The sequence below is a fragment of the Photobacterium sp. 270122K genome (genome assembly GCF_059941365.1).
In genome coordinates this window covers 57,672-173,014 of record NZ_JBPOEN010000010.1, presented here as the reverse complement: position 1 = coordinate 173,014, position 115,343 = coordinate 57,672, and the positions used below count along the sequence as shown (strand labels likewise).

112 protein-coding genes, 1 pseudogene and 2 riboswitches (1 of these 115 only partly in view) are annotated in these 115,343 nt (G+C 47.0%); of the genes and pseudogenes, 48 read left to right on the top strand and 65 right to left on the bottom strand.

Annotated features, from left to right (window positions below; genetic code table 11):
* Positions 1–865: the 5' portion of a Gfo/Idh/MocA family protein gene (locus ACSF8W_RS18185; RefSeq protein WP_500848574.1), read on the bottom strand. The gene continues 92 nt to the left of window position 1, outside the view; the window shows 865 of its 957 coding nt (coding positions 1–865); it begins with the start codon at positions 863–865; its stop codon lies off the left edge, out of view.
* Between the two features lie 173 nt (positions 866–1,038).
* Here ACSF8W_RS18185 and ACSF8W_RS18180 point away from each other — a divergent pair, with 173 nt between their 5' ends.
* Positions 1,039–1,779, top strand: a complete 741-nt coding sequence (locus tag ACSF8W_RS18180) for a phosphatase PAP2 family protein (protein ID WP_500848573.1) — start codon at positions 1,039–1,041, stop codon at positions 1,777–1,779.
* Positions 1,780–1,880: 101 nt separating this feature from the next.
* On the opposite strand, the gene ACSF8W_RS18175 is transcribed toward ACSF8W_RS18180, so the two are convergent.
* Positions 1,881–2,243 (bottom strand): helix-turn-helix domain-containing protein, encoded by a 363-nt coding sequence (locus tag ACSF8W_RS18175; RefSeq protein WP_500848572.1) that lies wholly within the window; start codon positions 2,241–2,243, stop codon positions 1,881–1,883.
* Between the two features lie 400 nt (positions 2,244–2,643).
* Here ACSF8W_RS18175 and ACSF8W_RS18170 point away from each other — a divergent pair, with 400 nt between their 5' ends.
* Together ACSF8W_RS18170 and ACSF8W_RS18165 are read left to right on the top strand one after the other, a co-directional pair.
* Positions 2,644–2,916 (top strand): hypothetical protein, encoded by a 273-nt coding sequence (locus ACSF8W_RS18170; RefSeq protein WP_500848571.1) that lies wholly within the window; start codon positions 2,644–2,646, stop codon positions 2,914–2,916.
* A gap of 85 nt (positions 2,917–3,001) precedes the next feature.
* Positions 3,002–3,466: a DUF411 domain-containing protein gene (locus ACSF8W_RS18165; protein WP_500848570.1), complete on the top strand. Its 465-nt coding sequence runs from the start codon at positions 3,002–3,004 to the stop codon at positions 3,464–3,466.
* 102 nt (positions 3,467–3,568) lie between these two features.
* On the opposite strand, the gene ACSF8W_RS18160 is transcribed toward ACSF8W_RS18165, so the two are convergent.
* Positions 3,569–4,369: a hypothetical protein gene (locus ACSF8W_RS18160; RefSeq protein WP_500848569.1), complete on the bottom strand. Its 801-nt coding sequence runs from the start codon at positions 4,367–4,369 to the stop codon at positions 3,569–3,571.
* A 295-nt stretch (positions 4,370–4,664) separates the two neighbouring features.
* Here ACSF8W_RS18160 and ACSF8W_RS18155 point away from each other — a divergent pair, with 295 nt between their 5' ends.
* On the top strand, positions 4,665–5,360 hold the full coding sequence (locus ACSF8W_RS18155) for a DUF2786 domain-containing protein (protein WP_500848568.1): 696 nt from the start codon (positions 4,665–4,667) through the stop codon (positions 5,358–5,360).
* Between the two features lie 228 nt (positions 5,361–5,588).
* The gene (locus ACSF8W_RS18150; RefSeq protein ID WP_500848567.1) at positions 5,589–6,893 is read left to right on the top strand and encodes an inosine/guanosine kinase; all 1,305 of its coding nucleotides are present in this window, start codon (positions 5,589–5,591) and stop codon (positions 6,891–6,893) included.
* A gap of 134 nt (positions 6,894–7,027) precedes the next feature.
* Here the strand turns inward: ACSF8W_RS18150 and ACSF8W_RS18145 are convergent, their stop codons facing one another.
* The 4 genes from ACSF8W_RS18145 to hrpA form a co-directional block, all read right to left on the bottom strand.
* A complete protein-coding gene (locus ACSF8W_RS18145) occupies positions 7,028–7,657 on the bottom strand; it encodes a DUF805 domain-containing protein (RefSeq protein ID WP_500848566.1) in 630 nt (209 codons plus the stop codon).
* Positions 7,629–8,252, bottom strand: coding sequence for a hypothetical protein (locus ACSF8W_RS18140; RefSeq protein WP_500848565.1), 624 nt, complete (start codon positions 8,250–8,252; stop codon positions 7,629–7,631). The genes ACSF8W_RS18145 and ACSF8W_RS18140 overlap by 29 nt, the downstream gene beginning before the upstream one ends.
* A 67-nt stretch (positions 8,253–8,319) precedes the next feature.
* A complete protein-coding gene (locus tag ACSF8W_RS18135) occupies positions 8,320–8,892 on the bottom strand; it encodes a DUF805 domain-containing protein (RefSeq protein ID WP_500848564.1) in 573 nt (190 codons plus the stop codon).
* A gap of 224 nt (positions 8,893–9,116) precedes the next feature.
* A complete protein-coding gene (hrpA, locus tag ACSF8W_RS18130) occupies positions 9,117–12,998 on the bottom strand; it encodes an ATP-dependent RNA helicase HrpA (RefSeq protein ID WP_428479744.1) in 3,882 nt (1,293 codons plus the stop codon).
* 215 nt (positions 12,999–13,213) lie between these two features.
* On the opposite strand from hrpA, the gene ACSF8W_RS18125 reads away from it, so the two are divergent.
* Positions 13,214–13,747 carry an LA_2272 family surface repeat-containing protein gene (locus tag ACSF8W_RS18125; RefSeq protein WP_428479742.1) on the top strand — a complete coding sequence of 178 codons (534 nt, stop codon included), beginning with the start codon at positions 13,214–13,216 and terminating at the stop codon, positions 13,745–13,747.
* A 230-nt stretch (positions 13,748–13,977) separates the two neighbouring features.
* Positions 13,978–14,442, top strand: coding sequence for a tellurite resistance TerB family protein (locus tag ACSF8W_RS18120; RefSeq protein WP_500848563.1), 465 nt, complete (start codon positions 13,978–13,980; stop codon positions 14,440–14,442).
* Positions 14,443–14,529: 87 nt separating this feature from the next.
* Here the strand turns inward: ACSF8W_RS18120 and ACSF8W_RS18115 are convergent, their stop codons facing one another.
* The 3 genes from ACSF8W_RS18115 to ACSF8W_RS18105 all read right to left on the bottom strand — a co-directional run bounded on the left by ACSF8W_RS18115 (position 14,530) and on the right by ACSF8W_RS18105 (position 18,484).
* Positions 14,530–15,261: a L,D-transpeptidase family protein gene (locus tag ACSF8W_RS18115; protein WP_500848562.1), complete on the bottom strand. Its 732-nt coding sequence runs from the start codon at positions 15,259–15,261 to the stop codon at positions 14,530–14,532.
* 24 nt (positions 15,262–15,285) lie between these two features.
* Positions 15,286–15,948 (bottom strand): DUF1287 domain-containing protein, encoded by a 663-nt coding sequence (locus ACSF8W_RS18110; protein ID WP_500848561.1) that lies wholly within the window; start codon positions 15,946–15,948, stop codon positions 15,286–15,288.
* Positions 15,949–16,090: 142 nt separating this feature from the next.
* Positions 16,091–18,484: a helicase-related protein gene (locus ACSF8W_RS18105; RefSeq protein WP_500848560.1), complete on the bottom strand. Its 2,394-nt coding sequence runs from the start codon at positions 18,482–18,484 to the stop codon at positions 16,091–16,093.
* Between the two features lie 254 nt (positions 18,485–18,738).
* On the opposite strand from ACSF8W_RS18105, the gene ACSF8W_RS18100 reads away from it, so the two are divergent.
* The 4 genes from ACSF8W_RS18100 to ACSF8W_RS18085 all read left to right on the top strand — a co-directional run bounded on the left by ACSF8W_RS18100 (position 18,739) and on the right by ACSF8W_RS18085 (position 25,491).
* Entirely contained in the window at positions 18,739–19,449 is a 711-nt protein-coding gene (locus ACSF8W_RS18100; protein ID WP_500848559.1) for a hypothetical protein, read from the top strand.
* Positions 19,450–19,719: 270 nt separating this feature from the next.
* A complete protein-coding gene (locus tag ACSF8W_RS18095; RefSeq protein ID WP_500848558.1) occupies positions 19,720–20,616 on the top strand; it encodes a 1,4-dihydroxy-2-naphthoyl-CoA synthase in 897 nt (298 codons plus the stop codon).
* Between the two features lie 653 nt (positions 20,617–21,269).
* Positions 21,270–22,958: an NAD-dependent malic enzyme gene (locus ACSF8W_RS18090; protein ID WP_500848557.1), complete on the top strand. Its 1,689-nt coding sequence runs from the start codon at positions 21,270–21,272 to the stop codon at positions 22,956–22,958.
* A 1,051-nt stretch (positions 22,959–24,009) separates the two neighbouring features.
* The gene (locus ACSF8W_RS18085; RefSeq protein WP_500848556.1) at positions 24,010–25,491 is read left to right on the top strand and encodes an alanine/glycine:cation symporter family protein; all 1,482 of its coding nucleotides are present in this window, start codon (positions 24,010–24,012) and stop codon (positions 25,489–25,491) included.
* 245 nt (positions 25,492–25,736) lie between these two features.
* Here the strand turns inward: ACSF8W_RS18085 and pepT are convergent, their stop codons facing one another.
* The 3 genes from pepT to ACSF8W_RS18070 form a co-directional block, all read right to left on the bottom strand.
* Positions 25,737–26,978 carry a peptidase T gene (gene pepT, locus ACSF8W_RS18080; RefSeq protein ID WP_500848555.1) on the bottom strand — a complete coding sequence of 414 codons (1,242 nt, stop codon included), beginning with the start codon at positions 26,976–26,978 and terminating at the stop codon, positions 25,737–25,739.
* Between the two features lie 305 nt (positions 26,979–27,283).
* Positions 27,284–28,645: a C4-dicarboxylate transporter DcuC gene (gene dcuC, locus ACSF8W_RS18075; protein ID WP_500848554.1), complete on the bottom strand. Its 1,362-nt coding sequence runs from the start codon at positions 28,643–28,645 to the stop codon at positions 27,284–27,286.
* A 179-nt stretch (positions 28,646–28,824) separates the two neighbouring features.
* On the bottom strand, positions 28,825–29,685 hold the full coding sequence (locus ACSF8W_RS18070) for a MurR/RpiR family transcriptional regulator (protein ID WP_500848553.1): 861 nt from the start codon (positions 29,683–29,685) through the stop codon (positions 28,825–28,827).
* Positions 29,686–30,418: 733 nt separating this feature from the next.
* Here ACSF8W_RS18070 and ACSF8W_RS18065 point away from each other — a divergent pair.
* The 3 genes from ACSF8W_RS18065 (at position 30,419) to ACSF8W_RS18055 (ending at position 33,646) form a co-directional block, all read left to right on the top strand.
* Positions 30,419–32,404, top strand: coding sequence for a bifunctional metallophosphatase/5'-nucleotidase (locus ACSF8W_RS18065; RefSeq protein WP_500848552.1), 1,986 nt, complete (start codon positions 30,419–30,421; stop codon positions 32,402–32,404).
* A gap of 200 nt (positions 32,405–32,604) precedes the next feature.
* Positions 32,605–32,970 carry a hypothetical protein gene (locus ACSF8W_RS18060; protein WP_500848551.1) on the top strand — a complete coding sequence of 122 codons (366 nt, stop codon included), beginning with the start codon at positions 32,605–32,607 and terminating at the stop codon, positions 32,968–32,970.
* Between the two features lie 235 nt (positions 32,971–33,205).
* Entirely contained in the window at positions 33,206–33,646 is a 441-nt protein-coding gene (locus ACSF8W_RS18055) for a hypothetical protein (RefSeq protein ID WP_500848550.1), read from the top strand.
* Positions 33,647–33,733: 87 nt separating this feature from the next.
* Here ACSF8W_RS18055 and ACSF8W_RS18050 read toward each other — a convergent pair whose 3' ends face one another.
* From ACSF8W_RS18050 to ACSF8W_RS18030, 5 genes are all read right to left on the bottom strand, one after another.
* Entirely contained in the window at positions 33,734–33,901 is a 168-nt protein-coding gene (locus ACSF8W_RS18050) for a hypothetical protein (RefSeq protein ID WP_500848549.1), read from the bottom strand.
* A gap of 21 nt (positions 33,902–33,922) precedes the next feature.
* Positions 33,923–34,240: a hypothetical protein gene (locus ACSF8W_RS18045; protein ID WP_500848548.1), complete on the bottom strand. Its 318-nt coding sequence runs from the start codon at positions 34,238–34,240 to the stop codon at positions 33,923–33,925.
* A 196-nt stretch (positions 34,241–34,436) separates the two neighbouring features.
* Positions 34,437–35,354 (bottom strand): S1/P1 nuclease, encoded by a 918-nt coding sequence (locus ACSF8W_RS18040; RefSeq protein WP_500848547.1) that lies wholly within the window; start codon positions 35,352–35,354, stop codon positions 34,437–34,439.
* Positions 35,355–35,367: 13 nt separating this feature from the next.
* A complete protein-coding gene (locus ACSF8W_RS18035) occupies positions 35,368–35,736 on the bottom strand; it encodes a hypothetical protein (protein ID WP_500848546.1) in 369 nt (122 codons plus the stop codon).
* 12 nt (positions 35,737–35,748) lie between these two features.
* Positions 35,749–36,135, bottom strand: a complete 387-nt coding sequence (locus tag ACSF8W_RS18030) for an immunity protein Tsi6 family protein (protein WP_500848545.1) — start codon at positions 36,133–36,135, stop codon at positions 35,749–35,751.
* A gap of 298 nt (positions 36,136–36,433) precedes the next feature.
* Here ACSF8W_RS18030 and ACSF8W_RS18025 point away from each other — a divergent pair, with 298 nt between their 5' ends.
* Entirely contained in the window at positions 36,434–37,771 is a 1,338-nt protein-coding gene (locus tag ACSF8W_RS18025; protein ID WP_500848544.1) for an NCS2 family permease, read from the top strand.
* A 205-nt stretch (positions 37,772–37,976) separates the two neighbouring features.
* On the opposite strand, the gene ACSF8W_RS18020 is transcribed toward ACSF8W_RS18025, so the two are convergent.
* The 4 genes from ACSF8W_RS18020 to ACSF8W_RS18005 all read right to left on the bottom strand — a co-directional run bounded on the left by ACSF8W_RS18020 (position 37,977) and on the right by ACSF8W_RS18005 (position 40,439).
* On the bottom strand, positions 37,977–38,378 hold the full coding sequence (locus tag ACSF8W_RS18020; RefSeq protein WP_500848543.1) for a hypothetical protein: 402 nt from the start codon (positions 38,376–38,378) through the stop codon (positions 37,977–37,979).
* 77 nt (positions 38,379–38,455) lie between these two features.
* Positions 38,456–39,256: a hypothetical protein gene (locus ACSF8W_RS18015; protein WP_500848542.1), complete on the bottom strand. Its 801-nt coding sequence runs from the start codon at positions 39,254–39,256 to the stop codon at positions 38,456–38,458.
* A gap of 221 nt (positions 39,257–39,477) precedes the next feature.
* Positions 39,478–39,822 carry a DUF3861 domain-containing protein gene (locus tag ACSF8W_RS18010; RefSeq protein ID WP_500848616.1) on the bottom strand — a complete coding sequence of 115 codons (345 nt, stop codon included), beginning with the start codon at positions 39,820–39,822 and terminating at the stop codon, positions 39,478–39,480.
* A gap of 104 nt (positions 39,823–39,926) precedes the next feature.
* A complete protein-coding gene (locus ACSF8W_RS18005) occupies positions 39,927–40,439 on the bottom strand; it encodes a DUF2798 domain-containing protein (protein WP_500848541.1) in 513 nt (170 codons plus the stop codon).
* 155 nt (positions 40,440–40,594) lie between these two features.
* Here ACSF8W_RS18005 and ACSF8W_RS18000 point away from each other — a divergent pair, with 155 nt between their 5' ends.
* Positions 40,595–41,017 (top strand): MarR family winged helix-turn-helix transcriptional regulator, encoded by a 423-nt coding sequence (locus ACSF8W_RS18000; protein ID WP_500848540.1) that lies wholly within the window; start codon positions 40,595–40,597, stop codon positions 41,015–41,017.
* A gap of 138 nt (positions 41,018–41,155) precedes the next feature.
* Here ACSF8W_RS18000 and ACSF8W_RS17995 read toward each other — a convergent pair whose 3' ends face one another.
* The 6 genes from ACSF8W_RS17995 to ACSF8W_RS17970 form a co-directional block, all read right to left on the bottom strand.
* Positions 41,156–41,602, bottom strand: coding sequence for a GNAT family N-acetyltransferase (locus ACSF8W_RS17995; RefSeq protein ID WP_500848539.1), 447 nt, complete (start codon positions 41,600–41,602; stop codon positions 41,156–41,158).
* A 453-nt stretch (positions 41,603–42,055) separates the two neighbouring features.
* Positions 42,056–44,023, bottom strand: a complete 1,968-nt coding sequence (locus ACSF8W_RS17990; protein WP_500848538.1) for a polymer-forming cytoskeletal protein — start codon at positions 44,021–44,023, stop codon at positions 42,056–42,058.
* A gap of 2 nt (positions 44,024–44,025) precedes the next feature.
* The gene (locus ACSF8W_RS17985; protein ID WP_500848537.1) at positions 44,026–44,556 is read right to left on the bottom strand and encodes a PilW family protein; all 531 of its coding nucleotides are present in this window, start codon (positions 44,554–44,556) and stop codon (positions 44,026–44,028) included.
* The gene (locus ACSF8W_RS17980; protein WP_500848536.1) at positions 44,546–44,986 is read right to left on the bottom strand and encodes a type IV pilus modification PilV family protein; all 441 of its coding nucleotides are present in this window, start codon (positions 44,984–44,986) and stop codon (positions 44,546–44,548) included. Before ACSF8W_RS17980 ends, ACSF8W_RS17985 begins: the two co-directional genes overlap by 11 nt.
* On the bottom strand, positions 44,983–45,453 hold the full coding sequence (locus tag ACSF8W_RS17975; protein ID WP_500848535.1) for a GspH/FimT family pseudopilin: 471 nt from the start codon (positions 45,451–45,453) through the stop codon (positions 44,983–44,985). Before ACSF8W_RS17975 ends, ACSF8W_RS17980 begins: the two co-directional genes overlap by 4 nt.
* Before the next feature lie 5 nt (positions 45,454–45,458).
* On the bottom strand, positions 45,459–45,863 hold the full coding sequence (locus tag ACSF8W_RS17970; RefSeq protein ID WP_428479822.1) for a type IV pilin protein: 405 nt from the start codon (positions 45,861–45,863) through the stop codon (positions 45,459–45,461).
* Between the two features lie 756 nt (positions 45,864–46,619).
* Between ACSF8W_RS17970 and ACSF8W_RS17965 the strand changes: the two genes are divergently transcribed.
* The 5 genes from ACSF8W_RS17965 (at position 46,620) to sigZ (ending at position 51,327) form a co-directional block, all read left to right on the top strand.
* Positions 46,620–47,483, top strand: coding sequence for an alpha/beta hydrolase (locus ACSF8W_RS17965; RefSeq protein WP_500848534.1), 864 nt, complete (start codon positions 46,620–46,622; stop codon positions 47,481–47,483).
* 220 nt (positions 47,484–47,703) lie between these two features.
* Positions 47,704–48,882 (top strand): MalY/PatB family protein, encoded by a 1,179-nt coding sequence (locus tag ACSF8W_RS17960; protein ID WP_500848533.1) that lies wholly within the window; start codon positions 47,704–47,706, stop codon positions 48,880–48,882.
* An 83-nt stretch (positions 48,883–48,965) separates the two neighbouring features.
* Positions 48,966–50,195, top strand: a complete 1,230-nt coding sequence (locus tag ACSF8W_RS17955; protein ID WP_500848532.1) for a dicarboxylate/amino acid:cation symporter — start codon at positions 48,966–48,968, stop codon at positions 50,193–50,195.
* Between the two features lie 94 nt (positions 50,196–50,289).
* On the top strand, positions 50,290–50,688 hold the full coding sequence (locus ACSF8W_RS17950) for a rhodanese-like domain-containing protein (protein WP_500848531.1): 399 nt from the start codon (positions 50,290–50,292) through the stop codon (positions 50,686–50,688).
* A gap of 93 nt (positions 50,689–50,781) precedes the next feature.
* Complete coding sequence (gene sigZ, locus ACSF8W_RS17945; RefSeq protein ID WP_500848530.1) at positions 50,782–51,327, top strand: RNA polymerase sigma factor SigZ; 546 nt, start codon at positions 50,782–50,784, stop codon at positions 51,325–51,327.
* Positions 51,328–51,369: 42 nt separating this feature from the next.
* On the opposite strand, the gene ACSF8W_RS17940 is transcribed toward sigZ, so the two are convergent.
* The 3 genes from ACSF8W_RS17940 to ACSF8W_RS17930 form a co-directional block, all read right to left on the bottom strand.
* Positions 51,370–51,765: an OsmC family protein gene (locus tag ACSF8W_RS17940; protein ID WP_500848529.1), complete on the bottom strand. Its 396-nt coding sequence runs from the start codon at positions 51,763–51,765 to the stop codon at positions 51,370–51,372.
* 77 nt (positions 51,766–51,842) lie between these two features.
* Positions 51,843–52,394, bottom strand: a complete 552-nt coding sequence (locus ACSF8W_RS17935; RefSeq protein ID WP_500848528.1) for a GNAT family N-acetyltransferase — start codon at positions 52,392–52,394, stop codon at positions 51,843–51,845.
* A gap of 473 nt (positions 52,395–52,867) precedes the next feature.
* Entirely contained in the window at positions 52,868–53,857 is a 990-nt protein-coding gene (locus ACSF8W_RS17930; protein ID WP_500848527.1) for a transposase, read from the bottom strand.
* Positions 53,858–53,982: 125 nt separating this feature from the next.
* Here ACSF8W_RS17930 and ACSF8W_RS17925 point away from each other — a divergent pair.
* The 3 genes and pseudogenes from ACSF8W_RS17925 to ACSF8W_RS17915 all read left to right on the top strand — a co-directional run.
* Positions 53,983–54,099 (top strand): annotated as a pseudogene (locus tag ACSF8W_RS17925) (IS110 family transposase); the annotation flags it as partial.
* A gap of 211 nt (positions 54,100–54,310) precedes the next feature.
* Entirely contained in the window at positions 54,311–54,436 is a 126-nt protein-coding gene (locus ACSF8W_RS17920) for a YHYH domain-containing protein (protein ID WP_500848526.1), read from the top strand.
* A 140-nt stretch (positions 54,437–54,576) separates the two neighbouring features.
* Entirely contained in the window at positions 54,577–54,996 is a 420-nt protein-coding gene (locus tag ACSF8W_RS17915) for a hypothetical protein (protein ID WP_500848525.1), read from the top strand.
* A 417-nt stretch (positions 54,997–55,413) separates the two neighbouring features.
* Here the strand turns inward: ACSF8W_RS17915 and ACSF8W_RS17910 are convergent, their stop codons facing one another.
* From ACSF8W_RS17910 to ACSF8W_RS17890, 5 genes are all read right to left on the bottom strand, one after another.
* Positions 55,414–55,887 (bottom strand): hypothetical protein, encoded by a 474-nt coding sequence (locus tag ACSF8W_RS17910; RefSeq protein WP_500848524.1) that lies wholly within the window; start codon positions 55,885–55,887, stop codon positions 55,414–55,416.
* Positions 55,888–56,195: 308 nt separating this feature from the next.
* Entirely contained in the window at positions 56,196–57,860 is a 1,665-nt protein-coding gene (locus tag ACSF8W_RS17905) for a BCCT family transporter (protein ID WP_428478066.1), read from the bottom strand.
* Between the two features lie 254 nt (positions 57,861–58,114).
* Positions 58,115–58,864 (bottom strand): 3'-5' exonuclease, encoded by a 750-nt coding sequence (locus tag ACSF8W_RS17900; RefSeq protein WP_428478067.1) that lies wholly within the window; start codon positions 58,862–58,864, stop codon positions 58,115–58,117.
* On the bottom strand, positions 58,861–60,741 hold the full coding sequence (locus ACSF8W_RS17895) for a DUF294 nucleotidyltransferase-like domain-containing protein (RefSeq protein WP_428478068.1): 1,881 nt from the start codon (positions 60,739–60,741) through the stop codon (positions 58,861–58,863). Before ACSF8W_RS17895 ends, ACSF8W_RS17900 begins: the two co-directional genes overlap by 4 nt.
* 414 nt (positions 60,742–61,155) lie before the next feature.
* Positions 61,156–61,641 (bottom strand): hypothetical protein, encoded by a 486-nt coding sequence (locus ACSF8W_RS17890; RefSeq protein ID WP_500848523.1) that lies wholly within the window; start codon positions 61,639–61,641, stop codon positions 61,156–61,158.
* A 59-nt stretch (positions 61,642–61,700) separates the two neighbouring features.
* On the opposite strand from ACSF8W_RS17890, the gene ACSF8W_RS17885 reads away from it, so the two are divergent.
* Genes ACSF8W_RS17885 through ACSF8W_RS17870 form a run of 4 tightly spaced genes read left to right on the top strand, consistent with a single transcriptional unit; the run spans position 61,701 to position 63,324 of the window.
* Positions 61,701–62,282 (top strand): DUF2753 family protein, encoded by a 582-nt coding sequence (locus ACSF8W_RS17885; protein ID WP_500848522.1) that lies wholly within the window; start codon positions 61,701–61,703, stop codon positions 62,280–62,282.
* 34 nt (positions 62,283–62,316) lie between these two features.
* On the top strand, positions 62,317–62,508 hold the full coding sequence (locus ACSF8W_RS17880; RefSeq protein ID WP_500848521.1) for a hypothetical protein: 192 nt from the start codon (positions 62,317–62,319) through the stop codon (positions 62,506–62,508).
* 1 nt (position 62,509) lies between these two features.
* Positions 62,510–63,019 carry a superoxide dismutase, Ni gene (gene sodN, locus ACSF8W_RS17875; RefSeq protein ID WP_500848520.1) on the top strand — a complete coding sequence of 170 codons (510 nt, stop codon included), beginning with the start codon at positions 62,510–62,512 and terminating at the stop codon, positions 63,017–63,019.
* Positions 62,962–63,324: a S24 family peptidase gene (locus tag ACSF8W_RS17870; RefSeq protein WP_500848519.1), complete on the top strand. Its 363-nt coding sequence runs from the start codon at positions 62,962–62,964 to the stop codon at positions 63,322–63,324. Before sodN ends, ACSF8W_RS17870 begins: the two co-directional genes overlap by 58 nt.
* 17 nt (positions 63,325–63,341) lie before the next feature.
* Here ACSF8W_RS17870 and ACSF8W_RS17865 read toward each other — a convergent pair whose 3' ends face one another.
* The 3 genes from ACSF8W_RS17865 to ACSF8W_RS17855 form a co-directional block, all read right to left on the bottom strand.
* Entirely contained in the window at positions 63,342–64,001 is a 660-nt protein-coding gene (locus ACSF8W_RS17865; protein ID WP_500848518.1) for a DsbA family oxidoreductase, read from the bottom strand.
* A 76-nt stretch (positions 64,002–64,077) separates the two neighbouring features.
* Positions 64,078–64,962 carry a glutathione S-transferase C-terminal domain-containing protein gene (locus ACSF8W_RS17860; protein ID WP_500848517.1) on the bottom strand — a complete coding sequence of 295 codons (885 nt, stop codon included), beginning with the start codon at positions 64,960–64,962 and terminating at the stop codon, positions 64,078–64,080.
* Positions 64,963–65,064: 102 nt separating this feature from the next.
* The gene (locus tag ACSF8W_RS17855; RefSeq protein WP_428478071.1) at positions 65,065–65,604 is read right to left on the bottom strand and encodes an NADPH-dependent FMN reductase; all 540 of its coding nucleotides are present in this window, start codon (positions 65,602–65,604) and stop codon (positions 65,065–65,067) included.
* Positions 65,605–65,818: 214 nt separating this feature from the next.
* Between ACSF8W_RS17855 and ACSF8W_RS17850 the strand changes: the two genes are divergently transcribed.
* The gene (locus tag ACSF8W_RS17850; protein ID WP_500848516.1) at positions 65,819–66,742 is read left to right on the top strand and encodes a LysR family transcriptional regulator; all 924 of its coding nucleotides are present in this window, start codon (positions 65,819–65,821) and stop codon (positions 66,740–66,742) included.
* A gap of 61 nt (positions 66,743–66,803) precedes the next feature.
* On the opposite strand, the gene ACSF8W_RS17845 is transcribed toward ACSF8W_RS17850, so the two are convergent.
* The 3 genes from ACSF8W_RS17845 to ACSF8W_RS17835 form a co-directional block, all read right to left on the bottom strand.
* On the bottom strand, positions 66,804–67,268 hold the full coding sequence (locus ACSF8W_RS17845; protein ID WP_500848615.1) for a GNAT family N-acetyltransferase: 465 nt from the start codon (positions 67,266–67,268) through the stop codon (positions 66,804–66,806).
* A gap of 67 nt (positions 67,269–67,335) precedes the next feature.
* Positions 67,336–68,160, bottom strand: coding sequence for a tetrahydrofolate dehydrogenase/cyclohydrolase catalytic domain-containing protein (locus tag ACSF8W_RS17840; protein ID WP_500848515.1), 825 nt, complete (start codon positions 68,158–68,160; stop codon positions 67,336–67,338).
* Positions 68,161–68,193: 33 nt separating this feature from the next.
* Entirely contained in the window at positions 68,194–68,349 is a 156-nt protein-coding gene (locus ACSF8W_RS17835; RefSeq protein WP_500848514.1) for a hypothetical protein, read from the bottom strand.
* 67 nt (positions 68,350–68,416) lie between these two features.
* On the opposite strand from ACSF8W_RS17835, the gene pepE reads away from it, so the two are divergent.
* Positions 68,417–69,148 (top strand): dipeptidase PepE, encoded by a 732-nt coding sequence (gene pepE, locus ACSF8W_RS17830; protein ID WP_500848614.1) that lies wholly within the window; start codon positions 68,417–68,419, stop codon positions 69,146–69,148.
* Positions 69,149–69,304: 156 nt separating this feature from the next.
* Here the strand turns inward: pepE and ACSF8W_RS17825 are convergent, their stop codons facing one another.
* The gene (locus ACSF8W_RS17825) at positions 69,305–69,901 is read right to left on the bottom strand and encodes a GNAT family N-acetyltransferase (RefSeq protein WP_500848513.1); all 597 of its coding nucleotides are present in this window, start codon (positions 69,899–69,901) and stop codon (positions 69,305–69,307) included.
* 212 nt (positions 69,902–70,113) lie between these two features.
* Entirely contained in the window at positions 70,114–71,040 is a 927-nt protein-coding gene (locus tag ACSF8W_RS17820; protein WP_500848512.1) for a LysR family transcriptional regulator, read from the bottom strand.
* Positions 71,041–71,196: 156 nt separating this feature from the next.
* On the opposite strand from ACSF8W_RS17820, the gene ACSF8W_RS17815 reads away from it, so the two are divergent.
* The 3 genes from ACSF8W_RS17815 to ACSF8W_RS17805 are packed head-to-tail and all read left to right on the top strand — an operon-like array spanning position 71,197 to position 74,547.
* Positions 71,197–72,621 carry an aspartate ammonia-lyase gene (locus ACSF8W_RS17815; protein ID WP_500848511.1) on the top strand — a complete coding sequence of 475 codons (1,425 nt, stop codon included), beginning with the start codon at positions 71,197–71,199 and terminating at the stop codon, positions 72,619–72,621.
* A gap of 32 nt (positions 72,622–72,653) precedes the next feature.
* Positions 72,654–74,024, top strand: coding sequence for an MmgE/PrpD family protein (locus ACSF8W_RS17810; protein WP_500848510.1), 1,371 nt, complete (start codon positions 72,654–72,656; stop codon positions 74,022–74,024).
* A 10-nt stretch (positions 74,025–74,034) separates the two neighbouring features.
* Positions 74,035–74,547, top strand: a complete 513-nt coding sequence (locus ACSF8W_RS17805) for an asparaginase domain-containing protein (protein WP_500848509.1) — start codon at positions 74,035–74,037, stop codon at positions 74,545–74,547.
* A gap of 148 nt (positions 74,548–74,695) precedes the next feature.
* On the opposite strand, the gene ACSF8W_RS17800 is transcribed toward ACSF8W_RS17805, so the two are convergent.
* The gene (locus ACSF8W_RS17800; protein ID WP_500848508.1) at positions 74,696–75,259 is read right to left on the bottom strand and encodes a cytochrome b/b6 domain-containing protein; all 564 of its coding nucleotides are present in this window, start codon (positions 75,257–75,259) and stop codon (positions 74,696–74,698) included.
* Positions 75,260–75,436: 177 nt separating this feature from the next.
* Positions 75,437–75,949 (bottom strand): hypothetical protein, encoded by a 513-nt coding sequence (locus tag ACSF8W_RS17795; protein ID WP_500848507.1) that lies wholly within the window; start codon positions 75,947–75,949, stop codon positions 75,437–75,439.
* A gap of 341 nt (positions 75,950–76,290) precedes the next feature.
* Between ACSF8W_RS17795 and ACSF8W_RS17790 the strand changes: the two genes are divergently transcribed.
* Complete coding sequence (locus ACSF8W_RS17790; RefSeq protein ID WP_500848506.1) at positions 76,291–77,214, top strand: WYL domain-containing protein; 924 nt, start codon at positions 76,291–76,293, stop codon at positions 77,212–77,214.
* A gap of 158 nt (positions 77,215–77,372) precedes the next feature.
* Here ACSF8W_RS17790 and ACSF8W_RS17785 read toward each other — a convergent pair whose 3' ends face one another.
* From ACSF8W_RS17785 to ACSF8W_RS17760, 6 genes are all read right to left on the bottom strand, one after another.
* Complete coding sequence (locus ACSF8W_RS17785; protein ID WP_500848505.1) at positions 77,373–77,699, bottom strand: hypothetical protein; 327 nt, start codon at positions 77,697–77,699, stop codon at positions 77,373–77,375.
* A 134-nt stretch (positions 77,700–77,833) separates the two neighbouring features.
* Positions 77,834–78,334 carry a hypothetical protein gene (locus ACSF8W_RS17780; RefSeq protein WP_500848504.1) on the bottom strand — a complete coding sequence of 167 codons (501 nt, stop codon included), beginning with the start codon at positions 78,332–78,334 and terminating at the stop codon, positions 77,834–77,836.
* 71 nt (positions 78,335–78,405) lie between these two features.
* A complete protein-coding gene (locus ACSF8W_RS17775; RefSeq protein WP_500848503.1) occupies positions 78,406–79,011 on the bottom strand; it encodes an HAD family hydrolase in 606 nt (201 codons plus the stop codon).
* A gap of 69 nt (positions 79,012–79,080) precedes the next feature.
* Complete coding sequence (locus ACSF8W_RS17770; RefSeq protein WP_500848502.1) at positions 79,081–79,491, bottom strand: VOC family protein; 411 nt, start codon at positions 79,489–79,491, stop codon at positions 79,081–79,083.
* Between the two features lie 84 nt (positions 79,492–79,575).
* The gene (locus ACSF8W_RS17765) at positions 79,576–80,409 is read right to left on the bottom strand and encodes a transporter substrate-binding domain-containing protein (protein WP_500848613.1); all 834 of its coding nucleotides are present in this window, start codon (positions 80,407–80,409) and stop codon (positions 79,576–79,578) included.
* Positions 80,410–80,481: 72 nt separating this feature from the next.
* Positions 80,482–81,084: a TetR/AcrR family transcriptional regulator gene (locus tag ACSF8W_RS17760; protein WP_500848501.1), complete on the bottom strand. Its 603-nt coding sequence runs from the start codon at positions 81,082–81,084 to the stop codon at positions 80,482–80,484.
* Between the two features lie 133 nt (positions 81,085–81,217).
* Here ACSF8W_RS17760 and ACSF8W_RS17755 point away from each other — a divergent pair, with 133 nt between their 5' ends.
* Together ACSF8W_RS17755 and ACSF8W_RS17750 are read left to right on the top strand one after the other, a co-directional pair.
* Positions 81,218–82,414 carry an efflux RND transporter periplasmic adaptor subunit gene (locus tag ACSF8W_RS17755; RefSeq protein WP_500848500.1) on the top strand — a complete coding sequence of 399 codons (1,197 nt, stop codon included), beginning with the start codon at positions 81,218–81,220 and terminating at the stop codon, positions 82,412–82,414.
* Between the two features lie 2 nt (positions 82,415–82,416).
* Positions 82,417–85,518 carry an efflux RND transporter permease subunit gene (locus ACSF8W_RS17750; RefSeq protein WP_500848612.1) on the top strand — a complete coding sequence of 1,034 codons (3,102 nt, stop codon included), beginning with the start codon at positions 82,417–82,419 and terminating at the stop codon, positions 85,516–85,518.
* Between the two features lie 51 nt (positions 85,519–85,569).
* Here ACSF8W_RS17750 and ACSF8W_RS17745 read toward each other — a convergent pair whose 3' ends face one another.
* Positions 85,570–86,769, bottom strand: coding sequence for a J domain-containing protein (locus ACSF8W_RS17745; protein ID WP_500848499.1), 1,200 nt, complete (start codon positions 86,767–86,769; stop codon positions 85,570–85,572).
* Positions 86,770–87,069: 300 nt separating this feature from the next.
* The gene (locus tag ACSF8W_RS17740; protein ID WP_428478091.1) at positions 87,070–87,777 is read right to left on the bottom strand and encodes a response regulator transcription factor; all 708 of its coding nucleotides are present in this window, start codon (positions 87,775–87,777) and stop codon (positions 87,070–87,072) included.
* 585 nt (positions 87,778–88,362) lie between these two features.
* Here ACSF8W_RS17740 and ACSF8W_RS17735 point away from each other — a divergent pair.
* Together ACSF8W_RS17735 and ACSF8W_RS17730 are read left to right on the top strand one after the other, a co-directional pair.
* A complete protein-coding gene (locus tag ACSF8W_RS17735) occupies positions 88,363–89,745 on the top strand; it encodes a glycoside hydrolase family 18 protein (RefSeq protein ID WP_500848498.1) in 1,383 nt (460 codons plus the stop codon).
* Between the two features lie 173 nt (positions 89,746–89,918).
* Positions 89,919–90,049: riboswitch (glycine riboswitch) on the top strand.
* A gap of 35 nt (positions 90,050–90,084) precedes the next feature.
* Positions 90,085–90,191, top strand: a riboswitch (glycine riboswitch).
* Positions 90,192–90,295: 104 nt separating this feature from the next.
* Entirely contained in the window at positions 90,296–91,675 is a 1,380-nt protein-coding gene (locus ACSF8W_RS17730) for an alanine/glycine:cation symporter family protein (RefSeq protein WP_500848497.1), read from the top strand.
* A gap of 176 nt (positions 91,676–91,851) precedes the next feature.
* On the opposite strand, the gene ACSF8W_RS17725 is transcribed toward ACSF8W_RS17730, so the two are convergent.
* The 3 genes from ACSF8W_RS17725 to ACSF8W_RS17715 all read right to left on the bottom strand — a co-directional run bounded on the left by ACSF8W_RS17725 (position 91,852) and on the right by ACSF8W_RS17715 (position 94,094).
* Positions 91,852–92,265: an ester cyclase gene (locus ACSF8W_RS17725; protein ID WP_500848496.1), complete on the bottom strand. Its 414-nt coding sequence runs from the start codon at positions 92,263–92,265 to the stop codon at positions 91,852–91,854.
* A 168-nt stretch (positions 92,266–92,433) separates the two neighbouring features.
* Complete coding sequence (locus ACSF8W_RS17720; RefSeq protein WP_500848495.1) at positions 92,434–93,690, bottom strand: Y-family DNA polymerase; 1,257 nt, start codon at positions 93,688–93,690, stop codon at positions 92,434–92,436.
* Positions 93,690–94,094 (bottom strand): LexA family protein, encoded by a 405-nt coding sequence (locus tag ACSF8W_RS17715; protein WP_500848494.1) that lies wholly within the window; start codon positions 94,092–94,094, stop codon positions 93,690–93,692. The genes ACSF8W_RS17720 and ACSF8W_RS17715 overlap by 1 nt, the downstream gene beginning before the upstream one ends.
* A gap of 209 nt (positions 94,095–94,303) precedes the next feature.
* Here ACSF8W_RS17715 and ACSF8W_RS17710 point away from each other — a divergent pair, with 209 nt between their 5' ends.
* From ACSF8W_RS17710 to ACSF8W_RS17695, 4 genes are all read left to right on the top strand, one after another.
* Complete coding sequence (locus ACSF8W_RS17710) at positions 94,304–95,707, top strand: ATP-binding protein (RefSeq protein WP_500848611.1); 1,404 nt, start codon at positions 94,304–94,306, stop codon at positions 95,705–95,707.
* Positions 95,685–96,335 (top strand): response regulator transcription factor, encoded by a 651-nt coding sequence (locus tag ACSF8W_RS17705; protein ID WP_500848493.1) that lies wholly within the window; start codon positions 95,685–95,687, stop codon positions 96,333–96,335. The genes ACSF8W_RS17710 and ACSF8W_RS17705 overlap by 23 nt, the downstream gene beginning before the upstream one ends.
* Positions 96,332–97,210, top strand: coding sequence for a DUF2861 family protein (locus ACSF8W_RS17700; RefSeq protein WP_500848492.1), 879 nt, complete (start codon positions 96,332–96,334; stop codon positions 97,208–97,210). Before ACSF8W_RS17705 ends, ACSF8W_RS17700 begins: the two co-directional genes overlap by 4 nt.
* Before the next feature lie 111 nt (positions 97,211–97,321).
* On the top strand, positions 97,322–99,589 hold the full coding sequence (locus ACSF8W_RS17695; RefSeq protein WP_500848491.1) for a glycoside hydrolase: 2,268 nt from the start codon (positions 97,322–97,324) through the stop codon (positions 99,587–99,589).
* A 100-nt stretch (positions 99,590–99,689) separates the two neighbouring features.
* Here ACSF8W_RS17695 and ACSF8W_RS17690 read toward each other — a convergent pair whose 3' ends face one another.
* The 3 genes from ACSF8W_RS17690 to ACSF8W_RS17680 form a co-directional block, all read right to left on the bottom strand.
* The gene (locus ACSF8W_RS17690) at positions 99,690–100,346 is read right to left on the bottom strand and encodes a hypothetical protein (RefSeq protein WP_500848490.1); all 657 of its coding nucleotides are present in this window, start codon (positions 100,344–100,346) and stop codon (positions 99,690–99,692) included.
* A 193-nt stretch (positions 100,347–100,539) separates the two neighbouring features.
* On the bottom strand, positions 100,540–102,198 hold the full coding sequence (locus tag ACSF8W_RS17685) for a hypothetical protein (protein WP_500848489.1): 1,659 nt from the start codon (positions 102,196–102,198) through the stop codon (positions 100,540–100,542).
* Positions 102,199–102,508: 310 nt separating this feature from the next.
* Positions 102,509–103,165, bottom strand: coding sequence for an HAD family hydrolase (locus tag ACSF8W_RS17680; protein WP_500848488.1), 657 nt, complete (start codon positions 103,163–103,165; stop codon positions 102,509–102,511).
* A 367-nt stretch (positions 103,166–103,532) separates the two neighbouring features.
* Here ACSF8W_RS17680 and ACSF8W_RS17675 point away from each other — a divergent pair, with 367 nt between their 5' ends.
* On the top strand, positions 103,533–103,841 hold the full coding sequence (locus ACSF8W_RS17675) for a high-potential iron-sulfur protein (protein ID WP_500848487.1): 309 nt from the start codon (positions 103,533–103,535) through the stop codon (positions 103,839–103,841).
* A gap of 130 nt (positions 103,842–103,971) precedes the next feature.
* Here ACSF8W_RS17675 and yegD read toward each other — a convergent pair whose 3' ends face one another.
* Positions 103,972–105,324, bottom strand: coding sequence for a molecular chaperone (gene yegD / locus ACSF8W_RS17670; RefSeq protein ID WP_500848486.1), 1,353 nt, complete (start codon positions 105,322–105,324; stop codon positions 103,972–103,974).
* A 176-nt stretch (positions 105,325–105,500) separates the two neighbouring features.
* Here yegD and ACSF8W_RS17665 point away from each other — a divergent pair, with 176 nt between their 5' ends.
* The 3 genes from ACSF8W_RS17665 (at position 105,501) to ACSF8W_RS17655 (ending at position 109,377) form a co-directional block, all read left to right on the top strand.
* Positions 105,501–106,127 (top strand): thiol:disulfide interchange protein DsbA/DsbL, encoded by a 627-nt coding sequence (locus tag ACSF8W_RS17665; protein WP_500848485.1) that lies wholly within the window; start codon positions 105,501–105,503, stop codon positions 106,125–106,127.
* A 385-nt stretch (positions 106,128–106,512) separates the two neighbouring features.
* A complete protein-coding gene (locus tag ACSF8W_RS17660; protein ID WP_500848484.1) occupies positions 106,513–108,663 on the top strand; it encodes an adenosylcobalamin-dependent ribonucleoside-diphosphate reductase in 2,151 nt (716 codons plus the stop codon).
* Positions 108,664–108,681: 18 nt separating this feature from the next.
* Entirely contained in the window at positions 108,682–109,377 is a 696-nt protein-coding gene (locus ACSF8W_RS17655; RefSeq protein WP_500848483.1) for a TSCPD domain-containing protein, read from the top strand.
* 89 nt (positions 109,378–109,466) lie between these two features.
* On the opposite strand, the gene ACSF8W_RS17650 is transcribed toward ACSF8W_RS17655, so the two are convergent.
* Positions 109,467–110,186, bottom strand: coding sequence for a trypsin-like peptidase domain-containing protein (locus ACSF8W_RS17650; RefSeq protein ID WP_500848482.1), 720 nt, complete (start codon positions 110,184–110,186; stop codon positions 109,467–109,469).
* Positions 110,187–111,067: 881 nt separating this feature from the next.
* Here ACSF8W_RS17650 and ACSF8W_RS17645 point away from each other — a divergent pair.
* Together ACSF8W_RS17645 and ACSF8W_RS17640 are read left to right on the top strand one after the other, a co-directional pair.
* A complete protein-coding gene (locus ACSF8W_RS17645; RefSeq protein WP_500848481.1) occupies positions 111,068–111,292 on the top strand; it encodes a hypothetical protein in 225 nt (74 codons plus the stop codon).
* Positions 111,293–111,438: 146 nt separating this feature from the next.
* The gene (locus ACSF8W_RS17640) at positions 111,439–111,759 is read left to right on the top strand and encodes a hypothetical protein (protein ID WP_500848480.1); all 321 of its coding nucleotides are present in this window, start codon (positions 111,439–111,441) and stop codon (positions 111,757–111,759) included.
* Between the two features lie 26 nt (positions 111,760–111,785).
* Here ACSF8W_RS17640 and ACSF8W_RS17635 read toward each other — a convergent pair whose 3' ends face one another.
* The 3 genes from ACSF8W_RS17635 to rlmC form a co-directional block, all read right to left on the bottom strand.
* Positions 111,786–113,138: an alkaline phosphatase gene (locus ACSF8W_RS17635; protein WP_500848479.1), complete on the bottom strand. Its 1,353-nt coding sequence runs from the start codon at positions 113,136–113,138 to the stop codon at positions 111,786–111,788.
* 183 nt (positions 113,139–113,321) lie between these two features.
* Positions 113,322–113,696: an RDD family protein gene (locus ACSF8W_RS17630; protein WP_500848478.1), complete on the bottom strand. Its 375-nt coding sequence runs from the start codon at positions 113,694–113,696 to the stop codon at positions 113,322–113,324.
* Between the two features lie 418 nt (positions 113,697–114,114).
* Positions 114,115–115,266 (bottom strand): 23S rRNA (uracil(747)-C(5))-methyltransferase RlmC, encoded by a 1,152-nt coding sequence (rlmC, locus tag ACSF8W_RS17625; protein ID WP_500848477.1) that lies wholly within the window; start codon positions 115,264–115,266, stop codon positions 114,115–114,117.
* Between the last annotated feature and the right edge of the window lie 77 nt (positions 115,267–115,343).

Here is a 115,343-nt window from a genome sequence, read left to right as displayed (position 1 = left end):
AGACAACATCAAGCCAATGTTCAGCCATACCATGGAATCCTTTTGATGCCAACATTGGTGTCCAGTCAGGTAATCTTAATCGCTGTTCTTGATTGGCCTGCCAACACACACCTTCCGTCATCGAATCAAAGCGATAACTCTTATTGTGATACAGCGCCGTAACGGTTTCACTCGTTATGCCATGTAAACGGTTCATGGAAGCCTGAAACAAGGCATCGTGTTCTTGCCACTGCACATCAAGGCGTGTCATACGTGGTAACTCACCCGCAGGTGACTGACCTTTCTCAAATTGTACATTAACCTGTACGTCGTCAGGCTTCACGTTCGCATAAACATTAATGCTATCTAACGGGTGAATAAAATCATCGAACACGAACGTACGCGCTTCACCCGGTAAGTCATAACGATGCTTTTCCCAACGCAAACCCTGCAATACCTGCTGTGCGTTACCGTCCTCCCCTGTCATGCCCGTAAGATGCGCTTGGTACAGCGGAATGTAACGGCGGTTAAAGCCCATAAAAATCGGCAATGCCTTGCGCGCTGCCAACTCATGTAAGCGTTCACAGTCGGCATAATTATCCGCTAACGGTTTATCCACAAAAACAGGCAAACCAAGGTTTAAAAAGAACGTCGCCATATCAACATGTACACTTGTTGCAGCATGAATCATCACCGCATCTAAACGTGCGGAAGCCAATTCACGGTAGTCAGTATACCAATCCGAAATCCGGTACTGCGCCGCTAACTCTGCCAGCTGTTGCGGTTGACGCGTACAAAACACCCACTCCACACCGCCGATTTGAGTGAGCACAGGCAGATGCGCTTTAACCGCAATATCACCCAATCCTATTAACGCAATTCTCATTCTATTTCCTTTCTCAGATTTATTACAAAGACATCAACACCCACTGAAATCGAACATAACTTAGACACAAAATACGCCAGTGGCATCAAATACTGCGTGAAATGACATTTATTTTACGTTGCTGCTTCTAGACTTTGCTACCATCAAATCCCTTTTTCCAATGTTGTAGCGCCATGTCTTTACGTTCTTTCTTCAGTACAAAAATCCCTGGGCTGATTGCCCTGCTGATTTTCGCCACACTGCTGTCGGGTGTGTTGATGTTTTACTCACAAGCCAACCTTGCTGCGCCAGTTTCCGATGCTATCGGGATGTTCTTTTCATCATTGACTTTCTCTGCCGGTAATCCTGGCTTTTTGATCACGATTAGTTTACTGATGACGATCCCACTGGCACTAAAGCTACCACGTAAAACCGTGTGTAAGCTGGGTATCCAGTTTGCCATTTTACTGGTGTTAAGCTTTGCTGCCAAAAGTGGATTAAAACACCTCACGGAAGTTCCCCGTCCTTATACTTATGAATTGGAAGCGCTTAGCATTGTCTCTTCACCAGAGGATTTCTATCGAATGGATGAAGCAGGGAAAGATCACGCGGTACACGCAGCCAGTCAGCACATTAGCGCATGGCGCATCAATCACTGGTTGGGGGAAACCAATTATTCACTGCCTTCTGGCCATACCATTTTTGCGGCGGTTTGTGTGGTGTTCTGGGGGGGATTTTTCTTGCGCAGAAAATATTACCTGCCAACGGCAGTCTTGATCTTATGGGCGATGGGCGTGGGCGTCAGCCGTATTTGGCTGGGCATGCATTGGCCGACGGATCTCTTAGCCTCGATTTGTTGCGCAGCCATGCTGTATCTTTGTGTGCCAGAATGGCAAAGCGATAACACAATCGCAGCAGACAGTCACCGTCAATAGCGGCCTTGTTAAACAGCAGACATAAAAAAGCCCTCGTTATGAGGGCTTTTTTATTGTTCGGTTATTATTAAGCGGTGCCATTGCATTGTCTATGACGCAACTTAGGCGGTCGTCATATCGACACTGTGTACGTATTCCACCACAATCTGGTTACCGCTATAGCGCACATTCTTGATATCACCATCAACAATATACGTGTTTGTTAACGTCACTTGGTTTGGCAATAGGCTGCCGACCTGATTACGCAATGAAGGGAGCGTTAACACAGGATCAACCCCAATATAACTACAGAACTGCGTAACGAAGCGGTGTTCCAATGGTACGCTTCCGCGCAAAATATCTGAAAAGACCAATTGGCTAACGCCTAACTTTTTCGCCATTTCAATCTGCGTGACACGCATCTTCGCTTTGTAACTCATCCATGTGTCGTGTAGTACCTGACGGTCCTGTTCTGTGTATTGCATCCCGAAAAATCCCAAAAAGCCATAAATTTCTAATTGTAGTTATTAAATCCTACACGACCGGATTTTTTGTCAGAAAAAAGTCAGTCTTTATGACGTTGAAAGCCACGTCACACAAGGCTCCATCGCTTTACAGCCCTGTTTCTGTCGAATCCCAGTGACGGTTCAAAGACTTGTCATTTTTTGACCTATCGCAATTTTCTTTCCATGTTGTGATTGTGATTTCGTGACATTGATAGATATAATCAGCGTTATGTTTAGGATGTGTGGTTCGTGTATGCGCTTACAGCAATTGATCACAAAATGTGTTATCGCCTTGATGCTGATTATTTCAGTCTCTTTTGGCGTCAGTGCATCTGTATCAATCAGCCATAGCATGTCAAGCGATATGCAGGCACATTGCATGATGAACATGCCTAGCGCCACCCAGTGCTGCGAGTCGATGTTGATGCATGATCTTGCCGCGATGTCTGCCGCCGATAACAACCACCCCACGCACCCTTCCAGCGATTCCTGTTGCAGTGATACAGAATGTCACTCACATAGCCTGAATCTGGCGATATTAGCTGACACCTTGGCTTACCATTCCTTTAAACCAACACAAGGGTTTGATGAGCGCGAAGGAGAACGTCTTTCCTACACTGAGTTCATTTTCCGTCCTCCCACTACCTGTTGATTGTTTGCCATCCCCTTTGATGCATTCAAGCGCTCTGTTGCGCGCGCATCTGTCGATATAAACAATGAATAAATAGGTAATCATCATGACATTGACTCAACACGCTTCTTTGGTAAAAACACTGGCTGTGGCCGCTCTACTGACTTTCACCGCATCAGCAAATGCCGCTAAATACACCGGCACAAACTATCAGTCACCGTACTGTGGATGCTGTAAAGAGTGGGTGAAACACATGGAAGAGAACGGCATCGAATTAGATATGGTGTATGAAGAAAATCTGACACCATTAAAAATTAAGCTGGGCATTCGCCCTGAATACGCCTCTTGCCATACCGCTGAAATTAACGGCTATACCTTTGAAGGGCACATCCCTGCCAACGAAATCGTTCGATTCCTTGAATCTCAGCCAAAGCGCATGAAAGGCCTTGCGGTTGGCGGTATGCCAATGGGGTCACCGGGCATGGAATATAACGATCAAAAAGATCCGTATAACGTGTTAGCGTTCGATGAAAATGGCCGAACCATGGTGTGGTCACGCGAAAACCAGTAACGGTTTTTCACTGCCCCGTCACGCCCCAGTGAACAGGCACCTGAGATAAACGAAAAAGGCGCTTAACGCGCCTTTTTCTTACCCCTGCGTAACACCAATCACTTACTGTGACTGCGCTAATTGATCAAACCAAGCCCGGTTGGGATCTTGTTCCTGTGCCCACTGCATGTCGATTTCACGTTGTTCAAGATAAATTTGCATCGCATTAAAGTAAGTAAACGCGGTCAGCTCTGAATCTTGACCAAAGTGTTCAAAAAACGCGTCCTCCTGCGTCGCCAACTGTGACAGGGTCACAACTCCGTGTTTAAACAACCATTGGATAGCATGCGCAGGCATGACAGTACGATGCAGAATAAATTCTTGAATTGCCGACAATGCAACATCAATTCCTCCTTGTTGGGATCGCTCCGGCAAAGAGAGAGCCGCTTCTTCCGCTAATAAAGCCCGCAAACTGGCAACACTCGCCGCACGCTCTTGAGCAGAATAGCCATACGTCATTTTGGCAAACCGAATCGCATAGGCCAGCTTATCTCGCCCCACCACTTCGACGACATCTTCCAGATATGGCTGAGGGATGGCATACGCTTTAGCCAGTTGTTCAATCGCCTGCTGCAAACTGGTATAAGTCACGCCATCAAACTGCACATGAAACGCGCAACTGAACGCAGCCACTGGTTGGCCATCGATCGCCAACGGCCATCCCGTGTAGTTCACGCGCCCTTTGGCTATTTCATACATTGCCCACGCGCTTTCCCTGAAGCCTTCAAGTGCCTTGCCTTCAAACTCACAGTCTTCCAGCTCTTCCTGCGTCCAGTTAATGCCAATCTGTAAATGCTTTTCGTATTTACGGTGCAATTGCGCTTTCACCTTATCCCGTAGAATGTCTAATCCACTGACTTTCATGGGTTTACATAACGAAAAACACTCCTGACAACAGGGCACTCGAATTGGCGTTACTTGCTGTTCATAGTTCGGTGTCGCCATAAAGGCATGCGAGTCAAAATACGGTTCCCCGCAAAACCAGCAAGTATGTCGATATTCAAAAGGCACATCTATTTCTTGGTAAGGCAATGTCATAACATGTTTTTTATCAATGAAACACGCGTGTTATTATGCGACATCGGCCTTGCAAAGGGAATTGTGCTATAGGGATGTTCACGTTAAAATATCCGACCTTTTTCAACCATGGTGTGACCGAATGTCTGAACAGAAGCGAAAGGCGCTGAAGAAAATTGCAAAATGCCTCGAGCTAGGTAACTCGGCGAATGTCAATGAAGCCGCGCAAGCCATAAAGATGGCCCACCGTTTAATGCTCAAATATGGTCTTGAAAAAGACGATATTGAATTCATCAAAATGGGCAAAACTAAAACCGCCACCTTGCTGCCTACTGACATCAGCCCTCAGATATTGAAGATCATACGTGGCATTAACCGCCGCTTTGGCGTTGAATGCGTGCTAACCAATCATAAGGGATTGAAGCAAGCTGAATTTATCGGCATGGCCGAACGCGCCATTTTTGCCGCTTTCGCCTTTGATGTTGTTTATCGCGAGATGAACCAACAAACAGGCCAATTCCGTAACAGCTTCCAAGGGTCTGGCACCAGTAATCCTGAGATTACCCGTCGTGTCTCTTCTTTCCTTGCGGGTTGGTTAGAAGGTGCATTAGAAAAACTGCCCGTGCTAACCACCGATGATGACCACGACCAACGCATGTCGAATTTCATTGATAAAGAGTTTGAAAACCTCGATCGTGAAACCTTCAAAAAGCAACTTCAAGAAGCCATGAAAGCGTTGACTGCTGATTATGAAAAAGGAATGAAAAAAGGACGATCTATCTCAGTAAGCCGTCCGGTTGGCGGCACAAGAGCACACGCTCCTAAACTACTGTCATAGTGACTATCACCCCTTTGCTATTCAGACAAAAAACAGCCACATCATTGGCTGTTTTTTTGTTTGTGAAATAGGCAGTTACGAAAAGCGCGCAAAACCACCGTCTTTATCGCGTAAAAATTCAGCAGTTAATTCACTCCTGTCACCTTATTGCCATGAAGTGGGATGTAAATCCCATTTTTGTGATACAATGAAACAAAATCCCCTTTAACCGATAGATAGCCTTCAGACATGAAATTCCCTGGTCAGCGTAAATCCAAGCATTACTTTCCAGTCAATGCCCGCGATCCATTAGTTGCTCAAATCCAGCAAGAAAATCCGCTATCTCGTACCCACTTAGTCGGTGTTGGTCAGACCATCGTAGATATCGAAGCGCGTATTGATGATGAGTTTCTTGCTCGCCATAACCTGAGTAAAGGGCATTCATTAGTGCTTGCCGAAGATAAAGCCGAATTGCTCTACCAAGAGTTAAAAGAGCTCAATCTGATCAGCCATGAATATCCTGGTGACACCATTGGTAACACCCTGCACAACTACTCTGTGCTGGCAGATGATAAATCGATTCTTCTGGGTGTCATGAGCCAAGACCTTAAGATTGGTTCTTACGCTTACCGTTATCTGTGCAACACATCGAGCCGTATGGATCTTGATTACTTGCAACCTGTTGATGGTCCTATCGGTCGCTGCTACACCTTGATCACCGAAGACGGTGAGCGCACTTTCGCCATTAACGAAGGCGAAATGAACCAACTTAAACCTGAATTCGTACCAGAAAGTGCATTTGAAAATGCGTCAGCCCTTGTTCTTTCTTCTTATTTGGTGCGTGGTAAGCCTGGCGATCCAATGAAGGATTCTGCGCTAAAAGCCATCGAATATGCGAAAAAACACAATGTGCCTGTTGTTCTGACATTGGGCACAAAGTACGTCATCGAAGGCAAGCAGGACTGGTGGATTGAATTTTTGAAAGATCACGTCACTTGCGTGGCGATGAATGAAGAAGAAGCGGAAGCCCTAACTGGCGAAAAAGATCCACTGGTTGCCGCCGATAAAGCGCTTGAGTGGGTTGATCTGGTTCTTTGTACAGCGGGTCCTGTGGGCTTGTACATGGCCGGTTACACTGAAGATGAGCTTAAGCGTGAATCAACGCTACCTTTACTACCTGGTCGTATTGCTGAATTTAACAAGTATGAATTTAGCCGCCCAATGATGAAAGATACCTGTGAAAATCCAATTCGCGTGTACTCTCACATTGCGCCATACCTTGGTGGTCCGGTAGAAATCAAAAACACCAATGGTGCTGGTGATGCCGCACTGTCTGCCCTGTTGCATGACATGTCAGCGAATCGCTACCACAAAGCGAACGTGCCTAACTCAGCAAAACACGCCGGTGAATTTTTGAGCTACTCGTCATTCTCTCAGATCTGTCAGTACTCTAACCGTGTAAGTTATGAAGTATTGACGCAGCACGCCCCTCGCCTATCGCGTGGCCTGCCTGAGCGTGAAGACTGCCTAGAAGAAGCGTACTGGGAACGTTAATCTGTTCTTAGAGCGCTACTGATAAAAAAAGCCCTTACGGGCTTTTTTTGTATCTGGTGTTTTGTTGTACTTAGCTTGTCGTATGAAGAGACTGAATGGTTAGTTTCATGAATCAGTTAGTTTCCATGTTCATACTACGCATTAAACCCATTTACTGAGCCTTTACTGCTGTGAGTATTTTGTCCATCTGCATAGTGTTCAGGTGCACAAATTAAATACAACGAAAAAATCAAACCTGCAGCCCCCATTAAGACAAGATCGAGGCATATTGTAATAAACAAAACCAATATATAGGTTAATCCTTTATGGCCAATATTTTTCCACCGCGCAACAGATGCTGAAATAGATACCCAAAATGCAAGGAACACAACAAGACAAAGTGATATCAATATACTGGTATTTTCACTATTTCCATAAAACCCAGTAATACTATCAATTAGATTGGCAACAATCAGCCCCGCGACGCCACCAGCAAAAAAGCAGACACCAAAATAATACCGCCTTTTCAGCGTATTAGTTTTAAAAAACAAAAGATTATATAGCGTAAGAGGAATTTCATGCTGACTGAGCGGGATAAGATCATCCCCACTAGCAGAAGCTAGATATCGATTGATTGCGTCATCCTGAGACTCTGCGTCTATTTCTGCACAGCATACGGAAAAACCTTGCTGAAGTAACACCACAACATCATCTTCTTGGTGTTCAGTGTATAGCTCGACAGCCTTTATAATTCCGTCATTTTCCAAAAGAATAAATTTTCTCACCCTTGCTTACCTCGTTCCTTGAGTTTGCTTTAATTCTTGCTATATCATCATCTTCAGGGTAGAACAGAAGATATATTGCCAATATAATACTAGGAAGGATCATCTCAACTGTTGATTCAAATATTGCGATAGCAATAATGATAATAATGAATGAACCTCCGCTGTGACCAATATTCTTCCATCTTGCTAAATTAGTCGAAAATGCAAACCAACCAAATACAATACCCATTATAGTGATTAAAAACAGAGTAAATGTTTCATCTATATCACCACCATTTACATTAAAAACCACTGTAATCGGTAATGAAAAGAAAACTAAAATAGCAAACATATAAGCAATATAATCACTGCGTTGCATTTGATTTGTTTCACAAAAAAACACATGATTAAACTTTAACGGGGAACTAGGAAACTTATCTTTCAATGATTGGTAATAAAGCGACAGTGCCTCATCAGAAGATGAGGCTTCATATTCTTCATCAACCACACTAAAATTTTGGTGAAGTAACGCTGACATTTCATCAACACCTTGCTCAGTAGATACGTCTACAGGTAAAACTAAGGCATGTTTATGCATTATTCTATAAATCGACATTCTCAACATCCGTATTTAACTATATGTCCATGTACCTATTTATAATGGTTTAATGTGCTTACAGAAATTATGCATTTTTTACGTTTTGAGCAGGGGCGAACAATAGATATAGCGTAAGAACCAGTCCTGCGAACCCCATCATGATGAAATCTAAAATGATGGTGACAATAAGCGCTAATAAATAATACCAACCTTGATGCCCACGATTTTTCCAACGAGAAACGGATGCTGATACCGACACCCAACCACCAATTAGGATAAAAGCCCCCAAAAATACAAATTGTGTGGGGTCAAACTCACCATAACCATATAATGCATCTTCAATATCACCCAAAATTGCATATATCAATATTCCGGCAATACATGCCAACACTAGGTTAATACCAAAATATGGTAGTCTACATAGTTGGTTTGTTTTAAAAAACAGCATATTCACAAAACTAAAATCAGCCCCATGATTAAATTGTATATCAGCATTGTATAATTCAAGCGCTTCCTGCTTATCTTGTGCAGAATACTCACCATCCACAATAACAAACCCTTGTTGAGCTAAAGTAGTGTACTCTTCTCGTCCCTCTTCCGTTGATATATTTATTGCGATGAAAATCTCATCTTTATGTAAAATCTTATACGTATTCATTATTTATCACCTCAGCCAAATCGTTGTTATAATTGAAAACGATTGATTTTTATCGTTTTTGGGACTACGTACAATGATAATTATTTGAATTTTAAATCCATCTCCAAGTAATTACCTGCAACAAAGTCACTATTTTACAGCGCACTTTTCTGTGGATATAAAAAAAGCCAGATACATATCTGGCTTTTTATTACTGTTGCACACTGTTATTGATCAATCACTGATTAACACTCGTTGATTGCATTACGAACACGCTTATCCGATATTGGGTATGGCGTGCCAAGCTGCTGTGCGAAGTAACTGACACGCAACTCTTCGATCATCCAACGGATTTCCCGCACCTTTTCAGGAACCGGTTGGCCTTTCGGAATCTTATTCAGCAATTCTTTATAATCAGAAACCACCGACTCGACTTTCAGAATGTGCATGCGGTCTTTGTTCGGATCAATCGGCAGCTTTTCCATACGGCGTTCAATCGCACGCATGTAACGAAGAATATCCGGCAAACGACGCCAGCCACACTCGGTCGCAAAACCTTTAAAGATTAAGCCTTCAATTTGCGCTTTAATGTCTGACAACGCAAAAGCCATGCTCAGATCAATGCGGCCTTTAAGACGTTTATTGATATTGAACGCTGTCGTCAAGATCTCTTCAACTTGCTTGGCAATCTCGACCACCGTGTCACCCAGTTCGCCGCGAATGTGTTCTTTCATCGCCTCAAACGCTTCAGGATCCCAAGCCAAACCACCCTTCTGTTCAATCAGCTTATCAATACCACAAGCAATGCAGTCATCGATCAGATCCATCACGCGACCGTACGGGTTAAAGTACAACCCCAACTTTGACTTATTCGGCAAGTTCGCATGCAGGTACTTGATCGGCGAAGGCACGTTTAGCAGCACCAAACGGCGCTGGCCTTGTTGCATGGCAGTGCGTTGCTCTTCTTCGGTTTCAAACAGCTTAATACCCACCGAATCTTTATTATCAACAATCGCAGGGTACGCTTTGACTTCAAAGCCACCGCGTTTTTGCTGATAACGCTCAGGCAACTGACCAAAGCTCCACGTTTTCAGGCCTTCTTGCTCAATGTCGTCATCCGCCACTTTCGACAGCGTTTCTTGTACTTTTTCTTTCAAGCCATCTTTCAGGCTGTACAAGTCTTTGCTCTCTTTTAGCTTGCGGTTACGGTGATCCACCACGCGGTACGTGATTTTCAGGTGATCTGGAATTTGCTCAACATTCCAATCTTCACGCATCACGGTCACGCCAGTCATACGTTTCAGCTCTTTCTCTAGCGAATCAAGCAGTGGCATCGCCATCGCTTCGGTACGCGCCAAGAAAGCATCTGCGTAGTTCGGGGCCGGAACAAAGTTACGACGAACCGGTTTGGGTAATGATTTGATCAACGCAATCACCAACTCTTGACGCAAGCCTGGGATCTGCCAATCAAAGCCATCCACTGTCACCTGATTCAGGATCGGCAATGGAACGTGTACCGTGACACCGTCACTGTCTTCACCCGGTTCAAACTGGTAGCTCAACTTCAGTTTCAAGTTGGCTTGATGCCAGAAATTCGGGTAATCCAAATCCGTGACATGGCTGGCATCACCACGGAACAGCATTTCACGCTCGAAGTTAAGCAGTTCGGCATTGTCGCGGCTGGCTTTCTTCCACCACGTATCAAAGTGACGGCCTGAGACAACCGTGTGTTCAACACGTTGGTCATAGAAATCAAACAACGCATCGTCATCAATCAAGATGTCACGACGGCGCGATTTATGTTCCAGCTCTTCCACTTCTTTCAGGAGTTTGCGATTCTGATGGAAGAATTTATGCTTGGTTTCCCAATCCCCTTCCACCAGCGCCGAGCGGACAAACAACTCACGCGACAACACAGGATCAATACGACCGTAGTTCACCTTACGTTTAGGCACCACAGGGATGCCGTAAATCGTCACTTTTTCCCAAGCGGCAACGGACGCCTGTTTTTTCTCCCAATGCGGTTCGCTGTAACTGCGTTTGATCAGGTGCTCCGCCAACGGTTCAACCCATTCCGGCTGAATTTTAGCGGCAATGCGACCCCACAGTCTGGACGTTTCCACCAGCTCAGCGACCATCACCCATTTAGGCTGCTTTTTGAAGATGCCAGAACCTGGAAAAATATTGAAACGGGCATTACGCGCACCGTGATATTCATTCTTTTCCTGATCTTTCATACCGATGTGTGACAACATGCCGGCCAACAGTGCGGTATGCACACCATCGTAACTGGCTTCTTGATCGTTTAAACGGTATTCCAGCTCTTTCACTACTTGGCTGACTTGGTAGTAAATGTCTTGCCATTCACGCACACGCAAGTAGTTGAGGTAGTCTTTCTTACACTGACGACGGAACTGGTTGCCTGACAACGCTTTTTGTTGCTCTTGGATGTAGTTCCACAAGTTAACAAACGTCAGGAAGTCAGAATCTTTGTCGTTAAATCGGCGGTGCTTCTCATCAGACGCTTGCTGCTTGTCGGACGGACGCTCACGCGGATCTTGAATCGACAAGGCAGAGGCAATGATCATCACTTCACGCAATGCCCCCTGCTTCGGCGCTTCCAATACCATACGCGCTAAACGTGGGTCAATCGGCAAACGAGCCAACTTACGACCCATCTCTGACAAACGCTTACGCGGGTCAGTGGCTTTCGGGTTGATCGCCCCCAACTCTTCCAGCAAACGGATACCGTCTTGAATGTTACGGTTATCTGGCGCTTCAACAAACGGGAAGGCTTGAATGTCACCTAGCCCAATGGCGGTCATCTGCAGAATAACGGACGCTAAGTTGGTGCGCAGGATCTCAGGATCGGTAAACTCTGGACGAGAAAGGAAATCCTCCTCGGAGTACAGACGAATACAGATACCTTCTGCGACACGACCACATCGACCTTTACGCTGGTTCGCACTCGCCTGAGAGATTCGTTCAATCGGTAGACGTTGTACTTTGGTGCGGTAGCTGTAACGGCTAATACGCGCCGTACCTGGGTCGATCACATACTTGATGCCCGGTACGGTTAAGGAGGTTTCCGCTACGTTCGTCGACAGAATAATGCGACGGCCTGCATGCGTTTGGAATACACGGTTTTGCTCGTTAGCCGACAGACGGGCGTACAACGGCAAAATTTCCGTATCGCGCAACTTACGTTTTTCTAACGCATCAGCGGTATCACGAATTTCTCGCTCACCGTTCATGAAGATCAGAATGTCGCCCAAGCCTTCATCACACAGCTCATCGACCGCGTCAAAAATGGCTTGTAGCTGATCACGGTCGCTCTCATCAGAGTCGTCCGCCATTGGGCGGTAACGCACATCAACCGGGAAAGTACGGCCAGACACTTCAATGATAGGGGCATTATTGAAGTGCTTAGAGAAACGCTCAGGGTCAATGGTTGCCGACGTAATGATGACTTTCAGATCAGGACGCTTTGGCAACAGTTCACGCAGGTAACCCATGATGAAGTCGATATTCAGACTACGTTCGTGCGCTTCATCGATAATGATGGTGTCATATTGACTGAGGTAACGGTCATTTTGAATTTCAGCCAGCAAGATACCGTCTGTCATCAATTTCACTTGGCTACGATCAGACACTTGATCGTTAAAGCGCACCTTATAACCGACATACGAACCCAGTTCGCATTGCAGTTCTTCGGCAATACGGCCAGCAACAGTGCGGGCAGCAAGACGACGCGGCTGGGTGTGGCCGATCATCCCTTTGGTGCCCAGCCCCAATTCCATACAGATTTTTGGCAGCTGGGTGGTTTTCCCCGAACCGGTTTCACCGGCCACAATCACGACCTGATTGTGCTTAATGGCTTCCGCGATGTCGTCTTTCTTTTGACTAACCGGCAGTTGTTCTGGGTAACGGATGGTAGGACGTTGGGTCGCGCGAAGTTCAACCGTCTGCATCGACTTGGCGATATCGAGCGCGATCTCATCAAACACGACGTGCTTCGCCTGTTCGTTCTTAATTCGAGCCGCCCCTTGCACGCGTTTGTGCAAACGGAAACGATCGCGGATCATGCAATCTTGAATGGCGGCTTTCAGCGTTTTTTCATTATTCAAAACGCTAGACTGAGAGGTATTCGACTGACTCAATGGAATTCCTGATAATTCAGTTGACTATTTTTAAAAAATTGCGCGAATTCTACCACACTTATGGGATTTACGGCATCTTGCGCACGGTTCCCGTTAACCTTGACCTATCACCATCCTTATTTGGATTAATTTTATCCTTTCAGGTATTATTTTGCGCAGTTTATCCATGTAGAGTACAAACAATGAAAAAGACGTTTGTGGGTTTGGTGCTAGCCGCCTCCCTTTCTGCGCCAGCGCTCGCTAATCAACCTATCCAACTTTCCGTACCCGGTAATAATTTACCTGATGGCAATGTGCATGGCTTCCGTGCCTCGCTGCTTTATGGACAGACTCCCTCTGTCACGGGCTTTCAGCTTCCTATTCTCGGTTTAGCCGAATCGCAGAATTTTACGGGGTTAAGTGTAGGCATGTTCTTCGGGGCTAACCGTGTGACGAACCAGTCAACGGGTGCAAAATTTGGTCTGGTAAACTGGAATGATAATACCGCTAAAGGTGCTGATATCGCCTTCTTTAACTACAATGGCGGCCAATTTACAGGCCTCCAGTTTGGTACCGTTAACTACACCGCACGCTTAAACGGCGTACAATTTGGCTTTGTAAATGCGACCGACCGTATCGAAAAAGGCATCCAAATCGGCCTGATCAACTACGATAAGTCGGGCACCTTTGTCAGCAAAGATTTGCCTGTTTTCCCTATCATCAATATGCGTTTCTGATCGTGTAACGTAACATTTTCCACTATGCCGGGGGCATCGTTTCCCCCGGCAGGGTGAACATTCAGCATTGAAACAATCGTCTTTAAACGCCGCTTTCGGGAACCTCCGCCCTCGCAAATAGTCTCACTCTTCAACACTGAACTTGAAAATCCCAAGCTCACCCCTATCTATACTATGAGTAGTAACAAAAATAGTCGCGACAAAAAAGACTGAACCACTGAGGTATGTGCATGTTCAAACAATTACGATCTATCTTTCGCCAAATGATGCATGAAGGCAGTGATGGTGGCCCGGTTGATACTCCATCACTCAACCTTGCTATGGCTTGCCTGCTGTGCGAAGTGTCTAATGCGGATCATAATGATGACCCTAGAGAGAAAAGCGCTAACATCCACCAACTGATGCATCTGCTAGGGATCACAGAAGACAGCGCCATCGCGCTATTGAATCAAGCGCAAGCACAAACCCAGCAATCCGTTTCTTTGTATGAATTTACCACCAAACTGCGTTCACTCCAGCCTGCTGAACGTTACAGCCTGATTGAAGCCATGTGGGAAGTGGCGTATGCCGACGGGATTCTTGATCCACTGGAAGAGGCGGTGATCCGCCAAGTAGCTGAACTGGTCTACGTGGATCATGCTGAATTTATTCGAGCCAAACTGGCAGCACAAAAGAACCAACCTACAACAGAATAATCGTTTCGCCCCTGTGCCTTTGCAGTACACAGGGGCTAATTTTCTTAATGGTTTATCGCATCGAACGCGTTCGTCAAAGATGCACAATTAAGGCTGGCTAACAGCGAGAAACGCCTGTTCAATATCTTGATACAAGGTGGCGACCCATGCTTTATCCCCATTCGCAGGCAGCAGAGCTTGCTTGCGTGGATCCACTGGAGCAATAATCACACTGACTTGCGCTTTACCAATTTCACTCACCAGCACGAACAACTCCTCAATCGCCGGATCACCCATCGCCAAGCAACCCACCGATACTGCCTTGCCATGAATAAAGATATTGGTGCCCGGTTCTGTGCGGCCTTCTTTCTTCGCCCATTGAGAATCAAATGCATTGGGATAATTCAGTTTCATGGATAAATGATACGCGCTGTTCGGGTTCAGGCCTTCTATTTGATAAATTCCCTCTGGTACCTGCCGATCACCCTCACGCAATTTCGGCCCCAATTCACCACTGGCTGCCAGCACCTCATAGGGTTTGATCAAGTGCCAACCGGCTCCCTGATGATCGCCATCTTGCTTGGCCCACAACTCCACCCGCTTATCGGCTTTTACCGCTAACAGAGCAATCTCTTTAGGCGGGTACACCACGCCAGCGGCATGAAAGGCACTGGCTAGTCGGCCTTCCGCTGATTCGCCGTATTTGTTCACCACATCCGAGACCGTTTGCTTACCGTTCATTTTCACATACACCGGATACCAATAACCGCGCCCAAACACAAATAGCCAGACTAGCGCACAAACACACAGCAGCCCGACGATCCCTAATGTCCCTTTCATTCGCATGCCTTTGCCTTCTGTGGGTTATTCTGGTTGGAATTGATAGCGCCCAGTGATGGTGTAATCAAACAGCATGTCTTCCAACACCGGCCCCCGACCAATATTGTGGACCACGAGCGGTCGTTTGCCATCGTCTGACCACTTATCCACGATAATGCCGATATGCGGTAAGTTACCCGGTAACATCCACGTGACAATGTCACCAGGTTGATACTGCTTGGCTTCATGGCTGATGGGGAAACTCACCCCGTGACGCTGAAAAAAGACTTGAAGATTGGGGACTCGACGGTGATCGATATTGCGATCGGTACGGGTTAAGCCCCAGATGCGTTTGGATGGATATGACGAAAAATGCTGACGCATGTCTTCATGCACCAGCCGTTGTAAATCAATGCCTAGTTGACGGTAACTGCGGATCAGCACATCAGTACAGACGCCGATGTCGGCGGGTACATCCCCATTCGGGTACGGGATACTGATATATCGGCCATCGTACCGCACGTTGTGGGTAGTGCGATCCATAGCCGCCGCCACCAGAGCATGGGGGGATGACGTCAGTATCTGCCCAGCTTGTTGATCCGACGGCAACACAGATGTCGGCGCAGCAAATACCATTGACGATCCCCCAATAGAGGATAACCATAAAGGGGATAAAAGCAGACTCATCGCGATAAGCGGGGGTTTCATTGGCGCACTCCTTGCTCACAATAACGGTTTAGTTTACTGCGCATGACGTCAAAATAGGCACCTGTTTTACCGCTCTCCGGCCACGCTCACATTAATTGCTCACCGTTATCATTGTTTTCTCTACGCTCAATGGCACTGACTGTCAGCGAATATCAATAATTCGGCTGGCTTTGCGATACTGCACTTTCCAACCATTCCAACGCGGCAATTCCCAACGTTTCGGATCCGGCTTTCGCTTGCCGTTAACATGTACCGCGACCACCAATTTTCGGGTCACATGGTATTCAATCTCCATCACCAGATCCGTTAGTGCCACTCGATGGGGAAACTCACTATCAAAATCCGTTCGCTCCCAATCAGGGATACCAACAAACGGAAAATCATCGAGACTAAACCATTCAAGATCGTCCGCTGACTCGACACCCAATGCGCTCAGTTGCTCACTTAACCACGTACGCAATACAACAGGTTCCGGTGTTCGCTGACACGTATTGGCATCATAGCGCCCCAGCGCCAAATACAAATTCCACTGATGAATGTCGACATGACGCATTTCTGCCAAGCCTTCCAGCAGCAAGCCATCTACCACTAAATCCACCAGCGCATCATGGGCTGACTCCCCCTGTGGCAACGCCCATTCAGAATGAATCACCCTACCGGCGTATACCCGTTGGTGTTCTACCCAGCAACCGTCATCGGTCACTTTGGTGCCACCAAAGGCATCCTCCCCCAGCGCCATCTCATTGAGCCATGCCAGCGGTACCGGTGCCATGCAGGTGGCGAGAATCATCGTCTGCTTGACGCCTTTACCCGGCAGTGCAAACTGATCAAAGACGATCGCCGCCTCCGCCGTGTCTGGATAACGGCAATCACGCGCGACAGACACTTCGCAATAGCCATTCCCCAATGCTTGGCGGCGGCGTTCTCGACGCACAAACACCAACTCTGGCACTGTTTCCATCACCGCTTTTAGCCACGCTTCGCGGCGTACCTTCGTTGCGACGTCCAACATGGGTAAATCCAACGCTGCACGAATTTGCTCCGCCAGCATGCGTGCTTCAGCCAATACGTTCGGATCGATATCCAGCCATTCCGGTACGTGACCCCGTAACAGCTTAATCAATGTCATCGCATCGCAATGCAGTGGCTCCCATTTCGCCAGTTTCTCAAGCCGCTCTTCGCCGCTTGGCATATTCCATACCCGCTGATACACACTGAGCGCAGCAGATAAATCCACCATGGCTTCCCGGCTGGCTTTATCTGGCATCGCGGTGATCAAGTGGGCAAACAAGGTATCAATGGGCAACGGATACAAGATATGCCCCTGTGCGGTTGCACGCCCGTCCTCATCAATGGCCTGCATTTGTTTTAATCGGTCAAACGCTTGCTGTCTGGCTTTCTCTGGCACCGGATCAACAAAGTCGAGCGCATCTAACCGATAACCACAACAGGCAGCCGCCAGCATAGGCTCCACCAATTCTTCACGGTGCAACTCTGGGGGCGTGATCAGCTCTAGTGGTGCAGCTTTACCGTACAAGCGAATACAATGCCCGTCTCTCACTCGGCCTGCGCGTCCTTTACGTTGTTCGGCACTGGCGCGGGAAATGGCGTGTAACCCTAATACGGTTCGGCCGTTACGCTGGTGGGTTCGGCGCTCTAAACCAGAATCAATAATCAGCGTGACACCGGGAATGGTCACAGAGGTTTCCGCCACATTGGTCGCAAAGATAATGCGCTGCTTATCACTCTCGGTCAGCGCACGGTGTCGCTCAGCATCAGTCACTGAAGCATGCAATGGAATCACATCCACACAACCAGCATCAATGTCAGCGTGCAGCGCCTTTTTCACATTTGCTAAGCATTGTGCAATTTCTTTGCGCCCGGGCAAGAACACCAAAATATCTTGATGATCACGATAATGCTGTTCCACCACCTCGGTGACTTGGCTCTCTAGATGGCGACTTTCTGGCATATTGCGACTATCAGACGCACTATGCGACACAGTGACAGTAAAATTTCGCCCTTCGGCACGCAGGCACTGTCCCTGTAAATATGCCGTCAACCGTTCGCTGTCCAGTGTCGCAGAGGTGACCACCAAGCGATGCGAGTCTCGCGCTTTGAGCATCGCCAGTAACAAATCCGTATCCCAACGGCGTTCATGAAACTCATCAATAATGATCGTGTTAAATGTCGCCAATCCGTCTTCACTTAACCAGCGCAATGCCACGCCCGGTGTCACGAATACGATGTCAGAGTCATCATGAAATTGATTCTCAAAACGAATCGCATAGCCCACAGATTGCCCGACTTTTTCACCGCAGCCCCGCGCAATAAACTCCGCTAACGCGCTGCACGCCACACGTCTTGATTCGACCACCAACACCCGCCCACGCGTGGCAGCCCACACCGGCAAGCGGGTCGATTTTCCTGACCCGGTTTCAGCCACAACGACAAGGTGGGCGCTGGCAAGCTGGGTAATAAAATCCGTTTGAATGGCATCGATAGGCAACTGAAAAGTCGGTAACTGCAAAGACATAGTGACTCAGAGGGAGAAATAAGGAGAAAGAAACGTCATTTTGGCAATATGCCTTGCAGACTGCAAGCCAGAGACTTGCATATAAGGAAGTACGCGCCATCAAGCACACAAAGAAAGCAAGTCATGACGAAAATACCGCGACATTTTCGCCACTAAGGCATAAAAATCACATAAAAAGCCATCGTGACAAAAATTGGCTCACCATTTGCAAGTTACTCAATACGGATAGGGAAGATAACCAATAGGAAATGCCCATGAGCAACAGTATTAAATCAATCTACGGTCTACTGCTGACATCGATAATGTTCATCGCCTCTTTCTCGGCTCAGGCAACGCTTGTCAGCATAGACAACTGTAGTGGCAACGTGAACAACGGACCCGCCGTAAGCTGTGAGATCACGGAGACACCGCCGGCTGTCATTACTAAAAACCCGAATAACAACAAATTACTGGCGTGGGATGAGGTGCAAAACCACACGCTGACAGAACCGCTAAAAGTTGATCGTGTATTTGATTCAAATGCCTCTTTTATTTCTGATGCTGGTAATGGCGATTACTACATCGCGACTGGCACCATTGTATCGAGTCACTACGTGCAATGGGATCCGAAAAATTCAGGGAGTATCTCTGCCGATATCGTGCTGGATTCGCAAGTTTTTGCGTATGTCACATCCGATGCGAACTTATTTGCCAGTGACTCAGCCCTCGCCCTGCCCGGCATTGACTATAACGACTTTACTTTACGTGGCTTAGAAGGTGGGGACTCCACCAGTTTTAATGGCGCCAGTACCGCCATTGCTTGGAATGCCAGCTCTCCGGGCGACTGGACACGATTAATTACCGCCTACTCGCCAGCCGCCGAGATTGCGGAACCGGCACCACTGCCATTGTTCCTTGCAAGTATTTTCCTTATCACGCTGTCACGCCGCAGAGTGCTCGATATTAAAAAACAGTTACGCGACTAAGTGAACCCTTACGCTATTTTTCCTTTTATATTGTATCTATCCGTTTTTCTTACGGTATTCGTATGGCGAGAGAGGTCAGGCATGCTCCCTCTCTCACCCTTCTTTTTCCTGCTTTTTCTGACCGCTTTGTGAACCATTGTGATCTATTCCCTTCTAGAATTGTCATATTCCTTCATAAATTATTGACTTTTACCGCTAAGCCCCTAGCCTGTACCTACCAAGTACTTCGTGACTTGGAGAACTTCCCAACTCAATGAGGCAATCGTCATCATGACCCGCAAAGAAATTTTTAATCCCGATCTATGGGATGTTGTCCCTGGTTTTGATTTTGAAGATGTGACCTACCACCGCGCCAAAGCACATGGCACCGTGCGTATTGCCATCAACCGTCCAGACTGTCTGAATGCTTTCCGCCCTAAAACGGTCGATGAGCTATTCACTGCATTGGATCATGCTCGCCAGTGGTCAGACGTAGGTTGTGTACTGCTAACCGGTAATGGTCCGTCTGAAAAAGGCCAGTGGTCATTCTCTTCTGGTGGCGATCAGCGTATTCGTGGCAAAGATGGTTACAAGTACGAAGGGGAAGAAGCCGGTAAAGCCGATGTCGCGCGCATGGGCCGCCTTCACATTCTCGAAGTGCAACGCATGATCCGCTTTATGCCAAAAGTCGTGATTGCAGTCGTACCGGGCTGGGCTGTTGGCGGTGGCCACAGTTTGCACGTTGTGTGTGATTTGACACTGGCATCGAAAGAACATGCCATCTTCAAACAAACCGATCCTGACGTAGCATCGTTTGATTCGGGTTACGGCTCTGCATATCTGGCCAAAATGATCGGCCAGAAACGTGCCCGCGAAATCTTCTTCTGTGGCTTTAACTACAGCGCGCAAGAAGCCTATGACATGGGCATGGTAAACAAAGTGGTTGATCACTTTGAGCTAGAAGAAGAAGCGCTGAACTGGGCAAAAGAAATCAACAGCAAGTCGCCAACCGCGATGCGTATGCTGAAGTACGGTTTCAACCTGCCTGATGATGGCTTAGTGGGCCAACAGTTGTTCGCGGGTGAAGCAACACGTCTGGCTTACGGCACTGCCGAAGCACAAGAAGGCCGCGATGCGTTCCTAGAGAAACGCGATCAGGACTTCAGCCAATTCCCTTGGCATTATTGATCTATTGTCGCTTCTTGATCATCCTGAGGAGGTCAAGAAGCGTTCTTTCTTGTTATGCCTTGATCTTTTATTTCTGTCTTTATTCTTTTACTTACCCACTGACTTTTTCATTGGCTTTATCCATTCGCTCAGTCTTTCCCTATAGTTATTCTGCCTCCTCATCGTTCACCTTACTGCCACTTTTGACGCCATGCGTAACCTCTTTCAGCCAGCAATCGATCCCAAATATCATTACTGCGGCTCTATCACCCACCAAGAAAGAAAACATTAACCACACACGCGAGCAACATAAACACAACAAAACAGAACAAAACAGAACCACGAAAACACCAGATTTAACCAAAACACCCACAAGTTATCGCGTGATGATTTCAATTCTCAGATGCGCAAAAAACCAGCAAATCAAACGTCCTTCACGTTCACACAAATGCGCCACATCACACACAACATGCATACACCTTGGTCACACCGAAACACAGGGGTAACATTTTTCATTTTACCGTGTTAATGACCGTAAACTTATGCACAGAAACTTGATCTAATTCGCTAAATTATCTCGGATTCTCTTTGAATATTCAGGCGCGTAGATCTACGATTAGCCCTTAAATGAAAAGTGCTTTTTTCATACCTCTACTCAAGACAGAGCTGATTGCATGAACAACGACAAACGCCCACTCTATATCCCTTACGCTGGCCCTGCGCTACTTGAAACTCCCCTGCTAAACAAAGGCAGTGCATTCTCTGTAGAAGAACGTATGTTCTTCAACTTGGAAGGTCTACTTCCAGAAGCGATCGAAACCATTGAAGAACAAGCTGAACGTGCCTATAAGCAGTTCATGCAGTTCGATAACGACATGGATAAGCACATCTACCTGCGCAATATCCAAGACACCAATGAAACGTTGTTCTACCGTTTGGTTGAAAATAACATCACAGAAATGATGCCGATCATCTACACGCCTACGGTGGGTGCAGCCTGTGAAGATTTCTCAAATATCTACCGTCGTGGCCGTGGCCTGTTCATCTCTTACCCGAACCGTGACCGTATTGAAGACATGCTCAACAATGCCTCTCGTCACAACGTAAAAGTTATCGTTGTGACAGACGGTGAGCGTATTCTTGGTCTGGGTGACCAAGGTATCGGTGGTATGGGTATTCCAATCGGTAAACTGTCGCTATACACCGCGTGTGGGGGCATTAGCCCAGCTTACACTCTGCCTGTAGTGCTTGATGTGGGTACCAATAACCCGCAGCGTTTATCTGATCCTATGTACATGGGTTGGCGTCATCCTCGTATTTCTGGTCAGGAATACGATACGTTTGTTGATGATTTCATTCAGGCTGTGAAACACCGTTGGCCAGAAGCACTGATCCAATTTGAAGACTTCGCACAGAAAAATGCGATGCCTTTACTTGAGCGTTATAAAGACGAAGTGTGCTGCTTCAATGATGACATTCAAGGTACCGCTGCCGTGACCGTGGGTTCCCTACTCGCGGCGTGTAAAGCAGCCGGTAACAAACTGTCTGATCAGCGTATTACCTTCTTGGGTGCTGGCTCTGCAGGTTGTGGTATCGCGGAAGCGATCATTGCGCAAATGGTGTCTGAAGGCATCAGCGAAGCGCAAGCACGTAGCCAAGTATTCATGGTCGACCGTTGGGGCCTATTGGTCGACGACATGCCGAACCTGATCAATTTCCAGAAGAAATTGGTGCAAACCCGTGAAGCGATCAGCCAGTGGGATACCGAAGACAACAACATTTCGCTGTTGGATGTGATGCGAAATGGAAAACCAAACGTATTGATTGGGGTATCTGGCGTACCGGGCCTATTCAGCGAAGAAGTGATCCGCGAAATGCACAAGCATTGTGAGCGTCCTATCATCTTCCCGCTGTCTAACCCAACCAGCCGTGTAGAAGCCACACCGGCAGATCTGATCCGCTGGACGGACGGCAATGCGTTGGTTGCCACAGGTTCACCGTTTGAACCTGTGATGCACAACGAAAAAATCTACCCAATCGCACAATGTAATAACAGTTACATCTTCCCGGGTATTGGTTTGGGCGTACTGGCTGTCGGCGCACACCGTGTCACTGACGAAATGCTAAGAGAAAGTAGCCGTGCACTGGCAGAGTGCTCACCACTGGCCATTAACGGTACAGGCGCACTATTGCCACCATTGGAAGAAATTCAGAACGTATCGCGTCATATTGCGTTTGCCGTTGCGAAGAAAGCGGTTGAACAGCGCAAAGCGCCGAAGAATACCGATGAGCGTATTAAAGAGAAGATCAACGACAACTTCTGGCATTCAGAATACCGTCGATATAAGCGTACTTCTTTCTAATTCCTGTCAGAATCCTGACCATTTATAACAAAACCCGCCATCGTGCGGGTTTTTTCATGTTTATTCACTACATCATACTGCAAGTAAATGCAATTTTAAGTGTTTGCGAATTACATAAATTTAGTGACCTGTCCAATATTTCTACTTCTTTGATATTCACTGTGCTAGACAAGCATTACTATACTTACTTATGCAACACATACTTTCTGCAACACAGAAGTAAACACAACAAAATTAACAATAACTCTAGGTGGTATAACCTATGCAAGAACTACCAATATGCACAGAATGTGGTCAGGATGAGGAATACCTTGTTTCTGACGCTGGCGTTTTTACTTGCTCTTGCGGTCATCAGTTCATGGTATTAGACAGTGATTTATGTGATGAAACACAGAATTTCGTAGAGAACATTGACCAACTAAAACGCAGCCAATTTTTTGATAATTATTCAACGCTTGTTCACTGATTCACCCTCTTTCTTTTCCTTTATTCTCATGGCCAGTACGCCACTGGCCTCCTTCCTTTCTCACCATACAAAAATAAATGCAATGTTATTCACTGTATTTCGCTCATGCGCCCCAGCAACCATTCTCGCATGTTAAGAATGGTTAAAAACACACCACCAGAAACAGTTAATAAAACCACGATATATTGTTAAAATAACGTAAAAACCCAAATAAACTGTAATTGAGCAACGTTCAAAACATACCGATATTGACCCACTCAATATTAACGCAAACGTTTGTTTTACCAGCTTTTATTTAACAGAATCACATACTGCAACAGTTTTAACTCAAGCATACATTCCCGAAGCGTGATCTAAGTCACGCTGAAAAAGCGAATTTTCATGCTAACTTACCGTCCCGTCTACAGATGAAACATCTGATTCTATGTTTCATTAATGTAACCATTCTCGGTTACAAAAATCAGCGTTATAAACAGACATAAAAAATATAAATTCAGAATCGTAGTATGAACTGTCATATAAATGGACGTTCCAGTTTATTCAATGGCGTTATTAGTCATTGAATGTCATATACAGGAAATTATCATGAGCGTTAGTAACGAAACTTGGTTAACCGCACTCAACGACGGCTTAAGCACAGTCATTGGTGTCATTAACGGTGTACTTTGGGGCCAACTTCTTGTTTACCTTCTGGTTGCAGTCGGTATTTACTTCACTTTGCGTTTAGGCTTCATTCAAATCCGTCAGTTCAAACACGCAATCGATGTCCTTAAAAGCGGCAAAGATGTTGATAACGGCTTGAGTTCTTACGAAGTATTCTGTACTTCAATGGCAGCACGTGTCGGTACCGGTAACATGGCGGGTGTCGCTGTTGCATTGGCAGCCGGTGGCCCTGGTGCCATTTTCTGGATGTGGTTGATTGCCCTATTTGGTATGGCGACCGCCTTTATTGAATCTACCCTCGCACAGATTTACAAAACCAAAGATATCGACGGTCAATACCGTGGTGGCCCGGCTTATTATATGGAAAAAGGCCTTGGTCAACGCTGGATGGGTTCTTTGTTCTCCGTCTTTTTGATTATCGCTTTTGGTCTGGTATTTAATGCCGTTCAAGCGAACACCATCACTGATGCGTTAAGCCACTCTTTCGGGTTTGATGAAACCATCATGGGTGTCGTGATTGTTGCGTGTTCTGCTTTCTTCATCATGGGTGGTTTACGTAAGATTGCTGCTGCATCTTCACGTATCGTCCCTGTCATGGCGATTGGCTACCTGGCGATTGCACTGCTGATTGTCGTGATGAACATCACTGAACTTCCAGCGGTACTTTCACTGATTGTGAAGAGCGCATTCGGTTGGCAAGAAGCCGCGGCTGGTGGTGTGGCATACACCATTTCACAAGCGATGCAGAGCGGTATCGCACGAGGTTTGTTCTCAAACGAAGCCGGTATGGGTTCTGCCGCTAACGTTGCGGCAAGTGCGACACCTAACCCGAACCACCCTGCCTCTCAGGGCTTTGTTCAGATGCTAGGTGTATTCGTCGATACTATTGTTATCTGTACAGCATCTGCTGCGATGATCATGCTAAGTGGTGTGATGGATCAACCTGATGCAGCAACTGGCATCAGCCTGCTTCAGCAAGCATTGACGAGCGAGCTAGGTGGCTGGACAACGTACTTTATGGCGGCGGCAATCATTCTATTCTGTTTCACGTCAATCATTGCTAACTACAGCTATGCAGAAACTAACGTGATGTTCCTGAACGGCAACACCAAAAAAGGCCTGTTCGCATTCCGTCTTTGTGTGCTGGGTATGGTGATGTTCGGCTCTGTGGCCTCTCTACCGGTGGTATGGAACCTTGCAGATGCTTCTATGGGTATGATGGCCTTAATCAACATCGTGGCACTGGTTCTGCTTTCAAGCTTGGCTATCCGCGTGATTAAAGACTACGAAGTACAGTTGAAAGCGGGCAAATCGCCTGAGTTCGACCGCTCTAAGTTCCCTGAATTGGAAGAACTTGACGGTGCATGGCACCCAGAAGAAGCCGCTAAGTCGACGTCTCGCTAAGCCTGTTATTCATCTCTAAACCGATGAGTCACTGAAAAAAGAGCCAGCATTATGCTGGCTCTTTTTTATTCCTCGTTTCTTTATTTTGATGTAGATATATTTCGGTATACCTGTCTTTCTGAGAGCCTGTATGTCGGGGGATCTATACCTTTATAAGAAGTCGCCAAATAGCAGACATAAAAAAGTGCAGCGAACGGGCTGCACTTTTTGGGGGAAACTCAACTCACTGAACGTGCATGAATTGATTAACGCGTCGCACGTTCCGCCGTAATACGGATCACATCCACAACCACCGCGCTGGCCGCTTCTAGTGACGGCACTGGCAAGTATTCGTAGATAGAGTGGAAGTTGTGCGCACCGGTAAAGATATTCGGACACGGTAGGCCTTTCTGTGACAACACAGCGCCATCGTAACCACCACGCATTGGCGTCGCTTTCATCACAATGTTATTGCGAGCATACGCTTCTTTGGCGATATCAATCGGGAAGCTCGCATCACCTTCTAGGCTATTCGCGACGTTCTCGTAACGATCAGACAAACCAATCACCACACTGCCCTCACCCCATAATGCAACACAGTTATCCGCCAACTGCTGTAGGAATGCCATTCGCGCTGCATAGCCTTGCTTAGTGAAATCACGCACATCCATTTTCAGAACGGTTTTCGCACTGTTGCCAGCCAGCTCTTTCACCCAGTAGTAACCTTCACGGCCTTCGGTGTATTCAGGCGCTTCACCACCCGGTAGCATGGCAATAAATTTGTGTGCCATCAGTAAAGAGTTCTTCAACTTGCCTTTGGCTGACATTGGGTGAGCAGATTGGCCAATGAAGGTGATCACTGCATCGCCTGCATTCCAGTTTTCATGCACGAATTCACCAATGCCACAGCAATCCAGCGTGTAGCCAAAGTCAGCACCAAAGCTGTCAACGTCAAACGCTTTCGCGCCACGTAGACCTTGCTCTTCATCGGGCACGAAGGCCACTTTCACTGGACCATGCTTGATCTCTGGGTTAGCAATTAGCACCTGCAGGGCATGCATAATTGCAGCAATCGCAGCTTTATCGTCGGCACCTAGTAGACTGGTGCCGTCAGTCACGATAATGTCCTGGCCTTGGTAATCCGCCAATTCAGGGAATTCGGCTTGTTTCATCACGATATCCAACGCGCTGTTAAGCGTAATATCGCCACCGTCGTATTTCACTACCTGCGCTTGCGTATCATTGGTCTGCTCCATACTGGTATCTAAATGGGCAAAGAAAGACACGGTTTGCGTTGGGTAATCCACATTACTCGGCAACGTTGCTGTTAAGATCGCAGTATCGCGTAAAACGATCTCTTCCATACCCAACGCTTCCAGCTCTTTGGCTAGCAGCTGTGCCAATTCCATTTGACCCGGTGATGACGGCATGATCCCCGCCGCGCCATTCTCACGGCTCGTCGTGGTATTCACTCGGGTGTAATTCAAAAAACGCTCAACAATATTCATGCAATGCTCCCAACGTTTAACAGTGACGCCGCAGTGTGTTGATGACACAGATTGCCAAGAGACTCAAGGGTAACAAGGCACAATCACGGCAGTCATATTTGGATAAAAAGAGATGGCTATTTACTCACGTCTTATCTGATCTCGGCACACGGCCTCAACAATAGACATAAGAGAGAAATAAAGAGCTATCGCTTTTCGCAATCAGAGCGCGATATGGCGGCGATGTATGACCATCATTTTCGCCAAAACACACCCGAAAAAAGAAAGGCTGCGGGACCCCCTCCCACAGCCTTATTCGGTAACGGTTACACCAAGATTTGAGAACAAATCATCACGGTTAACAAACCACCCAGCATTGGAATCGCCGTACGTTTTGCTAACTCAATCGGTGAAACATTGGCAACTGCCGCACAGGCAATCACCACACCTGCTACTGGTGACGCTGAACGCATCAGACCCGCAGACAACTGCATAGGAAGCGCAACGTGTGCCGTTGCGGTACCCACTTGCGCCGCCACATCAGGGGCCAAGTTAGAGAAACTGAAGAATGCCGCATTACCTGAGCCAGACAACATGGTGATGGTCACAATAATCACCACCAGCATGATGATCATCGCAAAATAACCCAAGCCCATGTTTGATGCAGAGCTCAGCAGCAAATCGATAAAGCCAATTGCTTTTAAACCCACGACGAACGTTTGTGCTGCAATGATCAAGGTCACGACACCAGAAAACACGTTACCCATGCCTTCAAAGTACACTTTCAATGATGCAGCCACTTCTTTACCGTCACGGGTATAGATAAAGTCACACACCATAGAAACAAACAGGGCAATAAACATCGCAGTAACCACATCCATACGGATAGAGGTAACGGCAAAGCTACTGAACGTCAGCAACAAACCCAGTGGCAAAACAGGCAGAATTGCGAACCATTTCGGGGCTTTACGCTGCTCTTTTGCATCCAGGTTAAATTCATGTTTAACGCCTTTTTCTGCATCTTTCTGATCAAAATAGCGCTGACTGAAGAAGTGCAATGTTGCAATCACAACGATCGCAACCAATGAAACCGGTAACTGGTAGCTTGCGAAATACGTTGCTACATCAATGCCAGAGACTTCTGCTGCTTTGTTCGCCGCAGAAGAGGCAGGCCCCAAATCCAAACAGCCTGTCGTCGCAACAACAGCGGCCGCTGCGGCTGGGTTACACCCCACACCAACCAATACTGGGTACATGGCAACCAATAGCAACAACGCCAAACCGGTCGCACTTGGAATAAAGATGTTGATCAACTGGCCGATCACATACGCCATTGCCAATACCAAATACGGGTTTTTGATATAAGAAAGCGGCTTGGTAGCAATTTGTACCATGGCATTCGCTGCACCAATGTGACCCATGTATTTAGAAAAACCACCCACAGCCATGATGATCAAACCCAGTTTGGCCAGCGTGGACGAGGAAATCACTTTAATCACTTCAAAGAAGTCAACAATGATAGAGCCCGTGTGTGAGCCCCCTTTGGGTAGGAACTCCGTATTACCGTTAATCACACCCAGTGCGATCATGGTTAAACCAGCAAGAAATAACACAGCCTGTGTATTGTATTTCTTAACAATAAAATAACCGACAGCAAGAATCATCGGTAGCGCTAAATACGTAATCATGAATATCCTCTTCAATAATCATCGGAGTATTAAAAGCAAGCTAAATATATAAATGTTCGTGATGCATATGCATATGTTCAATGCGTTGTATTCAGTTCTGCTTCTTACAACGTCACATCACTCACATGCAGCCACGTATTTATATGAAAATTTACATACAAATAAAAAGTGGGTTGTTGTTATGATTTAAAAATACTGAATTCTTCGAAAAGTCCTTCTATGCGTTGAAACCGATTATTTTTTCCTTGCTGCAAGGAGAGCCCTTTAATTAAGACTTCTATGAGTGAAAACCCCGCAGCACGGTTATTAAAGTAGCCTCTGCCCTCACTCTCAACGGTAAATTGCACATCGCTGTAAGGAACAAAAGGATTGACGTGTTGATCCGTCAACGTAATGATTTGACCGCCACATTCATGGAACCAACGTACCAACTTAACGGTAACGCTAGAATAACGGTGATAAGAAATGGCAAACAAGGTATCGCTTGGCGTCACATCAACCAATTGATGCGGTAACGTCGACACGTCGGCTTTTAAAAAAAACACTTCCTTGCGTAAATAGCGAGCCAGTAAGTAGAAATAATTGGCTAACGCTTCTGAGGATGCGCTCCCCATCACGTACAACTTACCGTCAGATTGACACATAATATCAATCGCACGTTCAAAGTCTTGCTCAGACAGGGCTTCAAACGTTTTTTCCAGGTTATCTTGTATTTCGTGATAGTGCGTAGCCAGTACGCCGCGAATATCATCAGGGTTCGCATCCGTACGTTGGTGCTCATAGCGTTCAATCGGAATGGTTAAGGTTTGCGTTAAGTCTTCCGTCACGTCTTTTTTGAATTCAATGAATCCGCTAAAACCTAAACGCTGAAGAAAACGGCCTAATGTCGCCTTTCCTACCCCTATTTGTTTGCAAAGATCATCAATCTTCGCAAAGGGTAATACCGAATAATGCTGCATAAAATACTGTGCAATACGCGTTTCAGCATCCGTGTGCGTATCGAATTTATTCACAGCATTGATGAACGCTTGCTTGTTCATGGAGGTGATTTCCCGTTCAGTCCATTTCGTGGGAAATTTTTCCACCTACAGGACATTTAGGCAAGGGAATGAGAATTTCCCATAACAAATTTGTGATCGTCCCCCTTACTCACACGTTGGGTCTATATCCCGTTAATCTTTATTAACAATAATATTTACACGCCGTTAACCCAACATGTGTTTTACAACCAAAAAAACGTACCTTATTTTTAACTGTTGCCGTTTATGACAGAAAATGTCATGCGCATAAAATACTATTAATACGCAACTTTGCGCATCGCCTTTTATATCAACATCGCGTTGGGAGTTTTTTCCCATTGTTTTCCCACTCATACTGTTGGCACAACACCTTTGCATCACGTTTTATATTATGACGCCGCACATACTCACTAAATCGGCACGGTAAATAACGAAAAGGTGATACTTTCACCAATGTATTCACTGAAAGATCACTCTCCCTTTTTTATTATGTGCCAATTTCGTCCCTCTTTATTGATGACAATTTCACCAATATAACGATAGACCTTACTAATCAACCACCTGAGTTCACAAAAAACAACCGATTGCGATAAATTTCAAAAATGTCGATCTCAGTTCTGATTTTTTGCAATTGCTCAGGGTTTTCATCTCAGATATAGTGCGCAAGCCTCAAATATGTAAGGCTTTTTTTATGACAACGCGATGTATCGCTGTCATTTTTCCTCTACGAAGATACTTATAAACAGGTAGTTATATGAAGTTATCTAAGCCTCTTGTCGCTTTGTCCGTCACCGTCGCTCTTGCGGGTTGTGTGCAAAACAACACACAGTCAGATGATACGTTCACCTTAACGGTGGCACACATCAACGATACCCATTCAAACTTTGATCCGGTGAAATCGAGCTTCGTAGCGAACGATACCCTTGTTTATAACGAGTTTGGTGGCTACCCTCGCCTTCAAACGATGGCAACGGAATACAAACAAGCCGCAAAAGATGAGAACCGTAGTTTCTTGTTCCTTCACGGTGGTGATGCATGGCAAGGCAGTGCCTACTTCAAGCTTAATGAAGGTGCGATGAACGCGGAGTTGCTAAGCCAAATGGGCCTTGACGCCATGGCATTGGGTAACCATGAATTTGACCTAAACAACGCCAAGCTTAACCAATTCATCAGCGACATTAATTTCCCTGTTGTTGCTGCGAATATCGACACCAGCAAGGATCCTGATCTGAAAGGTCAAACGAACCTGAAGCCGTACGTGCTGTTTGCTTTCGATGGCAACACCAAAACCCCAATCACTGATATCAATAACCTGCCTGCAGATAAAGACATCGTTGCCGTCTTCGGTATCGCCCTTGATGACATGCCAAATCTTGCGCCTAACACAGGTAAAGTAGAATTTGCCGACATGGTGACGTCTGCACAAGCCACGGTTGATATGTTGAAGGCGAAAGGCGTGAACAACGTTATCGCACTGACCCACATCGGTAATGCGGTAGACGTTGATGTGGCATCAAAAGTGAACGGTATCGACTTGATCGTCGGCGGCCACTCGCACACGCTATTGGGTGACTTCACTAACATCGGCCACGACCATTCGGGTACTTACGCACAAATGGTGAAAAACCCGAACGGCATGACTCAAACGTGTGTCGTACAAGCGGGTGAATACGCGCAAGCCATCGGCCAGCTAGATGTAAGCTTTGATCAACAAGGCAACATTACACAGTGTGCTGGTCTGAATACCCTACTAACAAACGATGAATACTTCCATTCACCAATGCGTGAAGCTGACAGCAAGTTCAGCGCAGATGAAACGGCGGATGTTGTTGAGTTTGTGGAAGGTGAGAAAAACATCGCAATCACGGCAGAAGAAGCAGCGATGCGCAGCTTGATCGACAGCAAATACAAGCCAGCTGTTGATAAAGCGTACGGCAAAGTGATTGCACAGGTACCGGTTGAGATCCGCCATGAGCGTCGCCCTGGTGATCGCGGTACAGACAAGCACGGTTCAGATGTCGCCCCTATCTTGGCAGAAGGTCAGTACTTCTGGGCGAACTCACCTGAAGTTCAAGCGTTGACTGGCATGAAAGTTGACTTCGCGCTGATCGGTGCGGGCGGTATCCGTAAGAACATTGAAGCGGGCGAATACCGCGAAGGTAACATCGCGCTAGAGTTGATCCCTTTCTCTAACTTCATGTCTGTTGTGCCGGTTAAAGGCAGCGTGATCACATCGCTGATTGAAAGCACAGTGAGCGCAACGCTACCTGAAGGCGCACACGCAGGTAAATTCCCTTACGGTGGCCACATTCGTTACCAATTCACTGAAACAGCGAAAAACAAAGCCGGTAAGCTGGATTTCGTAGAGGTGATGACAGGTACAACCGAGAAACCGGTTTGGATGCCAATTGATGCTAACAAAACCTACAACGTTGCAATCAACAACTACAATGCCACCGGTAACGACGGTTGGACACCGCTATTCAACGCACAGAAGAAAGATTCTGGCCGTGTTGACTTAGCGTATGTGGACAACAAGCTAACCGCTTTCCCTGTGAAACACATTGAAAGTGTGAACGGCAAATACAAAGTGCGCTACGAAGGTTCGGCACCGAACTGTAAAGCGGACAACACCCGTTGTAACACGGATGCACAAGCCGTGATTGACTACATGGCGGAAAATACGCCTGTACTTAAGCCATTGCCGTATGACGTGGTGACGTTCAACCGCGCCAACTGATCTGCCATGTTCTGACACCCCAATGTCAGACATTTATGCAAAGGGCCTGTTCGCAGGCCCTTTTTTATGCAGATATTTTGCGCGGCCAGAAGCGGTTCACCGCATAAGGCTTTATCCCGCCCCCATGGTCTATTACACTACCCCGCGGCTTGATAATACGCAGCACGTAACATTCGCTTGAACGGCTAAGGACACACTGAATGCAACAAGTAACCATTGCTCCAAATCCACAGATTGCCACTATCTTCCAAAAATGGGCAGAAGACTGGGCCAAAGATGCACAAAGCGATCAGAAAGACACGGCAAACAAATTCCATACCGTGTACAACATTGCCGCAAACATGTTTCAGAAAGGTGGTGATGTCGATTTACAAATCTTGCATGCGCTATTTGAAGACTGTAAGCAGAAGCTTGAAAATGCACAAGCGATGAGCGCCAAAGTAAAAGCGGCATTGAGCGAAGATGATCCTCGTGCACAAGCGATCATCAGTAAAATCAATCTGACTGCCAACGATGCCTCACACGTGGTGCGTTATTTGGGTCAGCTATTGAAGCCTGCGGCATAATCGCCTCAGCGACCTTTTATGATTCACCACCCTGTCGGTGGTGAGTCCATCTCTCCCACCCGCCACTTTCACTCTCACCCGTATTCACTCTCCTCGTCATAGTTCCTGATTCTGTGCTGACATTGCTCTCAGTGAAAAAGTTGAAATTCATCTAAACCCCGAATTGTGTATATTGTTTTTTATGCCGTAGGAGCAGAGCGTAGTGATCTCGCGATTCTGTATTTCAAGGACAAGAATGAAAAAGACACTGGCATTGGGCATCAGCAGTATTGTGGCACTGCTCATCTCAACAAGCACGTTGGCTGATAATCACCAAAAACAACTGGCCGACAGCATCCTCAAATCCCCTACGCTAAGCTGTTTGGGAACAGAGCCCTTCTGGGGGATCGATGTCAAAGGCAAAGCGCTGATCTTTTCTGATTTAGGCGGAGAACAGACCCTTTTTAACATCAACTTCTACAGTAGCAGTATCAATCATACCAACCGCTGGGTCATGCAAGCTATCAACAAAGACGCAGAGCAACCCATCTCTCTTGCCCTGCATGAAACCGGTGAGTGCACGGATGATATTAGTGATTTTCGCTATCAACACGAAGTGATTGTGACGATGCCAGATCACGCCGTTTACAGCGGTTGTTGCAATCGCCTGCCGTTGAAAGACGGTAGCGGACAATAAGCAACAAAACAGACAAAAATCCAAGTGAAAAATCCACAAAAAAGGCATCCACACGGGATGCCTTTAAGTACGGATTTTATGGTGGTTTCATTCAGCGTGTGGCGCTGTTTTTTCTCGCTGACGAAAAGTCGATTTTGGCTGGAAAAACTCACACGCCGCCCGTGTGGCTAACGTGGGTTGCTCCCACGCACCACACAAGTCTTTAAGGTTATCCGCAGTACGGGTAAACTGACGACACTGACCGCATTTATTCATCGTCGAACACACTCATTATTATTACTTAGCTAAACGCGTCACTAGACGATTTTTGTCACCTTTAGATCCCGTAAATTCAGCTATTTCTTTATAAAATGCGCCATAAAAACATGGAAACATTGCCGCCATGACAAGAAAGTAGCTCACTTTATAGCGAAATGGTGTTTCACCGTTTTCAGACATATCAAAGAACATCGCACCACTAAAAACTTGTAGAACAAGCAAATAAAGGGTTACAAGTGAGCCAATGATTAAATAAATCGGTAATACCACAGAAAATACAAAATTAAATAGAACAGCCATAATATAAGAAAAGATATACGATAGAACAGACAACATAAATACATCCTTGATTAGTTGAGCTAGCATTCCTGAGTTGCTAATTTATCAGCAACTTTTACCGCATAAACAAGAATGTTGCCCCTCCTCTAACTAAATTGAAAATTTTGGAGAAGCGTTCCACTTAACTGTAAATGAATTAGTTATCAATAACCTAGCACATCGATACTTTTTTATTCATCGCACCACACGACATTCACTTATTCCCCAACGCATGATTCAAACCATCCGCTAGCCGATATCCCGCCAGCGCCAATCGCTTTTCTACGGCGGCTTGTCCCTGCTGAATATAGGTTTGAGTCGGTTGCGCGTTTTGCTTCACGCTATACACCAAAGGTGCCAACTGCTCACTTTCCTCAATCCATCGTGCGACATCACCGGGTTGCCCCAAGGTGAACGTGGTTTTCGGATACTCTTGCTGCAACGCAGTCACTAATTCCACCACATGTTGTTTATCGTCTAACAGCCCTAAGCCGTCATCCCATAAATGATGCAGGTTTTTCTTGGATCCCTTGAGGGTGTATTTGTTACCCCCCAGATCTGACTTACACCAGTATTTACTCAAACTGGTGGCCACGGTATGTAAGGGCTGATGGGTGTCGCCAGTAAGGTGGGCAATAAACATCAGGCTCGCCGCTTGTGGGTGTCCTTTAAAGTCCGCATACAGTGCCTGAGTGGCTAATTGAATATTGGGGTTGCGAACAAAATTACACTGACTGCTGGTTGGGTAGACCGCATTAATGTAATGCCATTGATTGGTTTTTTTCTCGTCCCACCGATTCAAAGAAGGTGGCATTGCCTCCCCCATCTGTTGCCAGACGCTTTGGGCGGGTTGTTTGCGAATCATATCCGGCACAACCGCGAGTTGGGCAAACGCACTCACGTCTTTATAACTGCCGATGATATGTTGGGTTTTCTTCGGTAATGCATTCACCGCCTTCGCCGTCAATGCATCCACCTTGTCACGCGCCACCGGTGTCAGATTTTGATAGGCAATTTCCGCCACAATCACATGGCCTTCAAAGTTCCATGCTTGTACGGGCAATGGCAAAGTACTTAATGGCATCAACGCTGCGGCTGCGAGCAACGATTTACTGTTTATCACCTGACTCATACTCCGCCTTTCGTTATTGTTTGCTGTCGATAGAATGCGTTCGCCACGAAAAAAGATCGCTTAACCTGTGCCCATGATAATGTTCAGGACAGTGGATACGACGATAATTCACTACAATACCAATCACAGCAGGTACGGCGAATAAACACAATGCTGTCTGAAACAGGTTTTCAGCCCCTGAGCGGAAAATGATAAAACCATTAAACGCACACAACGCCAGTAATACTGCGTTAGCTCTGATAGCCCAGCGCGCTAATTGGATGTAGCCCTGCCAATCATACACTTTCCAATTCAGATGAAAGGTCAAGCACTGCGGACATAATCGGGACAATGGAATATCAGCCAGCTCAGCATGACAACTGGGGCAACGGGCTTTTTTCATTTCAACGTCCCCTTACTTCACACCTTGAGGCGCATCGGCTTGAGTCGTATCACCTTGAGTGACACGATCTTCGGTGACAGGTTCTTCCGCCAAATACTCTTCCAGCAACTCAACATCCACCGTAAACCCTTCACGGGTTTTCACTGCAACGTAAAACGCTGCGTTCAAGGCCGAATAGAGTTCACTATAACGCGGTGACAGTTCTCGCACCGCATAATGACCAAAGGTGAGCGAATGCAGGCGCTGATGATCGCTATCTTCGCCGGAAAAATACGCAATCAGCCATGCCAGTTCTGTTTCCACAGAAGAATGGATTGGCGCGATAAATGCGGCGGGATGGGTATGCAACAGCGCAAGCGCCTGTTCGCACACGGCCATTTTTAGTGCTTCCTGACTCATCTTTCCACTCCTTCATCTGTCCTTTATATGTCCTCGTCTCAGTATCCACAGTCGTACAGACCGGCACAACCTATTAACCACAAAAATCCCTTCTTGTGCCCGAAGCCTAATGCAAAACGTGTAACAGCACCTTTGTACTGATAACAACGCAACAAATAGCAGTAAAGCGCTACCATTTATGCTTGGGATAATTTAATTGCCCAAAAACACCCCTTGAATGAACATTTTTATGTTGCAAACGTTTACGCAGGCGTTAGAATCCACCGCAATCGTTTACCCTGTAGTTTGTGAGTGTATTATGTCGACCCCTAAAATGAATCTTGATTCATTTTTCAAAATCACGGAACGCGGCAGTAGCGTCCGCCAAGAAGTCCTCGCGGGTTTAACCACGTTTTTAGCCATGGTCTATTCAGTGATTGTAGTGCCGACCATGCTAAGTGCCGCCGGTTTTGATGCTGGCGCGACCTTTGTTGCTACTTGTTTGGTTGCCGCATTTGGTTCACTGGTGATGGGCTTGTGGGTCAACCTACCACTGGCAATTGGTTGTGCTATTTCATTAACTGCATTCACCGCATTCAGCCTAGTTCTCGGTCAGAACGTACCGGTACCTGTCGCGTTAGGTGCCGTCTTCCTGATGGGTGTCATCTTCACCCTGATCAGTGTGACCGGTGTCCGTACATGGATTTTGAATAACATGCCGTTTGGCATCGCGCACGGTACGGGCATTGGTATCGGCTTATTCTTACTGCTGATTGCCGCGAATGGCACGGGCTTGATCGTGAAAAACGCAGGTGCAGGTTTACCTGTTGCGCTTGGCGACATTACCTCTTTCCCTGTATTAATGACGATGCTTGGCTTGGCGGCCATTTTAGGCCTTGAAAAGCGTAAAGTACCTGGCGGTATTTTAATGGTGATCATCGTACTGTCTGTACTCGGCCTCATTTTTGATGAAAACGTCAAATACCAAGGCTTATTCGCCCTGCCGTCACTGGCGACCGCCAATGGCGAATCGCTCATTTTCTCAATGGATGTCAAAGGCGCACTGAGCGCGGCCGTATTGCCTTCCGTACTGGCACTGGTCATGACTGCGATTTTTGATGCCACTGGCACCATTCGCGCGATTGCCGGCCAAGCCAACCTGCTGGACAAAAACGGTAACATCATCAATGGCGGAAAAGCACTGACCGCTGACTCAATGAGTTCTGCGTTTTCAGGTTTAGTGGGCGGCGCCCCGGCGGCGGTTTACATCGAATCGGCGGCGGGTACAGCGGCGGGCGGTAAAACAGGCCTGACCGCCAGTGTGGTGGGCTTCTTGTTCTTACTGACGATTTTCTTGTCGCCTCTGAGCTACCTTGTACCGGTTTACGCAACCGCACCTGCACTTATGTATGTAGGCCTGTTGATGCTGAGCAACGTCAGCAAACTTGATTTTGATGACTTTGTCGATGCAATGTCAGGTTTGATCTGTGCGGTATTTATCATTCTGAGCGGTAACATCGTGACAGGTATCATGCTGGGCTTTGTCAGCTTGGTGATTGGCCGCCTGTTTGCAGGCGAAATAAAGAAATTGAATGTAGGCACCGTGGTGATCTGCATTGTATTGGTGGTGTTCTACTTAGGTGGCTGGGCGATTTAAGCCTTCCCTCCCACACCTATTTTTTTATCACCGATATCCCCAAACGATATCCCGATAACAGAGACTCAAACAAAAACGCCGATCGCATCCCCCCTGCGACCGGCGTTTTTCTATTCTGTACAGCCCTCTGCACATACCATTTATCTGTCACTTTGGTTGATAATGCGCATCGACCCAAATTTCATTAATTTCATCGGCTTGTTGCTTAAACAAAAAGCGGTTTCACATGCGGTTTTCTGATATATACCAAAATAAACACGGCTAAAGCGGTACTGATGCACTGCATGATCACGTTACCTACCGTCATCTCAGAGCCCGGGAAGATAGGAAAAACCGACGCCACCCCCATCGGAATAGACAGTCCATACAAGCCATTAGTCAATGACCAGCCCCAGCGTTTCAAGTTAAAAAAGCCAAACACCGACGCGAGTAAGCCAACACCCAGTATCACACTCACCACAGCCATCGCCGATACCCATAGTGGAAAGTCCGGCATTGATGAAGACAACGCTAAAAGCCCCCCTCCAGCCATTGTGCTCAATAGTCCCCCAAAACCGCTATACACTGCGATCACGGTAATACCGGTAGGCTTCTTTTTATTGCTCATTATCACTCCTTGATTATGTGACTATCGCCGTTCACTGAAAATACAAGAGATAGGTTTCAGACTCTCATCTATTTCCGTCAACGCGTCGTCTGCTTTTCCAATATCATCTCATACTGTGATTTAGGCGCATCAAAGTACGTAGCATGAACATAAGCATGCCAATCTTTCAATAAGGCGTCCATAGGCATATTTGTCACCTTCGTAATATCACCATTGTTCTTTATAAGAGTGAGTAGCGCATCTTTTCCCCATTTCTTATCAATATATTCACCAATGGTATAACCTAATTCATAAATAGCAGCGCTTTGATTAAAATTCGCATTTAAATCATTTACAAGATAATCAAAACGGTCGCGAATTAAATGCAAGCGATTCGCGTAATACCACACAGGTTCCGATTCATAAATGGCAATCGCCTCCCATAACCAACGCGGATTATTGGCAAAGGCAGGATTCACGTTCAATGTCACTAAATGGACAAATTCATGTAACGCTGTCTGCGCCGTTTGGCCTTCTGTGTAGAGTAATCTAAGTTCATTTTTAAACACATACCCCGTCGAACCCGGAAATTGAACACCCAGTGCGTCCTTCTGTGCGGCTAAATAGTCTCCTCCGCTCTTCCACACACGCACGGTTATGGATAGCATGGTTGCCAGCTGAAAGTCCGCCAATAAACGCGGGGTATTATTCGACAGTGTCTGGTGGATAGCGGGAATAACAGATGCTGGCAGTTCATTATACAAAACGTACTTAAACGCGCCTTTATCGGAAACATAACAATCATCACAGGTTTCAGACGCATTCACCCACGGTGAAAGACAGATCAGCAAAGTAGCAATAACGGTGATCACGCCATGATGTAAGCGTACATAAAACATATGTTTTATCCTCTGATTTTTATCTTTATGCCCATGCTTCACACTATCAATTTTTTATCGATTGATGAAACACTTACAGACATAAAGACAAGAGGATGCACTAACATTCTGATGTAATAAGCGCGCATATTACATCGCCATCACATACTGATACACCACGTAATAAACTGACAGGTACCATATTGTCGACGGAGCCATAAATACATGTAATTTCGTTTTTCTTACTTTTTCACGGTACTTTTTACTGTCGCTTTTAGGTTCTGCATGAATTGTCGAAAGTGTGGCATAAAGTCAACAAATAACGGATGTTTGCGATCTGCCATCATCACTGGCCCTAATAAACGCAATGCAACACCCACTCGCGTTGCATCATTGACATCTAAACCGCTGCCTTGCTTTAATTTTTCGACAATTTCAAGCATATCTTCACGATCTTGAACCGTAAGCGTCAGTGTTTTCTCTTCTTCAATCCCCATCTCTTCAATGGTGATACGGTATTCATGGCCACGTTTTTTAGCAGGTGTTGCCGCCAAAGAAGCGGCGGTGTTTGTCTCTGTATTTTTCATCTCGGTTTCCTGTGCAGTCTGTGTCTTTAATGCTTGATCGTCTGAAAGTTCAAGGTGCTGTACATCGTCTTTTTGTGCTTTCATCATTTTCTCCGCAAATTACATTAGCGATTTAAAAACTGTTTGATTTTAGGTTTTACGATAATTGCCATGATTGGCATAACCACAAGGCTAACGGGTAATGCAGCCCTGAGCCCACTCCACCATCCCGCCATAAATTGCTGATAATCTGTAAAACCAAAGTGGCTGGCGGCGGCCATAAAGGCCACGATGGACTCCATCACACAGGCCATAATCAACCCAATAACTATATTGCGAGTGGTCTCTTTGGCATAAGGCATCAGATAACCGATCAGGCGACTCACCGCCCACAGGCTCATAACGGCAAGAGGCTTCACCGTCAAAATAACCGTGCCAAACGCACGCAGCCAATCCTGCCAAAAGGTATCCGTTATCCCCACATTGCGGTAGGTCATCACACCGGTTAACAGGCCGCACATGCAACTCATGACACCGAACAGCACCAATACGCGTGACAAGGTCCAGCGTGAAACCGGTTTAGCGGGTTTATTCTCAGGGCCTGTCTCTGTCACTTCTGCTATTAGCGCATTATTCACACCTAATCTCCTACGGGGTGCGGTTCACTCGGCAATAGGCTGGACAGTCACACGGTTAAGCATTCCTGCACTTGCACACGCCAAGCTTTAAGTTGATAATGTCAACTATAGATCACATAGTTGACGTTATCAACCATATTTTTAAGGTTCACCCTATGGCCAATGGCACATCGTTAGACAGCCTGTTTCATCTTGTTCATATCATGAAGCGTCAAGTCCATGATCATATTGAACAATTAGGCTTACCTTTAGCTCCGATGCATATACGCGTGATTAAAATCATTGATCGGAAATCGCCGTGTACTGCGAATGACATTGTGCAGTTTTTACAGCGCGACAAGGCGCAAGTGACGCGCTTACTCAATACACTGATTGAACAAGGCTATATTGAAAAAGTCCCGAATCCGGATGATAAACGCAGCCAGCGACTGCTTCTCACCGACAGTGGCGCAACCATCATGGCGCAGATAAATGACATAGATAAACAGATGGGGCAGCAACTCACTCAAGGGATCACGTCAGAAGAGTTGGCCGCATTGCAGCGTATAACGGAAAAGATGGCGACGAACCTACGTTAGCTATTTCTACCCATATCCCCCGCGATACACTGATCTGCGAAATAATGATCTGCGAAATAACGATTTGCAATAGAACGACCCGCACGTTAAGAGTGACTTAACGGGCGGGTATGATTTACTCAGCGGTAGCCACTTATCTCAAAGATCGATATACAAGTGCAGCATGTCTTTATGCTGTATACCGTTTTCAAAAATGGGTTCTGCGTAATGGGTAAGAAAATGATCGTTGATCACTGCATCGACTCGAAAACCCATTCTCTGGTAATACGTCAATTGATAACCAAACGTCCCCGTTCCCAACTCAACCCGTTGTACTTTTTTCTTGGCTAATGCTGCCAATGTAAATCGCAACATGTCAGAGCCAATGCCCTGCTGCTGATACTCAGGCCATACTGCAACATTGTATATTTCAGCGCAGCCATCATAGATTAATTTAGCCACACAGACGCCGACAATACTGCCATCAAGCATGGCAGCAAAACACCATGAATCATTCAAATAGGATTGAACATGATGCTCACAAGGATCGGCTTCAAGCAGAAGCTGCATCGGGATATCTACGGCGTCGACCTCTAAATATTTCATACTTTCTCATGATAAATAATGAATGGTAATGAAAGAACCTGCCTACCCAACTCACTATCCGGATAACCTCGCGGCGATCACGGATCGGTATATTGTTACCACCGAAAAAAAACGCAAAAAAAACGTGACACCCATTCCAAAAAATCACGAATACTTCACGTTCGATGCCCTATAGTGCCAGAACAAACCAGCCACATCTGGCTGAAAACAAAAACACATTGCATCACTAGCTAAAAGGCCACTAAGAGCCATGAGTCATTCAAAGAAAGTTAATCATCAGCGTCGTCCTCAATTTGAACAAACACAAAAGCGCATTGTGAAAGCCAAAGATTTGAGCGAACTGATCGTTCGTGTTCAAGGCGTCAGGAAAAAGGAAGACTGAAATAAAAAACGCACAGTAAAGAGAGCGATCTCCCCTTACTGTGCGCTTTAATCAAAGAGAACACACAAGGATTACAAGGATTGCCAGCCTTTAAACACCAGGTTCGGTGGTGACGTGGTTGTTACTTTCCCCACTTCTGCATCCCCAATCGCTTCATCGTAATGAATGCCGCCAGCTCCAGTCACGCTGACCGATTTTCCTAGCAAAGCCCCTTTAAACCCAACGCTTGAGCTGATGGCGATATCCGTTAGCGGCGCATAAATCGCCGCGTAAACTTGTTCTACACCACCGGTTATATAGACGCCCGTACCACTGTAAGAACTGAAGATTGAGAACACCGGTAAGCCATCCGCCGTTAAGCCATACGTCGGCGTTAATACTTCTGAACCAGCACCGATAATCAAGTCACCTTTTACGAGAAGGGTCAGGCTGCTGTTATCAGGAATCGTCAGTGTGCTCGCCCCCGACATAATGAAGTTACCCTTCACAAACATGAAAACATTATGCCCCGCTTTCACCGCTAACTTACCGTTAATGTTCGCGTTGTCATACATTAATATCGGCTGTGTCACACTGATAAAGGGAGCGTTACGGGCAGCAATGGGTGATGGCTTTGTGCTCGCCGAACCAGGCCAATGCGTAAACTCCCCCAGACTATTACTCAGTGTGTAAAGCGTCGTATCGCCACCGGTATCATTCACATCCAGATCTTTGGCATGATCCGCGAAAGACTCTACCGTGAGCAGTTGGTTTTCAATGTCCAACGGGTCACAGGTCATATCATTCGGATCGCTGATATCGACAACCCCATCGTCAATCGGGATCATATCGACCATCGGCACGAAGGCGATGTCAGGCTGCGGCGGATCAACCTTATACGGGGGATTCAAATAATCGGAATCTGGAGCCCCCGACCATTCTTTGGCGAAGTTGCCCACCCCTGCATAGGCTAAATTATCATGGTTGATAACGGCATTCGTCGTCAGTAACGTGACATTCTGTTTTGATTTTACGCCATCGACACTGCCTTCATATTGCGAGTAATGACCGTACGTTTGCGCTATCCCCAAGGCGGTGACCTGACGCAGTGTAATATCGCCCGTTGATAAGATATCGCCACCAATACTCTCACCCGTCGCAGTGACATACCCTGTCGAAACAATGTTACCGCCGACCTTGGTTTGTTCCACTTTGACATAGTCATTCGCATGGATTGACCCCGCCACGGCACCGTTTTTTTGATTGAAATGCTTATAGGTAAAAACATCTCCCCCAATGGTGCTATTGTTGAACATATTGATGGTGCCATTACTGCTGAGATTCCCCGTAATATGCGCAGAGCCCCCAAATTCCACGTTCCCGACAGCAATGACATTCCCATCAATCTTGCCGGTGCCCGATAATTCAACCAAGTCATTCGCGTTCAGCGTTCGGACCGTCACGTTCCCTGCGATATTCGGCTCACCATCAGGCTTGAGTGCGCCATAATCACCCAGCGCTGAGTTATAACTGTTAATTTTACCGCTGCCGCTGAGCGCTACACGATCGCACCCTACAATACCGCGCCCAAATGCCGACGATGAGGTAGACGTTGAACTCTCCAGTTCAAAATTGGCCTTTAACACCGTTTTACCATCAAAGCGCAACCCATCACTTTGTAATACCAACTTATTGGTGCCTGCCGCGGCATCAATGGTCAACGCATACGTCATATCGGTTATGCCGGGGGCGCTACCGGTTGTTTCCATCCCGGCAAGGAGCACGTCCAACGTTTTATCTGGGTGTAGCGCAAGTTGCTCATTGAGATAGTCATAGGTATCAAACACCCCTTTTTCTGCCACCAAACGTGCATTGGTCTTTTTCTGAAAGTTACCGCTTAAACGCTCTTGGGTAACATTGTCTTTTAGGGAGTTTAATACCAATCCACCGGCCATCATGCTTAATATCAGCACGCTGATTAAGGCGAAGCCGCGTTCTTTTTTCTGTTTCTGTGAAGCGTTCTGTTTCGCGGAATAATGCTTTAAGCGTAACGTTTGCACGTCTAACCTCCTGTCGCCTTTGCCAGAATAATACCCGTCAGGGCGATATCAATTTGAACCGGTGATGCTGCGCCTATACCGGCCGACTCACCATTTTGTGCCTGTGGTGTCACGGTGATCGACACCAAATTGTTTGTTCTTTCAAATGCAATATCTTGTAAGCCCGTTAAAATGGTTTGCAGATGACCGCCTATATCACACTGTAAATGCACACCACTATGACTGTATGTTTCGGTATAAGCCGCCGTGGGGCGTGATCCATCACATGCGACGGTATTCGCAGCTTGTTTCGTTTCTAAATGACCCGGATGATGAATAACGACATGCCTCGCCTGTTTTAGGCTGCGGGTAAATGTCTGCGTGCTGAATCGCAGTACCTCTTGGGCATTCTCTATATTTTTACTGCTTTGAATCACCCCTTTTATTGAGGCGTAGCCCATGATTACACCCATAAGAAGTATCATGCTCACCGACATCCCAATTAATAATTCAACCAAGGTAAAACCTGAATTTCTTTTCATTTTAAATGGCATGGCAACGACTCGGTAACTTAGGAAAGGTGGCATTAACATTGATCTGGTTATCGTTTATGGTTGTGTCTTCATTATTAATACGTTTATCTGTCCACTTCACATTTACCGTGACATTATTACTGAACGCATTGGCTTCTGCCCCAATCAGTCGCATTTGGTAACCGGTTAACTGTGGGGATAACGTATTATCAATGTAGGGTTGATCAAACGCTTTCACACCATGCTGAATTTCACACACATCCCCCCATACACGTTCAACCACATTATTGGCTTGAATCATTGCCAAGGTATATTGAAAGCTATTGTTGGCATATTGCAGGGATTTAAGTTGTCCGGCCGCTAAGGCCAGTAATGCAACGCTAGAAATAAATAAAGCAACCAACGCCTCAATGAGTGAAAATCCCCGTTGCGGTTTATATCGTTGTGTCATGAACAACTCGCCTCCTTTTTTATCACGCTTTGGCCACTGGAAAAGAGACACAAATGACGATCACTGGTTTGGCTATCACCATCAGTAATGGTCAAGTGGCCAGTAGGCATGGTGCCCGTTTTCGAAATCGTGATATTTCTTAAATTGCTCACAGTAACGGTTGGATGCGTCGGCATAAATTCAGCCAGTGTTTCTTCTTCTGGGGTGCCTATATTGATTTTGACGAGCCATTTCGTATCAACCACCACCAAATCAATTTGGCTGGCACGCTTTGCGGCTTCACTGCGCGCAAACTTTACGACACTATGTAATTGGTTGGCATTGGTCACAATGCGCTCACGCTTCACCTGTGCAGAGAAAGACGGGATAGCCACCGCAGCTAAAATACTGACTATTGATACCGTCACCAGCATCTCTAATACCGTAAAACCACCGCGTTTCACGTTACTGGCCTTTCGTTTTTTCATCACATCTACCTCCAACAGCCTGTCGTAACGGCCGTTTTTTGTCCGCGATGATCGATACTCATATCGCCACATTCATCATTCACTTGTACGCCTTGTGGGACAGCGGTGAGTGTAAACGTCAAAGAGTCGTTCGTATTACCTGCCGTCAACGCTGAGGCGGTAGAAGCGGTATAGGTAAAACGGTAATTCTCCGTTTCAGTGATCGTAAAATCGTCGGGATATCCCCCCAAACGAGTAAATTGCCGCTCTAAAGTGCCCACTTGCTGTAATAAAAACTGCTGCACGTCGGCACGGCGAGCCTCTTGCACGTGCTGCGTATAGGCAGGGACTGCAATCGCCATTAACACCCCAACAATGGCAACAACGAACATTAATTCAATTAAGGTAAATCCTTTTTCACGTGCCTTCATGTTAGCCTCGATGCTACTCAACCGAATATTACAATTTTGTTAAAATGTAACGGCGAGAATAGCGATCGTGTTTCAAATTGTAAATATGCACAAAGATAATTAATTGATACCCTACAGGAATTCATGCCGCATTCAATATAACACAAAGGGATTCGCAATTGATAATAAATACAGTAAATATCACTGGCATAGTTGATTATTTATTGTCTTAATAGCAGAATATTAATCAGTATATACACCATTTACACAGGATAGCTTTGCTAACTGAGCAACACTGAGATTTATTTACTTATATTAAATCAATCAATAAAATATAGCGCGTGAGTTTAATGCGCCATTTTCAACCCAAACCCGACCTGTCATAATATTGACGCGTGAGGCGAGTAATGTTTACAAATTCGTACGAATAATGGTTGTTTTGTGTCTTTTGTGACTCGAATCACGAGTCTTACTCTCTGAGTTCAAGTACCTCTTACTCTTTTATAACATCTCACATTTTGGTGGCTATCCTGCTTTTATTAAACCGTACACAACATGGCTCTCTTATTTATATTTGACACTTATCTCAGTATCAATTTATATCTATAGCTAATTATCATCCTTCATCGTAATGTAGTTACATATTATTCGTTCACGTCTAATTGATTTTATTGTATTCATTTTCCGCTAGAACGATAGATGGTGATGGTCTACATGGCTTGCTATTTCAAATATTGATGTTGTTGCAATTAATTAGTGATAAGGATAGAACACTATATGCGTATGAAATTCGCAAAATCATGGATGTTTATACCACTCGTTCTCATTGCCGGCTGTAACAGCGGTGATAAAGAACATGATTACTCTCGTTACGATCGCTATGGCGAACCGACATACCGCTTAACATCTGCATATACCATTGACCTGCTGAATCATAAAATCGGCACACATGAATACCCCACTTACGTCCACACGCCTGCGGATTACGACCCAGATGGACACCCTTATCCCGTCATTTATGCTACGGACGGACAGTGGACGAGTGATGAATATGACGCCATATTAGATGAACTCGGTACACAAGTGATTCTTGTAAGCATTGGCGAAGGGCCAATGAATCAAAGACAGCAAGATTACATCCAACCGGGCTTAGACAACTACTTTAAGTTCTTAAGCAAAGAGCTCATTCCCCAGGTTGAGAAAGACTACAATATCGATCCGACTCAAAGGCTACTTGTCGGTTATTCTTTTGGTGGCAATATGGCTGCTACCATTATGATGCTGGATGACCCCTTCAATCCTGTGTTTAGTGCCTATGCCGCGTATGATCCTGCCTTTCGACATACCTTTAATCACCAAATACATGAATTCAATGATTACTTCGACCAACTCGTTGATGATAGATATGCGGCATCCGAAACGTGGAATACCGAGTTACTCATGACGGGAGCCTTACAATCCACATTGACAGAAAATGTGAAAACACATTCAGCAAGACTTAACAACCGTGAATTCAAAGACCTGAAAATTGAAACTGCGTATTTTGATGTTGACCATGACAGCATTGCCTTGCCGTCGTTCCGATACACGGTTAACCATTTCTACCCAACGACGCCGATTCCGGCACCTACCGACAAGTAAATAATGAACAAAAAACCGCCTCTTTTTAGGGGCGGATTTCCGCAACAAAAGCGTTGACCTATGAGCATGTCGTAAACGCCGTTTTATCGCAAAATTTGCTTGGGTGTCTTTGTTGTTCATCTTTTTGTTCATCCGTATTCGTACTTTTTTCACTATTTTTGCGTCTTTTTTTCTCTCACTCCGTCTTATCCGTATCAAACAAAAAGAATGAGAGAAACACATGTTTACCGAAACGCCAAAAGACCCAACCATCACGCACAAATTCATTAAGCATGATAGCCAAATGCTCAATCAAGTGTACGGCCGAGATGATCTTGTTCCGTACTGGATTGCAGACATGGATTTTCCGATTGCCTCTCCTATCACTGCAGCCATGCAACAATTAGTCAGCAGAGAAACCTATTCTTATGAATTTGATTCAAAAACGGTATTTAGCGCGATTTCTGCATGGAATAAAGACTTACATGGCCTGACGCTTAATCCTGATCACTTTGTTCAAGTGCCCGGCGTATTAAGCGCCATTGCGATGTTGATCCGTGACTTTACTGAAGCCGGTGATGGCGTATTGATTCAAACACCGGTTTACCACCAATTTCGTCGCTTGATTGAGTCAGCCGGACGCACTGTTGTTAACAACACGCTGCGCGTTGAGGGTGACCGCTATATGATGGATTTTGCATTACTTGAAGAACAGCTAAAAAGCGGCGATGTAAAGATGATCCTGTTGTGTAACCCTCATAACCCCGTTGGGCGCGTTTGGAGCAAAGCAGAGCTGACGCGTTTAGTGGATTTGGCCAAGCAATATCACACGCTAATCATCAGTGATGAAGTGCACGGCGATATCGTGTTTGAGGGCGCGTCATTTACCAGTTTAACCGCATTAAACTACGACAATAGCCTAACGATCATTGGCTCTCCGGCAAAAAACTTTGGTCTAAACAGTATTTCAAACGGTTATATCTACAGTGATAACACGGTACTGCGTGACAAAATTAAGGCCACCTCGGCATCGATGTCGTTGGATCACGGCAATGCCTTCACCACTTACGCCACCATTGCCGCTTACCAAGACGGTAAAGCATGGTTTAACGCGTTCCATGCCTACACAGAGAACAACCGTGATTGGATCGTCAAGTTTGTTGCAGAGCACCTGCCACAAATCAAAGCCTTCCCACCCGAAGGCACCAATCAAATTTGGTTCGATTTTTCAGAACTTGGATTAAGCGCCACTGAGTTGAAGACCTTGCTGACCGAACAAGCACGTATGGCACTGACCCCTGGTACGTGGTTCGGAGAGCCCAATGAAAACTTTTATCGCATGAATTTCGCATCACCGCTTAGCCAAATTCAAGCATCATTTGCTTTGTTGAAAACAGCCATCGACTCAATTCAACCGTAACATTTATTCCGACTTTTGTTCGCCCTGCCGCATGGATTCAGCGCAGCCTGTTTTGCCATAGAAAGACGTGTTGAGAAACTATTATGCATGTACAAAAAAATCGTCTCAGTGAGTGGTCACTGATTATTAAATTGCTCTTGGGGATAGCTGCCGGTGCTGCCATCGGTTTCTTCGCCAATGACAACCTTATGTCCATTGTCATGTCAGTGAAATATGCCTTAGGGCAACTGATTTTTTATACGGTGCCTTTGGTGATCATCGCGTTCATTGCACCGGCTATTACTAAGCTAAAACACAATGCCAACAAGATGTTAGGGGCTGGCATTGCCATTGCGTATCTGTCTGCCGTGGGGGCAGCCGTATTTGCTTACCTAGCAGGGCTTGCAATCATTCCCTACTTGTCGGTACCGAGCGCTATCGACACTTTGCAGCATGTTCCAGAAGCCGCGTTTCAGCTTTCGATTCCGCCGGTGATGTCGGTCATGTCAGCATTGGTCCTCGCTCTGTTGTTAGGAATCACGGCATTAAGCACCAAAGCAACCATCATTGAGCAAGCGCTCAATGAGTTTGAACGCATGATGATGAAGGTGATCCACGCCCTCGTGATCCCTGTATTACCGCTGTTTATTGCTTCAACCTTTGCCGGCCTTGCTTATGAAGGCACGTTAACTCAGCAATTACCGGTGTTTCTCAAAGTCGTCTTATTGGCACTGGCAGGACATATCGTGTGGTTAGGTGTCTTGTATGGCATTGCAGGTATCATCTCGCGTAAAAACCCTTGGCAGGTACTCAAGCACTACGGCCCTGCCTATTTAACGGCAGTCGGCACCATGTCGAGCGCCGCAACATTACCTGTTGCGTTGGCTGGAGCGCGTCAATCTCACGTATTAACGAAAGAAACCGTGGACTTCATGGTACCGCTGGGCGGCACCATCCACCTTGCTGGCTCTGTGCTAACAGAAACCTTATTTGTCATGGTGATCTCGTTAATGCTGTACGGCACTCTGCCTTCTGCTGGCACCATGGCACTGTTTATTCTGCTATTTGGTATTTTTGCTGTGGGGGCGCCCGGTGTACCCGGTGGTACCGTCATGGCATCCATGGGGATTGTGGTCGGCGTCTTAGGTTTTGATCCGGCAGGTGTGGCCTTACTGATCGCCATTTTTGCACTGCAAGACAGTTTCGGCACCGCCTGTAATGTAACCGGTGATGGCGCCATCACACTGATGCTTGAAGGATTGTTTAACCGAAACGGTGAATTAACTGAACCTGATTACACTCAATACCCAGACGGTCTAACGCAACGTCCTTAGCATCATCACACCGGCGGTGGACAGCAAACTGACACTGCCTATTTATTTCATTTTAACTATTCGCCGTTATAAGGCGCACACCAAGAGAACAGTTATGCCACAAGTCATCACCAAAGGTATTAAAGCCCTTAAAGAAGAAGCCTACCTGACCGTAGAGGATCTTTCGATTGAAGAAGCCAAGCACCTGTACAACAACGACCACTATGTTTTCGTGGATGTCCGCGAAGCCGAAGAGCGCAAAAAATTGGGGATCATTCCAGGAGCCTTTACCTGCCCAAGAGGCATGCTGGAGTTTTTAATTGATCCTGACTGCCCCGTTCATAACACCGTGTTCGCCCAAGACAAAACCTATGTGTTTTACTGTGCACACGGCCTACGTTCGCTGTATGCCGCCAAGCAAGCCGCTGACATGGGGCTTGGACCAGTGAAAAACCTCGCAGGAGGATTTGCCGCTTGGACAAAACAAGCAGGCGCAGTGCAGGTCGTTAGCTGAGACTTTCATCGTCAGATTTTTCTCTATGGTTTCTTCTGTATATTTCGATTATAATCGAAATATACATTCCGTAATTCATACAGGCAAAAGGTTATGTTGTCAGAGTGGCTTGCTCACAAAGAGCAACTTCGACGTTATATTGTGAAGCAGACCGGCGATCAAGACATGGCCGATGATATTCTTCAAGACGTGTATATCAAAGCCAGCGGCCAAATTCATCAACTGGCATCGCAAGATAAATTAAAAAGCTGGCTTTATCGGATCACGCACAACACCATCATGGATGTCTACCGTGCACAACATGTGCATGACGAATTGTTTGACCATCACGTTGAGGAGGAGATCGCGCCAGAACAACGTAACCTGCAAGAAATCGGTCAATGCTTACGTCCCATGCTGGAATGTTTGCCGGAAAAATACCGGCAAGCGATGATACTGTCTGAATTAGACGGACTATCCCAGCAAGCGGTCGCCGATCACCTCGGGTTGCCTTTGTCTACAACCAAAAGCCGCATTCAACGAGGCCGAATACTGCTCAAAGATATCTTAGTAACCTATTGCCACGTCGTTGAAGGCCGTGAAGGAATTGTGGATTATCACTCAAGTCCTGAATGCCAACACTTAGCAGTATCGTGCTAATTTAAAGCCCGTTGTTAATCATCGGGCTTTTTCATGAACGTATTACAATGCTTGTGCCGAACACGTGATCTCAATCTTCGGTTGTAGCATTAAACACACATGACAGTGCGTTGATACAGCCGATTGAGCCGCTGACAAAATATCCGCCTCTGAAATGCCCTTAGCCTTCACCACAAAATGCAAATTGGCAGATTGGTATAATCGAGGCTCATCCTCTGTCAATGTGTAGGTAACGACATTCTCTAGCCCGTCAATCTCAAAACCTTGCTCTTGAAGAAGTAGCACGACATCTGTCGCACTGCACGCGCCTAATGCTGACAATAACATTTCCGTCGGGCACGGTGCTTTTTGACTTGTCGCATCGATTGCAATGTTAAACCCACCTGCCGTGGTAATGTTGAACTGGCATTCCCCGCCCCACTGCACTTTTATACTCATACTGCCTCACTGATTAATTATTAGTGGATTCAATTCATCCCGGAAAGGACAAAATCAAGGATGCCTTTACTCTTTTATTAGAACGGCGTCACATGGTTTCTTGGCGGTATTTTAACACCAGACTCAATAGGAAAATACAGATGAGATTCTTCGACAATGCTGCCATCGCCGACCAGATTATTCACTTTACCTAAGTATATAAACCCCAGCTTTTGGTATAATGCGAAAGCCCTTTTATTCGTTAGCACTGTAGTCAGTTCAATAGCTCTGCACTGATTTTCTTTAGCATCTTCAATGAGAATCTCAATAAGTTGCCCACCAAATCCTTGACCTTGATATTTTTCGGCAATCCCAATGCCTAATACTGGGAAATCAGACGCATACCACCAAAGGAAAAAATACGCGATAACGATACCATCTTCATCAAGCGCAATATATACACGGTCTTCATCCAATATTGAACGTGAGATGACGTTATCAATTGTTTCATCATCATTTGCATGTGGTGTAAAGAAGCCTCGAGCCTTTTCAGCCATCTCATTCTGAAACGTTTTAATTCGACATTCATCACCCTCTTTAAGCCGACGATAAGTGATATTGTCACTGTTTTTCAATACTAATTTTTTCATCACAGCTCCATCAAAATCACTTTATAGCATTGATCTTACCGAATATTTACCCAGTATCCATGACGAAGATGCGGCAGGCAACGTGCTGATGCATAACATGGCTTTTACAAAGCAAAAATCAGGGGGCGAACTAAGGTTATTGCAACGATTACAATCATATCCCCCCGCTATCGTCGGAAGTGGAAACGTTATGGTGGCATTGCCCCTCAAGTGAAAGTCAGGCATGACATCCATATTTAAGCCTTCACAATTTAATCATGACAGCCATATTTAAATCGTTTAAATCGCATCCATCAACAACGCCTTTTCTTCAGCAAACAGACGTATTTTGCCCTACAGTTTCCCTTGCATCGACGACCACCATGAATATTGGGGATCTGATCGCTGTCATATAGAGTGTTCAGTCAATTTCTTGCATGACAAAGCCTAGCCACCTGGCTAGTAAAACATGGGGGGGGATGGCGGTAAGTTTATCAGGCTGCGTTTAACAGCCGTCGGCAAGCGCTTAGTCCTTGAGTGCGTCGCTGACCGATATGATGGTGGTACTCTCGCAATAAGTGTTCCTTACCGACCGCGCCAGAAAAGTTTTTCTCTAGATAACAGGATAGTTCCAACCAATTTTCTTCACTCAAGCCGAGGCGAGCAACAATATTGCGTGCATTGTCTGAGATAGCCCCTTTCTTACCATCACGAATGGCACGTCCCGTTTCATCCACAAGCAACAAATAATCGGTAAACACAAAGGGCAAGCCCTTAGGCATATTGGCGCGAGGGTTACCCACGAAAGGAAGAAGTGTTCTCGGTTGGAAACTGGATTTCGCAGCATTTGCGCGATTTTTAATGCTGGTATGAGGAGAGGTTTCAGGTGTTTTAGCCATTCCTGCCCGAACAGGATTCAGGTCAACATAAGCCATACACGCAACCAAAGCCGCATCATCAAGCAGGGCTTGTGACTTGAACCGCCCTTCCCAAAAACGTCCGGTGCAACCGTCTTCTTGGTTGGCTTGTCGGGCTATCGGCTCATTGAGCAGGCGCATGAACCAACTGATATCGTATAGCCGCTCACGCCAGTCTTCTGCAATCCGCTCGATCGCCAGTAACTGTGCCTTCTCCATGTGGCTTCGTTGACTTTCATCCAGCCAAGTATTGGAGAGGTAATTCCCTTTGCACACCCGATGCCAGCGCGTAATGACCTCTTCCGTTGACCAACGTTGAGCTTGTTCAGCATCCACATGTAACACGATATGGGTATAGTTACTCATTACCGCATACGCACAGATATCAATCGAGAACACCCTTGCCAGGAAAAGCAACCGCTGTTCCACCCAAGTACGTCGATGCTCATAACACTTCCCCGTTAGCGGATCTTTTCCGCAAAGGAAGGTTCTTCTCACACATCGCGATACACAATGGTAATAAGGCGTGTCGGTTAAACTCACTTGTGTTTTTCTTGCCTTGGGCATGATGGCCGGCTCCCTTTTTCATCCATGAAAAATGAAGCCTAGAACACAGGGCAAGAAAGTACAAAAGTGTGGGTGTCTTGGTTTTTTACAAAAGTGTGGGTGTCTTGGTTGTTTATTGGTTGTTTGGAAAACCCAAAAAAGTAGCCATCATTGCCTATGTTAGGAATAGGAAAATGGTTGTTATCCTAAATTCCATGTTACGAGATGGCGGCATGTGGGATGAAAACATCACCAAAAATTAGTGATTGACGCCATGGTCGTTTGTTATGTGCGCACCAAATACACGCGCCGCACTAAGCTACTGTTTTGTAATGAAATTAACAAGTTAACAATAAAGATATATATCTTTGTAAGTCTTATATAAGCCGAATCACATAGTTTATAAGTGTTGAAACGACTTGAAAGCATGACAAATTAATGACCCCAAAGTAAAACGTAATTAGGAAATAATTTATGAAACACATCGCTTTAGTTCTACTTCTATCGTTATCTGCTGCTACTGCATACGCACATTCAGGTGGTACTGACCGCTACGGCTGTCATGTAGATTCACGTACAGGCGTTCGTCATTGTCACTAATGCTGCTAATGTCTTCGTTCATTTATGTTGATAAAAGCTCAATGTTAGAAGGACAAGTGGAAGATATGGTTTCACAATGCATGACACCAAGTTGTGTTATGTCGATTTAAAATAAAGTTAGGTTGAGCGACCACTTCAAAATGAAAACTAAACTACGCACCATTTTTATTACAAGTCTCTTGCTATCAACATCAGTTTCTGCTAACCAGGTTGTAGCCGAAGGAAAGTTCAGAAACCTAAATTGCTCAGTCGTTGGCTATACCCCTCTAGGAGAGGTGGCAGAAACCAAGAACTTCGAGAAAAATTACTTTGATAACATGAACTTTTCAATCACGAAAGATTCGGAAGGTTACAAACTAACCACCGCGCTATATTCTGGTCAATTTGTCGATATAAATCAGTCTTCAGATAAGTTTGTATTTGTTCAGTTCTACAACAACGGAACTGAAATCGCTACTATTGTCGTCAACAAGAATACGGTTACGTATACCAATACAAGCGGTAGTTTCTACAATAGATTGTGTGTGGGCAAGGTTGTTACTGGTCTAAACACTTATTGATCCAAGCGGTCTTTTGCCATGGTATTAGTAGCGATTCTAGCGTCTGCTCATCGCTACTCTTACCTGACTTGCATTACGAATGACATGGGCTCCCCCTCATCCACTACAGCCAAACTTGATGAGTCGGGGTAAAAAACGTTCGGAGGCCGCCATGTCACTTTCAATCTATGGCATCGATTTAGCGCCATTCCACAAAGATTCAGCTTCTGTATCCATGGCGAAGATGCCACATGTAGTGGCATAGTGAGTTTGGCCACCTAGTTAGAGGTGATATCATCACCTCATAAGTTAACAGGTGACAACTATCCTGACACAGGGGGAGTCCATGTAGCCCGCTTAAGCGGACAGGAATAGTTGGCTATACTTGTGAAGCGGTAGCGAAACAGCCAACTGTTTTTGTTCCGTTTGAAGCGCTTGTTAGCAGGGCTTGGATAAATCAATTGATGAACCATCACCAAACTCGTCATGTACCCACACTTTTACTGGAATTGGATACTCCCACCCACCTGCTTTCCACCAACATTCAGCCAACCACCTTTTAGTTATATTAGCTATTAAGTCAACGCCACCGAAGTCTTCATCAAAGTAATACTCCTCATCAAATGGCGGAATATCATATGAGCCATTGAGTATTTCACTTGACTTGCCTGGAAAGATTGTTGGATCAGAGCTATCTACTTTATTATTTTCACCTTGGAAGTATATCCACACAGAAGGTGTTTCCATGCCATCATCTCCAAGAAATATTTGCACTTCAGCCTCAGATACAGTCTCATATACAGGTAAAAGAAATAATGACTTCAGTTCTTCAATAAAATTTGGAGTTATTTTATCTAGACAACTTAAAAATTTCATTGAAAACTGCTCTGTACTTAAACCAAATGGTACCATTTTTATTTTCCCTGCTAACAACTTTATATATGGTTCTACGCTACATTACAATTCTACATATCACCATTAGCAGATGCTAACGTAACGAATAAAAAATTGATATTAATACGCTATCCTATCAAGTCTTGGGGGAAAGTGTAGAATCATTCCATCTATCACATTCACCATTTTCATCATCCGAATGAAGTCACATTTTAATGAGAATACATGGAGCGCAATACACTGTAGAGGTTCAAACGACACATACAAAAACGGCATGCCGAGGCATGCCGTTTTCTTAGTACTCAGCGTTATGTCATCACAAAGGATTACGCTTGTGCTTTCTTACGAGACTTCGCTGCTGGACGTGGTTCGTCCATCAAGCCTTTCACCAACGATACCGTTGCAATCAACAATACGATAGTGAATGGGAAGCCCGTGGTAACGGCCATCGCCTGTGCCGCGGCTAAGCCACCACCCAGCATAAGGGCAATCGCGACCAAGCCTTCAAACGTACACCAGAACACACGCTGTGCCGTTGGTGCATCCACTTTACCGCCCGCAGCGATGGTGTCGATAACCAATGAGCCAGAGTCAGCAGAAGTGATAAAGAACACAACAACCAGTACGATACCAACCAGTGACGTAATTTCAGTCAGTGGCATCACATCAAGCATGGCGAACAGTTTCAATGGCAGTTCAGCATTGAATACCGCTTGGTAACCGTCGTTCACGTACTGGCTAATTGCCGTGCCGCCGAACGCTGTCATCCACAATACACATACGGTTGATGGGATCAAGATAACGCAGATGATGAACTCACGCACAGAACGACCACGAGATACACGCGCGATGAACATACCCACGAATGGTGACCAGGAAATCCACCATGCCCAGTAGAACGCAGTCCAGCCTTGTGTGAAGTTCACATCTTCACGGCCAAACGGCATAGACAGCGCACCAATGTTAGAGAAGTACGCGCCAAGGTTCTCGAAGAAACCGGTGAAGATGGCCATGGTTGGGCCAACCACAATCACGAACAACAGCAGCAACGCCGCCAAGCCCATGTTGATTTCAGACAGACGCTTAACACCGCTATCCAAGCCCGCAACCACCGACATCAACGCCAGTGCTGTGATCACAACAATCAGTACCACTTGCGTGGTTTCTGTCATTGGGATACCGAACAAGAAGTTCAGACCGGTTGCTGCCTGAGAGGCACCGTAACCCAATGATGTCGCCAAACCAAACACCGTTGCGACAACCGCAAGGATATCAATAATGTGACCTGTCCAACCCCAAATACGCTCACCAAACAGTGGGTAGAAGATTGAACGCATGGTTAGAGGCAAACCTTTGTTGAACGAGAAAATCGCCAAGCCCAGCGCCAATAGTGCGTAGATAGACCACGGGTGCAGTGCCCAGTGGTAAATCGTTGCTGCCATACCCAATGCTGATGCCGCTTCGGTGTTACCGATGGCACCCGCCAGTGGTGACCAGTCAGTACGCACACCGTCTTCAACGGTTACGCCACCCAATGCTGCACTGAAGTGTGACATTGGCTCTGATACGCCGAAGAATACCAGACCAATACCCATACCTGCAGCGAACAGCATGGCCAACCAACCCATATAGGAGTAGTCAGGTGTTGCTTCTGTACCACCGATGCGAACACGTCCAAGCGGCGTGACGATCAAGACCAAACAGACAACAACAAAAATGTTACCAGCAGAAAGGAAGAACCAATCCATGTTGGATGCTAACCATGAACGCAGGCCAGAAAAGAACGGCTCTACATGTTCTCCAAATGCGAGTGTGACTATAACGAACAGAACAATAAAGAGTCCTGAAATAGCAAACACGCGGTTATGGATATCGAGACCAAATGGCCCTACTTTTAAAGCAACGTTATCTTGACCAATTTGGTAATCGGTGTCGATTGCGTTGACTTTGCCATCGGGGCGTTGGATCCCGCCATTATTATCGGTACTCACGAATTATCTCCTTAAAAATACGTGACCGTTTACATCTTATTTTCTATATCTGTGATAGCTTTTTGTGGGTTTCATTACAAAATCGTACAAATAAGCATCATTTTAGAGAAAATACTCTAACACTAAGTTTAACGATAAAAAACGCAATAACACATTGCATGTTTTCATCATTACGATAAGCATCATTTATCGTTTAAAATCTATCCCATTGTTTTTAATACCATTTAAGCATAAGACCATTACACGGTTTGTGACTATTGCCACAACGCCGACAGCGGCATGTCAGGGTCAAAATGGTATTGCAACTGCGCTTGAAGAAGCTCTGCCGTGGCTAACGCATCCGTTAAGGCATGATGGGGTTGGTAGGCTGGTAAACCATAACGCTCACGCGCATGGCCTAAGCGTACAGAACCGGGTTTCTTGCCTTTTAACCAGTTGAGCCACCCAGCGCATTGTCGACGTTGTAACGCATATTCAATGTCTAGCGTGTCAACGACCGGAAATTGAATACCCTCACCAATGCAGTTAACTAACGCATGATGAAAAAATTGGCGCTCAATGTTTTTATAATGCACCAGCACCACTTTTCCGGCCATGGCCTCTAAAATGGGGGCCAGTAATGTATTGAGCTGCGGGGCATTTTTCACGTCTGAATCGGTAATCCCGTGGATCACCACCGACGATTCATTCAGCTCCCGATTTGGGTTCACCACCCAATGCCGCGATCCGTTACATTGAATACGCGCCAAGGTAAACGGCACCAACCCAATAGTGAGGATGGCATCGTTTTGGGCATTTAATCCCGTCGTTTCAAAGTCTATAGAGACAAATGGCACGTCTTTTAACGGCGTATCACCGCTCACCATGGGGGTGGCATAGTAGGCTTTAAGGCGTGGATCGGTGGCCTCTGTGGCCAACTGTTGAAACAACGTTGGCCAGTCTGGCGTGCCGGACGTATCCAGCAGCGGCGCATCGCCTGCATGTTTGCTGAAGAGTCGCCTCATTTGCCGCTTCTCTGATAACGGAACTTCATGTAGTTCTGTGCGCTGCTTAAGATTTGGAACGCGGCTTTCAAATTACGGCGTTCAAAATCAGACATGTGCTCAGGTTCAATGTTGTTATCCGGTTTTTCACCGTTTTCAATATCCAGCGCCTGATGTCGGATCCGCACCATGTAGATCAACTCCATGGCGTCTTTTAAGTCCATGCCCCGCCCTTTCGGCAAGATGCCGGCATCATTGATGTCATCCAATCGCTCAAACGAGTTTTGCGAACGGGAGCCCATCGCCAACGCATGCACGCGGATCAAGTCAGCCATTGGTGCAGTACCACGGCGCTTCAAGTTAATCGAGTTACGGTGACGGCCATCTTTTTCCATCACAAAATCTTTAAAGAAGCCCAATGGTGGCGTACGGCGAATGGCGTTATAGGCCATGGCGGCTAAGAAACGGTTGTTCTTTTTCGCGCGACGTACCACGAAACTGCTAAGGTGCTCAGCCCATTTCAATCGGCCGTGTACCGCCAGCAAATCAAAGAAGATATTGCTGTTCAGCAGGCGTTCCGGCGTTGGGTTATCAATCCAGTTGGCAAAGCATTCTTCCCATTCGGCACGGGTTTTGCGCCATTCCGGATTGGTCGCCATGATATCGCCAGTGCAGTATTCGTAACCACACTCTGCCAAGCCGTCACACACAAACTTGGCAAACTGCGCGAAGTACTCGCCATGCAGTGCTTCATCGTAGCTATTATCTAAGATCAGCGCGTTATCTTGGTCGGTCACGATCAATTGCTCATCACGGGCCATCGAGCCCATGGCAATCAAACAATACGGGATCGGCGCGGGGCCTAACTCTTGTTCGGCCAATTCGGCCAATCGCTGTTTGAAACTACTGCCAATCACTGACATGGCGCGACCAATCATGTGTGCGTTGGCATCTTCACTCACCATACGCACGAAGCAGTCTTTCACCTGCCCCGCCACTTGCTTGAGCTCATCAACGCTGGTTTGCTGATAAATGGTGCTGACTAACAACAGACTGTTCTGCGATTCATAACGCACAATGTCTGTCATGCCAATCACGCCGATCGGCTTTTTGTCTTTTAAGATCGGTAAATGGTGGGTGTTATAACGCAGCATGGTCAGCATGGCTTCAAACACATACGCGTTGTAGTCTAGCGAGATCACATCCGTGGTCATCACTTCACTGACCATCAAATTGGTATCAATGCCCTGCGCTAATACACGAATACACAGATCGCGATCGGTCAAAATGCCTAATAGCTGATCGTCGTCATCTTCTGTTGTTTCATCGGGCGAACGCACAATCAACAGCGCAGTAACATTCTCTTCCGCCATCAGCATGGCCGCTTCTTGAATGGTCGCTGTTGATGGTAACGTGACAGGGTCACGGCTTAAGATTTTGCGGGCTTTGGCGGTGGTAAAGTCATTACCATCCGCCTGGCTAGAAACGGCGGTGCGTAAGCGTGCGCTGTCTTCTAACTCCATAAAGTCAGCGAAGTTTTCAAACTCATCGCACAGTGCAATAAACAGTTGTTCAGGAATACAATATACCAGCGTGTCTTCAATCGCTTTCACCGGCATACGCACGCGGTTATTCATGAGCAAACCCATTTGCCCAAACAAACCACCCGAATCAATGCGGTTATACAGTTCACCTTTACGGCGATACACTTCTACGGCACCACTACGCACAATGTAGAGGTCGCGAATATCATCACCAAACTTCAAAATATCACTGCCCTGCCGGAAGTAAGCCACTTCGGCATTCATCGCAATGTTTTTAAGATGCTCATCGGGTAGGTCGTCAAAGGGGGGGTATTGGCTAATGAAATTGAGGACTTCTAACTGCTCAGCTTCCATTCATTTATTCCGCACATAGCCTAAACATCAGCAATAAATATCACTGAAAACCGCATCAATCAACTACTAAATCATTGAAAATGATATGAATAACCGCGAAATTTCCGAATAATATCTCGCCATCCAGTTGCTATTGCGACAGCGTTTTTTTGGGCGAATGCTTTTTATCGCTTCTGTTTTTTTCTTTCATATTAACAGGATAGCCAACACATCCTGTTACGCAATTTAAAAAAACAGCGCTTTTTATTTAACAAAAACCCATACAAAAAGAAGGGATAAATAAATACAACAAATCGATCCGTTACCGTTAATTTTGTGCTGCGGAATGGGTGCAAAAAGGAACAATTCAGTTTAAAGCACTGTATGCCTAAAACCGTCCTAGAACTGCCCCGCTCAGACACAGGGCAAAGTGTGTTATGCCATCTTATCGGCTTCACGCTGATCGGCGTCACGTTGGTCAAGATAAGTCACCTCTTTATCTAACCATGCCAAATAGGACGAGTGCGTGTGGGAAAAATAACGACGAATGTGTTCTTCTACGGTTTGTTGATCAACCGACTCATAATAATAATCGGCATGCTCTCTAAACAACCGCCAACCGAAGAATCGTCGATTTTCTGCACCAATGGAGAGATCCCATACCCCAGAGTCTTTTGTATTGTTGATCATGACAGCGGTCAACATGCGTTCTTTTTTCGCGTACATAGTCAACGCTTGTGAATGTCGCACATACTCTAAATCAATCCCTTTATCTGATGGGATATTGCTATCAGCGACGCTCTTCCATGGGGATTGCTGAAATTTCAGTATTGCTGCATCAGCGGTGTCTATCACTCTTTCTTCTTCGACTTCCTCTTCCGTGCCGTACATTTCATAATATTGAATCTTAACGTCTTCCATGCATCCCTCTTAATTACCGCTGTGAGGGTGTATTACGGCATGAGAACGCCAGTATCACAATGGATGCGATGCCGCTTAATGGCATTCTGCGAGACATTCCGCAGGAAATAGCTCAAACACGCTGCAAACTGAATGCTTTTTATTTAACACGAAACCATACAAAAATAAGGGAAAAGGTGCATAAAAATCTGTTCGCATTCCTGTCATTTTTTTGCTTTACTGTAAATACAAATGATAACCATAACGATTTGCAATCACGACAGCATCCTATGAATGACCAATGGAAAACACTCACCCGGCAGGCTCAGTCTTGCTTTCAACAGCAAAATTACACCCAAGCTATCCGTCTTAACCGTCAAGCGCTTGAAGATGCTCAACTGATTTTTCATGATTGCTTTGCTGCGTACCCAGATGATGCGGTAGCGATGGTATTGGTGAGTTACTTGAACCTGATAGACAACTACGAGGCGATCAATGATCGACTCGTTTGTGAAAACCTATTCGACCAATCTTTTGCTTTCTTCCAACAATACAATCCTCCCGAGGAACTCAAAGCACACCATTGCGTGCTAATGCGTGGATTGAATATGTGGCAGAAAGCCCGCTATGAATACCTTCATCGTATCCAAGTTTTATCCTGATCCCCCCCCCTCTTACCTACAAGGAGTGAAGTAAGTGAAAACCCTTTTTTTTGTCTTTTTAAGCCTATTTGCCACCTCAACGCTGGCACATACAGGTCATGACCATCACCATTGGACCAGTGATATCATTCACTTTATTGCTATCGGCGCAGGACTGTCTGTTGCCGCTCTGCTTGCGTATGTGGTTGTTCGTAAAATCAACGCTACAAACAAAAAGGAGCAATGAGATGCTGCATAAACTATTAACGGCCTTTGACCGCCAGCAACCGTTGCCAACGGTATCAGCCCACTGTGATATTCCTTGCAAAATCTATGATCCTATCAGTGCACAATTATCAGCCCTTACGATGATCCGCATGTGCGATCTGATCGCAGAATTAGCCGCTAAAACCACATTAAACGTGCAAGATCACGCGCAACTTGCCCGCTTAGTGGCTCAAAAAGAACAGCATGGTGTGGAGTTGAAGCAGCAAATCACGGTTATTTGGGGGGATTATTTCAAGCAAGCGCAATTTGATCAGGTCGCTGGCGTGCATGAGTTAGTGCATCGCATCATGCTACAAGCGTCAAAAACCAAGCAGCATGTCGACCGTGACCATGCCTTAGAGCTACTCGAATTAGTGAATCAGTTTGCGGAAGCGTTTTGGAAAACCAAAGGTGTGACGACATTCCGAGCACAATGCCCTTACCCACCAGAGCAACTTGTCGCGTACCCTCAATTGGCACCGCAAAGCTAAGGCTGCGCGTTTATATGGTGTTTATTTTAAAAGTCACAGGGAGCAGTATGCTCCCTGTTTTACTGGCGGGGGATTTTGTGTTGGTCTCGCGTTGGTTTTACCGTTTAAAGATCGGTGATGATATCGTCGTCGATCATTCTCATTATGGCCGAATCGTCAAACGTGTTGCCAATATTCACGCTAACCACGCGCTCACCCTAACCGGACTGCATAACAGCAGTGTGAGTAGCGCCGAGATGGGGCTGATCTGTCCTACTCAGGTATTGGGCAAAGTGTGCTACGTCATCTCTTCCTCTTCACACTGAATGCACAGCGCGCTGTTTTACATCTCAGCTTGGATCTCGTTTAACGCCTCTCGCAATTGCGCTAACGAGAAGGCACCCGGTACCGCCCATTGCTGGTTAATCACTAATGTTGGCGTCGAGTTCACACCATAGGCTGCTGCCAATTGACGGTCTGCTTCTATCTCATGATGTCGCTGTGGATCGGCCATGTCCTGTTGGAAGCGTGCTGTATCCAATCCGATTTCACCCGCAAGTGCAACCAGTACGGCGTCATCAGCAATATTGCGGTTTTCATGCAAATGCGCATGAGTGATAGCATCAAAGTAGACCCAATATACGGCTTCGCTGCCCTTTTCTCCCCCTTGTTGAGCCGCCGCTTTACACGCCACCAGCCCGGGGGTTGAAATTGGATAATCAAACGCTTGGGCACGCATGCCTTCGACATTGATACGCTGATCATCGTCGGCTTTGGCACACTGCGCCCAGTGACCCATAATGATCTGTTTGGCTTGTGCGACCGAGCCAAATTTTTCGATTTGATCCTCACGCGTGGCAGTTAACGCAAAGGCGTGATGGTGAATATCAAGGTCAAATTCTGCGGCTAATTGACGTAAACGTGGTGATAACACGTAGCACCAGCCACAAATCACATCGTGAAAAAAATCAATTCGCAGTGTCGGTTGTTGCTTTTTGCTCATGGTGGTTCTTAATCCTGTCTAATTCATGCGATTCGCCGCACGTGGGCTCATTGTTAGGCACTCAGTACTCGGTGACTTACAGCCAATCCAGTTGCGGCCCTGCCGGCACAATGCCGTAAGGGTTAATGTGTCGATGCGAAAAGTAGTAGTGCTGCTTCATGTATTCGATATCAATCGTGCGGCGAATACGTTCATCGGCAACAAGGTCACGCATATAACGATATAAGTGCGTAAACGTACGCAATGGCTGTTTATTGGCTTTAAAATGCACTTCGTACACGGCTTCAAAGCGCACTAACGTCGGCAGTAAAAACAAATCCGGCAACGTGACATTGTCACCCAGTAAGTACGTGGACTGACTCAGGCGTTGATCAAGCTGTTCCAAAGCTGCGAACAAGGTGTCACTGGCGGCATCATACGTGGCTTGTTCGGTGGCGAACCCCGCCTCATACACTTTGCGGTTCACGTTTGCATGTAGCCATTGGTTCAGTTCGGTGATCTCCGCCTGCATTGACGCGGGCACTAATTCAACCGGATGTTTGGCCAATGGCAGCCAGCGGGTCGCAAGATCCATCGCCATTGCAGCTGAATCGTTACTGGCAATGGTCGCCGTCTTTTTATCCCACAGCAGCGGCACGGTGACGCTGCCGGTGTAATCGGCTTTAGCTTTCACATACAACTCAGCCAACTTCGTGCTGTCGTACAGGGGATCGACATGTGTTTCATCAAATTCCCAACCATCGGCATAACGCTTGGCGGCCACTGACGACACGGAGATCGCTGCCTCTAAGCCAAGATAAGCAATCACCAAATACGGACGGTGGGCAAACGGACAAGCCAGCGACATATATAAGTGATAACGCCCTGCTTCAACCTCGCTAGGTTGTGTAAACTGATCAATATGTGCCAGCTCACTTGCGTCTTTGTTCGGATACCAAATACCTTGCTCTAATACCGCCATGCTCAACCTCGCTCAGTTGGACTGTTATTTCGCGAATAACTGTTTCACGAATAATTACTTTGCGAATAACTGTTTCGCAAATTCACGTTTAGCCTTATCGCCTTATAGCGCACTTTCAAATGTCGCCATCAGGGCTTTCAGCTCTGCAGTGGTTTCGGTATCAAACTTACCCGCTTGGTATTTGTCGTAAAAACCACCCAAGCTGTACGTGCCTTTCACATCACCGCCCCACCAAGGCATTAACTCGGCCATGGTTTTTAGGTTCGTTGCGCCACCGTTCGCACCCGGTGATGTGCTCACCAATAAAACGGGCTTTTTCTCATCCCCAAAGAAGGAGGTGCCTTGCGGTGCCACACGAGACAACCAATCAATGGCGTTTTTTAAGAAAGCCGGCATCGACCCATTATGCTCCGGTGATGCAATGATCAACGCATCGTACTCATTCAGGGTAGCACGCAGTTTCACCGCGTCTTCCGGTACGCCTTGGCCTTCGACATCCAGCCCATACATTGGTAACGTAAAATCGTTCAGATCCAACGTGTTCACATCCGTTTGGGTCGCATGTGTCGCCAATGATTGAATTAAAATGTTGTGGATAGACTGGCTATTATTGCTACCGGTAAATGCAAGAATCTTCTTCATGGGGAGTCCTATTTTCTCTTCTTTTTCTGTCTACGGCTGACTGTCTTGGCAGCGCCTCTCTCTATGACAATAAGAATAATTGACTCACCTTAATGAATAAATACCATTATAGTGACTATATTGTTTACCAAAGCGGAACAATAGTATCCGCGATATAGGGCATAGTACCCACCATCACCCACACAGCTGTACCCACACCAATACCGAGGATTATGTGGATAAGATAAGAGCATTGACCGTGTTTCGACGTGTCGTAGAACTGGGCAGTTTTGTGGCAGCAGCTGACGATTTAAACCTGTCTAAGGCAGCCGTAAGCCGGAATATCAACGAACTCGAAAGCTATTTAAAAAGCCCATTGATCAACCGCACAACCCGTCAGTTGCACATTACCGATAACGGCCAACTGTACTACCAGCAGGTCTGTAACGTATTAGACGCTTTAAAAAACGCGGACTTATCGGTGATTGAGTCCTCTCAGCGCCTAACTGGCCGATTAACGATCAGCGCCCCGATGTCATTGGGCATTGTGGAGATCAACCCCATCATCTGCGCGTTCATGCAGGCGCATCCGGAATTAACCATTGATGTGGTGATGAGTGATGAAGTGATGGACTTGATCGATCAGGGGATCGACGTGGCCATTCGTGGTGGCGGCGAAATGGGTAACTCCAGTTTACGTTCACGCAAACTGTTCGATATTCGCCGTGTGCTGTGCGCCTCACCCGCGTATGTCGACCAAGCGGGTGCGTTGCAAACACCGGATGACATCGTGAACCATCGCTTACTCAGTTACAGCCTGTCGTCTACCGCCCGTCGCTGGACGTTTAAACAACACGATATGGTCAAGGCCATCGACTTACCCCCGAGTGTGTATGCCGTGAACAGTGGCCTCGCGTTAACCCAAACCGTCTGTGCCGGTCACGGTATTGCACTACTGCCCGATTTTTTTGTGGAGAAAGAGTTGGCGTCTGGTGAGTTGGTGGAGCTGCTGCCCGAATGGCAGATGGACAAACACGCCCTGTATATTGTGTACCCTTATCACAAAGAGCAATCATCCAAAGTCAGGGCCTTTATTGATTTTGTGGTGAAGCATTTTGAAGAAAAGCACACCGAGTACAAACACGCAACGCTCAAATAAAAAAGGAGCGTTTATACGCTCCTTTTACCGTCAGTCCAATCACTGTGTACGGGGCAACACGTTAGGAATGTGAAAAACACTGCCTTGTCACTAGGCCCCATTTCTCATCTTGATACATGTCTTCCTCAAACTTACCAGCGGTGTAATCTGTCACGACATCACGCCAAAATTTGACAGCATGATCGGCACCCGCTACTTGTTTGATTTCCCACGAACCCTCTAATTGAGAAAAAAGGCACGTAATAAACTGCTTGCCCACTTTGTTTTTGCGGAAACAAGGCAACACATAAAAGTCGCAGATTTCATACTCTTTCGGCGACTTTTCTTCAATCGCCGTCAGCGCCGCAGGAATGCCGTCAACATACAGCAAGTAACCTGAAACATGACCTTCAATCTTTGGGTATATTTCAAACAAGCCATTTTCATCAGGCTTGTCGTCAATAATGCGTGAAAACTCCGCAGCGTACCCTTGGTATAAATTCGCATATACCTGTTCGTTGCTGCTATCGACTTTAATTATATTCATTTTAAGTTCGTGCATAGACATCTCTGTAAGGTGGGGTCACGTTTTATTACGGCGTCATATGACGAGATTAACGTGCCTTCATTTCACACAATTTGATGGCGTTGCCCAAGACGTGCAGGCAAGTCAAACGGCCTACGCCCCCCGGTACTGGCGTAATTGCAGCCGCTGAAACAACATCTTCATGGTGTTTAATATCACCCACCAGCTTGCCATCAATACGGTTAATACCGACATCAATGATCAATTGGCCGTCCACAAATTGGCTATTGTCGAGCGTACCGTGATAACCCGTTGCCACCACGATCACATCAAACTGCGTCCAATCAACAGAAGCAAGATCAGAACGGCTATTGAAGCTTGAAACCGTGCTCTGACGGTTGATCAGCTCAATTGCCAGTGGCTTACCAACAATATTACTGCGTCCCAGTACCGCTACTTTCAGACCGGCGAAATGGTTATCGCCAGCTTGGTTAGCATAATGATGCTCAATAATGTCAATAACCGCTTGTACCGTACACGGCAATACGGCATTTTGGCCCAATACCAACTGACCCAATGTTTCTGAGCCGAAGCCATCCACATCAACTTTTGCAGGCAAATCGGGTGCTACAAGGCCGTTCGGTAACGGTAATTGGAACAACATTGGGTGATCGGCACGGGCAGCCAGGCCATCCAAATCCGCTTGTGTGGTGCCATCGGCATCCAGCGTGATGTGTTCGCATGGCAAACCCAGCTCATCAAACAAGCGGATTTTATTGCGTACATACACTTTACTGGCCGGATCGTCACCCACGGTCACGATAGTCAGTTTCACATCGAATTTTTCTGCGTCAATTTTCGCTTTCAACGCGGCCATTTTTGAATCGTACAGGCTACTGATTACTTCTTTCATGATACCCACTGCTTATTGATTATGTGTATTCCCTCATGCGCTTGATTCTACTCCAACAATGGCATTGGGCAACCCATGTCTGCCATGAACAGGGGTTTTGTTGAAATAACGGACAAAGGCATGGTTGGCGCCTAAAATACAACCACTCACACCATCAAGCGGTATGAGTGGGAATTTTTGTGCTGTCATTCACCTTTCCGACAGAACACTTACGCTACCATGCTGACTTTGGTTTTCCCCAACAAGAGAATAGATGATGGATCTCTTACTGCTTAGCAATGGTAAAGTCGCCGGCAACACAAAAGTGATGGAATTTGCCCTACCCGCAATCACCGAATTATTGACGCGTAAAAACGTGAAAAATGTGGTGGTGATTCCCTACGCTGTTATCCGTGGCAGCCACGATGATCGTGCCGCAATGGTGGCAGACAGCCTAAGCCATCTTGATGTCAACGTGACAGGGTTACACCAAGCCGCGGATCCGGTGGAAGCCATCCGTAACGCGGATGCCATTATCGTCAGTGGCGGTAATACCTGGGTGCTAAACAAAACCCTGCATGATTTAGGTCTTATTGGCCCGATTCAACAAGCCGTCATGCAACGCGGTGTGCCGTACATCGGCTGGAGTGCAGGCAGCGTAATCGGCGCACCGACCATTCGTACCACCAACGACATGTGTATTGTCAGCGCAGCCATTACCCCGTCTCTCAGCTTCGTGCCATTCCAAATCAACGCGCATTATATTGATGCAACCATTGAAGGCCACATGGGCGAAACCCGTGACGAGCGTATTGAAGAGTTTTTGATTGTGAATCCGCACCAATCGGTGATCGGGATTCCAGAAGGGTCATGGTTGGCCATTACTGACAACACCATGACCTATGAATCCGCCAATGAAAAACCGCTGCACTGGTTCCGCTTGAACCAAGATCGCTGCACCATGGCACCGGGGACGGATGTCAGTGAGCTGCTGGGCCTAGATTGCTAATATCTAGATGCTAATATCTAGTTGCTAATACGATTAGATCACTAATATATGATTGTTAGCGCATGACCCACAAAAAAAGCACAACGCCAAGTTGTGCTTTTTTGTGTTCATCGGCTTCTGTGCATCATCGGTTATTGACGCTACACGACGTACCCCTTAGACGATTTTCTTCGGCAACCGCACCATCGGGATCATCACAGGGTAATCCCCCGCATGCACTTCATCCATCATCTCAAAGCCATGCCGCTGATAAAACGCCATGTTCATCGGATGCGAACAGATCAAATACGCCAATTGTTTTTCTTCATCACACACTTTGGTGACACTTTCCATCAAGACAGAACCCGCACCCCGCCCTCTATTCGCACTCTCAGCACCAATAAACGGTAAATACCAATGGGGTCTGTTCGGGGTATAAGGACTGAGTTTTTCACCCAATAAAGCCAGTGTTTCCTGCTGCTGTTCGTTTGTGGTGGAGCGCAGTAAGGCGTCCATTTTATCTTCATCCGGCTTTACACCCGGCGGTAACCACAGTGCGCCACAGCCGTTGTGATATAGCGCCGTGCCAGTCGCAAACGCTTGACCGCCACACGCCATGATCCATTGTGGCATGGTGTTAATATAGACATCATTATCTGGCCAGCACCAACGGGCTGTCGGTTCAGTCGAAAACCCCATGACGATACTAATAATAACTTGCGATTGTATATCGTCAGGTACCCGACAAGACAATTCGATGCTGCTTCCGTTCATTCCTCTGCCACCTTTTTCAGGTCTATATAGATACATCGACATACTCACGCCGATATCGAGACATCAATTATCTACTGCGCAACGGTCAGCGCGGCATTCAGTGCCAGAATAAATATCAATACTGGGAGCAACCCCGCTTAACTTGGCCTGATGCCCCGCATCACTTGCCCAGTAACCATACGCCAACTTTGCGATTTATTCTGCCTTTTTGATCACAGCAACTTCCAACTCTCGGTTAAAAAGCCATCAAACTTGGCCGCTATAATGGTTTTCATCTCATCCGCCAGCAGTAACGAGAAGCTTTCCAACTCATGCCCGCGGGTGGCAATGGCCAAGCTGCGGCTCAACCCCGGCTCTGGCAATGGCATCACCCGAATATTATCCAACAAGGCCATGTTGTGCGCCAAAAAGACCGGCGTCGCCAGTGTCCAGCCCAGTCCCGCGTCAATCATCTCCAAAACGGTATCGGCACGTGACGATTCAAACCGCGTAGTGGGATTGAGCTTGCGCCATTTAAACCAATCCAATGTTTGTGAACCCGTTGGTGATGAACTGGTATAAGAAATATAGTTTTCATTATTACATAGCGATTTGATCGACTGCTCTGGCCATGACTTCGGCATGATTGCCAAGTATTTTTCCGTCAATATCGGCGTAATGGTGATGTTTCTTAACGGTTCTAGGTGGTTCATGGTCAAGATAATATCGAGATCTCCAAGCTTTAGTTTTTCTAATAACGATGGTGCTAAGCCCGTCGACAGGCTGACATGATTGGCCTTGGGCTCAAGAAACTGGAACAAATCCAGCCCTATCACTCCCACTAACGAATCGATCATCCCAATGCGCAATCGCATGATTTGATGGTTATCCAGCGCATGGATCCGCTCTTCGGCTCGCTTGCTTTCAGTAATGAACTTCGAACCAAACTCATACAGCTCATGCCCCGCTAACGTTGGGCGAATGGGCCGCTTGCTTCTATCAAGCAACTGCGTATTCAGGTTATTTTCAATACTCGAAACAAGCTGTGACACCGCCGATTGCGTTTGTGATAACTGCTCAGCCGCCGCGCTGAATGATCCTGTATCAATCACGGCAATCAATGCTTTCAGGTGGCGTAAATCAAAGTTAAATTTTTTCATAACACTTCATGGCCCAACACTATTAGAAAAACTACTAGTGAATATTACGATAATTCCTACTGATCGGTAGGCGATCAAGCTCGCATTTTCGTTTCGATAATTTCACTACATTGTGTGCCAACAACGTTAATTATCAGATTATCAGGAACAAACACTATGCGTATCGAAACTGACTTTTTAGGCGAAATGGCGATAGATGATGCGGTGTACTACGGCATTCAAACGGAACGTGCCAGACTGAATTTTGCGGTTTCAGGCCGACTGGCTTCTGATGTGCCTTACTACATCGCTTCCATTGCCGTCATCAAGCAAGCCGCCGCCAAAGCCAACCACGCAATTGGTGCACTGGATAAAAACCAAGCCGATGCCATTGTACAAGCGTGTGAAGAAGTGATTGCAGGCCAATTTGCCGACCAATTCCCGATTGATGTGTTCCAAGGGGGTGGCGGTACGTCATCCAATATGAACATGAACGAAGTACTGGCTAACCGTGCCAACGAAATTCTGACGGGTAACAAAGGCTATGATGTCGTGCACCCAAATACGCACGTCAACATGGGCCAATCCACCAATGACGTGATCCCAGCGGCGATGAAAGTGACCAGCTACCAAGCGGTCAACGGTCTGATCGACGAAGTGGCTAAGCTGGAAACCCTGCTTGCACAGAAAACCGAAGACTTTGCTGACATCGTGAAGTTGGCGCGTACCTGTCTGCAAGATGCCGTGCCAATGACCTTCGGCCAGCAGTTCAGTGGTTACTACCACCAAGTGAAACGTCTGCACCAAGCGCTGATCACGGCCAACCGTGGTAACCTCGAACTGCCATTGGGTGCAACCGCTGTAGGTACGGGTTTGTCGACCCATGAAGGTTATTTGGAGCGTGTGTATGTCGAATTGCAAGCGCTAACCGACACCCCTTATGTAGCTGAAGATAACTTCTTTGATGGCCTGCAAAACGGCGACGGTTACTTAGAAGTGGCCGCACAAGTGAAAAAACTGGCGGTTTTCATGTCGAAAATGGCCACCGATTTCCGCATTCAAAGCTCGGGCCCGCGTGCCGGTTTCAATGAGTTGACACTGCCAGCCGTACAGCCCGGTTCATCTATCATGCCAGGTAAAATTAACCCGGTGATGCCAGAGCTCGTAAACCAAATCGCCTATCAAATCATTGGTAACGACACCGCCATTACGATGGCCGTTGAAGGCGGCGAGCTGGATTTAAACGTGTGGGAACCGGTGATCATCAAGTCCCTGTTTGAATCCATCCAACTGCTGACCAATACCCTGCCGTTGTTCATGGACAAATGTATTGCCGATCTTGAACCGAATGTGGCGGTTTGCCGTGACTACGCCGAAAAGAGTACCGCGCTCGCCACCGTTATCGCGACGCTATTTGGCTACAAAGTAGGTTGTCAGGTGGCCAGTGCGGCATTTGATCAGAACAAACGCGTTCGTGATGTCGTACTTGAGAAAGGCATTCTTACCCCAGAGCAAGCTGACTACCTGCTTGACCCAATGGTGATGACGGATCCCGCCAGAAGTGCTGCCGCTATCCGTCGCTATCAGGAAGAACAACAATGAGTACCTCCTCTGATACAAACGTGGATACAAGCATGAATCAGGTTCAACAGCCTCCACTCGATCAACCATTTCTGGCCCAGCTGGCACAATGGTGTTGTGATTTACAACTCAACGCCATTCCGGCGGAAGCGTTGAGCATCGCACAAACAGCCATGATTGATTACTTTGCCGTGACGATCCCCGGCAGTGAGATGCCGGTATCCAAAAACATTCAGGCATTTGTGGCGAACCGAGTCACGCACGGACCGTGTCGTATTCTCGGTACCGAGCAAACCGCCAGCATGGCCTACGCCGCGTACGCCAATGGTGTGGCTTCACATGCGTTAGATTTCGATGACGTCAGCTGGGCAACCATTGGTCACCCCACCGTGACGATTGCACCGGCGGTACTGGCAGCAGCCGAACAAGAAAACGTGATGGGTGATGAGGCGCTTTTGGCCTATGTCACCGCCATTGAAGGGCAACACAAAATTGCCCGCTTACTGATGCCGACCCTGTCTGAGCAGGGCTGGCACACGACGCCGGTGATTGGCATTTTTGGCGCGGTAATTGCCGCCGCCAAAATCCTCAAGGTCGATGCCCACACACTCAGCCATGCGCTGGCCATTGCGGCGTCGATGGCCTCTGGCGTGCGCGGTAACTTTGGCAGCCAAACCAAAGCGCTGCACGCAGGCATGGCAGCATTCAACGGTATCAATGCATTAGAACTGGCGCAACTGGGGGTCACTGGCCGTCTTGATGTCTTAGAAAATGCCGATGGCTTTGCCGCGTGTTTTACCGGACTCACCCTCACCTCGCCATCTGTGGCGGCGATGACGGAATGGGATATTTTGACGCCGGGGATCGTGTTTAAACAATACCCGTGTTGCAGCGGCTCCCACCCAGCCATTGATTGCCTGTCTGACGCGATTGAAAATCATGGCATCTCAGCAGACAACATTGAACACATAGCCGTGGGTGTTAGTTTACTGGGCCCGCGTGAACTGGTGTGTAACGCACCGACCAATGCCATTGAAGCGAAGTTTTCGATGCAGTATGCACTGGCCGCACGCCTACACTACGGCCAAGTGGGGCTGACACAGTTTACCGACGCCGCGGTGCAAGATGACACCATTCAGGATTGGATACGCCGTATTGATATGACGATCGATCCGGAACTGGCCAAGCTCGGTTTTATCGGCACCGCCCCAGCCAAGCTGACCATCACCACCAAAGATGGGAAAAACCATTGTTTTGAAAACGATTTAGCCAAAGGTAATCCGGAAAAACCGTTGTCTGAACAGGATATTGCCAGCAAATTTTCCCACTGTGTCACTCCGATGCTCGGTGAAGCACACACGGAACGTTTGTATCGCCACCTGTGTCAGCTCAGCACCACGCCCATTTCAACAATAATAAAATAATGGTCTGACTATGTACCCTACACATGCTTCAACATCGCAAAAAGTGCAACTCATTACCACCGGCGGTACCATCGATTCGTACTACGATATTGATGCCTGCACGGTGTTCCCTTTAGCCGAAAGTCCGATTCCGGCGTACTTAAAAAAGTACATCCGCATGGACGACAACAAACTGCAGCACACCCCGATCTGCTGCAAAGACAGCCGTGAAATCGACGAGCAGGATCTGAACGGTATCTACCAGTCCATTTTGACCAATGACAGTCGGTCACATGTGATCACTCACGGTACGTTTACGGTGTTTGACAGTGCCCGCAAGCTTAAAGCCATGCTGGGCGACAGTAACCGCCATACGGTCGTTTTTACCGGCGCCATGTGGCCGCTTGAAGGCTTTAGTTTAAACGATGCCGCCTTCAATTTAGGCGCGGCAATCATGGCCGCCAAGTGCTCTGCCCCTGGCGTGTATGTGGTGTTCTTCGGCGAGATTTTTGACGTTGAAGCGATGGAGTCGTTACACGCGTAATGGCCTGCTGTGAGATATAAATACTGGGGATGTTGAGGAACCGTGTTGATTGACGTAATAATTTGATTATAAAGGGTATGTATATCCCCTGTGAGAACGACTCACAGGGGAATTTTTAGGGACCGCCATATACCCCGATACCAACAGATTACCGAACGGTAGATCGCGACAAATAAATATGCAGTAAACCCAACAGGCCATGCCCCACGATATATGCTTCTATCAGCCCCGTTAACGTTTTGTGCACGTCTTTCGCATCATGACTCCACCCACTATCACTGAGCCATAACATCAACCACATCGAACCGGATATCGCCACCAGCAAACCGGCGCCGAGTCCCAACCCTTGTACACATGCCGCCAACCCCTGTGGATTGGCCTCCGGTAAACGGCGTTGTCGTAACTGCAGAAAATCGGCCTTGATCTGATCACACTGCCGCCAAAGATACGGATAGAAATACCGCAAGCCATGCGCACGTAATTCCACCCACGTAAACAGCACAATCGAGAGTAAAAACAGGCACCCAAATACGATGTGACCCCATGTAGAGACTTGCGCAAGCACGGTCTCTCTGATCTGCCCTTGCTTATCAATATGCATCCCATTACTGAGTAGCAACTGCGTTAATGCAATCACCATGACGGTATAATGCAAATAACGAATGTGCCGAACAAACTTCACATGGAAATAGTGTCTGAATAGTTGAAACATTGGCGGCCTTATCGGGATAAAAAGACATGCCGATAAGTATATACCCCGGGCATAAACGCGTGAGAAGGGCAACGCACCTCTCCCGCCAGAAACAAAAAAGCCCCCGCAAGATGTCTCACGAGGGCTTTTAACGGCAGAGGGTTAGATTGCAACCTAGCAACCTAGCAACCTAGCAACCTAGCAACCTAGCAACTCATAACAGCAGTCTTCACAAATACTGTCACTATCTAGGAAGCTGGCAGGATAACGATATTTACAAATTATGCAGCGTGGAAACTGACCATAATCGGCCAGTAACCGTAAAAGGGTTTGAATCGCTATCTCAACGTCATCCGAGCAATAAGCCGTATGTACACACCAGCACTGCTCTGGGTATTCGTTTTCTCGAAGTACCAGTTCACAGATTTTTAAGACGATCGGCTTAAAGTTTGCGTCCCTACATGGCGTCTCATTTTTCGGGTTCTCATTCGTCCCAAAAAAATCAATCGGCATGAATGAACTCATACTCATAAAACATTGCGGACTTTGTAAATGATAGAGGCACAAATACTCATCACGCGGTATGTTCCGCTCGATCATTAATCCTTCAACATACACCCACACGCCTTGCGCTAAATGCTCATCTAAACATACTGCACCTTGTATCAAGGCGTCGTAAGCCGTGCAAAGCTGTTCGTCTGTTAATGCCAACTCATGGCTCCCTGTTTTGTTTCAATAAAACATGCTTCAACAATGCATGTCTATTTGTTACCGCCTATTGTCCATATCTGCAGTAAAAAAACACGCATAAATTCTCAATTTATGGCTCATAAAACAATCAGTTAGATAGCGCGCAACACATACTGACAAAACACACATTACCGTTGACTAAATATCACTCAAATACTGATTATGAGGATATTAATTTAACTATTTAAACATTAACGACCACAAAAAAGAAGACACTGAAGCCATAGCAAGCTTGAATTAGACTTGCATCTACTGCTTTTCGGTATATATTAGGGGCAAACAAAAGTACTGGATAAATAACCATGACTCTCCACAACGACAATCATTCTGCGGACATCAGTGCCGATATTGCGAACAAATTGAATGCGATTGGCTCTGCTCAGCGTGAACGCTTGGCGTTCATCGACTTTGCCCTCTATTTTTTTGGTGAAGTCACGCGAAAAGATTTGATTGATCGTTTTGCTGTCGGTCATGCGGCGACCACTCGCGATCTCGCCCTGTACAAAGAACTGATGCCTGACAACCTCAAGTTAGACATGCGATCGAAGAAGTATTTCAAACAGGCTGACTTTCTCCCGCTTTTTACCCTCGATCTTCAGAAAACCTTAGCGACAATCTCTTTGGGTTACGGGGATGGCTTTGCAGGCCATCAAGCCTTTCCGATCAATTGTGAAACGCCTATCTCACTGACTATCCCCCGCACGCCGGTCATGGCAGTGTTGTGTGAAGGCATTTACCGCCATCGATTAATCGAGATTGATTATATCTCGGCATCCAGCGGACAAAGCACCCGCGTGATCGCACCACACAGTTTGGTCGATTCCGGCAACCGCTGGCACATTCGTTCGTTTGACCGCAAGAACCATCAGTTTATGGATGTGGTATGTAACCGTGTCGTCGCGGCACGCATTATTGAGCAAGCGCCCGATCAACACGAAAGTATCGACGCTGACCGTCAATGGCAAAAATACATCGAGTTAGAATTGGTTCCGCACCCAAGGTTAATCAATCCCAAGGCGATCGAAATGGACTACGAAATGCGCGACGGTAAACTCGTGATTGAATCACGTGCGGCATTAGCGGGCTATTTACTGCGTAAGTGGGAAGTGGATTGCAGTGCGGATGGGTGTCTGTATGAATACGTAGGCTATCAACTGGCACTGAATAACCCGCAAGCGTTGTACCAAGTAACCAGTGCCATGCTCGCACCAGGGTACAAAGGCTGAGCTATCGCGCTAAACACGCCCTAACCAGCTGAGCAAAACAACCTTTCAAAACAACCACTCAAAAAAACAGAGCCACCGCATGATAGGTACGTATCACGGTGGCTCTGTTTTTTCTGCTTATTGTGGGGATTGTTTATTAGCGTTCTTGTGTAGACGTCCTACTTGGGAATGTTGAAACGCTTTTCCCCATTACAGACAAAGGTGAAATAACGTTGGCGTTCATTAAAGGTTTGGAAGCCTTTACCATGGCAATAAGCCCCATTCAGTTCATGCATGTAGGCTAATGTGGCTTGATCTTTCACAGTGAAATAGCTGTCATTTTCACAACGTACACGAATTTTGCCATCGTCACCCTGCGAGTACGATTTCACCTTAGAGCCACACAAGGTAAAACTGGCTTCCACATAGTCATCTGCCCGCTCATCAACAGACTTGCTACACCCTACCGCCAATAAAGACAAAATAATCACTATCAGTTGTTTCATCGCTACCGCCTTACACCGATTAACAAAGATTTCTACTTATAATCAGTGTAGTGCGTGTGGTTCAAAGTGATGGACTGATTGCCCTTTTTTGTCTTTATCGCTTTCGGAATTGTGTATTTTTCTGTCTGTTGATGTTAGCCGTTCATACGGCGTTTTTTACCCGGTTTGTCATCAATACGGCGACGATGCCAGACCGAGTAATGACGCAATCCCGCAGGACCATGTGCGATGATCACCGACATCAACAATACCGTGATAAATAACGCTGGCTTGTGCGCGGGTAAGAAATAGAAGCTACCAATCAGTGCCAACTTCACATAGGTCAGCACGCCTTTTAATTGAATCAACCATAAACGTGATTGGCGAATTTCTAACATCGTCATGATCACGCCCGTGACCATGACCATGACCCACCAGTGGAGCCATAACGATTTATCAACGCCATACAATATGCCCCCCGCACTGCCCGCAATACCGAGGATATGTAACGCTCGAATGGCGGTTTTACTCAGGCGCTGAATCCAAAAGCGGGTTTCAGACATGCCAAATTGTTCACCTTGCGGGGTGTCTTTCTCGGCTGAGCGGTTTGACTGAGAGGCCTGACGGCGAGAGGAGGTATCTGTCGTGTTTTTCATGATGCATTTTGGGTATGGCTACAATGGGTGCAAGCATACCCGTTCTCATGAGACAACAACAGAACATGCGGCTATTTTACGCGCTTAGCCTTAATGATGGCACTCAACTGGCCATCTTCCACCATGACACAATCCATGCCTGCGGCTAATGCTGCCTTTTGGCCCAATAACGTATCTTCAAACACCAGGCACGCTTCAGGCGCCACACCGATGCGCTTGGCCGCTTCTAAAAACGTATCCGGCTCCGGCTTGTGGTTGTCCACATCATCAGCGGTCACCAATGCATCTAAGTGCGAATAAATACCGGTTTCACTGAGCAAAGGCTCGGCATTCATCAATCGACATCCAGTACCTACCGCGATTTTTTTCGTGGCCTTGTTTGCCAGTAAAAGCTGATAGGTCACGGGAATAACCTCCCCTTTGAATCCTAACGCTTCAAAACGGTGACACTTGGTATCGGCCAACACCTCCGGATCAAAATGCTGTTCCCATTGGTGATTGATGGCTTGGGCGGTTTTAATGGTGGGTGAACCACCCAGCGCATAAAACCACTGCGCATCAAACGGAATTTCAAATTCCTCACAGGTTTGACGCCACGCTTCAACATGCGCAGGCATCGAATCGATCAAGGTGCCATCCATGTCAAAAATCAGCCCTTGGTAATGTGATAAATCCATTATTAACCTCCTTGCTTATCGTGTTTCTGCCTGCGTTATTGATTTACAAATATAGCCTGTCTACAGGTATCATGCTTTGCGGTTCAGCTGCAATAAATCCCATTTATTGCCATACAGGTCTTGGAATACCACGACCGTTCCATAATCTTCAACGCGAGGTTCTTCATTAAAAACCACACCGTTTGCTTTCATCAGCCCATAGTCACGCCAGAAATCATTGGTTTGCAAAAACAAAAACACACGACCGCCGGTTTGGTTACCCACCGCTTGCTGCTGTACTTCATTGCTCGCTTGTGCCAACAATAAATTCGTCCCATTTCCGTTCGGTGGAGAAACTTGCACCCAACGCTTTCCGCCACCTAAATCGGTATCTTCTACCAAGGTAAACTGAAGCTTCTGAGTATAAAAAGCAATCGCGTCATCGTAATTGTCGACCACTAAGGCAATATTGCCGATTTGCTGTTGAACCTGCTGTGACATTGTGACTCTCTGTCAGAAAAAAAGACGAAGGTCGATCTATACCACTTTCATACTATGAGAAACAAGCAAATAGCGGTATGGGGTTTACTTCACCTCTAGCTTCACTAAGCCCCATTTTTTTGCGACCCGATCGAAAAAACCTTGTACACGTTTGAGTTCAATCCAATGATTCACATAATTAATCCACTCCTGATCGCCTTTTGGCAGCAGCATGGCAATCGGGGTTGGGCGTCGCATGCCATCCACACGCGCAATGCTCAATTGTGGGTAACGCTGAATTAACGTTGCGGCTTCAATGTTGGAGGTAATGATCGCAGTCGATTTATTATCAAGCAGGTACTGGTAACCTTGGTTGGGAGAGTCAAGACTGTGCTGACGGGCTTTCGGCAACATTTCTTTCACGATGGACTGCTGTACCGTCCCCGTGGTGGAGGTGATAACGACGGAAGGGGAATTGAAGTCGCTCCATTTGCGATAGCGACTGAGGTTGTTCTTTTGAATAACGGGCACGAACGCCAAATAGAAGTACGTGTCGCTGTATCCGGCCATGCGTGCACGATGAAGATTTAACGAGGCGCTACCTGTCATATCATACTTTTCTGTCACAACACCGTTCACCAAGGTCTTCCAGGTCGTCGGGACATATTCCACGGTCACGCCCAGATCTTTAGCTAACTCTGTGGTGATATCAATATCAAACCCGCGATAGAAATTGGTAGCAGGATCCCGCATCGTCATCGGGCTCCAATCGCCCGTTGTGCCCACACGCAGCACACCGCGATCCATAATGTCTGACAAGCGGGACGCGGCATAACTGGGAAAGGAATAGAGTAACAACAATAAAAGGACAGGCAGAACAACAAAAAAGACCACACCACTTCGGCTGCAACGTTCCTTCACAAAGACCCCAGTTACCATCATACAGACCCCTGATACCTTCTACTTATATCGTTGTCTTTAAAAGATAGCAGTAATTTATCTTTCTATTTTTTAACTTTTATAGCCTTGCAAAAACATCGTAATACAAGCCATCAAATACGCCTTGCGTTCGTCGTCGGATTCCTCTGCGTCTTGCCCGAGATTCGCCCAATACACCGACTTGCCATGAAACATCATCAGCAATTGCAGCGCTGCATGGTGGCAATTCAGGCCAGCCATTAGCTCGCCTTTCTCCACCAAATGTGCCAAATAGGCGGCCATGTTACGCGTGGTACTTTCCGGTCCGGCCTGAAGATACACAGAAGCTAATTCCGGATGGCTATCACTTTGACTCACCGCCGTCTTATAGGTATTTTTGACTTCATCTGACAACAACATGGTCTGAAAACGCCAAGCAAAATCAAACAACACCTCGCCCGATGGACGCGGATCGGTCGTTAAGCTGACATCTAACTGATTAGCAATACAACGCGCGCGAATGCAGGTATCAAACAACTCGTCTTTGGTTTTAAAGTGGGCATACACGGTTTGCTTAGAGACCTGCGCCTTAGCCGCAATGGCTTCCATGCTGATCCCATACCCCTGATCCACAAACAAGGCCGTTGCCGCTTGTAAAATTTGTTCTCGTTTTTGCGCACTTCTTGGACTTAACACCCGATCACCTTTCTTTCGGTACTCATACAATCCGATAACGATTTGACTACAACTGAACTAGACAGTCCAGTTCCATTGTATTATTTTTTAACAATGGACTAGACGGTCCAGTTTATCAAGAAGGCAGGATGTTATGCGAAGGATCTCTACCACCAGCGCGATTGTGCTATCCGTATTACTGGTGGGTTGTAACAGCTCAAGTTCAGAGCCCGATGAACGTGCGCAACAAAACGCAACGCCCATTTCTGGACAGGCAGCAGAACAGGCTGCAGGCCAACAGACACTCAAGGTTAATACATTCACGCTACAAGCCACCGATCACTATACCGTGGCACGCGAATACGTCGGCATGGTACAAGCCGGTCAACAAGCGAACCTTGGGGTGGAATTAGGCGGTAAAGTGGCCAAGCTCTGGGTCGATGTCGGTGACAAGGTCACTACGGGAGATCCCCTCATCACGCTCGATACGCAAATGTTACACACCCAAGCCGATGAACTGACCGCACGCCAAGCACAAGTCACCGCCCAGCTTGAACTCATCGAGGCCAACTTAACCCGTCAGCGCGCATTGAAAACCAAAGGGTTCAGTGCCGAATCTGAAATGGATGCGTTACGCAGCCAACGTAACGCTCTGAAAGCCAGCTTTCGCCAACTCACCGCGAACCTGAACGCCAACCAATTACAGCAGCAAAAATCCACGGTTTATGCCCCTTATGATGGCATCGTCAGTGATCGTTACGTCTCAACCGGAGATGTGATCAACACAGGATCCCCTACCCTGACATTGCTGGCGTCGTCACGTAAAGAAGCGCACATCGGCATCCCTGCCAAGCAATTGTCCAAGCTGGCAGCAATCACAGATTGGACACTCCGAATTGGTGCAACGACCTACCCCGTTACCCTGCTTAACCCTGGCGCGAATATTGAACGCGGCTCACGCACCGTGAAACTGCGTTTTGCGTTACCTGCCAATGCAGAGGTGATCAATGGGGAATTAGCCTACCTCCAATTTCAGGACCGTCATGACACAGCTGGCTATTGGATCCCCCTTTCCGCGATGACCGATGGACTGCGCGGGGTATGGAATGTGTTTGCGCTTCGCGAAAGCCAGTCCGACGTTAGCAACAGCAACAAGACATTTACGGTCGAACGTCGTTCAATCCAAGTGTTGCATGCCAACAATGACCATGCTTACGTCGAAGGCGCGATCAGCCCCAATGAAAAAATCATCGCCGATGGGCTTCACCGCTTGGTGCCCGGACAAACGGTATCTCCCGTAAAAAAGCTACCTCTGCCTCTCAATAACCCATTGGATGAGGCAACATTATGAGTATGCTCCCCATCATCAGTAACACACGGTTACTGATTTTAACGGTTGGCTTGCTGATCGTTGCGGGCCTGTCCGCCATCAGTACCCTGCCACGTGCCGAAGATCCGGTGATCCATAACCGTTTTGCCAGTGTCATCACCCATTTCCCAGGCGCAACCGCCGAACGTGTCGAAGCGCTGATAACGGACAAAATCGAAACCAGCCTGCGCGAACTGGATGAAGTGCACTTGCTCACCTCGGTCTCTCGTCCGGGGATTTCCGTGATCCAAATTGAGCTGAAAGATGCAATCACGGATGCCTCACCCGTGTGGTCGCAAGCCAGAGATAAGCTGACCGATGTGGAAGTGCTACTGCCACAAGGTGCTTCAACCCCCGAATTAGATGACGATCATGGTTATGCGTTTACCGTGATCACCGCTTTGTCATGGCAAGGCGAGACCGAACCCGATTTACTCACCTTACGGCGTTATGCTATCGAACTGGGTAATCGCCTGCGCAATTTGAGTGGCGTTGAATTTGTCGATACTTACGGTTTACCGGATGAAGAAATTCAAGTGTCGCTTGATCCGGCGGCCACCAGTGTTTTAGGCCGTTCTGCGATCTCCCTGTCGCAAGCAATCAACAATGCCGATGCGAAAAATGCGGCCGGTGAATTAGTTAACGGTGCTAACCGCTTTACCTTAGAAGTATCTGATGCTTTAGATTCACTCGATCGCGTACGCCGTGTACCGATCGCGATGGACAACAATGGCTATTTGGTTCGCTTGGAAGACATCGCGACCGTGAAACGTCAAGCGGCCTCGCCCCCGACTGAATTGGCCTTCATTAACGGGAAACCTACCGTGATCGTGGCGGCACGCATGCAGCCGTCATTGCGGGTCGACCAATGGACCGAGCGCGTCAATACCTTACTCGCCCACTACAATGCTCAATTGCCCAGCAACATCAACGCAGCGATCATTTTTGAGCAGCAAAGCTACACGGAGAACCGCCTTGCTGAGCTTAACAACAGTTTGCTTATCGGTTTTTCCATTATTTTAGTGGTGCTGTTACTGACCTTAGGCGGACGTTCAGCCTTGATTGTGGCACTGTCATTGCCTCTGACCGGTCTTGTCACCCTTACCATGATGAAGTTCTCCGGATTGCCGATTAATCAAATGTCCGTTACCGGATTGATCGTGGCATTGGGGATCATGGTAGATAATGCGATTGTGATGGTTGATACCATTGCGCATTACAAGCAACAAGGACAGGCTAAGTTGGATGCGGCCATGAAAGCCATTCAGCATTTATGGGTGCCGTTATTGGGCTCAACCCTGACCACTGTATTGGCGTTCGCCCCTATCTTCCTCATGCCGGGCCCTGCAGGGGAATTTGTCGGAGCCATTGCCATTACCGTGTGTTTCTCGCTGATTGGCTCATACCTGATTGCACACACGCTGGTGGCCGGTTTTGCGGCGCGCTGGCTGCCCAATGCGAAACAAAGTGGTCGCTGGTATCAGTCCGGCATTCGGATCCCAATGATCAGTCATCACTTTGAAAAATCCGTCCGTCTCGCCGTTAAGCACCCGTTGATCACGGCGTTACTGGTCAGCACCTTACCCATCACCGGTTTTTGGGGCGCAGGACAACTCACGGAGCAATTCTTCCCCCCGTCTGATCGTGACATGTTTGAGATCCAGCTCTTTCTTCCCCCGCAAGCCAGTGTGTTTGCCACCACAGCTGCCACCCAGCAAGTGGATGCCATCATGGCGGAGTTTGACGATGTAGAAAGCGTCAGTTGGGTCGTAGGTGGGAATTACCCGTCCTTCTATTACAACTTACTCAGTCGTCAGCAAGGTGTGCCTAACTTTGCCCAAGCCATGGTGAAAGTCGCTGACTTTGAGGCGGCTAACCGTCTGATTCCAATCATTCAGCAACACCTTGACCAACGCCTTCCCCATACGCAAATTCTGGTGCGAAAACTGGAACAAGGCCCACCGTTCAACGCGCCTTTAGAAGTCCGGGTTTACGGGCCTAACTTGGATCAGCTGAAAGTACTAGGAGAAGAGATCCGCCTGATCATGGCGCAAACACCCGATGTGACCCATACCCGCGAAACCTTGCAGCCGGGCACACCGAAAGTGCATGTGAACGTTAATGAAGAAGCCAGCCACTTAAACGGATTGTCATTGCGTGACGTGGCCAACGTGTTGCAAGCGTCGTTCTCGGGCCGCCTGAGTGGCAGCATCATTGAGGGCAGTGAGTCAATTCCCGTTCGAGTGCGCGTCAGTGATGCCGTGCGTGAAAACATGGGGCACCTCAGCAGCTTGCCTCTTCCCGTGACAACGTCACAAGAATTACTGACCATTCCTATGTTCGCGCTGGCTGACCTCAGCTTAACGCCAAGCCGAGGCGCCATTCCACGCCGTGATGGTCAACGGGTAAATACCATTGAAGGCTATATTCGCGCGGGCGTCTTACCGCAAACGGCCTTAGAGCATTTTCAAACGCGGCTAGACACCTATCGGCAAACCCTGCCCTATGGCTACACCTTGGAATTCGGGGGGGAGTCTGCAGAGCGAAACGAGTCGGTGGGGAACCTGCTGGCAAACTTGACCATGGTAATGACATTGCTGGTGATGGTGGTGGTGCTCTCGTTCAACTCTTTCCGCCTCAGTGCCATTATTTTCCAAGTCGGCTTTCTGGCATCGGGACTAGGATTGCTGTCGGTATGGCTGTTTAACTACCCGTTTGGCTTTACCGTGATCATCGGGATCCTCGGCTTAGTCGGGTTGGCCATCAATGCTGCCATTGTGATTTTGGCAGAGCTCAAAGCCAGCCCAGCGGCCAGACAAGGGGATATGGATGCCATTATTACCGCGGTCATGAATTGTACTCGCCATATTACGTCCACCACTATCACAACCGTGGGGGGCTTTATGCCGTTAATCTTGGCTGGCGGCGGGTTCTGGCCGCCGTTTGCGATCACCATTGCGGGCGGTACCGCGCTCACGACACTGATCTCTTTCTACTTTGTGCCTGCGGCGTTTCGTTTAGCGGTAAAATACAAGGATTTGGATAATGCAGTGCCCTCTGCCCAGCAAGCGGCCTCATCGTCATAATTCCCGACACCACACCATAAAAAATGGCGACCTGTGCGGTCGCCATTTCAATCACAAGCACTGCTGTTGTAAATCAGAATACGCCTGTTCAAATGCCAAATTAGGGAAGTATTCGTTATTAATCAGCAAACTCTTACTTTCCGTCCAGTTCATCACAAATGAACCGTTACCATAAGGAATGTTGTACACCTCAAAGTGGCGATCCATTCGATCAAACATCAAGTTCGCGGCCAAGCGGCCAGAACGCACACTCATATTCTTGTAATACTGGAAGTCACCGTCACAGGTTTTCACAATGTATGACCCTTTATCACTGCGTACACTGATATAGGCTTCTGATGTATTTTCAAACTGAGAGAGTGACCAGATCCCCGACTGCGCTTGCAAACGAATCATCGGATCCGCTTTCTCAACCGTGGGCGTGCTCACCTGTGCCGTCTGCGTCAAAGCCGCATTTTGCTGCACATGATCGTCTGGGTTCCGATGCAAAATCGTCACCACGTCTTGTTCCACAGCGGCTTCCTCTGCCATCACGTTTGCCCATAATGTGCCTAGCGGTGTTCGAGTGACACTGAACACCCCAACCACGACAAGCACCACCAGCAATGCCACAACGCCTCTCTTAAGTAAGCGGTTTTCTCCCAATTCACGGAGCTGTTTCAACACCGTGGGCGAAATTGTTCCCGCTGTTGGCTTTTCTCCGGCAGTATGGGGACGAGGCGATGATGACGGGTCACGGCGCATCATGTTATCGAGTTGCGTTTGTAACTGTCGATTTTCACGTCGCAGCGCAAGATTATCTCTTTCCAATGCCTGCTTATAACGGGCATCGTCACCGGTACTCATCGGTTCATTCAAACCCACATTAGCAGAGTGATTCGCCGCCGTTGCTTTTTGCAACTGCTTGAGTGCGTTATCCAACTGCTGCGTAAGCGTATCGTTATCTATTTTCAGCAACTTATATTGTGCGTCTAACTGACGGTACTTTTTCTTCAAAGCCTCGAGCTTCAAGGCCTCGTGTTTCAACGCCTCATCGGGTACCGCTTTTTTTACCACCACGGTGGTCATCACCGCTTCTTCAGCGCCTTTCCCATGCATGACTTTGTCATAAGACTGAGAAATTAATTGCATCAATGCCTTAGAGCCATCTTTATCAGGATGACAACGGCTAGACAGCAGCTTATAACGGCGCTTAACGTCCGCCGGTTGCGTGGTTATATCTGTACCAAGAATGTCGTGAAATGTGGTCATGCCAATTTAAACCATTAACAGCCAAAGCAAAAAGAGAGAAATAGTGACAGGTGCAGTACGGCATGGCCTATAACTTGCAGTCTTCACTGAATGCATCACACTGTAACCTTGCAGAATGCACATACATAGGGAAAAGGAATACAGCTCTAAAGTGTATCGGCAACTGTATGAATACTTGAGGGAAAAGAAAGGAATTTTTTGACTTATGCAGATGGATTTTCAACAAGAGAACAAAACACGAAAAACGCCGATTAATCATCTCTTGCTTTCGATTAACCAGCGCCTTGAAAACGGCCTATTTCATGCGTTTAAATTGTGTTTTCGCATTCTGAACTCCCCCGGCGAGCAGCCCATGTGCTTTTTAAACACCCGCGAAAAGTACGAGACATCTTTAAAGCCTGCAGAATGGGCTATTTGTGATATTTTTTCCCGATCTGAACTGAGTAGCCCGCACGCTAAATCCAACCTTTTTTTGATAATGTATTGCTTAAGCGTCACCCCCATCACACTGTGGAACAAGCGTGAAAAATAGGTCGGTGAATAATGGCAAGCATTAGCAAGATCTTCTTCTCGCAACGGGGCGCTGATATTTTCATCAATGATCTTCAACGCAGGACGGATAGACATTTCACGTTGCTCAAAGCCTTGCACCGGTTCCGTTTTTACACTGTGCGTATGCAAACGGCTAAAGCAAGCGTCAATATCCTGCTTCGTGGCGCTGGCGGCAATGACGTCTTCCCCTCCTGCGCGCAATACATTCAAGGCCAAATCGGCATCCAAACGGTGGTATACCACAACAACCTTGGTTTGGGGGAAACGACTTTTCACTGAGCGCAGTAACTCAAACCCGTTTGAGGTGGAATCGATCACTTCCAAAAAGATCAACTCTTGCCCTGTCATCGTCGACAGTAATTCAAAAGGAGATACATCAACCACATCATGTGACAGCTTCAGGTTTTCCTTTGCCTCAGCGACTTTATCGTAATGGCTACAACTCACCCAGATCACAAGCGTTCACCTTTTTCTTTGGCTACGTATGTATAGCGTTGTATGCGTGGAGTAACTCTCCTTGTCAGTCAATACTGAACGTTCTTTGTTCGCCCATTCTTGTCAAAAAAATGACGTCACATGGATAATTAACGTCTATAAACCTAAATAAATCCAGAATTTAGTTTTGTTTCAACAATGAGCAATAACATACAGTGCATTCTACTACTCCTGTAACTTCAACGGGTTAAACTAAGCGCATAATCATGAATAGCGGGATTATTAAAACCAAAAGCCATAATAATTATTTTTTAATTCTCTTTTCATCTATATAGTTCCCTAAACCAACCCCCTTACTGCCGCTATAAAAGTGGAATTCAGCACATGAAAACACCAACGCAACAGCATAACAACGATGCGGAATATCCCTTGTTGTTATGAGACTAATACGACTGATTCCCTGCTTAACGCCTTTATCCTAACGCAACCGTCATCACAAATTATTCACAACATGTATTCCTGGCATAAAAAACGCGCGGCATAGCAACGATACAACTTGCGAGTTATGTAACACTATTGATATTTCAATCTTTTGCAGGATATACAATGACAACACGTAATCGGCTTTGGTCATGCTTTGCTATCCTCATTGCAACCGCTTCTTTCTTCCCTCGTGCCGTGTTAAGTCATCCAACGGATGAGCCCGTTATTGCACTTTACTATCCTGATTGGAAAATCTATAACAAACAGTACATTACCCCTAGTCAATTACCTGCGGATAAAATTACCCACATCATCTATGCCTTTTTGGCCGTCTGCGGGCCCGTCACGGCCTCACCGGATAACGTGCAGCGTTTAATGGCGCAACAATGCCAAAATAAACCGACAGGCACCGCTATTTTGTTTGACGGGTTTGCGGCGACACAAAAACAGCTGCCGGGTCACACCTCTAAGCAGGTCAACTACCTTGGTAACTTTGGGCAACTCAAGTACTTAACCGAACAGCATCCATCACTCAATGTACTCGCCAGTTTTGGCGGATGGACATTGTCTGAGCCCTTTCATACCGTGATTCAAGAAGAAAAAACACAACAAATCTTTGCCCGCAGCGTACGTCAAATACTTGAAAAATATGATTTTTTCACCGGCATACAGATTGATTGGGAATACCCTGGTGGTCATGGCTTAGCGGGGATCGGCCTTGATCGACGAGAAGAAGAAAAGCACGGTTTTACCCAGTTGCTACAGGCCGTAAAGCGAGAACTCACGGGCCTGGAAAAACACACACAACGCCGCTACGAATTGTCAGCTGCGATCAATGCCAGCCCGAAATTTAGCGGCAGTATTGACTGGCCACAGGTGGCCCCCTTACTCGATCACGTTTTTCTGATGAGCTACGATTATTTAGGTAATTGGACCAATACCGTCGGGCATCATAGTAACCTTTTTGCCACGCCTACCACGCCAAGTGGGCTATCCGTTTCCGGGCAAGTGCAATCGCTACTCCAACAAGGCGTGAGCAATGATCAAATCATCGTCGGCGCGCCTTTTTACGGCCGAGGCTGGCAAGGCGTAGACGCCTTTTCGCCTGAACATTTAGAAGGCTTAGATTCAGCTGGCGGGATCAATAAAGGATCAAACCTCAATGAACCGGGTTATTTCACGTATCACGATATTGCCAAACATTTTCTGGCTAAAAAACAACTCGGTTTTGCTTATTATTACGACCAACAAGCCGAAGCCGCCGTACTCTACAACCCCAAATTAAAAGAATATATTTCTTTTGATGATGCCCGATCCATCAAAGCGAAAGCCGATTATGTGCGTAAAAAACAACTTGGCGGTGTCTTTGCTTGGGAGGCCACGGCTGATTATCAAGACCAACTGCTCAATGCCATCCGCGCAGGGCTCTATCCGCTCCCCGAAGCCCAAACACCCCCTTCTTCTGCACCTTTTTTGCACACCTCACGCATTCCAGCGTCAGGATAAGGACAACAGAACACACCAAGCAATGTGCCACAAGCGAATGAAAACTCAGTGAATTGATGATTAAAAAGGAATAAGTAGTTAATAATCACGTCAAAAAAAGTCTAAAACGTTGGTTTTTTTTGAAGACAATCTCATTTTTATTGATTAATATGTGCTGGAAAATTTGAGTTCCGATGAAGACAGCAGGAGAGTGGCACGACCTTTACCGGTCAACGCCCGCCGAAGAAGTAAGTTCACCATCCCGTTTGAAACCCTTTCAAACAATGGCGAGTAAATCTTTCAGGCACCTTACCGATTGCCCTGTTTGCAGGTGTAAGACGTAAAGTATGGACTGTTGTTGGAGGAGCCTCTGGAGAGATTCGTTAAATCGAACGCCGAAGGAGCAAACCTACATCACTACGCGTGATGCAGGTGAAACTCTCAGGCAAAAGGACAGAGGAGATAAGTTCAACAGCTCAGAAAGTTTCATACAACTTTTTCTGTAACACCATTACAACGGTATAACTGTTGTTCTTTATCTCTTCCTTTGATGTTTAAAGGTAAAGAGAAAATGAACCCACTATATAATTTTTTACAAACGATCGATAACCTCGTCTGGGGTCCCCCACTTCTACTTTTGCTTGTAGGTACGGGTCTATACCTGACAATTCGTCTAGGTTTTATCCAAATACGTTACCTGCCACTCGCTTTGGGGCACCTGTTCAAAGGCAACAAAGACAGCAACGCCGATGGTGATGTGTCTAGCTTTGCCGCCCTGTGTACTGCGCTTTCTGCCACTATTGGTACCGGTAACATCGTCGGTGTTGCAACTGCCATTAAATTAGGTGGACCGGGTGCGCTATTTTGGATGTGGCTTGCTGCTTTATTCGGCATGGCAACCAAATACGCAGAGTGCCTACTTGCCGTTAAATACCGTGAGACTGATGCAAACGGCCAAATGATTGGCGGCCCAATGTATTACCTTGAAAAAGGTGCAGGTCAGAAATGGCTGGCGAAACTGTTTGCCATCTTTGCACTGGGTGTCGCCTGTTTCGGTATCGGTACCTTCCCACAAGCAAATGCGATTGTGGATGCGGCTGCCCTATCGTTCTCTATTCCACGTGAAATCACGGTTGTTATTCTGACCATCTTGGTCGCGACAGTGACATTGGGTGGCGTAAAATCCATTTCAAGTGTTGCCAGTAAAGTCGTGCCGTTTATGGCGATCTTTTACGTCGTAGCGTGTTCATTGGTACTGATCGCACAGTACAGCGCTATTCCTGATGCCATTCAATTGGTGATCAGCTCTGCGTTTACCGGCCATGCAGCATCAGGCGGTTTCGTGGGTGCGGGTATCATGTTGGCGATTCAATCCGGTATTGCGCGCGGTGTGTTCTCGAACGAATCCGGCCTGGGTAGTGCCCCAATGGCCGCTGCTGCAGCGAAGACAGACTCTTGTGTTGAGCAGGGTTTGGTTTCAATGACAGGTACGTTCTTCGACACCATCATCATCTGTACCATGACAGGTCTAACACTGGTTGTGACCGGTGCTTGGCAGAGTGATTTTGCGGGTGCGGCAATGACTAGCCACGCTTTTGCTACCGGTCTGGATTCGACCCACTTCGGCCCAATGCTGGTGACAATTGGCTTAATGTTCTTTGCCTTTACCACCATTCTAGGCTGGAACTACTATGGCGAACGCTGCATCACGTACCTTTTTGGCGTGAAAGCGATTCTGCCGTACAAGATCTTCTTCTTGATGTTGATCGCGATGGGTGCCTTCATGAAGCTGGATATGATTTGGCTGATTGCCGATATCGTAAATGGTTTGATGGCCGTGCCGAACTTGATTGGTTTGATTTTGTTACGTGAAGTCATCATCACCGAAACGCGTCAGTATTTTGAGCAGTTGACCTCACCGTCAATCTCACTAAAAGAAAGCGCCATTTAAATCGTACTGGGCAATGTATAAATACCTGTGCATAAATAATTGTGCACAGGTAAGAAACCGTAACAACGTGTAGAGCGCACTGTCCCCCCCTCGCCATAAAAAATACAATGAGGGGTAAACAGGCAGAGCAACCCAACGGCATTCCTTCACGGGGATGCCGTTTTTTATTACTCGATTCAATCCAAATATTGTGTCAGCTGCTGGTACACATCAAAGCTACTGTCTTCTAGCCAGCACTCCGTAATGAGCCCCGCCTCCTGTTTCAAAAACAGCATACCCGTCATACTAACGCGCTGCGTTTTCTTCGGGATCCGTGCCCACCCGCCGGTATAAAACGCATTGCACTGGTATAGCACAACGGTTTTGTCATCTTGCTGGATAATGTCGTTAAATTGGAATTCTACGTCACGAAAACGCTGATTCCATACGGATAACATCGACAGATAATCATCGTGACTTAACGTGTAAGATTTTCCTCCGGGTAAATGGAACTGCAACGGTTCCGCCGCCAATGACCGCAATTGTGACTCGTTGCTCTTTGCCCATACTGCATTGAACCAGCGCTTCACCCACTCATGGTCTGAATCCATGTGACATACCTCAACAATCGTGCCCACCCTTATAATGAATTAGCACAATAACGGTAAAACCCACCACTTATACGGACAAAAAAAGCAAATTTTTACATCAAGAATGTGATATCTGCATATGTCCATTTTGTGGCTGGCTATCACTCCTTTCTGATAACCCCATCATTTTCAGCACCGAATAACCGGAATATCACACCACCGAGTCGTATATTGCGGCGTCAGCCGATCCCGTCGCATCGTCCATTTCGGCGTGGTACCTTGCGCCGCCACAAACACGGTGCCGCTGCCATATTTAGCATTCAATCCATCAAAGGTTTGCATCAACGCAGGGTCACTGGCATACGGATCAAACAAGTCAAATTGCGCGTGCGCACCGTCTATCAAATCGATCAATCCGACCCCAAACTTATAGAACTTAACCCCAGGAACAAACACCTCAGCCACGGCATGGCCAATTACCTGCATAATGGTGCAGGTATCATCGGTCGGATACGCAAACCGATGTTGAAAACGCCGCGTCACCGGCTTTTCATCAAACGGGGAGTTACTGGCAAACACCATCATGTGTTGGCAGAGCGATCCTTGCTGGCGTAACTTTTCCGCCGCAATATGTCCCTGCCGACACAGAGCTTGCGTGAGTGTTTCAGCGCACACAATACGGTCACCCACACTGCGGGTAGAGAAGATTTGCTGCTTATCCGCACGGGCCTCATCCCACCCTTTGCAGACTTCACCGTTTAATTCCCGCACGGTGCGCTCAACGTCCACATTGAAATTTTTTCGGGCTAACGCAGGCGGTATCTCGGCCAGTTGTAACGCTGAACGCACGCCCATGATCCGTAATCGCTTGGCTGTACGCGGCCCGATCCCCCAAATATCTTGCACATCCATGGCTGCCAATACGGTACGCCGCGCGGTGTCCGTTTTGAGTACACACACGCCTTGGTAGGCCTCCATTTTCTTCGCGGCATGATTAGCCACTTTTGCCAACGTCAGCGTGGTTCCCATGCCAACACAAACGGGCAAACGGCACTCTTTCCAGACGGCTTTACGTAATGCCTGTGCATGCATGATTAAGTCTGGGATCGCCTGTTGGCAACGCTGAAAAGAAAGGAAAGACTCGTCTATGCTATAGATATATTGATCAGGGGCAAACCGGCCGATCACTTCCATCATTTTGGCCGACAGATCGCCGTACAATTCATAGTTTGATGAACACGCAATCACCCCTTTTTGCTCACACAAATCTCGCATAGCAAAATAAGGTTTACATTTTTCGATCCCCGCCGCTTTGGCTTGACGGTTAGCGGCGACCACCATGCCGTCATTGTTCGACAACACGATAACCGGCTTACCGCGCCAATCTGGCCGGAACACTTGCTCTGCCGAACAATAAAATGCGTTCGCATCCACCAGCGCAAACATTACGCCTCCAACAAACGGCTAGGACGATGACAGCGAATGGATCGCACCACCACCCCTTCAATCGTGAAAGGCACGTCTGCCGCAATCCAAATAGGCGCATAACCCGCCTGTGCGGATACCAAGCGACGCTGGCGTAAATCAATGATCTTACACACAAACTCGCCGTTATAATTCGCCACAATAATGTCGTGATCACGCACTTGCACATAACGATCAATGATCAGAATATCCCCATCAAAAATGCCTACGCCTTCCATCGAGCAACCTTGAGCGCGACCGATATACGTGGCGCTGGGGTGTTCAACCAACAATTCATCGAGCGATAAAGGGAGTTGATGGTAATCAGCGGCAGGGCTAGCAAACCCGGTAATGCCAGCACTAGCAGGAAGAAGAATCACATTCATAGGTTGAATCAACACTGTTTATTTATACAGTGTAATTTTGAGGGATATTGTGTTGAAAAGCAATGTATCAAACCATGCAAAGCACACCTTACTCACGGCCTATCACATTCAATACAAGCAGTATTTACCAATTTGTTGACAGTGAGGTTACACAGCAGGGAAGAAAACCATTAGAATCTGCGCACCTTTCTTTGCGATACTTTGTGCTTATGCTTCGTTATCTGCTTGTTACTTATCTGGCTTTCTTTTCTGCAACGTCAGCATACGCTCAATCACTACAAGATAAATGGCAGACCTTTTATCAGCAGAGCTGGCAAATCGGTACGCTGGCCGTATCGCAACAGCAGCTCAGTCAGTACCCTATCGCATTGCTTCAAGATGCGGCACGCTATCCCCAGTTCTCAATGTTTGATTGGCAAGATATTATGGATCTGGCTGCCATTAAAACCGCTTGTGTCGACAGCGCACAAAGAAATCCCCTATTAGACGATGCGGTCACGTTTGAGTTAACCCTTTGCCAACACCAGTCACTCAATGCAGATTGGTTTTTGACGCACTCAACCGTCCACCCCGCTGGCGGCAGCTTTGCTGATCGGTATCTCGACCGTTTTCCTGATAGTCCTCTTCCTATTACGCACTTACTGACAGTCACACACCCTCGCCATCCCCTTTATCACCCCCTTGCGGCATTATCCCCACAAGGCCGTGACGCATTACTGGATGGCTATCGAGCATGGAAAGAAAATGACACCTTGTGGCTCAGTGGTGAAACCGGCTGGAAACGCCTATCGCGCGCACAATGGCAACCACTGACACAGACACTGGATATCACTCTGTATGGTGAGCCGTGTACCTTCCGTTACAGTAATTTATGCATCAATGAGCAACCTCAACATCTGATCGCACAACGCATTATTCTGGCTTCACTGTGCTTGATTTTAGCCACTGCGTTATGCCGCTTGTGGTATTTAAAACGCAGACAAGGAAAGGAAAGACAGTTCATTTTACAATTATTGACCCATGAACTAAGAACGCCTATCACCAGTTTGGGACTAACTGTCGAGATGTTCCGGCACCATTACGCGTCACTGCCAGACGCGACACAAGATGCCGTATGGCGGCTCGTTGCTGACTATCAAAGGCTCTCGCAATTAACGGAAAACAGTAAGATCTTTTTAAGCGCAGAGACATCGACCCCCTTACTGAATCAATCTGCCTATTTAGACGATTGGTTACAGTTTCTCGGCGAGAAACACAATGTCAGCTATACACTCAACCACGATGAAATGCTATCGCTGCCCTTTTATTGGCTCTCGATTTGCTTGGATAATTTAATCAAGAATGCGAAGCAACATGGACAAGGTCACATCTCGGTCACCGTGATTGTAGGCTCCAGATTAACCATTCACGTCGACGATGAAGGTCAATTTCCATCGCGCTTCACGCGCTTATTTAACCGAATAAAACGACCACGAAACAAGGCCGATAATATGGGGATTGGCCTTGGTATTGTGCACCATCTTATGGAACAAATGGGCGGTACGTTATCCATTCAACGTCACCCCACTCGCTGTACTTTGGAACTGCCTTATGAACACACTATTACTGATTGAAGACGACGCTCTGCTTGGACAAGGACTGGTGACTTTTTTCGAAACACAGGGATATCAGTGCTTATGGGTTCGCCAAGCCGATGCCGTTGAAGCGCTTTGGTTTAAAGCCGATCTCGTCATTCTCGATCGACAGCTCGACGATGGTGACAGCATGCAGCATTTACCACAGTGGTTACTGCTCAAAGCGGTACCCGTGATTGTGTTGACGGCCAAAGTCGCCATTAATGAGCGCATCGAAGGGCTAATGGCCGGAGCCAAAGATTATATGACGAAGCCTTTCTCGCACGACGAATTACTTGCGAGAGTGATCGCGCAGTTACGCCCACTGGGTAGTAGCCAACTGCACTATGGTACAATCACCCTTTCACTGGCTGAACGCCAAGCTTACTGTGCAGACGTGCCTGTTGCACTCAAACCCAAAGAGTTTCAGCTGTTGGTATTGTTTATTCAGTATCAAAGCCGGGTTTTCCATCGTGATGAATTATTGAATAAAATCTGGGGCTATCAGGCTTTTCCAAGCACGCGTACGGTGGATAACCATGTGTTACGGTTACGGCAAAAATTTCCCGAATTGGCCATTGAAACACACCGCGGCGTAGGATATCGCCTGTTGGAGATCACAGCATGAAACCGATGATCTTCCCCCTGTTGCTGGCACTCAGCCTATCGGTCATCAGTCTACCAACGAGAGGACAAACGGATTGGTTTGCGCCAACGCCATTACAATCCACTTACCAAGCGTTGCTGGCTAACCGACCCGTGCAAGCCTGGCAGGAGCTGCATCTTGCACTCAGCCAACACGCCATCAACAGCGATCACTGGATCCCCGTGAAAAATGCCATTCTTACGCAAACGGAATGCGGGCAAAATCTTACCGATCAACACGTGTCTTCTTCTCTCGCCCAGTCCAATATCACGCTGCATTTTATTCGGCGCTTTGGCATCGCCTCACAAGGCTACCAAATTAAAATCTCGGCAGAGCAATCACCACAAACAAATGGGGTTCCCCAAACACAGCCAGTGACATTAATGTCACCAACACAGAAAACCTTGTTACAAGGTCAGTTTTCTAACTCTCTTCCTTATCAAGAAATAGAAACAACCGATCTGCTGATAAAACCGCTTTCTGGACGCTATCTGTTAACAATAGGAAGCCACACATATCCGCTATTAATTGCCATGGATTTCCCAATAGATGCCCAAATGGAGAACCCATCACGATGGTTAACCCTTGACCACACCTCACCGCGTTCACGACTCGTTCTCTCTCCTCCCCAAGCCATTGAGGGATGTCCCGCGGTGAACGCAAAATGGCAATGGTTTGATGATGCATACAATACGATCGGAAAACCCCAAATGATTTTTCGTCACACAGAAGCTATCCCGAACACGCCCCCTTCTACGGCGAAATATTTAGCTGCCAGCGTTGAACGCGTTGAATTTCAACAAGGGTTGAGCGTTCATTATATCCAACGTATCAACGTTCCCTTTAGTTCGCTTTAACGCACCTTAAACCCACTTCATTACACAATCTCTGAAAATAGAGACAATCCGGTGACATTCATGGGACGCCATTTCGATGTAATAACACCATCATCATTATTGGAGTCCCTTATGCTATTTCGTCCACACCTTCGTTCTGCCGTCTTTTTCGCGCTATCCGTTACGTGCCATTATGCTCACGCACAAGTGCCTGTCACACTGAACACCCCTGATCACCGCATTCAGATATCACCGGATGATCTGGCGATTTCATGGAACTCACTGGCAATCAATACTTCCGCGTTGACCGTCAATAAGCAAGCACAGCACGTCACTACGCTGACTCAGCACTCATCAACGCATACACGTTGGCAGTTACAACCCAGCGGCTTAACGGTCGATGCTCGCCTTGACCATGAAGCATTGGTCTTGCATTTTTCCGCCGCCGATACCCAACCTATCGTTCGTGACCAACCACTGGCCTTATCATGGTTCAATTTAGCGGAAACCAACACCCGGAGCTTACTCTTACCGTTGAGCGAAGGCATGCGTATACCGGTTGAAAATCGCGAATGGGCGACCTACCTGACGCACTCACACTCCGGCGCGAACACCACAAATGATCTCAAAATGCCCTTTTGGACAACGGAACAAAACGGCGCTTACATTACGTACCACTTGGTAACGGCAACCAATAACGCGTTACACTTTTCTGACGACACCCAACGTGTCGATATGCGTGCGTCACACCAATTTACTACGCTGACTCAACACGATCCCTTCACTGTACGCATCACATTAGGTGACGACTGGCTCGACGGCGCAAAAACATATCGCCAATGGCGAAAAGCACACACTAAAGCCCAAACATTGGCGCAACAAGCACACCAAAATCCGGCCGTAAAACGACTCATCGGTGCTAGTCACGTGTATTTGTTTGGTAAAGATCTGCTCAGTATGGAAGATGTGCATGACTGGTGGGGATTGATAGCATGGTATCTGGCACAAACCGAATTGCCCGTTACCACACCGGTGCGTGATACATTAACGCCTTTATTTCAACAGCAGACTTGGCTGAGTGCATACCATAAGCAACTCGTCCTTGATGCGATTCAGCAATCATTGGCCAAACGCTTTGCCGTCCCGACACCTTCGCTGCAAAACAATACCATTCACATGCAGTACCTCAGTGCACAACAGCAAAAGCAATGGCTGACCGAGCAGGCCGCCATATTCCTCAATGCCCCATACACGTGGGGGCAAGCGCTGTCTTCCGACATGCTGACCACATTCACACAAGCAAAATTACAAAAGCTGTGGCTCGGTTTCGATAACTGGATGCCTGCTTTCTTTCAGCCGAATGTCGTTCACCAAGCGAAACAAGCTGGCTATTTAGTCGCGACGTACGATTCCTACAATACAGCAATTACTCCCGGTACGAATGACAGCTGGCTGACTGCAAACTTACCTGCGGAGATGCACTCTGAATGCACGATTGAGTTAGCCGATGGCCGAAAACAAAAAGGCTTTCGTGGCAATGGGAATTACCTGAACCCCAATTGTCATCTTGACTATGTCCTTCAACGAGTACGTGACATTATTCAGTATGGACAATTTAACAGCCTATTTTTAGATGTTGATGCCACCGCAATGGCGCGAGAGGATTACCATGCAGGCACACGTGAAGTGGACATGTTAGCGGGGTTCGATACACGCATGGCGAAAATCATTGAACAAAATCCTATTGTATTAGGTTCAGAAGATGGTAACAGTTTGACGACTCAAGGCATTGCTTTTGCACATGGATTAGAGTCTGTTGGGTTCGGCTGGACTGACAAGGATATGTATAAAAACAAACAGTCCCCTTATTTTCTTGGTCGATGGTATCCCGAGTATAAACCCGAGTTCTTCTTTCAGTCAGCACAGGTGAAAGCCCCCTACAAGACATTATTGTTTTCACCACAATATCGCATCCCGCTATATCAGGCTGTTTTTCATGATGAAATCATTAATAGCCATCATTGGCACAGTGACAGCCTGAAGTTCACGAACGTGCAAATGGAAAGGGATTTAACCGCAATGCTCTACAACACGCCCCCGATGGTACACCTAACACGAGACGAAGCCAGATCCGTCAATAGTCCCAGAATTAAAGCGTTGCAGCATTATCAGGCGGGATTCATGCCTATGCATTCGCATTTGTGGAATAAAGCATTAACGGGATTTACATGGCTAAATAGCGATGGCAGCGTGCAACAAACTCAGTTCAGTGACGGCAGCACGATTACCGCAAACTTTTCAGACAAACCGTTTGTGGAACAAGGCACCCACATAACACCACACAGCATTCTTGCCATACTGAGTAATGGTGAGCGCATCACTTGGCAGTCCGCCCCCTGATCTTATCAATAATATGCCCCCACAAACACAAAGCGCAGCCAATGCTGCGCTTTGTGTCGGATGACCATGACAGTAATGACCGTTTAAATCACACCACCACCTACCGAAACCGTGCTGCATGCTGCAACACCCACAGCTGGGCGCGCTGATCTTGCGTATTCTCAGCTAACCGATTTGCCAGCAAATACCACTCTCGCTGTTCGGTTTCCTGTAAACGAGTGAGCGTGTCATCCCCCAAATCGAGCGCGGTTTCAATCATCAATTGGGCATACTGTTCTTGCTTAGCTAATTGCCATGCGGCCTGCATCCACTCGGTAGCTTGGGCATAATCGCCTTGTGTCGCGTGCAAGCGTGCGGTTTCACGCTGGTAATAGACCGTCGCTCTGGGTTCTGACTGCGCCAAGAATAACTGGGCTTGTTCAAGGTAATAACGGGCATTATCCATGTCGCCCCGCATCACGAACGTGCGGGCAATTTGGCTCAGCAGTTCACTCATGAAGGTTTTGTCCATGCTGGAAGCAGCCATATTCAACATGGCAAAAAACGTGGTTGCGGTCAGCGCTGGATCGTCATAGTTCCACATCGCCATGTAGTCAGGAAAGTTAAAATCGGCATAACGGTGGCAATACGGCACGTCTTCTTGTGCAGCCTGCGCCGTGAGTACACTCTGCCCACCCAGTACAACAGCCAACACACCCAGTGCTGCTACTCTCGCTGTTCGTATAGACGATGACTTCGCTGCCTTTCCTGCTCTCATACCAATCACATCATTCCATTGTTTTCGATTTCACTGACTGTCTCACCACTATATCTGTCACTCTCCCATCGCGGTATGCGCCCGCTAAGGTGAGAAAGCTATTTGGGAAACCATTCACAGCTTTAATCTGACACGCCTTTGCAATGGCCATCATTAGCTGATCTGATACGCACTCATTCCACTCTTCTACCTTCTATTTCACCCATAGGATGTCAGGGGAGCCATTGATTTTTCGGATCCGGCGCTTCATCCATACAAACATGACGCCAATGAGTAAATAAATAATAGTGACGAACATGTTTACGATCGCGATGAGATAGTGGTCTGCATCTATAGCATAATAAAACACATCAAATTTATCGGTGACATGAATGATACCTTTCTGCTTATCAATATCGGTGACAATAAGCTGTCTATTTTCCATTTTTACAGATTGACAATCAGGACACGCAATATAACGCATCAAATTATCTTCACTCTCACAAATACTGCTTGTCGGTGCCGGCCTCGTTGACGCTCCATACGCATAATCGTCACGCCCTACCCCATTAAGCATAAACACCGTTCGCCGTATTTTAGCTTTTTTATCGATGGCATCAATCGCTCTACTTACATTGCCTGATGGACAGTAAAGTCTAAAAGCCGCATAGACTTCACTATAGTTATACTTATTATGGCGAGTGTCTTCCTCGAAAAGAACAAAATGTTGGTTAACGTGACTGTAATATAAATATTCAATTTGCAGCAAATCACCGACTTCTGTATTTTTTAAATCCTCTATCTTCCTCACATACTGACTAATTTTTGAATCACCAAATTTTTCCACATTATGTTCATAATAAGGCTTAGCTTCTGCTTGATGGTGACTTTTAGCATGAAAAAGAAACATTGATGAAAGAATAAAACCTACGACCATTACCACCAAAATCAATTCAGGCCAACAATCTTCATCTCGCGTGTATTTTACACCATTCACCTTTTCCACACTCGAAAAGTGGGTTTGCATCATGGGGTCTAACGATAACAACATTTTATAATGCTGACCGACTTCCAGCGGTATTTGAGTTTCAATAAATACACCATCAATTATCCCAACCGTTCCCTTTCTGTAACTATCCAATGGCTTGTTATACCCATCAGGTAAGGCGTGGAATACCCCTTCCACAGAAAAATTGTGTGTTCCCGTATAAACAAAAAAAAGTATCAATATTAGAAAAACAACGATGAGTGGTATGGCAAACACTGAAGCCGATGTGGCATTGAGCACAACGAAAAAACCGGTGAAAAACCATGACATTCCTGGAAGAAGAGCAAATTCAGCCCCCATATATATGGCACCAATATACGTTTTTTTAGAAAAGGTTTCCGCCAACTCTTCGAGGATATAAAAATCATTCATTTTCGTGACATAAAGGCAATCTTTATACACGACACCTTCCGCTTCTACTTCATTTTCACCTTCTGCTTTCAATAAAATCTCAGAGTAGTTCACATGGTCTTCGTTAAATTCATTCCATTGAGCAAGAATAATAGGTTGATAGGGCCTATACCCTGTTTTAACTTTTATACCATTAATAGTTAATGGATCACCACTAAAAAACTCGGATTTCTGCCCCTGACAAAAATGCCCTTTTATTTTATACACATTTCCATCTTTAAACTTTTTACCGTATATTTTCCTCAACATAGTCAACTGTTGATGAGATAAATGTTTAGATGATAAATTTTCAGGCGCAATAAAATGAGAAATCAATTTATGACGCATCTCTTTTGCATTTTTAATTGATAGTAATGGAAGGATAGTAATCAGTAAAGTAACAACAGAAAGAATTAAAATAATTAGAATAATCACAAAAACTCCATTGCATGTGATATCAAGAACTATTCAAACAAACATATACAGAATGAAAAAGCAGACAGAGTCAAATGCCTGCATCCAGATATTTCCCTATTATATAGACATGCACTATATAGACAGATACGCAGCGGAAAAACGGAAATATCTCACACAACGATACGGTATAATGACTTTGCGAGATATTTCACAGATAGAAAGTAACCTTATGAATTGGTTACAAAAAATAAGAATACGCTTGTAAGTATAAAACAGAGGTCGCACAGGCACAGTCGCTGCTGTGCCTATGTACAGAACGGTGAAAATTTTAGTGTAACGACAAACGTGACAAAACCGCTTGGTAATGCGCTAAATCAGGAATATGTGTGTGATTGCCTTTTGTGGCCCCCACTTCAACATACTCATAACCTAACTCTTGTGACGCATGCTTATTACGTTCGCCATGACCAAACACGATACGGCGCTCGAAGGTATAGCCGGAATCTTGCTTGGCACGGAACGCGGCCAACGCCATGATCTCGGTGCGGCTTAGCGCATCAGAGGAGGAGGTAAACGTCACATCCGACACGTCAATACCGGCGGCGCGTAATTTTAGTTTTGCGGCCGACTCCCATCCGCCCGTGGCTATCGCAATATGGGTATCTTCCCGTGAGCGAATGTCAGATAAGAAATCCTGCGCACCTTGGATGGCACGCACAAAATCAGGGTGACTGCACAAGGCATCATTAATCAACGCCAAATAGCATTGCTCGACTTTTCGGTGTACCAGTGAGCGACTTTCGGTGATGCCGTGCTGGGCAATAATGGCGTCTAACACGCCTGCATCCGTTAAATTGGCGTAGTGATTCGGGTCCGTTTCCATCTCTATCCCCAACACGTCTCTCACCGCCTGCGCGTAACAACGTAGGTCGATTTTTTCCGAGTTCACCAATGCGCCATCACTATCAATTAAAAACAAATTCATGGTTTCACAAGCCTTTATTATTTTTAGTTCTCTTTGAAATCGGACTGCGATCATGCACCTGTAAACAAAATGTTGCAAGTGCAGGCCTCTCAAAGCCAGTAAAAACAGACTGAAAAACTCATCTTTAGTTTCAATACGTTATTTGCCTTTTGTAACAAATAAAACAGGCAGAGGTAGTGATTTATTTTGATCTATTATCAATTTTTAAACGTATTCTCCGACAACCAAAACGTAATTTGTTAACATCATGTAGTGCATACGCAAAGGCAGATAGCCTTGATCCTCCCTGCTGTGGCGCCCTACTTGTTTCGGCCACACACGGAAATACAAAGCACTATCGATGCAATAACATAAAAAGGAAGAAGTAATGAGTGATAAAACAAACCGCAGGACTTTTTTAAAATTCAGCTTAGCCAGCCTAGTTGGGATAACACTCGGCGATCACGTTTTACGTTCCGCCCATGCTGCCGACGCACTCCCACACTTAGCCGAAGATGACCCACAAGCCAAAGCCTTAAAGTATGTCCATCAAGCGCCTGACAGTGCCAAGAACTGCGCTAATTGCGTGTTAATTCAGGGAGCTGACGGCGAAGAATGGCGACCATGCGCTATTTTCCCCGGTAAAGCCGTAAACGCGAACGGCTGGTGTTCAGCGTGGGCGCAGAAGCCCCAGTAATGCGCGATATATAACGCGACGGTTCATCGCCATAAACAACCAACGAAAACCGTCAGCATAAAAAACGCCCACATGATGTGGGCGTTTGCGTTTTGGGACTTTTGACTGTTGGCGTTCTAACAAGAAATGCTTAACGGAAGCACTGATCGGCCCAACGGGCCAGACCGGCGGTCACCGAGCCAAAGTAGCTGCCGCTGACCACAGGAATGTTCGGCAACTGCTGTTCAATACAAGCACGCAATACTGGTGAGCGCGCCGTACCGCCCGTCATATACACCACGTCAGGTTGCTTACCACTTTGGGTGATCGCTTCTGTGACTAGCTGGCTGATATGTACCTTCGGTGCTTCAATCGCTTCTGCCATGGCTTGTTGCGTCACATCCACATGCAGTAATTCCGACAAGTAGCTCAAATCCACACGGTGTAGCTGGGCATCCGACAGCGCAATCTTGCACTCTTCAGCCTTGCGCACTAACTGATACCCCAAGGTTTCATGGTACACACGGATCAAACGCGCCAGTTTTTCTGGCTCGGCCGCGTCACGACGTAACTGCTCCAAGGCCGTGCGGTTAGCGGAACCGTAAAAGTCGGTTTGTGCGACCACGTTGTTAATAGCAATCGGGTTCCAGAATTGGCTGATCGGCATTTCAATCCCTTTCAGGGTTTTACTGCCTAAGCCAAACTGTGGCATCAACTGACGGAGCGCGACGTAAATATCAAGGTCGTTCCCGCCTACACGCAAACCGCTGTGAGCCAACAAACTGGCTTGGCGATCCGTTTTTCCGAACCAACTTGGCCCCATCTCAATCATGGAGCAGTCTGTGGTGCCGCCACCAATATCGACCACCAACACGGTTTTGTCTTCCGTCAACGTGCTTTCATACTCAAGGCCCGCAGCCACTGGCTCAAACTGAAAGTCGATGTGCTGGAAACCGGCACGTGCCGCCGCACGGCGAAGAATTGATTCGGCTTGTTGGTTGGCTTTTTCGCCACCGGTACCCTGAAAGTTCACCGGGCGACCAATCATGGTATGGGTGATCGCCTGTTGCAGGCTCGCTTCCGCTTTCGTCTTGATGTTCGTCATCATGGCGCACACCAAGTCTTCAAAGAAGCTGATTTGTACATCACGCAGGCCATTCGCCCCTAAGAACGATTTCGGCGACTTCACGTAGTAGACTTCTTCAGGGTCTTCTAAATACAAATCCAACGCCGCCTGACCAAACAGCAAATCACCATGTTCAACCACAATGTCTTCATCGCGGTTCATGGCAATGGCACGACGCAGCACTTGTTCACCCAGCGCATCCGCCGGTTTCACACCCATGTGGCGGTACAAGTATTCACTCACCGCTTCGCGCGTAGGCGCACACAGGGTCGAAGAAATAAACGTATTATCGCCTTCGAGGGGAAGCATGCGTGGCTGCCCTTGCTCCATCACAGCCACTGAGCAATTTGCCGTTCCATAGTCAAATCCGATAAACATGTTTCCTCCGAACCAATAAAAAAGCCGGCCATCATACTGCATCCTTTCATGAGATCAATGAAAACCCTCCCCCCTTGCCAACTTCTTAACACCAAGCAATTAATTTGTTAGTCAGTAGCGATTTATGGCATTTTTTGATCCATAATAATTCCTTAAACCTATAACAAAAGATCACTATGAATAAACGCATTAAGTTTCTGGCTCCCGCTGCGCTCTTACTCGCCATGCTCACTGGCTGTATGGATAGCAATGTGCCAAAAGAAGGTACCGAATACACCGTGGTGCCGACACCGACAGAAAACGTCGATAACGTTGTCGAAGTCTTTTCATTAGGCTGTGGTCACTGCCGTAGCATGGAAACCATGCTGCCTGAGATCAAGAAAATGGCGGATGTGGATGTGCAGCAAATGCACGTAACATTCAATAAAAGCGCAGAATTGGCCGCGTACATTTACTATACTGCCGCTATTCAAACCAACGGCAAACCAAGCCCTGAATTAAAAGAAGCGCTATTTAGCTTCGTTCAAGACAAAAAAGCGGACGCCAGCGAAGAAGAAAGCCAAGCGGCGCTTAACGCGATTTTTGCAAAATACGGCTTGGTGAGCCCTTACGCACTGGATGACGCACAGCGCGAAAAAGTGTTCAACATGTTGACTGAATCACGCCTACTTGAAACCAATGCACAAATCACCGCTGTGCCGTCTTTCTTGGTACAAGGCAAATATTTGGTGAACAATGCTGAACACGACAGTCTGGAAGATTTGGCGAATACCATTCAGTATTTGTCACAGAAAAAAGACTAACGATGATGCTGTCAGCCTGATTCAGGCAGCACCGTACCATGCCAAAAATCAGCGCCAAAAAGCAGCAACCCGTTTGCTGCTTTTTTGTGCCGATGACGCCCCATTCAACGTAGCATACACAGCCTCACCAACTCCCCTATTCACCGCTTATTTCCGCCTGTTTACAACCAAAACGTCTATCACGCGCTACCATTTTATCATTTGGTTACATGCCATAATAATCTCTCTGTCAAGACTTGAAGATCATCAGGGTTAGTGGTTTGATCTGCGCCTTGTCTCGTTCACGTCTCTCATGCTCGACAACGTGATTCCAAGGTAAAACAGTTTCTTATCCTTGTTTTGTCTTGGGCGGACAACACACACGACTGATTAAGGTGCATTCATAATGGCGAAAACTCCAACGACTTCGGACGTATCTCAAGCAATGGATATTGCATACCAATCTACCTCTATGGAGATCTGGGACAGCAAGTATCGACTGAAATCAAAGCATGGAGACGCGATTGATATCACGCTAGACGACACATTCCAACGCGTCGCACGCGCACTGGCCGATCTCGAACAAGAAGACGTCAAAGCACATTGGTACAATGAATTTCTGTGGGCGCTGCGTAACGGCGCCATTCCTGCCGGTCGCATCACCTCTAACGCCGGTGCGTTTGAACACAAACCCGCCACCTCCACCATCAACTGTACCGTGTCTGGCACCATTGAAGACTCAATGGATGACATCCTGAACAAAGTGCATGAAGCCGGTCTGACCCTGAAAGCCGGTTGTGGCATCGGTTACGATTTTTCGACCCTACGCCCTCGCGGTGCGTTTGTGTCGGGCGCGGGGGCCTACACCTCTGGCCCCATGTCATTCATGGATATCTACGACAAGATGTGTTTCACCGTCTCTTCTGCCGGTGGCCGTCGTGGCGCGCAGATGGGCACCATGGACATTCGTCATCCTGACATCATCGATTTTATTCGCGCAAAACGTGAAGACGGTCGCTTACGTCAGTTCAACCTGTCTCTGCTGATCACCGAAGATTTCATTGAAGCAGTGAAGAACGATGCCCCTTGGCAATTGCTGTTCCCCATCACCGCCAAAGAAGCGAAGCAAGACAAGCTGGATCTCGACAACGATGACAGCATTGTGTGGGCCGACTGGCCAACCAAGGCCGAATTGGTAGAAGACAGCGAAGGCCGTGTCGCCTGTAAGGTGTACCGCACCCTGCCGGCACGTAATTTGTGGAATGTGATCATGACATCTACCTATGACTACGCCGAACCGGGCTTCATTTTGATCGACAAAGTGAACCAGATGAACAACAACTGGTTCTGTGAAGACATTCGCGCCACCAACCCTTGTGGTGAGCAACCGCTACCACCATACGGTGCGTGTCTGCTGGGTTCCATTAACCTCACCAAATTTGTTCGCCAGCCCTTTACGGATGACGCCACGTTTGATTGGGACAGCTTCCGCCGCGTCGTCGCGATTTTTACCCGTATGCTCGACAACGTGGTCGAAATCAATCAGCTGCCATTGGAAAAGCAACGCCATGAGATCATGCACAAACGCCGTCACGGCATGGGCTTCTTGGGGCTAGGCTCTACCATCACCATGATGCAGCACCAATACGGCAGCGCAGCATCGGTGGCCTTTACAGAACAAGTTGCGCAAGAAATGGCGATCACGGGCTGGAAAGAGTCACTTAGCCTAGCAAAAGAAAAAGGCGTGGCGCCGATCATGGACGAAGAGTTCGAGATCACCGCGAAAATGCTGCGCCTACGCCCAGAAATGGCCGACGATGGCATCCAGATCGGCGATAAAGTGAAAGGCAAAGTGCTGCACGCCAAATACAGCCGTTACATGCAGCAAGTGGCCGATATTGAGCCAGAACTCGTGGAAAAACTGGCGAAACACGGTGGTCGCTTTACCCACCACAGCTCGATTGCCCCGACAGGCACGATTTCCCTGTCACTGGCAAACAATGCCAGCAACGGCATTGAACCCAGCTTTGCGCACCACTATACCCGTAACGTGATTGTGCCGGGAAAGAAAACCAAAGAAAGCGTGGATGTGTACAGCTTTGAATTGTTAGCTTACCGTGAGTTGGTGAATAAAAAAGCAATGCCTTACAGCACCGACGATGCCACTCGCTTGCCGGACTATTTCATCACGGCCGATGACATTACCCCAAGCCAACACGTTGACGTGCAAGCGGCTGCGCAACGCTGGATTGACTCGTCCATCTCTAAAACGGCGAACGTTCCGACCGACTTCCCGTTTGAAGATTTCAAAGACATCTACATGGATGCCTACGACAAGGGCTTAAAAGGCTGCACCACGTTCCGCTTCAACCCGGAAGTGTTCCAGGGCGTACTGGTGAAAGAGAAAGATTTGGAAAACACCACGTATGTGTTCACGCTGGAAGATGGCACCACCTTTGAAGCGAAGGGCAACGAACAGATTGAGTATGATGGCGAAACGCACACAGCCGCTAACCTCTACGACGCCCTGAAAGAAGGCTATTACGGTAAATATTAAGGTATAGGGTAAAGAGACATGGTCAAAAAAATTGACAGCAAAATTGTTGCCTTCAAGGTGAAAAGCCAAGAGCAAGAAATCACCCCTGCCACGCCTGCAACGCCGGAAGTGGAAGTGCAACAGATTCATGAAGACATGCCGCGCCCTGAAAAGCTGCTGGGAACGACCTATAAGCTAAAAACGCCGGAGCACATTTCAGAACACTCGCTATTCATTACCATTAATGATGTGGTGCTGAATGAAGGCACCGAGTATGAAACCCGCCGTCCGTTTGAAGTGTTCATCAACTCCAAGAGCCTTGAGCACTACCAGTGGATTGTGGCGCTGACGCGCATTATGTCGGCGGTATTCCGTAAAGGCGGCGATTGCACCTTCTTGGTGGAAGAGTTGCGTTCTGTGTTTGATCCGCGTGGCGGTTACTGGAACAAAGGCAAGTACGTCCCTTCTCTGATCGCAGAGATCGGCAACGTGATTGAGCAGCACTTAACGGAAATCGGCATGCTGGGCAAACCGGAAGTGGATGCCCACCAGCAAGCGTTTCTGGACGCGAAGAAAGCCGAACTCGCCGGTAAACCAGAACCCATAGCGGAAGAAGAAACCGGCGGTAACTTTCCGCCAAGTGCGACACTTTGCTACAAGTGCCACAACAAATCCGTGATCGTCAAAGACGGTTGCCAAACCTGCCTGAACTGCGGCGATTCGAAGTGTGGTTAAGATCGGGTAAATGAGCCTTACCGTAAATAGAAAAAAGCTGCTTCGGCAGCTTTTTTGTTTGCATCCACTTTCGCAACCAAAACAACGGATTACGAATCAGGGATAGTTTGACGGCGAGACGTCGCAGACTCTGCGATATGTGTCTCGCGAGGATCTTCAAGGTAGTGATCATCGACATCAGGGAAGTAATCGGTCCCCGTAATACGCTGCAACCAATCACGCACACCATATAACGGAACAAAAATGGCAGGCTGAAAATAGGAGTGATCCTTCCAGTTCACCGTCCCCAAAGAAAAGCCATGGGTCACCCCCACCAACTCTCCTTTATCATTATAAATCCCCCCACCTGACATCCCCGACATCACGTGTGCCGACGAGGCTGACATCAGACATTTCTGCCAGCCAGACACATAGACATCGCCAAGGTATTCACCTTTGCTGGAGGAAAGCGGCAAACCGATGGGATAACCCACATGAGTCACACTTTGATGAGGATACACAACCCCCGCATGTTCAGTGCTATTACCTTCACGTCTGATCCCTTCGCTTCTTATCAAGGCAATATCGCAGTAAGGATGGTAATAAACATCTTTTCCTTCTAACGCCAATATCAGTCGATTATGTTTCGCTGTAACCAACCAATGATCGTCTAATCGCGCAGTCGTCCCTTCCAAGCTCAATAAGACAGGAATTCCGACAAATATTTTTTCGTTGCTCTGTTGTATATCCTTTTGAATAACTCCGTTTATATCTGGTAGTCCATTAGCACATCCACTTAGCAGCAACGCCAGTGCTAAAACCCAGTACATAACTTTATATCGATAACTTATTGGTTAAAAAACGGCCGATCAAGCCGAATGAGTCTGCATACTAGGAGTGAGGTTAACGCTAGGAAAACAAAATATATCAATTGATTCAATAAAAATAATTTATCAAAACAGAATGTTCTGATTTGATAGAACGCAAACGATTGAGGTGTTCGATGATACATTATCCTTTATCATAATGTAGAGGAATCCCATACATTAAACATTAGGCAATGAACGAATATTTAATATTGTGAATACTATGAATATCTCCACTTGCAAACACTCAATATTGAAACAACACACACAATACAATATAAACAGCCAATAAAGTTGAATTAAATATTAATAATGCGCGCATTGTTGAATTTTTGTCACATATCTTATTACCACTAAGGTCTGGTCAATGTTGAATAGGTATCCTAAATAGACATTTCTACAGAAAAGTCCGTCCAATCAATATTTGGCAAAATCAGAGATCAGTGTAAAAGCCTCATCAACAACTCAACTCGCTTACCGTTGTGCCGAGCAATACGGGTTCCCATCATTATATTTTCCGAGCGCCTTCTTGTTTTCAGGCCTCACCCATTGCCTGCAATCCCCGAACTCAAGATACTTCGTTAGGAACCTAAACTACCCCAATGAAGTACGCAATGAAAACGTTATCCAGACAACGGAAAGTCAATCCATTTAACCTCGTTAAAACGGTACTGACTCGTACACTGTTTTTTGGTGTGCTTGTTTTTTATATCGTTTATTTGGTCAATGAACCCTTCTTATACCAAATAGGCTATATCCTGCTCATATCGAGTGTATCCATTATTATGGATTATCTAGCAGCTCGTTCGACCCGCACTGAAGCGATCAGCATTAGGGATGACAAAATGACATTACTGAATGTGGATATTGATTTATCCAGCACTCATGAAATCTTGTATTGCCAGACCAAACGGTTTGAACACTCGATTCGATTCCGTTTTAACAATGACACCTATCAGGATTTTGAGTTATCCGATTCAGATTTGATCGAAAACCTGCGCTTCTACCATTTCCTCGTCGACAATCAGTTACCGGTTAAAATGCTGGATGACGGTGAACGACTCAGATGAAAAATAATAAAACATCACCTTACAGGCAATTCGTATGAGACTATCAAGACCAAATCTTTGGGTAGTATTTATTATCGGATGTGTGGGCATTTTCACCTAGATATCACACCTGAACGCACACAATTATTTCATTAAGGATGAACTTAATGATTTTCAATAAAATAAGCAAACTGGTTGTTTTAGGGTTATTCTGCGTCAGCACACTGGGCTTAACATATGTCGCCCACCGCATCGCCACGGATCCCGCGCCACATATCGGCGCTGACCCGCAATGGATAACACAGTTACTTTTCGGGTTACTGCTCTGTGTCTTATTCCTGCCATTTACTGCTTCGACACGTCTCAAGTATGGCATGGTGGCCTATTGCATCATTTTCATGGTGATACTGTACGCGATCAATCACTTCGGTATTCTGCTTGAATACGGGGAGTGGATCGATCGCGGTATGCAACAAAGGCCATTCTGATACCGATAAACGCTATTACTCGCGGCTTATTTCTCCTCGGCCACCGACTCTCTCCCCAGCATCGTAAACAGCTTCTTGGCAATATCGGTGTTATCCATTTGCCCAATGAACTGTTCTTTGCCTTGTCCAAAGGCAAACACCGGAACATCGACTCCGGTATGACCACCGGTTGTCCAACCGGTATTGGTGCGCTTATCAATCACACGATTCAAGGCTTGGTATAAGGCTTTCGCCCCTTCTTTATGGGCGGGTTGCAGTAACGCAATGTCATCGGCCGTCAGGGTAAAACCGAGTTGCTGATTTAACGTTGATGGATTCCACGCTTGCTCAGCATGGGTCACCGCTATCGTGCGTGGTGAGGTCGTAAGCTGGCGCAAGTACGCCGGTTCCCAGCGGTAACCCCCTTCTCGCGATCCCATCGTCATGCCACCGGTATTGTGATCCGCCGTGACGACCACCAAGGTATTCGGATGCTGGCTGACATAAGTTTCTAACCACAACAGGGCACGGTGTAAATCGTCCATTTCTGCCATGGTCGATGCCACATCGTTACTGTGGCTGGCCCAGTCAATCTGTGAGCCTTCCACCAGCAGGAAAAAGCCGTTGTCGTTGGTTTCTAACCGGGTGACGGCGGCCTCAACCATGTCTTTCAAACGATCTGGATTGGCCTCGTCCAACGCGGCCGGCAAGCCTCTGTCGGCAAAGAGCCCCAATACATGATGGTTATCGATCGTCGCCAGTTGCTGGTAGCTGTCGATGTATTGATACCCCGCCTGCTTGAATTCTTCGACAAGGTTGCGATCGTCTCGAATGAAATACTGCCAACCGCCACCCAGCATGACATTGACCTTAAACTGATCGTCAATCCTGGCATCAAAGTAGCTGTCTGCAATTTCGTTATACATACGGCGCTGTGGCACATGCGCCACATAACTGGCGGGTGTGGCGTGGTTGATTTGCGAGGTGACGACCAATCCGGTCGATTTTCCCATCGCTTTGGCATACTCCAATACGCTTTCAACGGGCTGCTGATGATTGTCGAGACCAATCGCCCCATTATACGTTTTGTGACCCGTGGCCAATGCCGTACCAGACGCGGCACTGTCGGTAACGAGCCCTTGCGTTAATACCGGATAGGTACTGCTACGCCCAACAAAGTGCCGGTCAAACACGGTTGATTCAACCTGCGGCGTGGCGGGATCATCATGAAAATAACGAAATGCCGATGTGTGTACCGGCCCCATGCCATCACCGATCACCATGATAATATTCGGCGTCGTCACCTGCGCCGCGAACGACACCGCAGGCGAAAGCGTAGAAATAAACAGCGATGATAGCCCCAATGATGTGGCTAGCAATGAACGAGAAAATGATGGCATAGCGTGCCTCCCTGACAATACGGGTTCAAATCCGTTAAACCCGTCATGTTGAACGTTTCGCAGTCGTGTTCAATCATGCCAGCGAGGAGAGCGAAAGATCAATGGTGGGAATATAAGAAAACCCCCATCGGGGCAAGAAAAGCCGAGACGATGCATGCACATCGCCACGGCGTTATGGCTTTGCTAATATTTAACCACGATGGTATTGGCTGCCAAGTCCCCAAGACGTTGACGCTTGCGGCCTAAAATGAAGATGGCATCAATCACGCCAATGATCGGGGTCAAAATGTTACGGAGGAAAGATTGCCACAGTGAGCAGTTCGCCCCAGTGTCTTTATCAATAACAGCCATGTTCAACACTCGCTTACCCAAACTTTGCCCGCGAGGAAGTGCATCGGCAAAAATCCAGTACAGGGCACCACTTCCCAGCGCCAGTATATCGATATGGTTCTGTTCAAGCGCCAATGCCTTACCGACAGCAAATAAAGCAAAGATAATCGCGAAAGCCACAATACCATCGAGCATCTGCCCAACATAGCGGCGACCGGGGCTGGCCATAACCCGTGGCCCAGAAGGTTGATGATGAGGCGATCTCGGTGCAGTGGATGAGGATGAGGATGAGGATGAGGATGAAAGCGTCTCATCCGCCACATCAATGTCTGTAAATTTAGGTTCAATCCGCATTTCACATCTCCCTGTTAAGCGGTCTTGATTCACGCTTGTGTAAGCGACTTTTTGCTGCGGCGCAACGTATCACCTCTTGGGCTTATATGCAACCACACACACCGAAAGGCCATAAAACAGAGCAAGACAGAAACAAAAAGGCAGGCGATGAGAGATACAGGGTGCCGCATAGCAAAACGGCTTCACCGCGTACCGATCCTATATAGTAGCAATAATGGCAGCGATGAAGCCGTAAAGCGGTGCATGAGCGTTAGCAGTAAAGACGATCAGTTTTTGTGATCAGCTAATGTGATCAGCTTTTGTGATCGTCCTTATGCTCAAGCAATACCATCACTTCAGCGTGTTCGGTATGCGGGAACATATCAAACCACTGCAGACGCTTGGCGTGGTAGTTTGGCATGCCGTCCAAATCTGCTTTCAACGTGTGCGGGTTACAGCTTGAATAGATGATGTGTTTCGGTGCCAGTTCCACCAGCTGTTCTGTCAACGCGTTGCCCAAACCACGGCGTGGCGGGTTAACCAGCACCAACTCAGGGGCACTGTTGTGCATCAGCGAAAACTTGGCGGAATCCAGTGCATCAAAATCCAGATTGGTGATGCCCATCGCCTCTGCTGAACGCTTGGCGCTGGCAATCGCTTCGGGTTCAATTTCGATACCGGTTACCGCGGTGTGTTCACTGGCACAATGCAACGCAAAACCACCGACACCACAGAACAAGTCCCACATTTTATCAGGGGCAATGTCACGTACCCACTCACGAGCCGTCGCATACAATTGCGCCGCCACTTTTGGGTTGGTCTGGAAGAAGCTCTTCGGACGGATCACCATCGGCACATCGTTGAACTGCTCAATCAGTGAGTGGGAGTCCGTCAGGAAGAATTCTTCGTCCCCTTCCAAACGTGCCATGTGTACCGGTTGCAGGTTCACAGAGACCACTTTAATGCTTGGGAAGGCGGTTAATAGTCGTTCTAGGTTGTTTTCGATACGCGCAACGGCATCGCGACTGCGCATCACAAAACGCAGCATAAACTCACCGTGGTGCGCGCTGCGGGTCAGCAAAATATATTTCAGTTCGCCTTTTTTCTTATTCTTGTTGTATGGCGGAATACCGGCAATGCGGATCCAATCTTGTAGGTACGCCAACAGCGCCTGCATGTCTTCCGTATACAACGGGCAATTTACCAAGCTAACCGGCTCACTTTGGCCGTCTTTTTGACTATCGGCACCCAAAATCGGCGCATGGGCAGCCCCCAATACCACCATCTTGGCTTTATTGCGGCAGGCGGTTTCGTCGCTAGTCACCGCGGGGAGCCATTGTTCCGGCATACGATCGTTAAATAATGCTTTTAAGGCTTCGTCTTTTTGCGCGATTTGCTGCGGATAGGAAATGCCACTGTATTCACAAGATTGGCACTGCTGCTGATTATAGAAAGCACACTGCATAAGTCTAACTGCCGAAAAGGGAAAGGCGCTAGTCTATTATTCTATGAAAAAATCACCATTTGCGTTATTTATCGACA

What these genes read in the sequence shown, in the direction of transcription:
- ACSF8W_RS17955 (WP_500848532.1), top strand. Translation starts at nt 48,966, where the DNA reads ATGCATGTACAAAAAAATCGTCTCAGTGAGTGGTCACTGATTATTAAA.
- ACSF8W_RS17815 (WP_500848511.1), top strand. Translation starts at nt 71,197, where the DNA reads ATGCGTATCGAAACTGACTTTTTAGGCGAAATGGCGATAGATGATGCG.
- ACSF8W_RS18155 (WP_500848568.1), top strand. Translation starts at nt 4,665, where the DNA reads ATGTCTGAACAGAAGCGAAAGGCGCTGAAGAAAATTGCAAAATGCCTC.
- ACSF8W_RS18090 (WP_500848557.1), top strand. Translation starts at nt 21,270, where the DNA reads ATGAACAACGACAAACGCCCACTCTATATCCCTTACGCTGGCCCTGCG.
- ACSF8W_RS17665 (WP_500848485.1), top strand. Translation starts at nt 105,501, where the DNA reads ATGAATAAACGCATTAAGTTTCTGGCTCCCGCTGCGCTCTTACTCGCC.
- ACSF8W_RS17655 (WP_500848483.1), top strand. Translation starts at nt 108,682, where the DNA reads ATGGTCAAAAAAATTGACAGCAAAATTGTTGCCTTCAAGGTGAAAAGC.
- ACSF8W_RS17920 (WP_500848526.1), top strand. Translation starts at nt 54,311, where the DNA reads ATGAAACACATCGCTTTAGTTCTACTTCTATCGTTATCTGCTGCTACT.
- ACSF8W_RS17775 (WP_500848503.1), bottom strand. Translation starts at nt 79,011, where the DNA reads ATGGATTTATCACATTACCAAGGGCTGATTTTTGACATGGATGGCACC.
- ACSF8W_RS17840 (WP_500848515.1), bottom strand. Translation starts at nt 68,160, where the DNA reads ATGAAAGAAGTAATCAGTAGCCTGTACGATTCAAAAATGGCCGCGTTG.
- ACSF8W_RS17750 (WP_500848612.1), top strand. Translation starts at nt 82,417, where the DNA reads ATGCTCCCCATCATCAGTAACACACGGTTACTGATTTTAACGGTTGGC.
- ACSF8W_RS17715 (WP_500848494.1), bottom strand. Translation starts at nt 94,094, where the DNA reads ATGAATGTGATTCTTCTTCCTGCTAGTGCTGGCATTACCGGGTTTGCT.
- sodN (WP_500848520.1), top strand. Translation starts at nt 62,510, where the DNA reads ATGCTGCATAAACTATTAACGGCCTTTGACCGCCAGCAACCGTTGCCA.
- ACSF8W_RS18140 (WP_500848565.1), bottom strand. Translation starts at nt 8,252, where the DNA reads ATGTCGATTTATAGAATAATGCATAAACATGCCTTAGTTTTACCTGTA.
- ACSF8W_RS17780 (WP_500848504.1), bottom strand. Translation starts at nt 78,334, where the DNA reads ATGAAAAACACGACAGATACCTCCTCTCGCCGTCAGGCCTCTCAGTCA.
- rlmC (WP_500848477.1), bottom strand. Translation starts at nt 115,266, where the DNA reads ATGCAGTGTGCTTTCTATAATCAGCAGCAGTGCCAATCTTGTGAATAC.
- ACSF8W_RS17755 (WP_500848500.1), top strand. Translation starts at nt 81,218, where the DNA reads ATGCGAAGGATCTCTACCACCAGCGCGATTGTGCTATCCGTATTACTG.
- ACSF8W_RS17785 (WP_500848505.1), bottom strand. Translation starts at nt 77,699, where the DNA reads ATGAAACAACTGATAGTGATTATTTTGTCTTTATTGGCGGTAGGGTGT.
- ACSF8W_RS17690 (WP_500848490.1), bottom strand. Translation starts at nt 100,346, where the DNA reads ATGAGAGCAGGAAAGGCAGCGAAGTCATCGTCTATACGAACAGCGAGA.
- ACSF8W_RS17940 (WP_500848529.1), bottom strand. Translation starts at nt 51,765, where the DNA reads ATGAGTATAAAAGTGCAGTGGGGCGGGGAATGCCAGTTCAACATTACC.
- ACSF8W_RS17765 (WP_500848613.1), bottom strand. Translation starts at nt 80,409, where the DNA reads ATGGTAACTGGGGTCTTTGTGAAGGAACGTTGCAGCCGAAGTGGTGTG.
- sigZ (WP_500848530.1), top strand. Translation starts at nt 50,782, where the DNA reads ATGTTGTCAGAGTGGCTTGCTCACAAAGAGCAACTTCGACGTTATATT.
- ACSF8W_RS18010 (WP_500848616.1), bottom strand. Translation starts at nt 39,822, where the DNA reads ATGAAAAATACAGAGACAAACACCGCCGCTTCTTTGGCGGCAACACCT.
- ACSF8W_RS17635 (WP_500848479.1), bottom strand. Translation starts at nt 113,138, where the DNA reads ATGCCATCATTTTCTCGTTCATTGCTAGCCACATCATTGGGGCTATCA.
- ACSF8W_RS18060 (WP_500848551.1), top strand. Translation starts at nt 32,605, where the DNA reads ATGCAACAAGTAACCATTGCTCCAAATCCACAGATTGCCACTATCTTC.
- ACSF8W_RS17645 (WP_500848481.1), top strand. Translation starts at nt 111,068, where the DNA reads ATGACATTACTGAATGTGGATATTGATTTATCCAGCACTCATGAAATC.
- ACSF8W_RS17735 (WP_500848498.1), top strand. Translation starts at nt 88,363, where the DNA reads ATGACAACACGTAATCGGCTTTGGTCATGCTTTGCTATCCTCATTGCA.
- ACSF8W_RS18020 (WP_500848543.1), bottom strand. Translation starts at nt 38,378, where the DNA reads ATGAGCAATAAAAAGAAGCCTACCGGTATTACCGTGATCGCAGTGTAT.
- ACSF8W_RS17800 (WP_500848508.1), bottom strand. Translation starts at nt 75,259, where the DNA reads ATGTTTCAACTATTCAGACACTATTTCCATGTGAAGTTTGTTCGGCAC.
- pepT (WP_500848555.1), bottom strand. Translation starts at nt 26,978, where the DNA reads ATGAATATTGTTGAGCGTTTTTTGAATTACACCCGAGTGAATACCACG.
- ACSF8W_RS17825 (WP_500848513.1), bottom strand. Translation starts at nt 69,901, where the DNA reads ATGAACGGAAGCAGCATCGAATTGTCTTGTCGGGTACCTGACGATATA.
- ACSF8W_RS17700 (WP_500848492.1), top strand. Translation starts at nt 96,332, where the DNA reads ATGAAACCGATGATCTTCCCCCTGTTGCTGGCACTCAGCCTATCGGTC.
- ACSF8W_RS17810 (WP_500848510.1), top strand. Translation starts at nt 72,654, where the DNA reads ATGAATCAGGTTCAACAGCCTCCACTCGATCAACCATTTCTGGCCCAG.
- ACSF8W_RS17720 (WP_500848495.1), bottom strand. Translation starts at nt 93,690, where the DNA reads ATGTTTGCGCTGGTGGATGCGAACGCATTTTATTGTTCGGCAGAGCAA.
- ACSF8W_RS18100 (WP_500848559.1), top strand. Translation starts at nt 18,739, where the DNA reads ATGAGCAACAGTATTAAATCAATCTACGGTCTACTGCTGACATCGATA.
- ACSF8W_RS18015 (WP_500848542.1), bottom strand. Translation starts at nt 39,256, where the DNA reads ATGTTTTATGTACGCTTACATCATGGCGTGATCACCGTTATTGCTACT.
- ACSF8W_RS18025 (WP_500848544.1), top strand. Translation starts at nt 36,434, where the DNA reads ATGTCGACCCCTAAAATGAATCTTGATTCATTTTTCAAAATCACGGAA.
- ACSF8W_RS18135 (WP_500848564.1), bottom strand. Translation starts at nt 8,892, where the DNA reads ATGAATACGTATAAGATTTTACATAAAGATGAGATTTTCATCGCAATA.
- ACSF8W_RS17710 (WP_500848611.1), top strand. Translation starts at nt 94,304, where the DNA reads ATGCTTCGTTATCTGCTTGTTACTTATCTGGCTTTCTTTTCTGCAACG.
- ACSF8W_RS18035 (WP_500848546.1), bottom strand. Translation starts at nt 35,736, where the DNA reads ATGAAAAAAGCCCGTTGCCCCAGTTGTCATGCTGAGCTGGCTGATATT.
- ACSF8W_RS17865 (WP_500848518.1), bottom strand. Translation starts at nt 64,001, where the DNA reads ATGAGCAAAAAGCAACAACCGACACTGCGAATTGATTTTTTTCACGAT.
- ACSF8W_RS17695 (WP_500848491.1), top strand. Translation starts at nt 97,322, where the DNA reads ATGCTATTTCGTCCACACCTTCGTTCTGCCGTCTTTTTCGCGCTATCC.
- pepE (WP_500848614.1), top strand. Translation starts at nt 68,417, where the DNA reads ATGGATCTCTTACTGCTTAGCAATGGTAAAGTCGCCGGCAACACAAAA.
- ACSF8W_RS17970 (WP_428479822.1), bottom strand. Translation starts at nt 45,863, where the DNA reads ATGAAGGCACGTGAAAAAGGATTTACCTTAATTGAATTAATGTTCGTT.
- ACSF8W_RS18150 (WP_500848567.1), top strand. Translation starts at nt 5,589, where the DNA reads ATGAAATTCCCTGGTCAGCGTAAATCCAAGCATTACTTTCCAGTCAAT.
- ACSF8W_RS18050 (WP_500848549.1), bottom strand. Translation starts at nt 33,901, where the DNA reads ATGAATAAATGCGGTCAGTGTCGTCAGTTTACCCGTACTGCGGATAAC.
- ACSF8W_RS17965 (WP_500848534.1), top strand. Translation starts at nt 46,620, where the DNA reads ATGCGTATGAAATTCGCAAAATCATGGATGTTTATACCACTCGTTCTC.
- ACSF8W_RS17995 (WP_500848539.1), bottom strand. Translation starts at nt 41,602, where the DNA reads ATGAAATATTTAGAGGTCGACGCCGTAGATATCCCGATGCAGCTTCTG.
- ACSF8W_RS17790 (WP_500848506.1), top strand. Translation starts at nt 76,291, where the DNA reads ATGACTCTCCACAACGACAATCATTCTGCGGACATCAGTGCCGATATT.
- ACSF8W_RS17985 (WP_500848537.1), bottom strand. Translation starts at nt 44,556, where the DNA reads ATGCCATTTAAAATGAAAAGAAATTCAGGTTTTACCTTGGTTGAATTA.
- ACSF8W_RS18055 (WP_500848550.1), top strand. Translation starts at nt 33,206, where the DNA reads ATGAAAAAGACACTGGCATTGGGCATCAGCAGTATTGTGGCACTGCTC.
- ACSF8W_RS17980 (WP_500848536.1), bottom strand. Translation starts at nt 44,986, where the DNA reads ATGACACAACGATATAAACCGCAACGGGGATTTTCACTCATTGAGGCG.
- ACSF8W_RS18105 (WP_500848560.1), bottom strand. Translation starts at nt 18,484, where the DNA reads ATGTCTTTGCAGTTACCGACTTTTCAGTTGCCTATCGATGCCATTCAA.
- ACSF8W_RS17680 (WP_500848488.1), bottom strand. Translation starts at nt 103,165, where the DNA reads ATGAATTTGTTTTTAATTGATAGTGATGGCGCATTGGTGAACTCGGAA.
- ACSF8W_RS18070 (WP_500848553.1), bottom strand. Translation starts at nt 29,685, where the DNA reads ATGAACAAGCAAGCGTTCATCAATGCTGTGAATAAATTCGATACGCAC.
- ACSF8W_RS18175 (WP_500848572.1), bottom strand. Translation starts at nt 2,243, where the DNA reads ATGCAATACACAGAACAGGACCGTCAGGTACTACACGACACATGGATG.
- ACSF8W_RS17725 (WP_500848496.1), bottom strand. Translation starts at nt 92,265, where the DNA reads ATGGATTCAGACCATGAGTGGGTGAAGCGCTGGTTCAATGCAGTATGG.
- ACSF8W_RS18125 (WP_428479742.1), top strand. Translation starts at nt 13,214, where the DNA reads ATGAAAAAGACGTTTGTGGGTTTGGTGCTAGCCGCCTCCCTTTCTGCG.
- ACSF8W_RS17835 (WP_500848514.1), bottom strand. Translation starts at nt 68,349, where the DNA reads ATGACAGCACAAAAATTCCCACTCATACCGCTTGATGGTGTGAGTGGT.
- ACSF8W_RS18000 (WP_500848540.1), top strand. Translation starts at nt 40,595, where the DNA reads ATGGCCAATGGCACATCGTTAGACAGCCTGTTTCATCTTGTTCATATC.
- ACSF8W_RS17820 (WP_500848512.1), bottom strand. Translation starts at nt 71,040, where the DNA reads ATGAAAAAATTTAACTTTGATTTACGCCACCTGAAAGCATTGATTGCC.
- ACSF8W_RS17895 (WP_428478068.1), bottom strand. Translation starts at nt 60,741, where the DNA reads ATGGAAGCTGAGCAGTTAGAAGTCCTCAATTTCATTAGCCAATACCCC.
- ACSF8W_RS17770 (WP_500848502.1), bottom strand. Translation starts at nt 79,491, where the DNA reads ATGTCACAGCAGGTTCAACAGCAAATCGGCAATATTGCCTTAGTGGTC.
- ACSF8W_RS18120 (WP_500848563.1), top strand. Translation starts at nt 13,978, where the DNA reads ATGTTCAAACAATTACGATCTATCTTTCGCCAAATGATGCATGAAGGC.
- ACSF8W_RS17860 (WP_500848517.1), bottom strand. Translation starts at nt 64,962, where the DNA reads ATGGCGGTATTAGAGCAAGGTATTTGGTATCCGAACAAAGACGCAAGT.
- ACSF8W_RS17705 (WP_500848493.1), top strand. Translation starts at nt 95,685, where the DNA reads ATGAACACACTATTACTGATTGAAGACGACGCTCTGCTTGGACAAGGA.
- ACSF8W_RS17745 (WP_500848499.1), bottom strand. Translation starts at nt 86,769, where the DNA reads ATGACCACATTTCACGACATTCTTGGTACAGATATAACCACGCAACCG.
- ACSF8W_RS17885 (WP_500848522.1), top strand. Translation starts at nt 61,701, where the DNA reads ATGGATGCGATGCCGCTTAATGGCATTCTGCGAGACATTCCGCAGGAA.
- yegD (WP_500848486.1), bottom strand. Translation starts at nt 105,324, where the DNA reads ATGTTTATCGGATTTGACTATGGAACGGCAAATTGCTCAGTGGCTGTG.
- ACSF8W_RS17675 (WP_500848487.1), top strand. Translation starts at nt 103,533, where the DNA reads ATGAGTGATAAAACAAACCGCAGGACTTTTTTAAAATTCAGCTTAGCC.
- ACSF8W_RS17805 (WP_500848509.1), top strand. Translation starts at nt 74,035, where the DNA reads ATGTACCCTACACATGCTTCAACATCGCAAAAAGTGCAACTCATTACC.
- ACSF8W_RS17650 (WP_500848482.1), bottom strand. Translation starts at nt 110,186, where the DNA reads ATGTACTGGGTTTTAGCACTGGCGTTGCTGCTAAGTGGATGTGCTAAT.
- ACSF8W_RS18065 (WP_500848552.1), top strand. Translation starts at nt 30,419, where the DNA reads ATGAAGTTATCTAAGCCTCTTGTCGCTTTGTCCGTCACCGTCGCTCTT.
- ACSF8W_RS18030 (WP_500848545.1), bottom strand. Translation starts at nt 36,135, where the DNA reads ATGAGTCAGGAAGCACTAAAAATGGCCGTGTGCGAACAGGCGCTTGCG.
- ACSF8W_RS17930 (WP_500848527.1), bottom strand. Translation starts at nt 53,857, where the DNA reads ATGCCCAAGGCAAGAAAAACACAAGTGAGTTTAACCGACACGCCTTAT.
- ACSF8W_RS18170 (WP_500848571.1), top strand. Translation starts at nt 2,644, where the DNA reads ATGATGAACATGCCTAGCGCCACCCAGTGCTGCGAGTCGATGTTGATG.
- ACSF8W_RS18180 (WP_500848573.1), top strand. Translation starts at nt 1,039, where the DNA reads ATGTCTTTACGTTCTTTCTTCAGTACAAAAATCCCTGGGCTGATTGCC.
- ACSF8W_RS17890 (WP_500848523.1), bottom strand. Translation starts at nt 61,641, where the DNA reads ATGGAAGACGTTAAGATTCAATATTATGAAATGTACGGCACGGAAGAG.
- ACSF8W_RS18095 (WP_500848558.1), top strand. Translation starts at nt 19,720, where the DNA reads ATGACCCGCAAAGAAATTTTTAATCCCGATCTATGGGATGTTGTCCCT.
- ACSF8W_RS18110 (WP_500848561.1), bottom strand. Translation starts at nt 15,948, where the DNA reads ATGAAACCCCCGCTTATCGCGATGAGTCTGCTTTTATCCCCTTTATGG.
- ACSF8W_RS17960 (WP_500848533.1), top strand. Translation starts at nt 47,704, where the DNA reads ATGTTTACCGAAACGCCAAAAGACCCAACCATCACGCACAAATTCATT.
- ACSF8W_RS18160 (WP_500848569.1), bottom strand. Translation starts at nt 4,369, where the DNA reads ATGAAAGTCAGTGGATTAGACATTCTACGGGATAAGGTGAAAGCGCAA.
- ACSF8W_RS18165 (WP_500848570.1), top strand. Translation starts at nt 3,002, where the DNA reads ATGACATTGACTCAACACGCTTCTTTGGTAAAAACACTGGCTGTGGCC.
- ACSF8W_RS18115 (WP_500848562.1), bottom strand. Translation starts at nt 15,261, where the DNA reads ATGAAAGGGACATTAGGGATCGTCGGGCTGCTGTGTGTTTGTGCGCTA.
- ACSF8W_RS17870 (WP_500848519.1), top strand. Translation starts at nt 62,962, where the DNA reads ATGCCCTTACCCACCAGAGCAACTTGTCGCGTACCCTCAATTGGCACC.
- ACSF8W_RS17640 (WP_500848480.1), top strand. Translation starts at nt 111,439, where the DNA reads ATGATTTTCAATAAAATAAGCAAACTGGTTGTTTTAGGGTTATTCTGC.
- ACSF8W_RS17975 (WP_500848535.1), bottom strand. Translation starts at nt 45,453, where the DNA reads ATGAAAAAACGAAAGGCCAGTAACGTGAAACGCGGTGGTTTTACGGTA.
- ACSF8W_RS18040 (WP_500848547.1), bottom strand. Translation starts at nt 35,354, where the DNA reads ATGAGTCAGGTGATAAACAGTAAATCGTTGCTCGCAGCCGCAGCGTTG.
- ACSF8W_RS17915 (WP_500848525.1), top strand. Translation starts at nt 54,577, where the DNA reads ATGAAAACTAAACTACGCACCATTTTTATTACAAGTCTCTTGCTATCA.
- ACSF8W_RS17855 (WP_428478071.1), bottom strand. Translation starts at nt 65,604, where the DNA reads ATGAAGAAGATTCTTGCATTTACCGGTAGCAATAATAGCCAGTCTATC.
- ACSF8W_RS17730 (WP_500848497.1), top strand. Translation starts at nt 90,296, where the DNA reads ATGAACCCACTATATAATTTTTTACAAACGATCGATAACCTCGTCTGG.
- ACSF8W_RS17845 (WP_500848615.1), bottom strand. Translation starts at nt 67,268, where the DNA reads ATGAATATAATTAAAGTCGATAGCAGCAACGAACAGGTATATGCGAAT.
- ACSF8W_RS17910 (WP_500848524.1), bottom strand. Translation starts at nt 55,887, where the DNA reads ATGGTACCATTTGGTTTAAGTACAGAGCAGTTTTCAATGAAATTTTTA.
- ACSF8W_RS17935 (WP_500848528.1), bottom strand. Translation starts at nt 52,394, where the DNA reads ATGAAAAAATTAGTATTGAAAAACAGTGACAATATCACTTATCGTCGG.
- ACSF8W_RS17900 (WP_428478067.1), bottom strand. Translation starts at nt 58,864, where the DNA reads ATGAGGCGACTCTTCAGCAAACATGCAGGCGATGCGCCGCTGCTGGAT.
- ACSF8W_RS18045 (WP_500848548.1), bottom strand. Translation starts at nt 34,240, where the DNA reads ATGTTGTCTGTTCTATCGTATATCTTTTCTTATATTATGGCTGTTCTA.
- ACSF8W_RS17660 (WP_500848484.1), top strand. Translation starts at nt 106,513, where the DNA reads ATGGCGAAAACTCCAACGACTTCGGACGTATCTCAAGCAATGGATATT.
- ACSF8W_RS17630 (WP_500848478.1), bottom strand. Translation starts at nt 113,696, where the DNA reads ATGGCCAGCCCCGGTCGCCGCTATGTTGGGCAGATGCTCGATGGTATT.
- ACSF8W_RS18085 (WP_500848556.1), top strand. Translation starts at nt 24,010, where the DNA reads ATGAGCGTTAGTAACGAAACTTGGTTAACCGCACTCAACGACGGCTTA.
- ACSF8W_RS17950 (WP_500848531.1), top strand. Translation starts at nt 50,290, where the DNA reads ATGCCACAAGTCATCACCAAAGGTATTAAAGCCCTTAAAGAAGAAGCC.
- dcuC (WP_500848554.1), bottom strand. Translation starts at nt 28,645, where the DNA reads ATGATTACGTATTTAGCGCTACCGATGATTCTTGCTGTCGGTTATTTT.